The sequence below is a fragment of the Kribbella sp. NPDC026611 genome, from assembly GCF_040638345.1.
Lineage (GTDB): Bacteria > Actinomycetota > Actinomycetes > Propionibacteriales > Kribbellaceae > Kribbella.
In genome coordinates this window covers 724,477-837,436 of the sequence record NZ_JBEZYC010000001.1, presented here as the reverse complement: position 1 = coordinate 837,436, position 112,960 = coordinate 724,477, and the positions used below count along the sequence as shown (strand labels likewise).

The 112,960-nt window shown below is 69.2% G+C and carries 106 protein-coding genes (2 of these 106 running past the window's edge); 24 read left to right on the top strand and 82 right to left on the bottom strand.

Going from position 1 to position 112,960, the window contains the following annotated elements; genetic code table 11:
- On the bottom strand, positions 1-952 hold the 5' portion of the coding sequence (locus AB0E69_RS04215) for a phage tail sheath subtilisin-like domain-containing protein (protein WP_360139225.1). Its footprint begins 572 nt before the window's first position; only the first 952 of its 1,524 coding nucleotides appear in the window; its start codon is at positions 950-952; the stop codon falls past the left edge of the window.
- A gap of 169 nt (positions 953-1,121) precedes the next feature.
- On the opposite strand from AB0E69_RS04215, the gene AB0E69_RS04210 reads away from it, so the two are divergent.
- From AB0E69_RS04210 to AB0E69_RS04200, 3 genes are all read left to right on the top strand, one after another.
- A complete protein-coding gene (locus tag AB0E69_RS04210) occupies positions 1,122-1,769 on the top strand; it encodes a Pvc16 family protein (protein ID WP_360139222.1) in 648 nt (215 codons plus the stop codon).
- Positions 1,741-2,133, top strand: a complete 393-nt coding sequence (locus tag AB0E69_RS04205) for a PAAR domain-containing protein (RefSeq protein WP_360139219.1) — start codon at positions 1,741-1,743, stop codon at positions 2,131-2,133. The genes AB0E69_RS04210 and AB0E69_RS04205 overlap by 29 nt, the downstream gene beginning before the upstream one ends.
- A 116-nt stretch (positions 2,134-2,249) precedes the next feature.
- Positions 2,250-4,994 (top strand): AAA family ATPase, encoded by a 2,745-nt coding sequence (locus tag AB0E69_RS04200; RefSeq protein WP_360139216.1) that lies wholly within the window; start codon positions 2,250-2,252, stop codon positions 4,992-4,994.
- A gap of 12 nt (positions 4,995-5,006) precedes the next feature.
- Here AB0E69_RS04200 and AB0E69_RS04195 read toward each other — a convergent pair whose 3' ends face one another.
- On the bottom strand, positions 5,007-6,893 hold the full coding sequence (locus tag AB0E69_RS04195; protein ID WP_360139213.1) for a hypothetical protein: 1,887 nt from the start codon (positions 6,891-6,893) through the stop codon (positions 5,007-5,009).
- A gap of 25 nt (positions 6,894-6,918) precedes the next feature.
- Positions 6,919-7,389 (bottom strand): hypothetical protein, encoded by a 471-nt coding sequence (locus AB0E69_RS04190; protein WP_360139210.1) that lies wholly within the window; start codon positions 7,387-7,389, stop codon positions 6,919-6,921.
- A 234-nt stretch (positions 7,390-7,623) separates the two neighbouring features.
- Here AB0E69_RS04190 and AB0E69_RS04185 point away from each other — a divergent pair, with 234 nt between their 5' ends.
- Positions 7,624-8,304, top strand: a complete 681-nt coding sequence (locus AB0E69_RS04185) for a hypothetical protein (RefSeq protein ID WP_360139207.1) — start codon at positions 7,624-7,626, stop codon at positions 8,302-8,304.
- Positions 8,305-8,307: 3 nt separating this feature from the next.
- On the opposite strand, the gene AB0E69_RS04180 is transcribed toward AB0E69_RS04185, so the two are convergent.
- The 5 genes from AB0E69_RS04180 to AB0E69_RS04160 form a co-directional block, all read right to left on the bottom strand.
- Positions 8,308-9,429 (bottom strand): 8-amino-7-oxononanoate synthase, encoded by a 1,122-nt coding sequence (locus AB0E69_RS04180; RefSeq protein ID WP_360139204.1) that lies wholly within the window; start codon positions 9,427-9,429, stop codon positions 8,308-8,310.
- Positions 9,429-10,712: an adenosylmethionine--8-amino-7-oxononanoate transaminase gene (locus AB0E69_RS04175; RefSeq protein WP_360139202.1), complete on the bottom strand. Its 1,284-nt coding sequence runs from the start codon at positions 10,710-10,712 to the stop codon at positions 9,429-9,431. The genes AB0E69_RS04180 and AB0E69_RS04175 overlap by 1 nt, the downstream gene beginning before the upstream one ends.
- A gap of 175 nt (positions 10,713-10,887) precedes the next feature.
- Positions 10,888-11,880, bottom strand: coding sequence for a biotin synthase BioB (bioB, locus tag AB0E69_RS04170; protein WP_360139199.1), 993 nt, complete (start codon positions 11,878-11,880; stop codon positions 10,888-10,890).
- A gap of 568 nt (positions 11,881-12,448) precedes the next feature.
- The gene (locus AB0E69_RS04165; RefSeq protein WP_360139196.1) at positions 12,449-14,149 is read right to left on the bottom strand and encodes a GMC family oxidoreductase; all 1,701 of its coding nucleotides are present in this window, start codon (positions 14,147-14,149) and stop codon (positions 12,449-12,451) included.
- The gene (locus AB0E69_RS04160; protein WP_360139193.1) at positions 14,146-15,738 is read right to left on the bottom strand and encodes a succinic semialdehyde dehydrogenase; all 1,593 of its coding nucleotides are present in this window, start codon (positions 15,736-15,738) and stop codon (positions 14,146-14,148) included. The genes AB0E69_RS04165 and AB0E69_RS04160 overlap by 4 nt, the downstream gene beginning before the upstream one ends.
- Before the next feature lie 80 nt (positions 15,739-15,818).
- Here AB0E69_RS04160 and AB0E69_RS04155 point away from each other — a divergent pair, with 80 nt between their 5' ends.
- Together AB0E69_RS04155 and AB0E69_RS04150 are read left to right on the top strand one after the other, a co-directional pair.
- Complete coding sequence (locus tag AB0E69_RS04155) at positions 15,819-17,270, top strand: hypothetical protein (RefSeq protein ID WP_360139190.1); 1,452 nt, start codon at positions 15,819-15,821, stop codon at positions 17,268-17,270.
- 63 nt (positions 17,271-17,333) lie between these two features.
- A complete protein-coding gene (locus AB0E69_RS04150) occupies positions 17,334-18,242 on the top strand; it encodes a TIGR03086 family metal-binding protein (RefSeq protein WP_360139187.1) in 909 nt (302 codons plus the stop codon).
- On the opposite strand, the gene AB0E69_RS04145 is transcribed toward AB0E69_RS04150, so the two are convergent.
- The 11 genes from AB0E69_RS04145 to groES all read right to left on the bottom strand — a co-directional run bounded on the left by AB0E69_RS04145 (position 18,239) and on the right by groES (position 29,126).
- Positions 18,239-18,637, bottom strand: a complete 399-nt coding sequence (locus tag AB0E69_RS04145; protein ID WP_360139184.1) for a hypothetical protein — start codon at positions 18,635-18,637, stop codon at positions 18,239-18,241. The two genes, AB0E69_RS04150 and AB0E69_RS04145, sit on opposite strands and share 4 nt — an antisense overlap.
- A 22-nt stretch (positions 18,638-18,659) precedes the next feature.
- Positions 18,660-19,379, bottom strand: coding sequence for an alpha/beta fold hydrolase (locus AB0E69_RS04140; protein ID WP_360139181.1), 720 nt, complete (start codon positions 19,377-19,379; stop codon positions 18,660-18,662).
- Positions 19,376-20,482, bottom strand: a complete 1,107-nt coding sequence (locus AB0E69_RS04135; RefSeq protein WP_360139178.1) for a GuaB3 family IMP dehydrogenase-related protein — start codon at positions 20,480-20,482, stop codon at positions 19,376-19,378. The genes AB0E69_RS04140 and AB0E69_RS04135 overlap by 4 nt, the downstream gene beginning before the upstream one ends.
- Before the next feature lie 9 nt (positions 20,483-20,491).
- Positions 20,492-21,238 carry a hypothetical protein gene (locus tag AB0E69_RS04130; RefSeq protein ID WP_360139175.1) on the bottom strand — a complete coding sequence of 249 codons (747 nt, stop codon included), beginning with the start codon at positions 21,236-21,238 and terminating at the stop codon, positions 20,492-20,494.
- Positions 21,235-22,749: an IMP dehydrogenase gene (gene guaB / locus AB0E69_RS04125; protein ID WP_360139172.1), complete on the bottom strand. Its 1,515-nt coding sequence runs from the start codon at positions 22,747-22,749 to the stop codon at positions 21,235-21,237. Before guaB ends, AB0E69_RS04130 begins: the two co-directional genes overlap by 4 nt.
- Before the next feature lie 143 nt (positions 22,750-22,892).
- Positions 22,893-24,290, bottom strand: a complete 1,398-nt coding sequence (locus AB0E69_RS04120) for a hypothetical protein (protein ID WP_360139169.1) — start codon at positions 24,288-24,290, stop codon at positions 22,893-22,895.
- The gene (gene shbA / locus AB0E69_RS04115; protein WP_360139166.1) at positions 24,283-24,906 is read right to left on the bottom strand and encodes an RNA polymerase sigma factor ShbA; all 624 of its coding nucleotides are present in this window, start codon (positions 24,904-24,906) and stop codon (positions 24,283-24,285) included. Before shbA ends, AB0E69_RS04120 begins: the two co-directional genes overlap by 8 nt.
- A 184-nt stretch (positions 24,907-25,090) precedes the next feature.
- Entirely contained in the window at positions 25,091-26,116 is a 1,026-nt protein-coding gene (locus AB0E69_RS04110) for a hypothetical protein (protein WP_360139163.1), read from the bottom strand.
- Entirely contained in the window at positions 26,113-26,730 is a 618-nt protein-coding gene (locus AB0E69_RS04105) for a sigma-70 family RNA polymerase sigma factor (protein WP_360139160.1), read from the bottom strand. Before AB0E69_RS04105 ends, AB0E69_RS04110 begins: the two co-directional genes overlap by 4 nt.
- A gap of 228 nt (positions 26,731-26,958) precedes the next feature.
- Positions 26,959-28,578 (bottom strand): chaperonin GroEL, encoded by a 1,620-nt coding sequence (gene groL, locus AB0E69_RS04100; RefSeq protein ID WP_360139157.1) that lies wholly within the window; start codon positions 28,576-28,578, stop codon positions 26,959-26,961.
- Positions 28,579-28,829: 251 nt separating this feature from the next.
- Positions 28,830-29,126: a co-chaperone GroES gene (groES, locus tag AB0E69_RS04095; RefSeq protein ID WP_130384566.1), complete on the bottom strand. Its 297-nt coding sequence runs from the start codon at positions 29,124-29,126 to the stop codon at positions 28,830-28,832.
- Between the two features lie 276 nt (positions 29,127-29,402).
- Here groES and AB0E69_RS04090 point away from each other — a divergent pair, with 276 nt between their 5' ends.
- A complete protein-coding gene (locus AB0E69_RS04090) occupies positions 29,403-30,005 on the top strand; it encodes a peptidoglycan-binding domain-containing protein (protein WP_360139154.1) in 603 nt (200 codons plus the stop codon).
- A gap of 9 nt (positions 30,006-30,014) precedes the next feature.
- Positions 30,015-31,169 (top strand): class I SAM-dependent methyltransferase, encoded by a 1,155-nt coding sequence (locus AB0E69_RS04085; RefSeq protein WP_360139151.1) that lies wholly within the window; start codon positions 30,015-30,017, stop codon positions 31,167-31,169.
- Positions 31,170-31,451: 282 nt separating this feature from the next.
- Here AB0E69_RS04085 and AB0E69_RS04080 read toward each other — a convergent pair whose 3' ends face one another.
- From AB0E69_RS04080 to AB0E69_RS04035, 10 genes are all read right to left on the bottom strand, one after another.
- Positions 31,452-32,138, bottom strand: coding sequence for an alpha/beta fold hydrolase (locus AB0E69_RS04080; protein WP_360139148.1), 687 nt, complete (start codon positions 32,136-32,138; stop codon positions 31,452-31,454).
- Positions 32,138-32,584: a GNAT family N-acetyltransferase gene (locus AB0E69_RS04075; protein WP_360139145.1), complete on the bottom strand. Its 447-nt coding sequence runs from the start codon at positions 32,582-32,584 to the stop codon at positions 32,138-32,140. Before AB0E69_RS04075 ends, AB0E69_RS04080 begins: the two co-directional genes overlap by 1 nt.
- Complete coding sequence (gene tsaD / locus AB0E69_RS04070) at positions 32,581-33,633, bottom strand: tRNA (adenosine(37)-N6)-threonylcarbamoyltransferase complex transferase subunit TsaD (RefSeq protein ID WP_360139142.1); 1,053 nt, start codon at positions 33,631-33,633, stop codon at positions 32,581-32,583. The genes AB0E69_RS04075 and tsaD overlap by 4 nt, the downstream gene beginning before the upstream one ends.
- On the bottom strand, positions 33,623-34,078 hold the full coding sequence (locus AB0E69_RS04065) for a GNAT family N-acetyltransferase (RefSeq protein ID WP_360139139.1): 456 nt from the start codon (positions 34,076-34,078) through the stop codon (positions 33,623-33,625). Before AB0E69_RS04065 ends, tsaD begins: the two co-directional genes overlap by 11 nt.
- Positions 34,075-34,737 (bottom strand): tRNA (adenosine(37)-N6)-threonylcarbamoyltransferase complex dimerization subunit type 1 TsaB, encoded by a 663-nt coding sequence (gene tsaB, locus AB0E69_RS04060; RefSeq protein WP_360139137.1) that lies wholly within the window; start codon positions 34,735-34,737, stop codon positions 34,075-34,077. Before tsaB ends, AB0E69_RS04065 begins: the two co-directional genes overlap by 4 nt.
- 1 nt (position 34,738) lies before the next feature.
- Positions 34,739-35,665 carry a tRNA (adenosine(37)-N6)-threonylcarbamoyltransferase complex ATPase subunit type 1 TsaE gene (gene tsaE / locus AB0E69_RS04055; RefSeq protein ID WP_360139134.1) on the bottom strand — a complete coding sequence of 309 codons (927 nt, stop codon included), beginning with the start codon at positions 35,663-35,665 and terminating at the stop codon, positions 34,739-34,741.
- Positions 35,662-36,783, bottom strand: a complete 1,122-nt coding sequence (locus AB0E69_RS04050; protein ID WP_360139131.1) for an alpha/beta hydrolase — start codon at positions 36,781-36,783, stop codon at positions 35,662-35,664. Before AB0E69_RS04050 ends, tsaE begins: the two co-directional genes overlap by 4 nt.
- 6 nt (positions 36,784-36,789) lie before the next feature.
- Positions 36,790-37,968, bottom strand: coding sequence for an alanine racemase (alr, locus tag AB0E69_RS04045; RefSeq protein WP_360139128.1), 1,179 nt, complete (start codon positions 37,966-37,968; stop codon positions 36,790-36,792).
- A 15-nt stretch (positions 37,969-37,983) separates the two neighbouring features.
- Entirely contained in the window at positions 37,984-38,625 is a 642-nt protein-coding gene (locus AB0E69_RS04040; RefSeq protein WP_360139125.1) for an HAD family phosphatase, read from the bottom strand.
- A 92-nt stretch (positions 38,626-38,717) separates the two neighbouring features.
- On the bottom strand, positions 38,718-39,938 hold the full coding sequence (locus tag AB0E69_RS04035) for a hypothetical protein (protein ID WP_360139122.1): 1,221 nt from the start codon (positions 39,936-39,938) through the stop codon (positions 38,718-38,720).
- A gap of 257 nt (positions 39,939-40,195) precedes the next feature.
- On the opposite strand from AB0E69_RS04035, the gene AB0E69_RS04030 reads away from it, so the two are divergent.
- On the top strand, positions 40,196-41,014 hold the full coding sequence (locus AB0E69_RS04030; protein ID WP_360140390.1) for an META domain-containing protein: 819 nt from the start codon (positions 40,196-40,198) through the stop codon (positions 41,012-41,014).
- A 1-nt stretch (position 41,015) separates the two neighbouring features.
- Here AB0E69_RS04030 and AB0E69_RS04025 read toward each other — a convergent pair whose 3' ends face one another.
- The 9 genes from AB0E69_RS04025 to AB0E69_RS03985 form a co-directional block, all read right to left on the bottom strand.
- The gene (locus AB0E69_RS04025; RefSeq protein ID WP_360139119.1) at positions 41,016-43,940 is read right to left on the bottom strand and encodes a PIG-L family deacetylase; all 2,925 of its coding nucleotides are present in this window, start codon (positions 43,938-43,940) and stop codon (positions 41,016-41,018) included.
- 259 nt (positions 43,941-44,199) lie between these two features.
- Complete coding sequence (locus tag AB0E69_RS04020; RefSeq protein WP_360139116.1) at positions 44,200-44,973, bottom strand: hypothetical protein; 774 nt, start codon at positions 44,971-44,973, stop codon at positions 44,200-44,202.
- A complete protein-coding gene (locus AB0E69_RS04015; protein ID WP_360139113.1) occupies positions 44,970-45,500 on the bottom strand; it encodes a SigE family RNA polymerase sigma factor in 531 nt (176 codons plus the stop codon). Before AB0E69_RS04015 ends, AB0E69_RS04020 begins: the two co-directional genes overlap by 4 nt.
- Before the next feature lie 59 nt (positions 45,501-45,559).
- Positions 45,560-46,597, bottom strand: a complete 1,038-nt coding sequence (locus AB0E69_RS04010; RefSeq protein ID WP_360139110.1) for an expansin EXLX1 family cellulose-binding protein — start codon at positions 46,595-46,597, stop codon at positions 45,560-45,562.
- A 76-nt stretch (positions 46,598-46,673) separates the two neighbouring features.
- The gene (locus AB0E69_RS04005) at positions 46,674-49,172 is read right to left on the bottom strand and encodes an RICIN domain-containing protein (RefSeq protein ID WP_360140387.1); all 2,499 of its coding nucleotides are present in this window, start codon (positions 49,170-49,172) and stop codon (positions 46,674-46,676) included.
- A 188-nt stretch (positions 49,173-49,360) separates the two neighbouring features.
- Positions 49,361-50,752: an NAD(P)H-hydrate dehydratase gene (locus AB0E69_RS04000; protein ID WP_360139107.1), complete on the bottom strand. Its 1,392-nt coding sequence runs from the start codon at positions 50,750-50,752 to the stop codon at positions 49,361-49,363.
- Positions 50,753-50,754: 2 nt separating this feature from the next.
- A complete protein-coding gene (locus AB0E69_RS03995; RefSeq protein ID WP_360139104.1) occupies positions 50,755-51,105 on the bottom strand; it encodes a holo-ACP synthase in 351 nt (116 codons plus the stop codon).
- A 10-nt stretch (positions 51,106-51,115) separates the two neighbouring features.
- Positions 51,116-52,108 (bottom strand): LacI family DNA-binding transcriptional regulator, encoded by a 993-nt coding sequence (locus AB0E69_RS03990; RefSeq protein ID WP_360139101.1) that lies wholly within the window; start codon positions 52,106-52,108, stop codon positions 51,116-51,118.
- A 43-nt stretch (positions 52,109-52,151) separates the two neighbouring features.
- Entirely contained in the window at positions 52,152-53,960 is a 1,809-nt protein-coding gene (locus AB0E69_RS03985) for an alpha-glucuronidase (protein ID WP_360139098.1), read from the bottom strand.
- A 131-nt stretch (positions 53,961-54,091) separates the two neighbouring features.
- On the opposite strand from AB0E69_RS03985, the gene coaA reads away from it, so the two are divergent.
- Positions 54,092-55,045 carry a type I pantothenate kinase gene (coaA, locus tag AB0E69_RS03980; RefSeq protein WP_360139095.1) on the top strand — a complete coding sequence of 318 codons (954 nt, stop codon included), beginning with the start codon at positions 54,092-54,094 and terminating at the stop codon, positions 55,043-55,045.
- On the opposite strand, the gene AB0E69_RS03975 is transcribed toward coaA, so the two are convergent.
- From AB0E69_RS03975 to AB0E69_RS03950, 6 genes are read right to left on the bottom strand one after another with little or no spacing between them, the layout of a single operon-like run.
- Positions 55,026-56,198, bottom strand: a complete 1,173-nt coding sequence (locus AB0E69_RS03975; RefSeq protein WP_360139092.1) for an MFS transporter — start codon at positions 56,196-56,198, stop codon at positions 55,026-55,028. The two genes, coaA and AB0E69_RS03975, sit on opposite strands and share 20 nt — an antisense overlap.
- A gap of 55 nt (positions 56,199-56,253) precedes the next feature.
- Entirely contained in the window at positions 56,254-57,522 is a 1,269-nt protein-coding gene (locus AB0E69_RS03970) for a PLP-dependent aminotransferase family protein (protein ID WP_360139089.1), read from the bottom strand.
- Entirely contained in the window at positions 57,504-58,568 is a 1,065-nt protein-coding gene (locus tag AB0E69_RS03965; protein WP_360139086.1) for an alpha-hydroxy acid oxidase, read from the bottom strand. The genes AB0E69_RS03970 and AB0E69_RS03965 overlap by 19 nt, the downstream gene beginning before the upstream one ends.
- Positions 58,561-59,487: an alpha/beta hydrolase gene (locus tag AB0E69_RS03960; protein ID WP_360139083.1), complete on the bottom strand. Its 927-nt coding sequence runs from the start codon at positions 59,485-59,487 to the stop codon at positions 58,561-58,563. The genes AB0E69_RS03965 and AB0E69_RS03960 overlap by 8 nt, the downstream gene beginning before the upstream one ends.
- Positions 59,488-59,490: 3 nt before the next feature.
- Positions 59,491-60,690 carry a cytochrome P450 gene (locus AB0E69_RS03955; RefSeq protein WP_360139080.1) on the bottom strand — a complete coding sequence of 400 codons (1,200 nt, stop codon included), beginning with the start codon at positions 60,688-60,690 and terminating at the stop codon, positions 59,491-59,493.
- A 1-nt stretch (position 60,691) separates the two neighbouring features.
- Entirely contained in the window at positions 60,692-61,969 is a 1,278-nt protein-coding gene (locus AB0E69_RS03950) for an SGNH/GDSL hydrolase family protein (protein WP_360139077.1), read from the bottom strand.
- Positions 61,970-62,191: 222 nt separating this feature from the next.
- On the opposite strand from AB0E69_RS03950, the gene AB0E69_RS03945 reads away from it, so the two are divergent.
- The 3 genes from AB0E69_RS03945 to AB0E69_RS03935 are packed head-to-tail and all read left to right on the top strand — an operon-like array spanning position 62,192 to position 65,675.
- Positions 62,192-63,757, top strand: a complete 1,566-nt coding sequence (locus tag AB0E69_RS03945) for an AMP-binding protein (protein WP_360139074.1) — start codon at positions 62,192-62,194, stop codon at positions 63,755-63,757.
- Entirely contained in the window at positions 63,754-64,974 is a 1,221-nt protein-coding gene (locus AB0E69_RS03940) for an MFS transporter (RefSeq protein WP_360139071.1), read from the top strand. Before AB0E69_RS03945 ends, AB0E69_RS03940 begins: the two co-directional genes overlap by 4 nt.
- Positions 64,971-65,675 (top strand): SGNH/GDSL hydrolase family protein, encoded by a 705-nt coding sequence (locus AB0E69_RS03935; RefSeq protein ID WP_360139068.1) that lies wholly within the window; start codon positions 64,971-64,973, stop codon positions 65,673-65,675. Before AB0E69_RS03940 ends, AB0E69_RS03935 begins: the two co-directional genes overlap by 4 nt.
- Here the strand turns inward: AB0E69_RS03935 and AB0E69_RS03930 are convergent.
- From AB0E69_RS03930 to AB0E69_RS03875, 12 genes are read right to left on the bottom strand one after another with little or no spacing between them, the layout of a single operon-like run.
- Positions 65,626-66,954 (bottom strand): hypothetical protein, encoded by a 1,329-nt coding sequence (locus AB0E69_RS03930; protein WP_360139065.1) that lies wholly within the window; start codon positions 66,952-66,954, stop codon positions 65,626-65,628. The genes AB0E69_RS03935 and AB0E69_RS03930 overlap by 50 nt on opposite strands.
- Positions 66,951-67,925 (bottom strand): transketolase C-terminal domain-containing protein, encoded by a 975-nt coding sequence (locus AB0E69_RS03925; protein WP_360139062.1) that lies wholly within the window; start codon positions 67,923-67,925, stop codon positions 66,951-66,953. Before AB0E69_RS03925 ends, AB0E69_RS03930 begins: the two co-directional genes overlap by 4 nt.
- Positions 67,925-68,875, bottom strand: coding sequence for a thiamine pyrophosphate-dependent dehydrogenase E1 component subunit alpha (locus tag AB0E69_RS03920; RefSeq protein ID WP_360139060.1), 951 nt, complete (start codon positions 68,873-68,875; stop codon positions 67,925-67,927). Before AB0E69_RS03920 ends, AB0E69_RS03925 begins: the two co-directional genes overlap by 1 nt.
- A 2-nt stretch (positions 68,876-68,877) precedes the next feature.
- Positions 68,878-69,663 (bottom strand): DUF3050 domain-containing protein, encoded by a 786-nt coding sequence (locus AB0E69_RS03915; protein WP_360139057.1) that lies wholly within the window; start codon positions 69,661-69,663, stop codon positions 68,878-68,880.
- Positions 69,664-69,674: 11 nt separating this feature from the next.
- Positions 69,675-70,580 carry a phytanoyl-CoA dioxygenase family protein gene (locus AB0E69_RS03910; protein ID WP_360139054.1) on the bottom strand — a complete coding sequence of 302 codons (906 nt, stop codon included), beginning with the start codon at positions 70,578-70,580 and terminating at the stop codon, positions 69,675-69,677.
- The gene (gene hppD, locus AB0E69_RS03905; RefSeq protein WP_360139051.1) at positions 70,577-71,650 is read right to left on the bottom strand and encodes a 4-hydroxyphenylpyruvate dioxygenase; all 1,074 of its coding nucleotides are present in this window, start codon (positions 71,648-71,650) and stop codon (positions 70,577-70,579) included. The genes AB0E69_RS03910 and hppD overlap by 4 nt, the downstream gene beginning before the upstream one ends.
- On the bottom strand, positions 71,651-72,922 hold the full coding sequence (locus AB0E69_RS03900; RefSeq protein WP_360139048.1) for a beta-ketoacyl-[acyl-carrier-protein] synthase family protein: 1,272 nt from the start codon (positions 72,920-72,922) through the stop codon (positions 71,651-71,653).
- Entirely contained in the window at positions 72,919-74,496 is a 1,578-nt protein-coding gene (locus AB0E69_RS03895; RefSeq protein ID WP_360139045.1) for a class I adenylate-forming enzyme family protein, read from the bottom strand. Before AB0E69_RS03895 ends, AB0E69_RS03900 begins: the two co-directional genes overlap by 4 nt.
- Positions 74,493-74,924, bottom strand: a complete 432-nt coding sequence (locus AB0E69_RS03890; protein ID WP_360139042.1) for a hypothetical protein — start codon at positions 74,922-74,924, stop codon at positions 74,493-74,495. The genes AB0E69_RS03895 and AB0E69_RS03890 overlap by 4 nt, the downstream gene beginning before the upstream one ends.
- A complete protein-coding gene (locus AB0E69_RS03885; protein ID WP_360139039.1) occupies positions 74,921-75,916 on the bottom strand; it encodes a beta-ketoacyl synthase N-terminal-like domain-containing protein in 996 nt (331 codons plus the stop codon). Before AB0E69_RS03885 ends, AB0E69_RS03890 begins: the two co-directional genes overlap by 4 nt.
- Positions 75,909-76,139: a phosphopantetheine-binding protein gene (locus AB0E69_RS03880; protein WP_360139036.1), complete on the bottom strand. Its 231-nt coding sequence runs from the start codon at positions 76,137-76,139 to the stop codon at positions 75,909-75,911. The genes AB0E69_RS03885 and AB0E69_RS03880 overlap by 8 nt, the downstream gene beginning before the upstream one ends.
- Positions 76,139-76,393: an acyl carrier protein gene (locus AB0E69_RS03875; RefSeq protein ID WP_360139033.1), complete on the bottom strand. Its 255-nt coding sequence runs from the start codon at positions 76,391-76,393 to the stop codon at positions 76,139-76,141. Before AB0E69_RS03875 ends, AB0E69_RS03880 begins: the two co-directional genes overlap by 1 nt.
- Positions 76,394-76,410: 17 nt before the next feature.
- Between AB0E69_RS03875 and AB0E69_RS03870 the strand changes: the two genes are divergently transcribed.
- The gene (locus AB0E69_RS03870; protein ID WP_360139030.1) at positions 76,411-77,016 is read left to right on the top strand and encodes a 4'-phosphopantetheinyl transferase superfamily protein; all 606 of its coding nucleotides are present in this window, start codon (positions 76,411-76,413) and stop codon (positions 77,014-77,016) included.
- Here the strand turns inward: AB0E69_RS03870 and AB0E69_RS03865 are convergent.
- The 7 genes from AB0E69_RS03865 to AB0E69_RS03835 form a co-directional block, all read right to left on the bottom strand.
- A complete protein-coding gene (locus tag AB0E69_RS03865; protein WP_360139027.1) occupies positions 76,947-78,356 on the bottom strand; it encodes an AMP-binding protein in 1,410 nt (469 codons plus the stop codon). The two genes, AB0E69_RS03870 and AB0E69_RS03865, sit on opposite strands and share 70 nt — an antisense overlap.
- Positions 78,357-78,638: 282 nt before the next feature.
- Positions 78,639-79,532, bottom strand: coding sequence for an N-acetylmuramic acid 6-phosphate etherase (gene murQ / locus AB0E69_RS03860; protein WP_360139024.1), 894 nt, complete (start codon positions 79,530-79,532; stop codon positions 78,639-78,641).
- A 67-nt stretch (positions 79,533-79,599) separates the two neighbouring features.
- Entirely contained in the window at positions 79,600-80,487 is an 888-nt protein-coding gene (locus tag AB0E69_RS03855) for a MurR/RpiR family transcriptional regulator (protein WP_360139021.1), read from the bottom strand.
- 36 nt (positions 80,488-80,523) lie between these two features.
- Positions 80,524-82,209: a serine hydrolase gene (locus tag AB0E69_RS03850; RefSeq protein ID WP_360139018.1), complete on the bottom strand. Its 1,686-nt coding sequence runs from the start codon at positions 82,207-82,209 to the stop codon at positions 80,524-80,526.
- Positions 82,210-82,244: 35 nt separating this feature from the next.
- Positions 82,245-83,519, bottom strand: coding sequence for a DUF1343 domain-containing protein (locus tag AB0E69_RS03845; protein ID WP_360139015.1), 1,275 nt, complete (start codon positions 83,517-83,519; stop codon positions 82,245-82,247).
- Between the two features lie 9 nt (positions 83,520-83,528).
- Entirely contained in the window at positions 83,529-86,045 is a 2,517-nt protein-coding gene (locus tag AB0E69_RS03840) for a glycoside hydrolase family 3 N-terminal domain-containing protein (RefSeq protein WP_360139012.1), read from the bottom strand.
- 105 nt (positions 86,046-86,150) lie between these two features.
- Positions 86,151-87,311 carry a low temperature requirement protein A gene (locus tag AB0E69_RS03835; protein ID WP_360139009.1) on the bottom strand — a complete coding sequence of 387 codons (1,161 nt, stop codon included), beginning with the start codon at positions 87,309-87,311 and terminating at the stop codon, positions 86,151-86,153.
- Positions 87,312-87,393: 82 nt separating this feature from the next.
- On the opposite strand from AB0E69_RS03835, the gene AB0E69_RS03830 reads away from it, so the two are divergent.
- The gene (locus AB0E69_RS03830) at positions 87,394-88,308 is read left to right on the top strand and encodes a hypothetical protein (protein WP_360139006.1); all 915 of its coding nucleotides are present in this window, start codon (positions 87,394-87,396) and stop codon (positions 88,306-88,308) included.
- A 72-nt stretch (positions 88,309-88,380) separates the two neighbouring features.
- Here the strand turns inward: AB0E69_RS03830 and AB0E69_RS03825 are convergent, their stop codons facing one another.
- The 5 genes from AB0E69_RS03825 to AB0E69_RS03805 are packed head-to-tail and all read right to left on the bottom strand — an operon-like array spanning position 88,381 to position 93,270.
- Entirely contained in the window at positions 88,381-89,472 is a 1,092-nt protein-coding gene (locus AB0E69_RS03825; RefSeq protein ID WP_360139003.1) for a Gfo/Idh/MocA family oxidoreductase, read from the bottom strand.
- Positions 89,465-90,262, bottom strand: coding sequence for a ThuA domain-containing protein (locus AB0E69_RS03820; protein WP_360139000.1), 798 nt, complete (start codon positions 90,260-90,262; stop codon positions 89,465-89,467). The genes AB0E69_RS03825 and AB0E69_RS03820 overlap by 8 nt, the downstream gene beginning before the upstream one ends.
- The gene (locus AB0E69_RS03815) at positions 90,259-91,062 is read right to left on the bottom strand and encodes a carbohydrate ABC transporter permease (protein WP_360138997.1); all 804 of its coding nucleotides are present in this window, start codon (positions 91,060-91,062) and stop codon (positions 90,259-90,261) included. Before AB0E69_RS03815 ends, AB0E69_RS03820 begins: the two co-directional genes overlap by 4 nt.
- A 10-nt stretch (positions 91,063-91,072) precedes the next feature.
- Positions 91,073-92,032 (bottom strand): sugar ABC transporter permease, encoded by a 960-nt coding sequence (locus AB0E69_RS03810; RefSeq protein WP_360138994.1) that lies wholly within the window; start codon positions 92,030-92,032, stop codon positions 91,073-91,075.
- A gap of 5 nt (positions 92,033-92,037) precedes the next feature.
- Entirely contained in the window at positions 92,038-93,270 is a 1,233-nt protein-coding gene (locus AB0E69_RS03805) for an ABC transporter substrate-binding protein (RefSeq protein ID WP_360138991.1), read from the bottom strand.
- Positions 93,271-93,401: 131 nt separating this feature from the next.
- On the opposite strand from AB0E69_RS03805, the gene AB0E69_RS03800 reads away from it, so the two are divergent.
- A complete protein-coding gene (locus tag AB0E69_RS03800) occupies positions 93,402-94,466 on the top strand; it encodes a LacI family DNA-binding transcriptional regulator (protein WP_360138988.1) in 1,065 nt (354 codons plus the stop codon).
- On the opposite strand, the gene ilvY is transcribed toward AB0E69_RS03800, so the two are convergent.
- On the bottom strand, positions 94,390-95,211 hold the full coding sequence (gene ilvY / locus AB0E69_RS03795; protein WP_360138985.1) for an HTH-type transcriptional activator IlvY: 822 nt from the start codon (positions 95,209-95,211) through the stop codon (positions 94,390-94,392). The genes AB0E69_RS03800 and ilvY overlap by 77 nt on opposite strands.
- Positions 95,212-95,286: 75 nt before the next feature.
- Here ilvY and AB0E69_RS03790 point away from each other — a divergent pair, with 75 nt between their 5' ends.
- On the top strand, positions 95,287-96,744 hold the full coding sequence (locus tag AB0E69_RS03790) for a ketol-acid reductoisomerase (RefSeq protein ID WP_360138982.1): 1,458 nt from the start codon (positions 95,287-95,289) through the stop codon (positions 96,742-96,744).
- Here the strand turns inward: AB0E69_RS03790 and glmM are convergent.
- From glmM to rplM, 3 genes are read right to left on the bottom strand one after another with little or no spacing between them, the layout of a single operon-like run.
- On the bottom strand, positions 96,741-98,087 hold the full coding sequence (glmM, locus tag AB0E69_RS03785) for a phosphoglucosamine mutase (protein WP_360138979.1): 1,347 nt from the start codon (positions 98,085-98,087) through the stop codon (positions 96,741-96,743). The two genes, AB0E69_RS03790 and glmM, sit on opposite strands and share 4 nt — an antisense overlap.
- A gap of 7 nt (positions 98,088-98,094) precedes the next feature.
- A complete protein-coding gene (gene rpsI, locus AB0E69_RS03780; protein WP_137258674.1) occupies positions 98,095-98,616 on the bottom strand; it encodes a 30S ribosomal protein S9 in 522 nt (173 codons plus the stop codon).
- 35 nt (positions 98,617-98,651) lie between these two features.
- Entirely contained in the window at positions 98,652-99,095 is a 444-nt protein-coding gene (gene rplM / locus AB0E69_RS03775; protein WP_130441431.1) for a 50S ribosomal protein L13, read from the bottom strand.
- Between the two features lie 286 nt (positions 99,096-99,381).
- Between rplM and AB0E69_RS03770 the strand changes: the two genes are divergently transcribed.
- The 3 genes from AB0E69_RS03770 to AB0E69_RS03760 all read left to right on the top strand — a co-directional run bounded on the left by AB0E69_RS03770 (position 99,382) and on the right by AB0E69_RS03760 (position 102,899).
- Entirely contained in the window at positions 99,382-100,668 is a 1,287-nt protein-coding gene (locus tag AB0E69_RS03770; protein WP_360138975.1) for a citrate synthase, read from the top strand.
- A 277-nt stretch (positions 100,669-100,945) separates the two neighbouring features.
- Entirely contained in the window at positions 100,946-101,743 is a 798-nt protein-coding gene (locus tag AB0E69_RS03765) for an SDR family NAD(P)-dependent oxidoreductase (protein WP_360138972.1), read from the top strand.
- A gap of 61 nt (positions 101,744-101,804) precedes the next feature.
- Positions 101,805-102,899 carry a hypothetical protein gene (locus AB0E69_RS03760; protein WP_360138969.1) on the top strand — a complete coding sequence of 365 codons (1,095 nt, stop codon included), beginning with the start codon at positions 101,805-101,807 and terminating at the stop codon, positions 102,897-102,899.
- Between the two features lie 84 nt (positions 102,900-102,983).
- On the opposite strand, the gene AB0E69_RS03755 is transcribed toward AB0E69_RS03760, so the two are convergent.
- The gene (locus AB0E69_RS03755) at positions 102,984-103,403 is read right to left on the bottom strand and encodes a nuclear transport factor 2 family protein (protein ID WP_360138966.1); all 420 of its coding nucleotides are present in this window, start codon (positions 103,401-103,403) and stop codon (positions 102,984-102,986) included.
- Between the two features lie 120 nt (positions 103,404-103,523).
- Between AB0E69_RS03755 and AB0E69_RS03750 the strand changes: the two genes are divergently transcribed.
- Together AB0E69_RS03750 and AB0E69_RS03745 are read left to right on the top strand one after the other, a co-directional pair.
- Entirely contained in the window at positions 103,524-104,072 is a 549-nt protein-coding gene (locus AB0E69_RS03750) for a helix-turn-helix domain-containing protein (RefSeq protein WP_360138963.1), read from the top strand.
- Entirely contained in the window at positions 104,069-105,040 is a 972-nt protein-coding gene (locus tag AB0E69_RS03745; protein ID WP_360138960.1) for a hypothetical protein, read from the top strand. The genes AB0E69_RS03750 and AB0E69_RS03745 overlap by 4 nt, the downstream gene beginning before the upstream one ends.
- Here AB0E69_RS03745 and AB0E69_RS03740 read toward each other — a convergent pair.
- Positions 105,037-106,719: an ATP-binding cassette domain-containing protein gene (locus tag AB0E69_RS03740; protein WP_360138957.1), complete on the bottom strand. Its 1,683-nt coding sequence runs from the start codon at positions 106,717-106,719 to the stop codon at positions 105,037-105,039. The genes AB0E69_RS03745 and AB0E69_RS03740 overlap by 4 nt on opposite strands.
- Positions 106,720-106,822: 103 nt before the next feature.
- Between AB0E69_RS03740 and AB0E69_RS03735 the strand changes: the two genes are divergently transcribed.
- Positions 106,823-107,017, top strand: a complete 195-nt coding sequence (locus tag AB0E69_RS03735; RefSeq protein ID WP_360138954.1) for a hypothetical protein — start codon at positions 106,823-106,825, stop codon at positions 107,015-107,017.
- Here AB0E69_RS03735 and AB0E69_RS03730 read toward each other — a convergent pair whose 3' ends face one another.
- The 6 genes from AB0E69_RS03730 to truA all read right to left on the bottom strand — a co-directional run bounded on the left by AB0E69_RS03730 (position 107,018) and on the right by truA (position 111,358).
- Positions 107,018-107,770 carry a hypothetical protein gene (locus AB0E69_RS03730; RefSeq protein ID WP_360138951.1) on the bottom strand — a complete coding sequence of 251 codons (753 nt, stop codon included), beginning with the start codon at positions 107,768-107,770 and terminating at the stop codon, positions 107,018-107,020.
- Positions 107,763-108,293: a SigE family RNA polymerase sigma factor gene (locus AB0E69_RS03725; protein WP_360138948.1), complete on the bottom strand. Its 531-nt coding sequence runs from the start codon at positions 108,291-108,293 to the stop codon at positions 107,763-107,765. The genes AB0E69_RS03730 and AB0E69_RS03725 overlap by 8 nt, the downstream gene beginning before the upstream one ends.
- Positions 108,294-108,386: 93 nt before the next feature.
- The gene (locus AB0E69_RS03720) at positions 108,387-109,697 is read right to left on the bottom strand and encodes a zeta toxin family protein (protein WP_360138945.1); all 1,311 of its coding nucleotides are present in this window, start codon (positions 109,695-109,697) and stop codon (positions 108,387-108,389) included.
- On the bottom strand, positions 109,694-109,963 hold the full coding sequence (locus AB0E69_RS03715) for a hypothetical protein (RefSeq protein WP_360138942.1): 270 nt from the start codon (positions 109,961-109,963) through the stop codon (positions 109,694-109,696). The genes AB0E69_RS03720 and AB0E69_RS03715 overlap by 4 nt, the downstream gene beginning before the upstream one ends.
- Entirely contained in the window at positions 109,960-110,553 is a 594-nt protein-coding gene (locus AB0E69_RS03710) for a methyltransferase (protein ID WP_360138939.1), read from the bottom strand. Before AB0E69_RS03710 ends, AB0E69_RS03715 begins: the two co-directional genes overlap by 4 nt.
- A complete protein-coding gene (gene truA / locus AB0E69_RS03705) occupies positions 110,546-111,358 on the bottom strand; it encodes a tRNA pseudouridine(38-40) synthase TruA (RefSeq protein WP_360138936.1) in 813 nt (270 codons plus the stop codon). Before truA ends, AB0E69_RS03710 begins: the two co-directional genes overlap by 8 nt.
- A 98-nt stretch (positions 111,359-111,456) precedes the next feature.
- Here truA and AB0E69_RS03700 point away from each other — a divergent pair, with 98 nt between their 5' ends.
- Positions 111,457-112,203, top strand: a complete 747-nt coding sequence (locus tag AB0E69_RS03700; protein ID WP_360138934.1) for a hypothetical protein — start codon at positions 111,457-111,459, stop codon at positions 112,201-112,203.
- A gap of 52 nt (positions 112,204-112,255) precedes the next feature.
- Here AB0E69_RS03700 and rplQ read toward each other — a convergent pair whose 3' ends face one another.
- Both rplQ and AB0E69_RS03690 read right to left on the bottom strand, forming a co-directional pair.
- On the bottom strand, positions 112,256-112,783 hold the full coding sequence (gene rplQ, locus AB0E69_RS03695) for a 50S ribosomal protein L17 (RefSeq protein ID WP_360138931.1): 528 nt from the start codon (positions 112,781-112,783) through the stop codon (positions 112,256-112,258).
- Positions 112,784-112,850: 67 nt separating this feature from the next.
- A protein-coding gene (locus tag AB0E69_RS03690) for a DNA-directed RNA polymerase subunit alpha (RefSeq protein ID WP_360138928.1) crosses the window boundary here: on the bottom strand, positions 112,851-112,960 show its final stretch. It continues 916 nt past the right edge of the window; the window shows 110 of its 1,026 coding nt (coding positions 917-1,026); its start codon lies beyond the right edge, outside the window — the gene reads right to left on this strand; the stop codon is at positions 112,851-112,853.

The following is a 112,960-nucleotide window of genomic DNA, read 5'->3' as shown; positions in this document are numbered from 1 at the left end:
TCGGCCGGCCAGTGCTCGGGTTCGCGACCCGTACCCACGGCCAGTAGAGCGCGGCGTACTTCGAGTCGTAGCCGGCCACGTTGTTCCGCCAGTCCTTCACCTGCTGCGGCCGCAGGCCGGGCGGCGGGTCGAGGATCGCGACGCGGTCGGACATCAGCTCGCAGTGCGCGATCATCGCCAGCTGCACCGCCTTCACCCCGTCCAGGTCGATCGCACCGGACTGGTAGGCACTCATCAGGTCCGGGACGCACAGCATGGTGACGTCGTCGACCGCCTCCAGCCCGGAGAACCCGGTCTGCTCGTCGGCATCACCCACGTAGTCGTCCACGGTCGCCGTACGGCGTGCCGGCTCGGCTGGGGCGACTGGGTGCATCCCGACCTCGGGTACGGCGAGCGCGCCGCCCTTGACCTCCTCAGCCACCACCCACTTCGACTTGCGGAGGGCAGTCACCACGTTGGCCGGTCCGCGCCGAGTGGTGACGTTGTCGTACACCTCTTCGTCCGGCCCGAACCGCACAACCAGCTTGAAGATGTCCTCGCCAGGTTCGGACGCCTCTTGGACCTCCACCGTCAGCGGACGGTCAGCCGGGGAGTCCGGTGCGACCTGCAGCGCGAGCGGTCTGCCCTGACCACGGCTCGGCAGCTCGGTCCGTCCGTTCGAGCCGGCCGGGCCCTCGTGCTCTCCCGGGCCGCCGCCGACGCGGACGACGTACGCGCTGCCGCCGCCGTTCAGGAAGTAGCCGTACACCGCATGGGCGAGCAGGGCGCCCTCGACGAACTGGCCGAAGGTCTGGGTGAACTGCGTCCAGTTGGTCACCAGCACCGGCTCGTTGACCGGTCCCTTCTCGGTGAACCCGACGAACGCCGCGATCGCCGTACCGACACCCTCGATCGGCTTCGAACCGGAGGAGACTTCCTCGACATACACCCCTGGGGACAGGTACGACGGCATCCGGACCTCCTGGCTGGCTGGGACTTCCCGGCAACTGTGCGCGTCGGCACCACCCGCAGGGCAGAAGACGCGGTGCACGAACGGATGCCTCTTTGGGCCATCACGGACGCCCGGACCGCCACCCGGAAGGTTCCTGCCGGCCGCCTGTCCTGGCCGAACAGTGGTCAGCATGCTGGACGAGGCAGAGAGAGCAGTCGGCACACTGCTGCGCGAGCAGCTGCCGTCCGGTACGGCGATCCGCACCGAGCCACCGAGCGACACCTGGTACGGCGAGCACCAGGAGGGCGAGAGCATCGGCCTGTTCCTGCACCTGGTTCGCGAGAGCCAGTCAGCCGGTGCAGTGCAGGGCTGGTCGGAGGACAGGGACGAGTCGGGCCGGGTGGTTCGCCGTACGGCCGCCGAACGTCACTACGAGCTCTGCTACCTGGTGACCGCCTGGGCAACCGACTACGAGCGCGAGCTGAGCCTGCTGGGCTGCGTACTGCGCGCTGTGGCCCATCACCCGTTCCTTCCGGTGTCGATGCTGACCGGGACACTGGTGGAGGCCACCGGGCCTATCGCGCTCGCCATCGGGCGTGGCGACGCACCATCCGCGGCACCGGAGCTCTGGTCGGCCCTGGGGTTGCGGCCGCGGACCTTCCTCGACCTGGTCGTCACCGCGCCCGTCGCTCCGGTGGCGGTGACCGAGCTGTCCGGTCCACCGGTCACCCTCGACCTCGGGGTCGACTCCACGACAGGTGCCGGCACCTCCGCCCGGCGGCGGGCCGTCATCACGGAAGGACCGGTCGATGGCGCAGCCCGCGGCCAAGCTGGGTGACCAGGTGGTCGGTACCGACGTCCACGTCGTCATGGTCCCGTCCGCCGGCGGACCTGTGCCGACGCCGCGGTCGATGCCGTTCACCGGCCGGATCATGTCCGGCTGTAGCACCGACGTACTGATCGAGGGCAAGCCGGCTGCGATCCACGGCAGCGTCGCGATCAACCAGCCACCCCATGTACCGACCGGCGGCACGTTCGCGCACCCGCCCGACAATCGCGGCACGCTGATCGCCGTCGACCCGATGGTCCTGGTCAACGGCAAACCCCTGGCGCGCTCCGGCGACACGGCTCTGACCTGCAACGACCCGTCGCCCGCCCCCACCGCCGCGGTGCTCGCGACCGGCCAGGTGCTGCTCGGTTGAGGTCCTGACAAACGCCACGTAACTCCAGCGCTGATGTGTCAGTTAAACAATTGACCTGTCGTTCGGGGACGACAGCGAGACCACTGCCATCGCGCCCGCGTGGAGTTGACTCGCCGATGACCCCTGGCGTCCCCGGAACAGACCCCGAGTTCGTCGGCCGGACGGACGAGCTGTTCCGGCTCACCGAACTGGCCGCCGCCGTCCGCGCCGGCCGCCACCGCACCGCCCTGATCCAGGGACCGCCCGGTATCGGCAAGTCCGGTCTGATCCGCCGGTTCGTCGACGACCTGGACGACTTCGCCGTACTCACCGCGGCCGGCGATCCGGTCGAGGCGCAGCTCGACCTCGGCGTCGTGGACCAGCTGCTGACCCAGGTCCCGATGGAGGTCCGATCGCACACCGCGTCCCTCGGCGGCCGCACACTGGGCGGCGCGAACCCGCTTGCTGTCGGCAGTCAGCTGCTCGACCTGTTCGACGAGTTGCAGAGCCGGACTCCCGTCGCCCTGGTCATCGACGATGTCCAGTGGGCCGATCCGTCGTCGCTGCAGGCCCTGCGGTTCGTCCTGCGTCGCATGTGGGCCCAGCGTCTCCTCGTCGTACTGTCGTCCCGCACCGACGACCGGTCCGCGGCCGAGCCGCAGCTGGAGCGGTTGATCCACGGCATCCCGGCCGATCTGCGGCTGGAGCTCGGCGGTCTGGACCTCGTCGACGTGACCGACCTGGCCCTCGCCATCGCCGGCCGGCAGCTGCCGGCCGGTGCCGCCAGGCGCTTCCACTCCTACACCGGCGGGCATCCGCTACTGCTGCGAACGATGCTGCACGAGATCTCGTCCCAGCGGTTCAGCAGCATCGACTGGCGGCTGGCCGTGCCACCGTCGGTGGCCGCGGCGACCCGGCAGGCGTTCGACAAGCTTCCCGAACGCAGCCGGTGCTTGCTCGAGGCTCTCGCCGTCCTGGGCGGCCGGCCGTCGCTGGCCCAGGCGGCCGAGGTGGCAGGTCTGCGGGCGATTCATCAGGCCGTCGGTCCGGCCATCGACGCCGGACTCGTCACCTGGTTCGCAGCCGATCCCGCCCGACCCGTGGCCATCACGCACGACCTGCAGCGCGAGGCCATCTACTCGGCGATGTCTCCGGAGCGGCGCAGCGAGCTGCACCAGCGGGCGGCGGCGACCGTCGAACCGTTTCTCGCCTGGCGGCACCGGGTCGCGGCCGCCGGGACGACGGACGCCGTCCTGGCGGGCGAGCTGGAGAAGGCTGCGGCAGCGGAGGCCGAGGCCGGCGACCACGGGACGGCGGCCACCTTTCTGAGCTGGGCAGCCGACCTGACGCCGTGGAGCCCGCAGAGTGAGCGGTTGCTGCTGCGGTCGATGATCCACCTGATGTTCAGCGCCAACCGTGGCCGCGCGCGCCAGCTGGTCGAACGCGCCACCCGGTGCCGGCCGTCGGCGTTGCGCTCGCTGGCACTCGGGCTGTGCGAGCTCTACCTGACCGGCGACCGCAGGGACGGCGAGCGCCACCTGCGGCACGCGTACGACGTGACCGAGCCAGGGACGTGGGTACACGGTGCGGCCGCCGGCGGGTTGGCCGGGGTCAGCGTCTGGCGGGGCGAGACCGACGAAGCCGTGCAGTACGCCGACATCGCTCTCGACACCCCGGGCGTCCTGGCTCCGCTTCGGGACTATGCGCTGTGTCTGCGGGGGACCGCGCGTGGCCGGCGCGACGGGCTGATCGCCGGTCTGGACGAGTTCCGGCACTTACCGGAGCAGCCCGCGGACGCCCGGGACGACGAGCTCGAGGCGCTGGCCTGTCGCGGGGCGATGCGGGCCATGGTCGGCCTGGTCGACGAGGCATGCCACGACCTGGCGGAGGTGGTGCGGCGGCAGGAGGCCGGCGTACCGATGCTGTCCGGGATCACGCCGTACTGCTATCTGGCGGGCGTGCAGTACCAGCTCGGCGAGTGGGATGCCGCGCTGCGGACCGGGCGCCGGGCGACTGTGCTCGCCGACGACGACCAGCCCGCGATGAACCGGGTCATCATGCAGTTCATCGCCTCGATCGTGCCCTCGGCTCGCGGAGCGTGGCAGACCGCGACCCGGCTCGTCCAGGCAGCCGGCGCTGCGGCGCAGCAGATCGGGAGCCCGCAGGACCTGAAGTACGCCGCCATCGCTGCCGCGCTGCTGTGCGAGGCGCGAGGCGACATGCCGGGGGTGCTGCGCGTGCTGAGCGCCGTACCTGGTCTCCGTGGGGGCACCAACGCGCCGGGTGGGATGCACGAGTGGTGGTCGTCCTGGTGGCAGCCCCTCCTCATCGACGCCCTCCAGTCCGCCGGCCACCTCGCCGAGGCCGCTGCCGAGCTCGCGGTCCTCCGCGACCGAGCCAAGGACGGCACCGTCCTCAGCAGCACCCTCACCCGCCTCTCCGCCCAGCAAGCCGCCGCCGAAGGCGAGCTCCACCTGGCCATCGACCTGGCCGAATCCCACCTCAGCACCGCCGGCCACCCTCTCCCCCGCCTCGCCGACGGCCGCCTGTACCACACCCACGCCCGTCATCTAATTGCTTTAGGCAACCACTCCGCCGCGGCCGGCTGGCTCGACCGCGCCGACCAGACCTTCACCGCCCTCGGCGCCCGCCCCTACCGCCAGCAACTCCACCCCACCCGGGCAGCCCTCAACGCACGACCGGCAACCCCCCAACTCACCACCCGCGAACGCGAAGTCGTCGACCTGGTCCTCCAGAACCACACCAACCGCGAAATCGCCACCCAACTCCACATCACCCAAAAAACCGTCGAATACCACCTCCGCAACATCTTCACCCGCCTAGCCATCACCTCCCGCCGAGACCTCCACCGCTTCTTCTGACCACTCGGCCGATCAGGTCAGACCACCGGAACCGTCCGGTCCGCCGGTCCGGTGAACGGTCTCGTCGATCGGATCGAGAACCGGAAGACCACTGACGACGTATGGGTTCTGAAGAGCGGACCGTGGCCGGTCGCCGGCCATCTCTTGGTACCTGTCCGGCCACTCGGTCCGCAGCCGCTGCAACGCAGCTCTCCAGAGCGATTTCGCCCGGTCGGGCTCGCTGGGTAGCGCCCCGCTGAAACGCACCCCCAGCGACTCCACATTCTGGATCGCAACGGTCTCGGTCGCGGCCCAATCACAACAAGCGTTCGCGTACTCCTCCAGTGTCTCGTGAACCTTGAGGAACGCGTCCTTCGCGTCGAAGAACGCCCGTCCGATGCCTTCCTCGCCCAGTTCACCGGCAAAGTCGTAGAGAGTCTGCGGCAAGCGGGCCCAGGCCCAGCCGACACTGCACGGGTCGGCTGATGCCGCCAGCTCCAGCACAGCCCGGCGGCTGTAAGGGTCGGGGTGGGGATCGCCCGGCTGTGGTGAGACGCCGTCGCGCATTGCCTCCGGGGCAGGTCGTTTGCCGTCCATGACCTTCGCCATCAGGTACGGGTCCGTCCGCACGTCTTCCCTGAACGCGACGGTCACCGCGGCGTACTGCTGCGGGAACTCTTCTTCGAGCCTCTTCAGCGCATCTGCCCACAGCTGCTTGGCCCGCCGCGTCTCGTCGAGCTCTACCGTGGCGAGGTCGGTCTGCGCCGGAGCGTCCTTCTTGACCTTCCGGACCTCGTACTTCGCCCACGCACAGCATCCAGCAGCGAGCTCGTCCAGATTGTCGTACACCACCTGACAGTCCTCCAGCGCCTCGGCGAACGTCCTGCCGATCACCTCTCCCAAGGCGACATCCTCGATCGCGCCCCGCATGCTCTCCAGTGACTTGCACGCTGCCCAGCCGACGCTGAAAGGCTCTGCCGTGGCGATCAGGTCGACCGCGGCGCGGAGACTGTACGGGCTTCGGCGCGGAGCATCCAGCGCCGGTCCCGCCTCCGCGAGCGCGGCCTCGGCCGCCGCCCGGTCCTCCGGCGACATCTCGGCCAGCATCCGGGCGCGGGCCAGCCGCAGATAGTCGTAGCGCACCTCCGCGGAGACCCATCCACCGACGCCGCCGGCCTCCCTCCAGTAGTCGTCGGTCTCGTTGACAGCGACGTCCCACAGGTGTTGATCCGTCGGCAGCACCGAGAGCATTTCGACGATTTCCTCGTAGTGATCGCCGATCGTCTTCGCAGCCGTTTCGCCGAACAGGACCCGGAGCGGTACCACCACGCGCGCAGCTACCGCCCCGACCGAGAAGGCCGGCTGCGCCTTCAGGATCCGGATCGCCTTCGCCCGCTGCGCTTCCTCGACCTCGACGTCCGCGGCCTTCGTACCGTGGTCGTAGTCATCGGCCCCGTCCGGGGAGAGCTGGTTGCCCACGCGGTTCAGGTGCGTGCCGAGCGGCCCACGATTCTCTGCGATCGCGGAATACACCGCGTACGAGGCGCGGTTCGCGATGGACGGGTCACCGGTCGGCATCTCGCGAGATTCGTCCTCTTCGGCCCCCGCCGCGTCCGCGGGCGACCTCGTCGTCGTCTGCGCAAAGAGCAGCCAGCTGTCTCTGACGAAGTTAGAGAGCGTCCGCTCGCCCCAGTCCTGAGCGTGGACCTTGGCCAACGACTTGAAGTCGGGGATGGCAGCGCCAGCGGTCCGCTTCCAGGAGAAGATGACTGCAGACTCGGCCTTGGTCCCCCGGCTCCGCTGGTCGGCCGACGTCGCTACTCGATAGACCGTGAGCCGTGTGCTGGCCACGTCGCGTACTCCTGCCGGGGTGAAGTACCTCCGTCCGGCCTGCGCGCCGGTCTTTGCCTGTTTCCACATCGCAGTCCTCCTGATCGCGTCGGGCTTACTCGGCTGTCTGCAGAGTTTCCGGGGCGGTGAGCTCGGCGCCGGCCTGCATCGCAAGCTCCTCGATCAACGCCTGAACCTGCCCCGAGACCGTCAGGGTGACCTCGGCAAGCATGGCGTCCTGGTTCTCGAGCAACTGCTGCATCCCGAACGCCTCGACCAGTGCCGGGAAGACCGTCGTCTGCAACGACTCATACAGGGCCGGCAGTACGTCGTCCTCCGTAACCAGGACGACGCCGGATGGCGCGCCTTGTCCGCTCGCAGCCGGCACGGCGGCAGGTGCCGGGGCGGCCGGAGCCGATACGACGGCCAGGTACTGTTCGCCGACCGGGTCGCCCTGGAAGACGCGGTTGTAGTCCTCGACCACGGATGTGGCGCCGTCGAGGGCCTGATCGATGAACTTGGTGAGGCCGGACCAGCCGGCCGATGGCAGCGGGTTGCTTGCTGCGGGTTCCTGCATCGAGTTCATGCTGGGCCACCTGTTCTGTGGTTCGCGCGGATGCGACGCCGTTGTGACGACCACTCTCGCCGGGGGCGATCTGGCCCCGGGTAGCTCAGCGGACCGGCGATCGAGCGTCTCGCCGTACCCGATCGGGCAGCCACGAGTGCACGATGTCCGGTCCCTGCTCTTCCCGGGTCCCGGCTCGCAGGCCGCAGTGTGATCCGCATCGTGCTGGTCAGGGACCTCGGAAAGGAATCGACCATGGTGGATGCCCCTGAGCGCCGGATCGGTCGGGTCGTCAGCGTAGTGACGCTCGTCGGGTCCGACGTCGACGTGTGGTGGGAGCAGTTCCGCGTAGCCAGCGGAGAGCTGGACGGCGAGGGCGGAATGGCGGGATTCCGGTCGAAGCTCGCCGAAGCCGCCGGGGAGCGCGGGCTGCGGACGGCGGCCGAAATCTTCGAGCAGTACCTCAACTACGACTCCAGCGTCGACGAGAGTCTGCTCAAGGCGGTCGCGGCGTTGGGTGCGGGCCTCGCGGAGATCTACCGAACCATCGAACCGTTCAGCTGGATCAGCGATGCGAGTTGGGACTCGCTCGACAACCTCTGGCCCCGGTACTGGCCCAGCGTTCTGGACGAGCAGCTGACTGCACGATGGGGTGACGCCTGGCAGGAGCACCCTGACGAACACAAGTGCGCCTGGCTGGACAACCTGATCCCGGAGTTCGTCTACGGCCCGGCGATCGAGGATTCAGCAGCCGAGGCGACGCCTGCCGAGTCCACAGCCGCGGAGCCGGCACCCGATCCCGGCGTAGTCGCCGCACAGGCCAAGGATCTGATCCTTCGGGCGGTCGCGCGCTTCGAGGCGGAGAACCCCGGCGTGACAGTTCCACCCGAGGTGGCGGACCACCTGTTTCACGAGCGAGCGTCGGCACGACGCTGACGCTCAGCCGACCTCGCTGATCGCGGCCGCGACGACGGTGCTGGCGCGGTCGAGGTGGGCGGTGGTGAGGGCGGCGTTCGCGGTTAGGCGGAGGCGGGAGAGGTCGTCGGGGGTGGAGGGTGGGCGGAAGCTGCCTACTCTTACTCCGTTGTGGGCGCAGTAGTTGGCGGCCTCGACGGTTTCTCGGGGGCCGGGCATGGGGATGGAGACGACGGGGCCTGATGGGGTGGGCACGTTGAGGGCTGTGGCCAGGTGGGTTGTGGCTTGGTGGATGGCGGCGGGGCGGTCCGGTTCGGACTTCAGGATTTGGAGGGCGGTTAGGGCGGCGGCGCAGGCGGCGGGGTTTAGGGCTGTGTCGTAGATGAAGGGGCGGGAGCGGTTGATCAGGTGGTTGCGGAGTACCTCGGGGCCTAGGACTACGCCGCCTTGGGAGGCCAGGGACTTGGAGAGGGTCATGGTGAGGATTACGTGGTCGAGGCCGGCGAGGCCTGCTGCGTGGACGGAGCCGTGGCCGTTGCCGGTGACGCCTAGGCCGTGGGCTTCGTCTACCAGGAGGACGGCGTTGTGGGCCAGGGCCAGCGCGGCTAGCTCGGCCAAGGGCGCTCCGTCGCTGAGGACGGAGAAGACGGACTCGGTCATGACAACCGCGTGGGCTTCCTTGCGTTCGGCAAGGGCTTTCTCTACTGCTTCGACGTCGTTGTGCGGGACAACTTCCACCCGCGAGCGCGACAGGCGGCAGGCGTCCACCAGTGAGGCGTGGATGTGTTCGTCGGAGATCATCAGCGTGCCGGGGCCGCCCAGAGCCGTGACGATGCCCAGGTTGGCCAGGTAGCCGGAGGAGAAGACGAGGGCGGACTCCTGGCCGACGTACGCCGCCAGCTCGGACTCCAGCTGTTCGTGGAGGGTTGTGGTGCCGGTGACCAGGCGGGAGGCGGTGGAGCCGGTTCCCCAGATTCGGACCGCTTCGGCGGCCGCGGAGATGACGCGCGGGTCGCGGGCGAGGCCGAGGTAGTCGTTGCCGGCCAGGTCGATCAGGTGGTCGTCAGCCGCGCGAGCATGCAGGCGACGGGTCAGGCCGCGGGACTCCAGGGCGGCGGCCTTGGGGGCGAGCCAGTCTTCGAGCATCAGCCGGCCTCCTCGATTGCGCCGACGATGCCAGCGGTGATGGTGGCGATGTCGTCGGGAGTGCAGATGTACGGCGGCATCGTGTAGACGAGGTCGCGGAACGGGCGGATCCAGACGCCGCGCTTCAACGCAGCCTCAGTCATCCGGGGTAGGTCCACCGGACCGCCGAGTTGTACGACGCCGACCGCGCCGAGGACCCGGACGTCCTTGACCGCGGGCAGGTCGACCGCCGGAGCCAGACCGGATGCCAGGCCCGCCTGCAAGGACGCGATCCGAGCAGCCCAGTCCTGACCCAACAGCAGGTCGATCGAGGCCAGGGCCACCGCGCACGCCAGGGGGTTGGCCATGAAGGTGGGTCCGTGCATGAGCGCGCCACCCGGGCCGTTCGACACAGTTTCACCGACCTCGGTGGTGCACAGCATCGCGGCCAGCGAGAGGTAGCCGCCGGTGAGGGCCTTGCCGACGCACAGGATGTCGGGAGCGATGCCGGCGTGCTCGGAGGCGAACAAGGTTCCGGTACGCCCGAAGCCGGTGGCGATCTCGTCCAGAATCAGCAGGAAGCCATGCTGATCCGCGAGCTCACGCAGGATGCGAAGGCAGGCCGGGCTGTACGGGTACATCCCACCCGCACCCTGCAGGATCGGCTCGACGATGATGCCGGCGACCGAGTCCGAATGCTCCGCGGCCAGTGCTGCCATCGAGGCGGCCCAGGCCTGTAGCTCGGGGTCGTCCGCGGGTCGGTCGAAGCCGGCCGGGGGCTGCGGGCCGAAGACCTGTTCCTGCAAAGCTCCGACGAACAGCGAGTGCATGCCGTTCACGGGATCACACACGCTCATCGGCGTGAACGTGTCGCCGTGGTATCCGCCGCGCACGGTCAGCATCCGGGTGCGGCCGCTGAAGCCGCGGGCGACCTGGTACTGCAGCGCCAGTTTCACAGCGACCTCGACCGACACTGACCCGGAGTCGCAGAAGAACACGTGCTGCAGCGGGTCAGGTGTCAGCGACACTAGCCGTGTGGCCAGCTCGACGGCAGGCTCGTGGGTGAGGCCGCCGAACATCACGTGGCTGAAGGAGTCGACCTGCTCCTTCACAGCGGCGTCCAGCACCGGGTGGCGGTAGCCGTGGATCATGCACCACCACGACGACATCGCATCGATCGCCTCGACGCCGTCGAGCTGCAGACGCACACCGGAGGCTCCCGTCACCACCCGCACCGGCGAAGGCGAGGTCAGTGAGGAGTACGGGTGCCACAGCAGCCGGGCGTCACGTTCCAGCAGGCTCATGACGAGACCACCGAGCCGTGGACGGAGCAGCGGGCCGTCCAGCCCATGGGGTGGACCTGGACGACCATCCGCCGGCGGCATTCGGCGCAGTACCGCGGTGGCTCCAGCGCCAACGCCCGCGCGCACGGCTCGTGCGAGCCCTCCGACAGCGACAGACCACACCGGCCGCAGTACGTCATAGCGTCTTCTGGAGTTCCTTGACCGGCATCTTCAGCTCGGCCAGGAGATCGAGGTCGGCGGTCGCCGGACGGCCCAGCGTGGTCAGGTAGTTGCCGACGATGACGGCGTTGATCCCGCCGAGCAGCCCGTCGCGGGTCCCCAGATCGCCCAGGGTCAGCTCGCGACCCCCGGCGTACCGGAGCACCGTGCGCGGCATCGCGAGCCGGAACGCGGCGATCGTCCGCAGCGCGTCCTTGCCGTCCATGACCTCCATCTCGCCGAACGGCGTCCCCGGCCGCGGGTTCAGGAAGTTCAGTGGCACCTCGTGCGGCTCCAGCTCGGCCAGCTGGGCGGCGAGTTCGGCGCGCTGCTCCAGCGACTCCCCCATCCCGACCAGTCCGCCGCAGCACAGCTCCATACCGGACTCACGAACCATCAGGCAGGTCTCCCACCGCTCCTCGAAGGAGTGCGTGGTGACGACGTCGCCGAAGTACGAGCGGGCCGACTCGAGGTTGTGGTTGTACCGGTGCACGCCCCACGACTTGAGGTCGTCGACCTGCTCCTGGGTGAGCATGCCGAGCGAGCAGGCGATGTTGATGTCGACCTCGGCGTTGATCGCCTCGATCCCGGCCTTCACCTGCGACATCAGCCGGGCGTCCGGTCCGCGCACCGCGGCGACGATGCAGAACTCGGTCGCTCCGGTCTTCGCCGTCTCCTTGGCCGCCTCGACCAGCTCGGGGATGTTCAGCCAGACCGACCGCACCGGCGAGGTGAACTGGCCGGACTGGGAGCAGAAGTGGCAGTCCTCGGGGCAGCCGCCGGTCTTCAGCGAGATGATCCCCTCGACCTCGACCTCCTCGCCGCACCACTTCACCCGGACGTCGTGCGCGAGCGCGAGCAATTCCGGCAGCCGGTCGTCGGACAGCCGCAGTACCTCGGTCAATTGCTCCTGGCTGAGCCCGCTGCCCTGTTCCAGAACCTGCTCACGTGCCACGTCCAGGATGTCCATGGTTCTCCTGCCTCATCAGAACGGTCGGCTCACACTAAGACAGCCGGGTACGCCGGTTCTGCGGTGGGCGTCACGTGGAACACCGGGGGACGATCTGCTCCAGCCACTCTCCGCAGCGCCGACAGCACGCCCGGAAAGAAATCTGGAAAAGTTCTGGAACCTCGTAACCCCCTGTAGATGGGCTCGTTGATGTGAACAGAGGCGGTTACCGCAAGGAAGACCGCCACCCGGTTACACGGAGCAACGAACCGCTGATCATCACGATCAGCACGCAGAGTGGTCACAACCACTCGGTAAGGCTCGAAACTCTGGAAATCGGAGGTAAGGTAGTAACCAAGAGCTCGGGTCGCCAGCCATGGTTGGTGACCCGATCCCAAGACGCCGGGCGCCTCACCCCGGCTTGAGTGGGTCCCTCGGGAAACGATTTGGGCGGAAACGTTCCCGAGGGACCTGCTCCCTTTTCTGAAGCTTTTTCCAATACCTCGGCACCGACAAGTGCTGAGGTATTTTCATTTGCCCCCACAATTCCCAAACGCGCCCCAACGGCCGGATCAGGATTGCGTTTGCGTCACGACTTGGTCACAGACTGCTTCGGGAAGATCGGGAGCCGCAGCGCCCCCGGCGCATCGACCGGGACCACCGGGTTGGCAGGCTTCACCGGTTGGATCCGCTGGTACGGCGCACCCAGCGCCGGCCGCGGGTCGTCCGAACCCTTGTTCGGCCAGAACGACAGCGCCCGCTCCGCCTGGGCCGTGATCGTCAACGACGGGTTGACGCCCAGGTTCGCGGAAATCGTCGACCCGTCCACGATGTGCAGCCCGTCGTACCCGAAGACCCGGTGGTACGGGTCCACGACACCAGAGGCGGCCGAGTCCCCGATGGCGCACCCGCCGATGAAGTGCGCCGTCATCGGCACGTTGAACGGCTCGCCGATCGTCCCGCCCGGCGTCCCGTTCATCAGCTGCGCCATCCGCCGCACGACCTGGTTCGCGACCGGGATCCACGCCGGGTTCGGCGCGCCGTGCCCCTGCTTCGACGACAGCCGCCAGCGCCCGAACCGGTCCCGCTTGCCGAACGTCGTGATCGAGTTGTCCGCGGTCTGCATCACCAGCGCGATCACGGTCCGCTCGGACCAGTGCTTGAGGTCGTACAGCCGGCGGATGTTCTTCCGCTGGACGCCGAGCTCGCGTACCCAGGTCCGCCAGCGCGGCTTGTCGCCGTCGCCGTCGGTCAGCACGGTCTGCAGCAGCGACATCACGTTGCTGCCCTTCCCGTACCGGACCGGCTCGATGTGGGTGATGTCGTCCGGGTGGAACGACGAGGTGATCGCCACCCCGCGGCTGTAGTCGGTGGTCCGGTCGCGAGAGATTGCCCCTAGCAACGATTCGGAGTTGGTCCGGGTCAGCACGCCGAGCCGCTCGGACAGCCGCGGCAGCTTGCCCTCGTCGCGCAGCCGGTGCAGGAGCTTCGCCGTACCGAGCGCGGACGCCGCGAAGATCACCTGCTGAGCGGTGAACCGCCGCAGCACGCGCCGGTTGTTGGTACGCCGGGTGTCCAGCGCATAGCCACCGTCCGCGAGCGGCTCCACGGACGTCACGGTCGTCATCGAGTAGACCTCGGCGCCGGCCTTCTCGGCCAGGTAGAGATAGTTCTTGGTGAGCGTGTTCTTCGCGTTGTGCCGGCAGCCGGTCATGCACTCGCCGCAGTCGAGACAGCCGGTACGGCGCGGGCCGGCGCCGCCGAAGTACGGGTCGTCGACCTCCACCCCGGGCTCGCCGAAGAAGACACCGACCGGTGTCGGGTGGAACGTGTCGCCCACGCCCATCTCGTCGGCGACCTGCTTCATCACCTTGTCGGCCGGCGTGAAGTGCGGGTACGTCGCCACGCCGAGCATCCGCTTGGCTTGGTCGTAGTACGGCGCGAGCTCGGCCTTCCAGTCGGTGATGTGCGCCCACTGGCGGTCGGTGTAGAACGCGGGCAACGGCTCGTAGAGCGTGTTCGCGTAGACCAGGCTGCCGCCGCCGACCCCGGCGCCGGAGAGGATGATGACGTCGCGCAACGCGCTGATCCGCTGGATGCCGTACCAGCCGAGCTTCGGCGCGAACAGGAACCGCTTCTTGTCCCACGAGTTCTTCGCGAACCCGGCGTCCTCGAACCGCGCACCGGCCTCGAGTACGGCGACCCGGTAGCCCTTCTCGGTCAACCGCAGGGCCGAAACGGATCCGCCGAAACCCGACCCCACGATGACGACGTCGTAGTCGAAGGTCATGGACGGCCGATCTTCTTCAGGACTCGCAGTGCGCCGGTCATCAGTTCGGCGAACTTCTCGTCGGACAGGCCGTGCGAGGCCGCGATCGGGATCACCCGCTGGGTGGCGATCGCCTGCGGTTCGACGTACCGGCGGATGCCCTCGACACCCTGGCGGCGGCCGAGGCCGGAGGACCGCATCCCGCCCATCGGCGTGTCGATCGACCCGAAGGTCGCGCCGTACCCCTCGTTGACGTTGACCGTGCCGGCCATCAGCTGCGCGGCGACCGCGCGGCCGCGGCGGCCGTCGCGGGTCCAGACGCTGGCGTTCAGGCCGTACTCGCCCTCGTTGGCCCGCTGGATCGCCTCGGCCTCGTCGGAGAACCGGTAGATCGAGACGACCGGCCCGAAGGTCTCGTTGTCGAAGCACTCCATCGCCGGCGTCACCCCGGAGAGCACGGTCGGCTCGTAGAACAGCGGGCCGATGTCCGGCCGCGGCTTCCCGCCGGCCAGTACCGTGGCGCCCTGGGCGCGAGCGTCCTCGACGTGCCGGGTCGTGGTCTCGAGCTGGGCCTGCGAGATCAGCGAGCCCATGTCGACGTCCCAGCCGATGCCCGCGGAGATCCGGAGCTTCTTGACCCGGTCGACGAAGGCCGTGACGAACGCGTCGTACACCTGGTCCGCGACGTACAGCCGCTCCATCGAGACGCAGAGCTGGCCAGCGTTCGCGAAGCACGCCCGTACGGCGCCCTCCGCGGCGCGGTTGATGTCGGCGTCGCGCAGTACCAGCATCGGGTTCTTGCCGCCGAGCTCGAGGCTGCAGCCGATCAGCCGCTCGCCGCACTGCTTGGCGACCAGCCGGCCGGTCCTGGTCGAGCCGGTGAAGCAGATGTAGTCGGCGTTCTGGATGAGCGCGCCGCCGACCGTCGGGCCGTCGCCGTTCACCGGGAGCCAGGCGTCGCGCGGCACACCGGCCTCGTAGAGCAGCTCGATCCCGCGGAGCGCGGTCAGCGGGGTCTGGCTGTCCGGCTTGTGGACGACGGTGTTGCCGGCCAGGATCGCGGGCAGGCCGTCGGAGATCGCCATCGTCAGCGGGTAGTTCCACGGCGAGATGATGCCGACGACACCCTTCGGCACGAACCGCACCTCGGCCCGGGTGAGCACCGGGAAGATACCGAGCTTGCGGCGCGGCTCGAGCAGCTCCTGGGCCTTGCGGCCGTAGTACCGGGCCGTCAGCGCGACGTGGGCGACCTCCTCGAACGCCTGCTTCCGCGCCTTGCCGGACTCGCGGATGATCAGGTCGACCAGCTCGTGCCGGTGGTCGAGGACGAGATCGTGGTACCGCAGCAGGATCGCGGCCCGGTCGGCCAGCGGCACCCGGCGCCACGACTGCTGCGCCTTGCGGGCGGTCCGGACCGCGGCGACGACATCGTCCGCGCTGGACACCGGCAGCGTTGCGATCGGCTGCCCGGTGGCGGGCGCGTACGACGTACGGGAGCCGGCCGTCGCGCGCAGCAGCCCCGACAACCGGCGGATGACCGACTGGTCGGTCGCGTACGACGCGGTCGGATCGAGCTCCGGATCCGCGGGAATCGAGGTCTGCTCACTCATGTACAGAGGCTACCTGTCGGTAATGCGTTAAGTCACCACTAAGCTGAGGCGCTGAAGCTGCGAAGGGGTGGAACGTCGAGATGGTGGACAGCGGGGGGCTCTGGACGCCTCCTGAGGACGAGCTCGGTGAGGCGCTGCAGACAGCCCAGGTGCTGATCGAGGAGGGTCGGGCCGACGAGGCCGGGCCGTACCAGCAGCGGGTCATCGAGCTGGCCAGGGAACGGGCCGAGGGGCACCCGAACCACTACGAGGCCAAGCATCTGATGGCCGCGACCCAGTACGAGCTGGCCGGCTCGCTGAACGCGTCGGGCCGGCACGAGGAAGCGCTTGCCGCCTTGCACGAGGCCCAGCTCGGGTACACCGAGCTCGGCGACGCGGGCGTGCTCGACGTGACCTCGTTCCTGGCCGACGTACGGGCCCGGCGCGCGATGACGCAGGCGCACCGCGGTCGCGGCGCCACCGCTGTCCTCGAGATGGACGGCGCGGTCATCGCGTACGGCCAGCTCGTCGGCGGTGCGGACGGGCTGAAGCACCAGCCGGACTTTGCCCGGGTGCTCGCGATGAACTCGCTCATCCTGCGCCGGTACGGCGACCCCGCGCTGGCGGTCGCTTCCGCGGACGCGGCGACGCAGCTCTTCCTGCAGCTCGCGGACCAGATCAACGAGAGCCCGCAATCGCTGTCCTACGCCCGCTACCTGTGTACGGCGACCGCGGTATCAGCCGACGTACACGCTGCCGAGGGCCGGCTGGACCTCGCGCTCGAGGCCGACGAGATCGGCCTGACCACGGCGGACACGCTCGCCGACTCGGACTCGGCGACCGACATGCGCACGCTGGTCGCCGCGCTGACCAGGAAGGGCAAGCATCTCGGCATCATCGGACGGCTCATGGAGAGCGAGAGCTGCCTGCGGACGGCGTACGAGACCGACGCCGACACGGCGGCCCGGGTGGTCGAGGAGCTGGACCGCGGGTTGCCGTTGACGCTGGTGGCGGCGTTGGAGAACGCGGAGATCAAGCTCGGGCCGTTCGAGCAGTACCACCGGCTGTGGGCGCTGAGCGAGCCCGCGCCTGGGATGACGCTGGCCACCGTGTCCGGTCGGACCGATCCGGAGTCGGCTGCCATCCGTGCGGCCGAGCTGGCGGAGCTGGTCTCGCCGTTGCTGCTGCAGGACGTGAACTCGGCGCTGACGCTGGGCCTGGAGGCGCACTACCTGTTCGCGATCTCGTCGGAGCGGGAATCGCTGCGGATGCGGTACGAGACGGCGAAGTACGCACCGATCTGGGCGCGGCTGCTGCTCGACATCTCCGCGGCGTACTTCCAGGCCGGGCGGACCGAGATGGCGCTCGACCTAGGCGGATGGTGCGCGGAGGTCGCGACCGCGCTGATCCCGTTCTCCGATGACGATGCCTCGATGAAGGACCTGGCCGGTGCCTGCTACCGGCACCACGGCGACCTGCTGGCCGCGGCCGGCGACCTGACCGCGTCGTACCACGCGCACGAGGCGGCTCAGCAGCTTCAGCCGGGGCGGTAAGCCGGACGTTATTGACGACTCCTCCCCCGCGGCGGACGCTGGCGCTGAGAGGGGGAGGTCGTTATGGATGTCGTGGAACTGCACAACCGCACGGTCGCTCAGTTTGCCGGGCTGGTGGGTGAGGTGCGGGCCGATCAGTGGTCGGCGCTCACGCCGTGCTCGGACTGGGACGTGCGGACGCTGGTGAACCATGTCGTCGGCGAAGAGCGGTGGGCCGTCCCGCTGATGCAGGGACGGACGATCGCCGACGTCGGTACGTCGCTGGACGGTGACCTGCTGGGGGACGATCCGGCCCGGGCCGCGGCGGCTGCGGCGCGGGAGGCGGTGGACGCGGCGGGGTCCTCCATCGACAAGGTGCATCTGTCGTACGGCGACGAGGATCCGGCGGAGTACCTGCGTCAGCTCGCGGCCGACCACCTGATCCACGGGTGGGACCTGGCCGTCGCGATCGGGGCGGCGCCGCGGATGGATCAGGCCCTCGTGGACGAGGTGGGGGCGTGGTTCGCGGAGCGGGAGGAGCTGTACCGGTCGATGGGCGCGATCGGTGCTCGGCTCGAGGGGTACAGCGATCCTGGGGATGTCCTGCTCGGGGCCTTCGGGCGTGATCCGAAATGGAGTCCCGCGGCGCCGGTGGTCGAAGCCTTCCAGGCGGCGTTCTACCGGGCGGACCTGGATGCCGTGATGGCGCTGGTCACGGACGACCTCGTCTTCGAGACCACATCGCCAGCTCCGGACGGGACGCGGATCGCCGGCGCGGCCGCGGTGCGCGCGGAGTGGGAGAAGCTCTTCGCGAGCACCGACGATCCACAGTTCGAGACCGAGGAGACGGTGGTCCTGGGCTCCCGGGCGGTTGTGCGCTGGCGCTACTCGTGGCGAGAGGCATCCGGAGACCGCGGCCACGTCCGCGGCGTCGACGTACTGCGCCTACGCGACGGCAAGATCGCGGAGAAGCTCTCGTATGTGAAGGGTTAGTTGTCCTGGATTTCGGTGCGCAAGGCGCCGACGAAGAGGCCGGCTTCGACTTCGGTCATGCCGGTCTCGGAGACGACCAGGGCGGTGGCTTGGTGCAGGTCGCCCGCGGCCTTGAGGGCGCGGGTGCGCTCGGCCAGGTTGGCGCCGGGAAGGCGGACAAGCGGGGTGCCGAGGGTGGGTGGCACGTACCTGCCCAGGCGAATGTCGTCGACGAGCTCCTTCGCGTTCTTCAGGTCCAGGCCGGTACGGTCGCGGACCAGCTTCACCGCGTGCACCATCTTCTTGGTCGTGATCAGGAACCGGACCTGGTCCACGTCGCCGGAGGACAGTCGCTCCCGCGCCTCGGCCAGCGCCACGTTGTCCGTGTCCTGCCTGCGTCGCCCGAAGAGTCCCATACGGCAATCCTTCCAGAACCCCTCAACCCGCGAGTACTCGACGCATTTCGTCCCACGCCCTGGCGCCGAGCTCCTGGTCGGCGGCCGGCGAGCCACCCCGAGCCATCCGCTGCCCGGCCGTCTTCGGCGCCTCGCCGGGCAGCACCGCACGATGGCCGGCGGCCGGCTCCACCACGAGCGTGGTCGGACGTTCACCGCGCCGCTCGACGATCTCGTGGGCGAAATCGACGGACGGCCAGACCTGGTCGTCCCCGCCCGCCACCAGCAGGACCTCGCCGCGGATGCGTTCCACCGGGATCCGGGCCTGGTCGGTGTCTGCGGTTCGCAGGCTCTGGCGGTACCAGTCGGTGTAGCTGGGCGGGTCGTCGGTGGACTTCCACGTCACGTCGAACGGGACGAAAGGCAACGGCTTGCCCTGCCACGTCCAGGCTGAGCGCTGCTCGCCGTTCTCGAGGAAACGGCCCCACACATAGGCGCTGGGTGCGAACGCGACCACCGCATCCACCCGCTCGTCCAGCGCGCCCAGCAGCAGCGCCGCCTCGGCGCCCCATGAGTTGCCGACCACGACCACCCGGTCACACCGGTCCGCGAGCTCGTGCACGGGGAACGACTCCAGCGGCACCTCGTGCGTCACCGTCCACCGCGGCGCGAGTACGTCGTACCCCTCGGCCGTCAGCACCCGCGCCCGCTCGAAGTCCGGCGTACCGCTCGAGCCGTGCAGGAGCAGTACGCCGGTCCTCACCCGACGACGACCTCGACCCGCTGGAACTCCTTGAGCTCCGTGTAGCCCGTCGTCGCCATCGCCCGCTTGAGCGCGCCGACCAGGTTCATCGTGCCGTCCGGCACCCAGGACGGGCCGAACAGGATCTGCTCCATCGTCCCGGTCACGCCGACCTCGACCCGCTCACCGCGCGGGAGGTCCTGGTGCCACGCCTCGGCACCCCAGTGGTACCCACCGCCCGGCGCATCGCTGGCCCGCGCCAGCGGCGAGCCGACCATCACCGCGTCCGCACCGCACGCGACCGCCTTCGCCACGTCCCCGGACCGTCCGACCGACCCGTCCGCGATGACGTGCACATACCGCCCGCCGGACTCGTCCATGTAGTCCCGCCGCGCCGCCGCCACGTCCGCGACCGCCGACGCCATCGGCACCGCGACGCCGAGCACCTTCCGCGTCGTGTGCGCGGCACCGCCACCGAACCCGACCAGCACGCCGGCCGCACCGGTCCGCATCAGGTGCAGCGCGGCCTGGTGCGTCGCGCACCCACCGACGATGACCGGTACGTCGAGGTCGTAGATGAACTGCTTGAGGTTGAGCGGCTCTGCCTGCCCGGACACGTGCTCGGCGGACACCGTCGTACCGCGGATCACGAAGAGGTCAACGCCCGCGTCCACCACGTGCTTGGCGAACTGCTTGGTCCGCTGCGGCGACAGCGCGCCGGCGACTGTGACGCCGGAGTCGCGGATCTCCTGCACCCGCTGGGAGATCAGCTCGGGCTTGATCGGCGCGGAGTAGATCTCCTGCAGCCGGTGCGTGGCCTCCTCGGTGGTGAGCTGCGTGATCTCGTGCAGCAGCCCGGACGGGTCCTCGTACCGGGTCCAGAGACCCTCGAGGTTCAGGACGCCGAGACCGCCGGCCTTGCCGATCGCGATCGCGGTGGCCGGCGACATCACCGAGTCCATCGGCGCGGCCAGGATCGGCAGCTCGAACCGGTACGCGTCGATCTGCCAGGCGACCGAGACCTCTTCGGGGTCCCGCGTCCGGCGCGACGGCACGATCGCGATGTCATCAAACGCGAAGGCCTGCCGCCCCCGCTTGGCCCGCCCGATCTCGATCTCCGTCATGGGGTCAGGTTACCGGTTGCCGATCGGCGGCCCGGTCGGTGGATCGATCCGGCGCCACGCCGCCGACAGCTCCGGCCCCAGCAGCCGCACGATCTCGCCACCGCGTTGCCCGGGGGCCGGCAACAGCTCGAGAAACGAGACGTTGATCGCGTTGTCGACGGCCGGGTTCTCGCCGTACTCCAGCTCCAGGAACTCCAGCACCGGCGCCACCTCCATCCACCGCCCCTGCGCGACCAGCTCGGAGGCTTCCGGGGCGAGCCGCACGAGCAGGTCGTCCGCCAACCGGTTGTAGCGGCGGTCGGAGACGACGCGGTCGGCCAGCTCCGGGAACTCCTCCTCGAACCTGAACACGAACTCGACGACCGACTCCAGCACGCCCGCGCCGTCGTCGAGCAGCTGATTCTCCCGGGCCTCCCAGAGCTTGGGGCCGAGCAGCGTGAGGATGTCGGCGGAGCGGTCGGTCGGCGCCGGCAGATAGGCCGCGAAGAAGACCTCGATCAGGCCGTCGAGCTCCTCGTCGCTGCCGAGCTCAGACTCCAGGAAAGCGAACAGTTGCCGGGTCAGGTCGCGCCGCTCGGCGCCGCGCCGGCGGCAGTCGAGGGCGAGCTTGACCAGGAACCCGGGCAAGTGGTCGACGTCGGCCTGTGGGCCGTCCCAGTCGCCGACGTACCGCCGCTGGTACTCGTCCATCTCGGACCTGAGCCCCGGCACCGCGGTGAACATCCGCAGCGTCAGGGCTTCGTCCGGTTCGATCACCGACCCGAGTAGTTCGGGGCCTCGACCGTCATCTGGATGTCGTGCGGGTGGGACTCCTGGAGGCCGGCGGAGGTGATCCGGACGAAGCGGCCGTTCTCCTGGAGCTCCGGGACAGTTCGGGCGCCGGTGTACCACATCGACTGGCGGAGACCGCCGATCAGCTGGTGCGCGACGGCGGAGAGCGGACCGCGGTACGGGACCTGGCCCTCGACGCCCTCGGCGATCAGCTTCTCGTCCGAGCCGCCGTCGTGCTGGAAGTACCGGTCCTTGGAGTACGACTTGCGCAGCCCGCCGGCCGACGACATCGCGCCGAGCGAACCCATCCCGCGGTACGCCTTGAACTGCTTGCCGTTGATGAACACCAGGTCGCCCGGCGACTCCTCGCACCCGGCGAGCAGCGAGCCCAGCATGACCGTGTCCGCGCCGGCGACGAGCGCCTTCGCGATGTCTCCGGAGTACTGCAGGCCGCCGTCGCCGATGACCGGTACGCCGGCCGGCTTGCACGCCAGCGCGGCCTCGTAGATCGCGGTCACCTGCGGTACGCCGACACCCGAGACGACCCGCGTCGTACAGATGGAGCCCGGGCCGACGCCGACCTTCACGCCGTCCGCGCCCGCGTCCACGAGCGCCTGGGCGCCCGCGCGGGTCCCCACGTTGCCGCCGACGATGTCGACGTTACGGGTGGCCGGGTCGGCCTTGAGCCGCTGGATGATCTCGATCTGGGCCCGCGAGTGACCGTGCGCGGTGTCGACGACGAGCACGTCGACGCCGGCCTCGACCAGCGTCATGGCCCGCTTGTACGCCTCGCCGAAGAAGCCGATCGCGGCGCCGACCATCAGCCGGCCGGTGGCATCCTTGGTGGACAGCGGGAACTTGTCGCGCTTGACGAAGTCCTTCAGCGTGATCAGACCGGTCAGCTTGCCGGCCTCGTCGACCAGCGGCAGCTTCTCGACCTTGTGCTTGCTGAGCAGCGCCATCGCGTCGTCGGCGGCGATGCCCTGCCGGCCGGTGATCAGCGGCTGCTTGGTCATCACCTCGCGGACCGGCCGGGACAGGTCGGTCTCGAACCGCATGTCACGGTTGGTGACGATGCCGACCAGCACGCCGGCGTCATCGACGACGGGCACACCGGAGATCCGGTACTGCCCGCAGAGCGCGTCGGCCTCGCCGATGGTGGCGTCCGGACCGATCGTGATCGGCTGGGCGATCATGCCGGACTCGGACCGCTTGACCAGGTCGACCTGCTGGGCCTGGTCCTCGATCGAGAGGTTGCGGTGCAGGACACCGAGCCCGCCCTGGCGCGCCATCGCGATCGCCATCCGGGCCTCGGTGACGGTGTCCATCGCGCTCGACAGCAGCGGGATGTTCACCCAGATGTTGCGACTCACCCGGGACCGGGTGTTCGCCTCGGAGGGAATCACATCGGACTCGTTCGGCTGCAGCAGCACGTCGTCGAAGGTCAGCCCGAGCACCGCAAACTTGTCGGGAACCCCAGCAGCTGTGACGTCCATAACCAAAGAACACCTTTACACGCGAGAACCGGACCCCCATCGTATCCGCGCCCCACCAACCCCCCGAATCCACCATCCACAACCCACCACCGACAAAGCTGCGCCCGCCGTCGAAACGGCGGGCGCAGCTGGTGTGCTTGTTCTCAGTTAGTCGGCCGGTTGACGATCCCGAGGATGGTGAGGATCGGCTCGTCGGCCGTCGAGCCGTGCGTCCGCTCGATGGCCGCGTGCTTGCCCTCGACGTACTGGCCGGTCGAGTGCTTGCCCTTCGCGTAGTGCTTCCGGACCGAACCGGTCACGGCCGTCTCGGCCGAGTGCTTCCCAACACCCTTCTGCTTGCCGAAGAACCGCTCCGCACTCTGCAGCTCCATCGCCTGACCACTCGGCGTCGGCAGCACCGCCTTCGCCAAACTCTCCACGACCTGGCCCACCGAGTCAGCCGGTACGTCGGTGGCCGGCGTGTCCGTGGCCGGTGCGTCGTGGCTGTTGTCCGAACTCGGCAGCTGACCAACTGGGTCCGTGCTGCCGGAGCCGTCCGTGCTGCCGTTACCCGTCGAGGTCTGGTCCGACCCCGGCGTAGTGGTGTCGGTGGAGTGCGTGTCGTTCGACCCGTTGCCGCCGTCACCGGTCGGCGCAGTCGTCTGGTCACCCGTCCCGGTACCGGTCTCCGTGTTCGCCGGAGTGGTCGGTGCCGAGGTCGGATCGCCGGTCGGCTCAGTCGCCGGCGGCGTACTCGGGTCCGTCGACGGCGGCGTCGTCGTCGCGGGCGGCTCAGCCGGCTGCGTCGGCTGCTCGGTCGGCTGGGTCGTCGGGTCCGTGGTCGGCTGAGCCGGCGTGGTCGGATCCGTCTTGGCCGGGTCCTTGCCCTGGTCCGACTTGGGATCGGTGACCGTCTTGGTCGGCTCCTGCGGCTTGACCTGCGCGACCTGCTCATCCGGGATGAGCGGGATCGCCAGCGGCTGCTCCTTCGGCGGCTGCAGCAGCGGCGGCGTCAGCGGAACCTTGCTGGCGGCCGGCTCCTGGTCGATGCCGGAGTCGGTGTTGTCCTGCTTGGCCCGCTCCTCCTGCGCCTTCTTCTGGAAGTCCTTCGCGACCTTGACGATCTTGGACTTGTCCACGACGGGCATCCCGTCGAGGTCTTCCTTCGGGAAGCTGGTCTGCGGGCGGACCGCGTCGACCATCTTCTCGATGACCTTCTCGTACGGCGAGAGCGGGTCACCGTTGACCGCGGCCGCCACCCCGGAGACCGACAGCGCGGCCACCGCGGCGACCCCGAACGCCAGACCCCGGGTCGCCATCTTGCGGGCGAACGGGTCGGTGATCGGGTTCAGCGCGGCGCAGCGCGCCAGGAATGTCTCCGGATCGTCGATCTTCTCCACCGGAAGCTCGTCCTCGACCTCTACCGCGAGCCGTAGCTCGGCCAGCAGTGCGACGGCCGGGTCGTGCTCGCCGGCCATCCGCGCGGACTCCCCTCCAGCGGCTAGCAGGTCCAGCAGTGCGTCATCGGCGTCTATCGCGTCCAAGTCAAACCGGTCAGCCATGATGCCCCCCTTCCCCTGCTCCTCGTTCCAGCTGTGCCTCATGCCCCACAAACCCCCTGAGCGTGTTCAACGCCCGATGTTGTGCGACCCTCACCGCCCCCGGTGTCATCCCCAGTGCCCGGCCGGTCTCCTCGGCTGACATCCCCGCTACCACCCGGAGGCGCAGGATCTCCCGCAGCTTCTCCGGCAGCTTGTCCAGAAGTCCCATGATGTGCTGGACCTCTGAATGCCGGACCGCGTGCTCCTCCGGCGTCGGTGACTCGTCCGCGCCGTCCGGCAGGTCCGGCGTCGAGACGTCGGCCACCGCGAACGCACGCTGGGCATCGGCGACCTTGCGGGCCGCGATGCCATAGACGAAAGCCTCGAAAGGCCTCCCCTCGTCCCGGTACCGGCTGAGCGCACCGAATACCGCGACGCAAACCTCTTGTGCGACGTCGTCGACCATGTCGGCGCCGCCGGGATAGGTCCACAGACGGGACCGTACGTAGCGGTGCGCTACGGCGCGCACCCGTGTGAGCAGGTCGTTAAGAGCTGTGCGGTCCCCGTCGCCGGCCAGCGCGGCAAGATCCCTGAGCTCGACCCGGTCGTGGGTGGTAGGTACTCGGACCTCTGTCACCCCTCGCCCCCTCGTGTTCGGACCGGTCAGCCTGAAAGATGGTACGGCGCTCATCTTCCTTTGCCTAGTGGCAATTCGTGGTCGTCCCCGGCCCAAACATCACAATCTGTCACTACTCGCCCGTACGCATTGGTCCTGACCAACCGCCCGACCGGTGCCGCGGTGGCACCGGCCGGGCCGGCGGTCACTTCACCGCTGGCTGGGTTGCGGTGATCCGAGTGGTGACCGACATCGAGTCGACGATGTCACCAGTGTGGAAGCCGGGCAGGTGGCGACCGGGGCCGTTCACGACGACGGTCCGCTCGCCGATGTACTCGCCCGCGTCGGAGATGACGATGTCGTGCCGCAGGTCGGTCTCGGTCAGGCTGATCGCGCGCCCCGTGCGGCCGTCGAGGGTGACGACGTTCTTCTCGAGCTGGATGCCGGGGATCTTCGCGGCCGCCTGGTACAGCGCGGCCCGCAGGTCGGCCGGGACGAGCCCGGAGTTCAGTACGGCGGACAGGTGCAGGAACGCCCGCAGGTTCGGAGGCGACGGGCGGCCGAGCGCGGTGGTGTCGGCGAGGAGGGCGGTGAGCAAGGCGTTCGGGTCGCGCGGCAGCTTGGCCAGAAACTCGGGAGTCGGCGTGACCCAGCTCGGCGTGCACCTGCCGCCGGCAGCCTCGCCACACCGGCTGAGGTCGACGGTCGGCTTGGTCGTCTTGAGCAGGTACGGCGCGACCTTCTGCGCGGCCGCACGCGCCGCCGGCGTCGGGAACTCCACCTTGGAAACCTTGGTCTGCCGCTGCACGTAGCGCCGCGCGGGAGCGGCCGGGATCCACTTCTCGGACCGGCCGAACAGGGTCACCTGGTACGTCGGGTTGGTCACGAACGTCTCGGTGAACACCGTGTGCCGGACGATCTCGCGGAAGTGACCGGGCGGGATCGGCGCGTCCGGGCCGGTCCGCGCGGCGGCCGTGGCCAGGAAGGTGCTGGCGTCGGCTGTGGCGCCTAGTTGTACGGCGTTGTCGCGGGTGATCACGTCGGCGGCGAGGAAACCGCCGGCCAGTGTCACGGCGAGCGCGCCGGCGAGTACAAGCCGCGGGCGGGTGCGGCGGAGCGGCGGGAGCGCGGCCGGTGGGTTGAAGAGCTGCTGGCGGGCGCGGGCCAGGGCAAGTCGGTCGGGGTCGGGGACGTCGTCGCGGACGCGCTTGAGCAGGTCGATCTCGGTCATGAGGGGTTCTCCTCGAAGGTGGGGCCGAGCGCGGAGCGGAGGGCTCGACGCGCGCGGTGCAGGCGGGAGCGGACGGTGCCGAGGGGCAGGTCGAGTGCCTGTGCGATCTCGGCGTAGCTGAGGTCTTCCCAGGCGTACAGCAACAGGACGTCGCGCTCGGCCTGCCGGAGCTTGGCGAGGACGCGGGTCAGGGTGCGCGAGATCGCCTCGGCGTCGACCCGGGCGGCGACGTCGGTGGCGAGCAGGTCGTCGTACCGGTCGTTGCCTGCCGGTTCGGATCGTGAGTAGGCGCGGTACTGGCGGACCTCGTCCCGGCGGCGCCGGCGGATCAGGTTGGTGGCGATGCCGTAGAGCCAGGGCAGTGCGCCGTCCGCTGTACCGCGGTAGTTGCCGCGACCTTCGAAGGCGATCAGGAACGTCTGGCCGAGCAGGTCGTCCGCCTCGGTCCGGCCGAGGCGGCGGGCGATGTAGCGGTGGATGGTGACGGCGTACCGGTCGAACAGCCGGGCGAACTCCTCCGGCTGCTCACCCGCCCGGATCAGTTCGGCGTCCGTCGGAGGCTCTGGGCCGGCCACGACCGGGACCTCCGCGAGGGCTGCTTGGAGTGGCTGCATACCTACTTCTGCCCGATCTCCCACGACCGGTTCCCCTACCCCCGGCCGAGCGGCGTAGTGCTCGACCTCCGCGTCCTCCCGGCGCGAGTGAGTACGACGTGCCCCGCGAGCTGCCCGTTGTCTTCGGCACTGCGTTCGCGAATCACCCGTACATGACAGCACCGCCCGGCAGTGGACCTGCCGGGCGGTGCTGTTTGTGCTGTGCTGTCGAACTACGGACCGAAGAGGTCAGTGACCGTGGCCGTGGCCGTGGCCGGCCGCCGCGGGCTCTTCGTCCTCGGGCTTGTCCACCACCAGGGTCTCGGTGGTGAGCAGGAGCGCCGCGATCGAGCCGGCGTTGGCGAGCGCGGACCGGGTCACCTTGACCGGGTCCAGCACGCCGCTGCCGAGCAGGTCGCCGTACTCGCCGGAGGCCGCGTTGAAGCCGCTGCCCGGCTCCAGCTCGGCCACCTTGGCGACGACGACGTAGCCCTCGTAGCCACCGTTCTCGGCGATCCAGCGCAGCGGCTCGACGACCGCCTTGCGGACGATCCGGACACCGGTCGCCTCGTCACCGTCGAGCTCCAGGTCCTTGTCCAGGACCGTGGCGGCGTGCACCAGGGCGGAACCGCCACCGGCGACAATGCCCTCCTCGATGGCGGCGCGGGTCGCGGAGACCGCGTCCTCGATCCGGTGCTTCTTCTCCTTCAGCTCGACCTCGGTGGCCGCGCCGACCTTGATCACGCAGACGCCGCCGGCCAGCTTGGCCAGCCGCTCCTGCAGCTTCTCGCGGTCCCAGTCGGAGTCGGTGCGCTCGATCTCGGCCTTGATCTGGTTGACCCGGGCCTCGATGTCGTCGGTCTTGCCGGCACCCTCGACCACCGTGGTGTTGTCCTTGGTGACGACGATGCGGCGCGCCGTACCGAGCACCTCGAGGCCGACCTGGTCGAGCTTCAGCCCGACCTCAGGAGCGATCACCTGCGCGCCGGTCAGCGCGGCCAGGTCCTCGAGCATCGCCTTGCGGCGGTCGCCGAAGCCCGGCGCCTTGACGGCGACGGAGGTGAAGTTGCCGCGGATCTTGTTCACCACCAGGGTGGACAGCGCCTCGGCCTCGACGTCCTCGGCGATGATCAGCAGCGTCTTGCCGGACTGCACGACCTTCTCCAGCAGCGGCAGCAGGTCCGCGATCGCGGAGATCTTGCCCTGGTTGATCAGGATGTACGGGTCCTCCAGCACCGCTTCGCCGGCCTCGGCGTCGGTGATGAAGTACGGCGAGATGTAGCCCTTGTCGAACTGCATACCCTCGGTGAACTCGAGCTCGGTCCCGAAGGTGTTCGACTCCTCGACGGTGATCACACCGTCCTTGCCGACCTTGTCGAACGCGTCCGCGATCAGCGTGCCGATCTCGGCGTCGCGCGCGGAGATGGTCGCGACGTGGGCCATGTCGCCCTTGTCGTCGACCGGCTTCGCGGTAGCGACCAGCTTGGCCGAGATGGCCTCGACGGCCGCCTCGATACCGCGCTTGAGGCCCATCGGGTTGGCACCGGCGGCGACCGCCCGGAGGCCCTCGTGCACCAGCGCCTGCGCCAGCACCGTCGCGGTGGTGGTGCCGTCACCGGCGATGTCGTTGGTCTTGGTCGCGACCTCCTTGGTCAGCTGCGCACCAAGGTTCTCGAACGGGTCGTCCAGCTCGACCTCACGCGCGACGGTGACACCGTCGTTGGTGATGGTCGGGGCGCCCCACTTCTTGTCCAGGACGACGTAGCGGCCCTTCGGCCCCAGCGTCACCTTCACCGTGTTCGCGAGCTTGTCGACGCCGCGCTCCAGCGCGCGCCGGGCGTTCTCGTCGAACTCGAGGATCTTCGGCATGAAGAAACCAGTCCCTCTCTGAAATCTCTCTGGGTGTTGCGGGTGATGCGGCTCGTCCCGCTGCTCCCGGTGTGCACCCGGCCGGCCCCGGGCAGACGGTCGCGCCGACCGAGATCCGTGACGGTTGGCATCACGAAAGCTCCGGTCGGCCCGAGCGTCTTCCCGGACCGCGGCCCGGGGTGCCGGACCGACTCCGCCCCGGTGCCAGTCGTCGGCCCGGGGCGGTGTCGGTCAGGAACAGCGAGCGGTCGTCACTTGCTGACGACTGCGAGGATGTCGCGGGCGCCCAGGATCAGGTAGTCCTGGCCGTCGTACTTGACCTCGGTGCCGCCGTACTTGGAGTAGATGACCTTGTCGCCGACGGCAACGTCCAGCGGGACGCGGTTGCCGTTGTCGTCGATCCGGCCGGGGCCGACGGCGAGGATCTCGCCCTCCTGCGGCTTCTCCTTGGCGGTGTCCGGGATCACCAGACCGGACTTCGTGGTCTGCTCGGCTTCGAGCGGCGCGACGAGGACTCGGTCCTCGAGCGGCTTGATCGTGACCGACACTTGCTGACCTCCACGGTCGATTTCGCTTGGCTGTGGTTCATTGGTCGCGCTCCCCTGCCGTCGCGGGGGTCAAGGGCCGGACCGTTGGCACCCTCGGCTCGAGAGTGCCAACACCGAATCTAGGCCGCGATTAGCACTCGGTCAACTCGAGTGCCAAACGATTCTCAGGCTGAGACATCCGGGCCGGTGACGGAGCACCTACGGATCGTGGTCAAACGCTGGGCCTAACCCTGCTCGGCATGGGACCGTCGTCTCAGGACGGCCTGAGGAGGCGTTGTGGCGATCAGGTTTCCCAAGCTGCCGAAGTTGTCCGGACGCACGATCGCGGCCCTGGCCGGGATCGGGGCGCTCGCCCTCGGTGCGGTCGCGGCGAACGCGGCGAAGCACCAGCCCATTCCCCCGGTCGCCAGCGCGCCGGCGGCTGCCAAGGCCCCTGCTGCCAAGCCGGACCAGGCCGTGTCCCTCGACGCGACCGCGGCCGAGATGAAGGCCGCCGCGGCGCTGCCACAGTGCCGCTCCGCGCGCTTGGTGCCGGTCAACCGGACCTGGGGCATCCCGATGCCGTCCATCTACGCGAGCACGAGCACCACCTGCAACCTGATGTACGGCGACGACCCGTACCGCGGCTCGACCCGGTACGGCGACCCGGACACCGCCATCCGCATCCTCCAGCGGAACCTGAACTCCTGCTACGGCACCCATCTGGCCGTGGACGGCATCTACGGCAGCAACACCCGCGCAGTGGTCAAGGCGGTCCAGCGCAGGCACAAGCTGGTCGCCGACGGCATCTACGGCCCGAAGACCCGCTCCGCCATGAACTGGCGGCTCTACTCGATGGCCACGCGCACCTGGAGCAGGAGCTGTTCCAGTCCGCTCTAGAGTTACCGGGTGACAGTCACCGCGTTGCTCGACGGGCCCGGTGCTGAGGTGCTTGCTGCAGCGTGTGCGGAGTACCAGCCTGGGCGTGAGCTCCAGCTCGTCGAGAAGCTGCGAAGACGGTACGACGCAACGCTGGTGACGGCTGCGGTGACTCAGGCCGCGCTGCGCCATCGGGGGGCCGTCAAGTTCGGCGCGGACGCTGCACGGATGTACTTCACCCCGGACGGACTCGAGCAGGCTACGCGGACCACCGTCGCCGAGCACCGGGCCGCACGCATTGCCGCCACGCTCCCTGGAGCCAGCGTGGTCGACCTGGGCTGTGGCATCGGCGGCGACCTGATCACCTCAGCGCGGGCCGGTCTGAGAGTCACTGGCGTCGAGCGCGATGCGGAGACGGCAGCGACCGCTCGAGCCAATCTCGCTGCGCTTGGCCTGCCCGGTGAGGTGTTGCAAGGGGATGCGGAGGCTACGGACCTCACGCCGTACGACGTGGTGTTCGCAGACCCGGCCAGACGGGCCGACGGGCGCCGGGTGTTCGACCACAACGCTTACTCGCCCCCGTGGTCGTTTGTCACCGCGCTGTTGGAGCGGACGGCCTGCGTGAAGGTCGCGCCGGGCATCCCGCACGACGCCGTACCGCCTGAGGTGGAGGCGGAGTGGGTCAGTGACGCCGGCGAGGTGAAGGAGGCGGCCCTGTGGTCGGGGCAGCTGTTCAATGGGATCACCCGTAGAGCGACCCTGCTGCCAGGTGGGGCGACGGTGACCGATGCGCCGGAGGCAGAGACCGGTCCGGTCGGTCAGTACATCTACGAGCCCGACGGTGCCGTGGTGCGCGCCGGTCTGGTTACTGCGGTTGCCAGTGCGGTCGGGGGGTGGTTGCTGGATCACCGGATCGCCTATGTAACGTCCGACAAGCAGGTGCCGACTCCGCTCGCGTCGGCGTACGAGGTCGTGGAAGAGCTTCCCTACAAGGAGAAAGCGCTTCGCTCGTGGGTGCGTACGCACGACATCGGGACGCTGGAGATCAAGAAGCGCGGGGTGGACCTGGACCCCGCGGTACTGCGGAAGAAGCTCGCGCCGAAGGGCCGGAACGCGGCGACGCTGATCGTCACGCGGATCGGGCGGGACGCGGTGGCGTATTCCTGCCGCCGACTTGCATCCTGAGGGTATTCGAACATATGATCGATCTCGCGAGCGGGTCCCCGGGTGACTTGCCGACGGACGAGGTGCTGCGTCTGTTGCTGCGCTCCCCGGGGGCCCGCCACTAACTGGCCTGGTCGACGCACGGCAGTGAGGTGTCGTGCGTCGACTGGGTGTCACATACCGTTCACTTCGGTTGGGCAGGCTGGCGGCAGAACCGGTTGGCCGCTGACCGTTGTACCTGGGGCGCAAGCGGTATGCACCACCCCAGGTCTCTGCCGTGCACTTCCCCGCACTGCAGCTGCTTCACGACACCCGGAACCGCTCGCGCACCGGCATCCGAAACCGGGCCGAAGCGATCTCGCGGACACCGGCCGCCATCGAGTTCGTCCGCTCCGGGACGGCCGATTCGGTCGCCGTGAGGAAGTCGGCGACCAGACTGTCCCAGGCCGCAGTCCGTTGGAGCATGGCGTGGCCGTCTCCCGGCAGTAGGTGGGTTGTCACCGGAGTGCCTGCTGCTTGGAGGCGCTTCGCGTAGGCGACCGTGGTTCTGGGGTCCGTCACGGTGTCGGCGGTGCCGTGCACGAAGGTCACCGGAGGTTTGAGAGCCGTGAGCGGCTCGCCGGCCGGTAGCCAGGGCGCCAGGCCGAGGACTCCGGCTACTCGTGGGTGGTCTCCGGCGGCCACTACCGCGCGGCCGCCCATCGAGTGGCCGATGAGGTGGACACGCTCGTACGGCAGTTCGTCCAGGACCGCACGGAGGTCGGTGGCGGGATCGGCGGTGTCGTTCCAGCCTCGGTAGCGGTAGCGCATGAAGCCCACAGCTGCAGCGGGGAGCGCACGACGGGCAACTACCGCGAACGGCCACATCCGGAGCAGAGCGGGCCGCCACAGATCGGGATCAGCGTGCGAGTGCTCCTGACCACCGTGGGCGAGCAGCACCAACTCTGTTGCCCCGCGAGGATGCCGGACGAGGTCGACCCCCGGACGCATCACGACTGCGTGTACAGCTCAGCCGGATCGCGGCGGATGGACATGATCCGGCCTGGTTCGGTTTCGGTGAAGCCATAGGAGCGGTAGAGCTCGTGGGCGTCGGCAGTGGCCAGCAGGATGCGGCGGACGCCTTTCAGCTCGGGGTGGTCGAGGAGCGTCGACACGACAAAGCGCCCGAGGCCGTGGCCGCGGTGGGACTCCAGCACGAAGACGTCCGCCAGCCACGCGAACGTCGCCTGGTCCGTCACCATCCGGGCAAACGCGACGAGCGCCCCGGACGCGTCGTACACGCCGAGGTTCAACGAGCCGGCGATGGATCGCGCCACCACGTCCCGCGGCACTCCGCTCGCCCAGTACGACGTACTCAGGAATCCGTGCACGACGTCCACGTCGATTCGCGCCGCGTCGTCGTCCGCCTCGAACCCGTCCGGACCTGGCCACCTCACTTGTTCAGCACCTCCGTGATCGGCATCGACGAGTCCGCCGGCAGCCCGAGCGGCGACGCCGCCTTCCCGGCCCGGACCAGCTCCGAACCGAGCGCCGCCACCATCGCGCCGTTGTCAGTGCACAGCCCCGGCCGCGGCACCCGTACGGCGATACCCGCCGCCGAGCAGCGCTCCTCGGCCATCGCCCGCAGCCGCGAGTTCGCCGCGACGCCGCCGCCGATCAGCAGGTGCTCGAACCCACGGTTCTTGCACGCATCGATCGCCTTCCGCGTCAGCACGTCGCACACCGCCTCCTGGAAGGCAGCGGCAACATGGTTCACTGGCACGTCTTCACCATCGCGCCGCCGAGCCTCGACCCACCGCGCGACGGCCGTCTTCAACCCCGAGAACGAGAAGTCGAACCGGTGCCGCTCCAGATCCCGTTGCGACGTCAACCCCCGCGGGAACGTCACGTACAGCCGGTCGCCGCCGTCACGAGCCGCCTTGTCGATGTACGGACCACCCGGGAACGGCAGCCCGAGCACACGCGCAACCTTGTCGAACGCCTCCCCCGCCGCGTCGTCGATCGTGCTGCCCATCGGTTCGACGCCATCGGTGATGTCCTCGACCGCGAGCAGCGACGAGTGCCCACCGGACACCAGCATCGCGACGCAGCCCTTCGGCAGGTCGCCGTGCTCCAACGTGTCCACCGCGACGTGCGCCGCCAGGTGGTTCACGCCGTACAGCGGCTTGTCGAGCGACAGCGCGAGACCCTTCGCCGCCGCGACGCCGACCAGCAACGCGCCGGCGAGCCCCGGCCCGCTGGTCACCGCGACCGCGTCGACGTCGGTCGGTTTGATCCCGGCCGTCTCGCACGCGCGCCGGATGGTCGGCACCATCGCCTCGAGGTGCGCCCGGCTGGCCACCTCCGGTACGACGCCACCGAACCGCGCGTGCTCCTCGACACTGGACGCGATCGCGTCGGCGAGCAACGTCTGCCCGCGCACGATGCCGACGCCCGTCTCGTCGCACGACGTCTCGATCCCGAGGATCAAAGGCTCAACGCTCATTGTTCTCCTGCCACCGCATGATCACCGCATCCTCGCCACCGGCGTAGTAACCGCGCCGCCGGCTGATCTCCACAAACCCGAACCCCGCATACAACCCCAGCGCCGACTCGTTGCCAGCAGCAACTTCCAGCATCACGGTCCGGCCCGCACAACGGTCGAGGGCGACCGTCAGCAGCTGTCCACCGATCCCCGTCCGCCGCTCAGCCGGAGCGACCGCGATCCGCAGTACCTCGACCACGTCCTCGGCCACCGGCGACACCAGCAGTACGGCGTACCCGACCACCGAGCCCTCGTCCGCGACCAGCACGACCCGGTCCTCGGCCGTCCGCTCGAACTCATCGGACCAGGCGACCGTACTCCAGGCCTCGGGCCCGAAGCAGGTCTCGTCCAGCGCCACCACCGCCGGTAGGTCGGAGGCAACAGCCGGCCGAATGGCAGGTCTCAAGACAGCACGCTCTTCGGCCCGGCCGACATCGTCACGTCCGGCCGCCGCAGGTACAGCGGTTCCGGCGCGACGACTTCCAGCGTCCCGGTGGCCACGCCGGTCGCCAGCACTTCGGCGGACGGGTACTCAGCGACGTCAGTCGACGAAACACCGAGTACCTCGCCGTACAGCACAGCACCCCGGCCGATCACCGGCAGACCGGCCAGCACGTGTGCGACCTCGGCCGGCTTGTCCACCGCCGGGCCCTCCAGCCGACGCCGGCTCCCGTCGGCGGCCGGACCGTCGTACAGCGCCCAGTAGATCTCCTTGCGCCGCGCATCCGTCGCGACCGCGACCGGCAAGGTCAGCGACGACTGCCGCGCGAGAATGTCCAGGCTGCACACGCCGGACACCTCCAGACCGAGCACCTCGCCCATCGTCCGCGCGGTCACCAGCCCGACCCGTAGACCGGTAAACGGCCCCGGCCCGACGCCGACCGCGATCCCCGTCAACGAGCGCGGTGTCAGGCCGGCAGAGGACAACGCGGCCGCAATCGCCGGCGCCAGCAGCTCCCCGTGCCGCAACGCGTCCACGGTCGTCGACGACGCGACGATCTCACCCGCCGGCGTCGCCACCGCGACGGTGACCGCGGCACTCGAGGTGTCGAAAGCAAGCAACATGTCAGCTCTTCTCCAACACAGAAACCCGTACGCCGGACGCCGCCCAGCGCGCACCCACCGGCGTCAGCCGCACGCTCCGTGTCTCGTCGGTGTCGTCGTCGCCACGCGTGATCACGATGTCGAGCCGGTCCTGGGCCAACGGTTCAGCCAGGCCGTGTCCCCATTCGACCACGGTCACGGCCTCCTCCAGGCTCGCGTCGAGGTCCAGGTCGTCGAGCTCGGCGAAACCACCGAGGCGGTAGGCGTCGACGTGCACCAGTGCCGGACCACCCGCGAGCGACGGATGCACCCGCGAGATAACGAACGTAGGCGAGGTCACAGCTCCCCGCACCTTGAGCCCAGTACCGAGTCCCTGCGTGAACGTTGTCTTGCCGGCGCCAAGGTCACCCGAGAGTACGAGCAGATCGCCCGCGCACAGCTGCCCGGCGAGCTGTTCACCGATGGCTTGCATGTCGTCCGCCGTCGGCACGGTCAGCTCGAGCGGCAGCGCCTTCGCATACGTCAGGTTGTGCGCCTGCTGGTCGACGACGGAGTACCCACGCCGCCGCCAGAACTCCACGGTGTCCGGCAGCTCCACGCGCGCGATCAGGTTCACCCGCGAGAGCCCACGCCGTACGGCGACCTCCTCCGCGCAACCGACCATCGCCGACGCGACCCCACGCCCTTGGTACCGCGGATCCACCGATACCCGGCGCAGGTGCAGCACGTCACCGTCAACGAAGAACAGCACCGCACCCGCGGGCACTCCGTCGATCAGCACGAGCAGGCCACCGTGCTCACGGATGGCAGCGGCGACGGTCGTCGCGTTCTCGGACAACGCGGTCGAGGGCGGGTCGAGAACCCGCCGCGACGAGAAGGCGTGGTGGATCACCGCCACGATCTGGTCCACGTGCTCGTGGGTGGCGTCGACTACGTGCAGATCTGTCATGAGGGTCCTAGCAACGACTGTTCGGCTCGCTCGATCATGCCAAGGAGGGCCGCGGTGAATTCACGGTGGTGCTCGATCAGGCCCAGGTGGCCGCAGTTCGGGACCTCGACCAGCTCCGCGCCGGGCACCCGCCGGACGATCTCCTCGGCGTGCGCGAACGGGGTCAGGTGGTCCCGGTCGCCGCCGATCACCACGCACTCGACCTTCTGCAGCGGGTCGAGTGCGTCGTACTTGTCGTGCAGCGCGAAGATCGGGTAGAAGTCCGCGATCACCTCGATCGGCGTCGCCGCGATCATCTCGTTGACGAACTCGGTGAACGCCGGCGGCACCTCGGAGCCGAACGAGTACTTCCGCGTCAGCAGGAAGCTGATGTCGGTCCCGGCCTTCCGGCTGCGCTCGACCACGTCCGGGATCCGCGCCAGCGCCGACACCGTCGGCGTCGCGAGCGCGCGCGCCATCCGGCCCAGCGGTCCCGGGAAGATGATCGGCACCTGGTCCAGCCGGCCGGCGCTGGTCGAGCACAGCCCGACGCCGATCACCCGGTCGCCGAACAGCTCAGGGTGCTGCTGGGCGAGCGCCATGATCGTCATGCCGCCCATCGAGTGACCGATCAGGATCACCGGACCGGTCGGCGCGTACCGCTGCAGGATCCCGTACAGGTCCCGGCCGAGCTGGTCGATGCTGACGTGCGACTTCGGCGACCGGCCGGAGCGGCCGTGCGAGCGCTGGTCGTAGAAGACCATCGTGCCGATCCCGGCCAGGTCCCGGCGCTCGAAGTGCCAGGAGTCCATGTTCAGCCCGTACCCGTGGGCGAAGATCACGGTCAGGTCCTCGGGCGGCAACGGCAGCTTGCGGCCGAAGAGCCGCTTCGGCGGCGGCGCGGGCCGGCGGGAGCGCTTCAGCTCGTCGATCTCGACGTACAGCTCGACGCCGTCGTCGGCGGTGAAGATGTGCGGCGTCCCGCGGAGCGAGCCGAACGGCTCGGCCTCGAGCTGCTTGCGCTGCCCCGATCGCCGGCCGATGACCTGGCGCTCGACCGCGACCCCGGCCGCCGCGCCCGCCGCCAGCACGCCGACCGCGGCTCCGATCAGGCCAGCGGTCCGCCCTACCTTGGACACGCTGATCTACCTTTCGACCGGGGCGGTGGGGTGGGGAAGGAATTCAGCACTGTCGACGTACCTGCGCGGGATGCGCGGGCCCAGGCGGGTGACGATCTCGTAGTTGATGGTCCCGGCCGTGTCGGCCCAGTCGTCCGCGGTCGGCTCCCCCGACGTCCCCGGGCCGAACAGCACGACCTCGTCGCCCGCGGCGGCCTCGTCGTCCTCCAGGTTGACCACGCACTGGTCCATGCAGATCCGGCCGACGACGGTACGGCGCTTGCCCGCGGCCTGGACCGGGGCGCCGTTGGACGCGTGCCGCGGCAGCCCGTCGCCGTACCCGAGCGGGATCAGGCCGAGCGTCGACGGCCGGGGCGCGGTCCACGTCAGCCCGTACGAGACACCCGCGCCGGCCGGCACCCGCTTCACCATCGCGAGCCGGGCCTTCAGCGTCATCGCGGGCCGCAGCCCGAGCTCGGCCGACGGCAACGCGTGCCCGAACGGCGAGAGCCCGTACGTCGCGACGCCCGGACGGACCAGGTTGAAGTGTGTCTCCGGCAGCGCGAGCGTGGCGCCGGAGTTGGCCAGGTGCTTGAACTCGGCGTCGATGCCGAACGACTCGGCCACCTCGACCGCCTCGACGAAGGTCGCCAGCTGGGACTCGTTCACCGGGCTCTTCGGCTCGTCCGAGGAGGCCAGGTGCGACCAGATGCCCTTGATCTCGATCCGGCCGGTCGCCTGCTCGCGGGCCGCGGCCCGGATCAGCGCCGGCCACTCCTCGGGTACGGCGCCGCCACGCGACATCCCGGTGTCGATCTTGAGGTGCACCCGCGCCGGGCGGTCGGTCACGCCCGCGGCCAGCTCGTCGATCTCCCAGGGCGCACTCGCGGACAGGTCGATGCCGGCCGCGATCGCTTCCGCCAGCGGCTCGCCCGGTGTGGTCAGCCAGCAGAAGATCGGTCCGGTATCGCCGGCGTCGCGCAGCGCGAGCGCCTCCTCGAGCACAGCGGCCCCGATCCAGGCGGCGCCGGCCTCCCGCGCGGCCCGGGCGACCGGGACCATCCCGTGCCCGTACCCGTCGGCCTTGACCACGGTCATCACTTGGGCACCCTGGGCCCGGGCACGCAACGTGCCCACATTGTGACGGATCGCGGCCAGATCGACCACGGCCTCAGCCCGGACAGGACGTGACTGGAGAGTAGACATGGTCGTTCCAGTGTCTCAGGCGGCGTCGATCAGCTGGGGCAGGGCCGTCATGTTGTGGAAAACCGTGTCCGCGGCGGCGAGTTTCGCGGGGTCGGTCATCGCCGCGTAGCCGAAGACCTTCATGCCGGCCGCGACCGCGGCGGCGACGCCGAGTGGGCTGTCCTCGACGACCAGGCAGCCGTCCGGCTTGACGCCCATCGTGGCGGCCGCGTGCAGGAACAGGTCCGGCGCCGGCTTGCCGTGGGCAACGTCCTCCGCGCTGAAGATCCGCCCCTCGAACCGGTCCAGGAACCCGACCGCGGTCAACGCCGTACGGATCCTCCGGTGTGTGCCGGACGACGCCAGGCAGTAGGTGATCCCGCGCTCCTCCAGGTGGTCGAGCACGGCCTCGACACCGGCGACCGCCTGCAGCTGGGCGAACCCGTCGAACAACCGCTGGTGGTACCGGTCCTCGAGCTCCGCGGGCAGCGGCCGTCCGAGCTTCTTCTCCGCGGTCACCCGCATGGACGCCATCGAGCCGCCCATGAAGTCCCGCACGGTGTCCTCGAACGAGTACGGCAGGCCGGCCTCGGTGAGCAGCTCGGACAGGATCGTGTTGGCCAGCCGCTCGGAGTCGACCAGGACGCCGTCGTTGTCGAAGATCACCAGTCCGATCACACCCGAAACCTTAGTGGCTCGCCTACGAGCCACTGCGGCCACCGGAGCCGAAGCCCCGGTGGCCGCAAGGTACGAGCGCGAACGCCAGGGGATCAGCTCTCCTGGATGGAGAAGTCGGTGAACGTGAAGCGCTGCTTGGTGTTGTTGGTGGAGACCACCTCGACGCCGAAGTCGACCTGCCAGGTGGTGGAGTTCGCCGGGATCCACTTCCGGGCCTGCAGGTCCTGGAAGAACGCCTGCAGCGGCATCGTGCCGGACAGCTGCGTGTTGACCGACTTGTAGGTGAAGATGCCGCCCGGTGTGCTCGGGCTGTCGGTCTTCCAGACCTCGTACGCCTGCCCGCCGATGGTCGTCGTACCGACCTTGTCGCCGGCCGGGGTCTGGCCGGAGTTCTGCGTCCAGATCATCAGCTCGTTGTCGAAGCCGTCGTTGATCCAGATGTCGAACGCGACGTTGTAGATGCAGCCGGCGCAGTTCGGCCCGACGCCGGCGAACTTGGCGGACTGGATCTTGGCCAGCGGGAAGTCGTTGTAGTCCTTGTGCACGTTCGGGTACGCCTGCACGCCGAGGTCACCCGGCTTGGACTGGGTCACGTCCTCGTACCAGTTGTTGTAGTCGCAGACGGACATCGTGTAGGTGCCGTTGTGGTTGTTCCACATGTTGTTGTGCACGTAGTACTGGCCGTAGTCCCGGCCCTCACCCGCGTTACCGGTCGCCGTGGTCACCCAGCCCGGCTTGGTGCAGGTGGTGGTGCCGGGGTTCGAGGTCGGCGTGGTCGTGGTCGGCGTCGTGGTGGACGGCGTGCTCGTCGGCGGCTTCGTGGGCGTGGTGGTCGTGTGGGTCGGCGTCTCGGACGGCGTCGGAGCGGTCGTCGGCGGCTTGGTCGGCGTCGGCGGCGGTGTCGTCGGCTGGCCGGGCACGGCCGCGAAGTCGTAGTGGACGGTGAAGCTCAGCTTGGTGCCGGCGCGGTACTTCTGGCCGTCGTACCGCAGCGCGCGCAGCCGGTAGCTCTTGTCGGTGGTGCGGCTCGGGTCGATCGACAGCATCGCCGGGCCGGAGGCGGTCGCGGTGATGGCGACCGGCTTCTGGCCGAAGCCGTGCAGGACCGTGCAGCCGGAGTAGGCGTCCAGGACGCAGGTTTCGACGCGTCCGACGTTCGGAAGTGCGGTGACCGTGCTGTCCGCGGCGTTCGCGGTCGACACCGGCGAGTCCTTGGACGCGTGGACGGCGATCGGTACCGCGATCAGCGCGCCGACGGCCAGCAGGACCGCTGGGACAAGTACGCGAGTCCGGGCAGTTCGGGTGGGGGGCATGCGAAAAGTTCCTTCGTGTGTGCGATTGGTCGCTCCGACTGCCCCAGTACTGCGGTGCGACCTCAACCGTTCGATTGAATCCCCAGTGGGGCCAGTGTGGCACTGGCCTTGTCCGTGCTAGGTGTTCGCTAGGTGTTGCTGTGTTCAGCGTTCGCTCCCGGGTACGCCGGTGACGTTATCGTTCCGTGATCTCACCGTGTCAACCCCGGGTATCGATTTAACGAAGCCTTCACTCTGGGACAAACGCTGCATTGGATGTGCAACGCGGCGCCGGCCCGCGGCGTCCTTGGGGTGTGAAGACGCCGATGATCGCCCTCGCCGGAGCTTGCCTGCTGGCCCTGACCGCCTGCGGGAACGAGACCGGAGCCGGGTCCGGGCCCGCCGACGACCTGACCGGCAAGACGTACCTGTCCACCTCGGTCACCGAGAACGGCAAGCCGAAGCAGCTCGCCGCGAAGACGCGCGTCCAGCTGCAGTTCACCGACGACGGCCGCCTCGTCGCGAGCGCAGGCTGCAACTCGATGCAGTCCAAGGTGTCGACCGGCAACGGCAAGCTGACGCTGAAGGACGAGCTGGCGATGACGGACATGGGCTGTCCCGGCCGCCAGGACCAGGACGGCTGGCTGGCCGGCATCCTCAAGGCCTCCCCGGCGTGGAAGCTGGACGGCAGCAAGCTCGACGTCACCAGCGGCGGTACGACGATCTCCCTGACCGACCGCGCGACCGCCGAGCCGCCCGTCGCCCTGGACGGGACGAAGTGGCAGCTGTCGACCGTGATCACCGGCGAGGTCGCCTCGCACCAGGTCGGCTCCGAGCAGGCCTGGCTCACGCTGAACGGCGAACGCGTCACCGGATCCACCGGCTGCAACAGCTTCCAGGGCGTGGTCGCGCGGACCACCGGCACCCTGACCTTCGGCGACCTCGCCACCACCCGCCGGGCCTGCAAAGGTGACTCCGGGAAGCTCGAAACTTCCCTCCTGCAGAGCCTGAAGGGCGCGATGAGCTACGAGGTCGACGGGCAGACGCTGAAGCTCCGTTCCTCGACGGGCGGCCTGGATTTCACCGCCGTTCGCTGACTTACCGGATGCGGATGTCGAAGGCTTGGACCTCGTTCTGTGGGGTCTCGTAGGAGACCAGTAGGTGGCCGTGGTCCTGTAGCTGCGCACGCTGCGCGGACGTCAGCGGGATCGACCAGAACTGCTCGCCGCGGGTGAGCTGCTTGCTCGCCTGCTGGACCAGGTGGCCGCTCATGTTCGGTGACCACGGCGGCGTCGCGCCGTCGGTCAGCGCGCACGGGGTGAGGCCGTAGTCCGGTGCCGGATCGGCGGCTGGGCTGCAGGACGTCGTCCAGACCGGGATCGCGCCGATGTCGCCGGTGGTCAGGAAGGCGCGGGCGGTGCCGGTGCCCCGCGTACTGGTGACCAGGTCGACGCTGTTCGGCCGGACCCGGGTGGACAGGATCTTCAGGTCGGTCGTCGGGACCCGTCCGGAGATCGGTACGCCGTTCCGCGCCGACTGCGCGATCGTCTGCGGTGACAGGGCTCCGTCGAGGTTCGGGTTGGAGACGTTCGGCGGCGCCGGGGTGGTCGGGCGGTCGGCCGGCGGGGTGTAGCCGGGCAGGGTGGCGAGACCCCAGCGGTACGGGTCGGACTGCACCGAGCCGAGCGCGGACCACCCGAGTCGCGTGCTCATGTCGATGTGCCGGAGCGTCGTCGTACCGGGTGCCGAGGTGTCGTCGTTGTCGTACGGCGTGATGTTCAGGCCGAGCCGCGACGGGTCGACGGCGGCCGGGAGGTCGGCGAGCGGGATCTTCACCTCGAGGTCGTACCCACCGCCCGCGTACGCGTGCGGCACGGTCGTCTCGTTGCTGCCCACCCACTGTGCGGTCGACGCGACCTGGACGCCGGGCGCGTTGCCGGTGTCGAGGGCGCCGCTGGAGTAGCCCTGGTGGTTGTCCGCGTCGCGCTCCCAGCACGGGCCGCCGCTTTGCGTGAACGGGAAGATGCCGAGCTTGAACGTGTTCGCGGTGTCCTTCAGGACCTGGGACGCGTTGCCGCGCGGGTCGAGCAGGATCTCGACCGAGTCGGCCTGCCAGTGCCCGACGCACTCGGCCGGCGTCACGGCGTACGACTGGTAGTCGTCGCGGACGTGGATGAAGAAGTAGAGCGCGTCGTTGGACCAGGACACCTTGACGGTGTTGCCGTCGCCGGTCGAGGAGACGCCGCAGTCGTCGACGCCGGTGCAGCCCGCCGCGCCCTGCCAGATGCGGCCGAGGTCGAGGGTCGGGCCTGGGTACTCACCGGGGTCGGCCTTGCCGTCGACCGTTGGTGATGCCTGCGGTATCGCTGTGGTCGGGACGAGGGTGAGTGTGAGGGTCTCGCTGCCGGTGGCGGTCCGAATCGGGATCGAGACGTTCGGCTGGGCCGGGAGCGTGGTGTCGGTGTTGGTCAGCTTGAACGTGACGGTCTGATCCGCACCGGGTTGGACGGCGTAGGGCTTGGAGGTCGCGTCTGTGGTGAAGTTCGTGGGCAGGTCCAACGACACCGCGCCGGTCTGCGGTTGGGCGGACCAGTTGTGCACGACCACCGGCAGGTCGATCGTCGTGCCGATGCCCATCGACTGGATGGCTTGGGACCGGCCCAGGCGGTTGGCCTGTGGTGCCGTGTTCTGCAGCCACTGGTCGTACTCCGCCCAGTTGCCCCAGCGCTGGAAGCGGCCTTCGGCGGCGGAGACGATGCGGACGACGTTGTCGGTGTAGCCGGTCGCGCGCTTGGTCGTGTAGAGCGCCGAGATCTTGGCGTTCTGGTCGGCCGGCGCGTTGGCGGCCGGGGTGACGGTGAACGTCAGGTCGGCGCTTCGGCCCTCGCGGACCTGCTTGGGTCCGTCGGTCGACCAGCCCGCCGGGACAGTGAGCGCAACGTTGCCGTTGGCAAGCTCTCCACGGAGGTGGAGGGTGGCCTGGAAGGGTTCACCCGCGACGTTGTAGAAGCGCGAGAAGGTCAGGTACTCGAGGGTGCCGAGCGGCAGGCCGCCCGGGTCGGGCTTCGTCGCGCCGAACAGGATCGCGTCGTCACGGCCGTCGGCTGTGGTGCTGTTCGGCTGGAACGGGACGAAGGACTCGGTCATGCCGAAGCGTGGACAGCCCGGGGCGGAGACGCCCTTGTACATGACCCGGCTCTGGGTCGGGTACGCCGCACGGCCCTCGTCGGCGACCTGCTGCCAGATCTTCGGCGTACCTGCGGGTTGGGCTTGGGAGTTGCCGGCCGGCCACAGGTACGGCGAGTTGTAGCCGGTCCACACGCCCGCGACGGTGTCGAGGCCGGTCGGGGTGAAGCCGGTGGTGCAGTTCGCGGCCGTCGTCGTACCGCCGGTGCCTGCGGTGGTGCCGCCGGAGAAGACCTTCTTCACCTGCCAGGTGCTGAGCGCGTGCGGTCCCTTGAGCTGCTCGGGGAAGCGCGTCGGGTCGGCGGCGGCGAGCACGCCTTCCCAGATCAACCGGCCGGCTTGTTGGTGGTTCCCATGACCGGCGGCGAGGGTCGCCGTGAAGCCGATGTAGATCTCCGGCTGCGTCTCCCGGATCACCCGGGTGACGCGGCGCAGGGTCTCTTCCTCGTCCCAGAAGTACTGCGTCAGCGGCGCACTCTGGTTGTAGAAGAAGTCCACGCGATCGAGGTTGAAGATGTCGACGGTGCCCGAGCGGTAGTGCGCGACGCGGTCCTCGTTCTCCCTGCGGAGTCCCAGCGCCGGGCCGAGCTCGGTGCCCGCCGCGTTGCCGCCGCCCTCCCCTCGGGTGACCTGGATGACGCCGCACTTCACGCCGTACTGCTGATGCCACACCCCACACGGCCCGATAATGCTCGTGTCGTCATCCGGATGGGCCCACTCCCCCATCACATCGATCTTCGTCTGTCGGTCGGCCACATACGGCTGCGACGTCGCCGCGGCAGGTACCGGCAGAACCCCCAGCACAACGAGAACCACAAAACCCGCAATTCGCTTCACGTGCACGCTCCAAGGACGGTGGAGGCACCAGCAATTCCCCTAGGTCGTGTCTGGTGATTCCGCGCCGTAGCGAGCATGTGCTCGGTGCGGCAGCTCGGCGTGCTGGGGCGAAGGGTTCGATGCGGAGCATCGTGCCCTTTGCACCAGTGCGCCGAGGTGCCGTGCCGAGTGCAGCGCAGTAGGCGGGGAATTGCCAGACACGACCTAGTCCTACGTCCGAACGGCCCAGTCCCGCAACAGCAATTGCGCGGCACCGTCCTCACCGGGTCGGGGTGAACCCTCCCCAGACTGCGCTGGACCCGCCCGCGCTCTGTGCGTGGACGTGGTAGCTGTCCCGCGTGCCCTTGCGGATGCCGACGGCGTGGTTGTACTGGGCGGCGAACTCGTGCTGCCCGGCCGGCACGGTGCGGCCCGGCTTCAGGACCCAGCGGTAGCGCAATGCGCCGCCGGACTCCTGAACGGTGACGGTGAAGTCGTCGCTCGGCAGTGTTCGCCAGTTGCCGGTGTCTCGCACGTCGCCGGTCTGTGCAATGCGCAGTTCCACAGTGAGCGAGGTGAGCGGCTGGCTGGTGTGGAGAATCAGGTTGCTCTGAGCCCAGTAGATCGTGCTGTGCGCGTCTATCGAGCCTTCCGACCGCAGCGGCCCGTCCTGGATGCGGCTGTCGGCCGACGGAGTCGGGCGCGGCCTGCTCGGGGTGGTGGGCGAGGTCGGGGCGGTGGTGGTAGTGGTCCTGCGGGCCGAGGGCGTCGGAGTGGACGTGACGGTTGGAGAAGTGACGGCGGGGGTGTGGTGCTTCGCCCGTGGCGCAGGAGCTCCGCCCATGGCGGCGACGGCGAGACCGCCAGTCGCCAGGGTGCCGGCAACGGCGAGAGCGACGATCGCCGCCCGGGGCCAGGACCTCGCGATCGACCGTGTGCGGTACCGGACGGTGGGATCGGCGGCGCCGCGTTCGACGCGCGCCAGGATCCTTGCGCGGTCGGGTTCGTGGGCCTCGGCGGCCTCCCGCAGCCGTCGGCTGATCTCCTCGTTCACCGGTTCCTCCTTCCTGCCGCCAGTTCGCCGACCGCTGCTGCGCCGAGGATCCGCTCCAGCTCGGCCATCCCCTTCGAGGTCTGGCTCTTCACCGTACCGACCGAGATGCCCAGCGCAGCGGCGGTCTCTTTCTCCGACAGGTCGAGCGCGTGGCGCAGGACCACGCACGCCCGCTTGCGGAACGGCAGGCGGGTGAGCGCGGCCCGGACGTCCAGCACACCCGCAACGTCCGGCCCGTCCAGCTGTTCCGGGCTGCGGGACCAGAACAGCGCCACTCGTCGTCGCTCGCGGACCGCGCTCCGGATCCACTCCCGCGCCAGGTTGGCCACTACGCCGCGGGCGTACGCGACCGGGTGTTGCGCCGTCCGCAACCGGTCCCAGCGCTGCCACAGGGCGACCAGCGCATCGGCGGCGAGGTCGTCGGCCGCGTCCTTCTCACCGGTCAGGAGGTGGGCGAGGCGGGCCAGTTCGGCGTAGTGGCGTTCGAAGAAGTCGTGGAACTCCGCGGACGCGTCGTCGAGGAGCATCTCCCGCGGTTGCCCTCTCCTTGCGATGTGCGCGTTAACATTCGGCGCGAGCGTAACGGTCAATGCCGGGCGAACTGGACCCGGGTCGGCTGTGCGACGTCCGGTTTGACGGCGATCCCGCTGATGGTCAGCCGCTCGCCGTAGATGTCCGTGACCCTGATCGCTTTGCCGCATCCGCTGCCGTCGGGGGAGAGGAAGTAGTTGTAGTCGGTGCGGTGCAGCTTTCGCCAGCCGTTGGCGGTCCGGACCTCGAGCACGGCCACCGGGTTGCGGTGGCCGATCACCTGGATGCCGCACCACCACTGACTGGACCCGCCCTTGTACCGGATCGAGAGAGTGCCGGACGCGGCGGGGCTCAGCAGCGTCCAGGTGATCGGGAGCCGGCCGACGGAGAGGTTGGCGAGCTTGGCGAAGGCCTGTTGGCTGAGGTCGAGTTGCCCGGGTGCGCAGGGCAACGGGCACTCGTTGACGATCCGCACCGTGATGGAGGCCCCGTTGGCGGCACGGACCAGCACGTACGCCCCACAGGCCTTGGCCGACTCGTAGTCGGTCTCGTTCATCGCCGCGATCATCAGGTCGTCGGACGGCCCGAAGAGGCAAGCGCCGTTCCCGTCACCCGCGGCGTACGCAGTCGCGACGCCTTTGTAGCGAACGGCGGGCTTGATCCGTCCCGCCAAGGACCCTGCGGACGCCGTGGACGCCGTGCTCGCTGTCCTTGGCGCCGCCGGCCGGGTGCTTGCGGTCGAGGGCCGGGGGTTGACGGTCGTGGGCTGGGTGCTTGCGGTCGGGCGCCGGGTGCTGGCAGGGGTGGGGGTCGGGGTACGGCGGGCCGAGTGCCGTGGGCTCTTGACCAGTGACCGCGTCGGTGCGGTCGTGGCGTCGGCCGCCGCGGTCGCAGAGCCGGAATCGGGCGGGACGCCCGCCGGGGCAGCCGTGTCAGAGACGTCGGCGGTCTGCCTGACCTCGGCGTTGCCCCAGGTGAGGAGCGCGGCGGCCAGGCAGACCACAACGGCGACGGCGAGCAGCGCCAGCGGGATGCCGATGACCTGCCGATGCTTGCGCGGCGGCTGCACTCCGCTGTGCTTCGTTGTCCTCATGTCCATCCGTTCGGTAGATCGAGTCGACGTTCCACCTCCCAGTTGCCGCCGGAGGCGAAAAGGTTGCCGAGGGCGGTCAGAACAGGTCGCCGTACACCACACCGCGGCCGTAGCCGCCCAGGTAGACGCGGCCGTACACATCGGGGTCGCCGATGATGACGGAGATGGCGCTGCCGCCGAACTGGTGCTGGTCGTCGTTGATCCGGACCCAGGTCTCACCGCCATCGATGGAACGGAACACCCCGGTGATGCCCTTCACCGTCCCGCTGAGGTAGAGGGCCTGGTAGCGGGCGCCAGGAGCCGGCTTTCCGAACCCGATGCCGTAGGCCTGTTGCACGCTGCCGAGCTTGATGAAGCTCGCCCCGCCGTCGGTGGAGTGCAGGAGCCCGTTGCCTCCGCTCGTGATCCACAGGTCGCCCGCGACGCCCGGGGTCGCTTTGAGGCTTCCTTCGGCGAGGCCGGTGGCGCGGGCGGTGAAGCCCCGGCCGCCGGTGCCGGCGTACAGGGTGCCGCCGCTCAGGGCGTAGAAGGTGTTCACCGCCGAACGGTCGGCCACCACGGTGGCGTCCACGGGCAGGCCGGAGACCGCTGACCAGGTCGACCCGCGGTCGGTCGACCAGTACGGCCGCTGGCCCGAAGGCGTCCAAACCACGGTGCCGCCGTCCGCCGAGACCGCCGTCGTCCCGCCGCCCGCGTCAGCCACCGGAACTCCGGTGAAGGGCGTCCAGCTGGCGCCGCCGTCGGTCGAGTAGGCGCCATGCTGTGCACCGCCGAGACCGACCCGCACCACGAACCCGGGCTTGGCCTGGGCGAAGTCGATACCGGTGGTGTTCGTGAACTTGGGTCCGCTGAGCGCTTCGGAGGGCACCTTGGTCAGGTCGTCGTGCCGGAACCCGCTGACGTCGCCGAGTGCGCTTATCAGGGGCAGGCCGGGCGGCTTGGCCAGCCCGAGCACCGCGGTCTCCTCGATGCCCTTGGCCGGGATCGTCCAGTGCGTGGAGCCTCCGTGGTCCGCAGCCGTGACGTCGCGGCTGCCCCACATCCCCGATCCGGTCACGTACAGCACGTGGCCGGAGTCGAAGGGGTCGATCGCCAGCGAGCCCATCCAGTGCCCGATGCCGTTACCGACGTACGGCGCTGCGGAGCTGTCCCGCACCGAGGTCGCACCGAGTGCCGTCCAGGATCCGCCGCCGTCGGTCGACCGGTACACCTCGTCCGAGGGCCACCAGCGGTCCAGGGTGGTGACCATCACCGTGGAGGGATGCTGCGGATCGACGGCCAGCCCACCGAAGCCATAGCTCCCGCTGGACGGCGAGACGTTCTTCCAGACGCCGGTGGACGGCGTGTATTTCCACACCGAACCGGCCGTCACGCCGTTCGGGCCCGGGGTGTTGGTGTACGTCAGGTACAGCGACCCGTCGCCGGACAGCACACCGTGCTGCGGCAGCTGCCCGCTGGGCTGGCCGTGTACGGCCTGCCAGCTGCTGCCACCGTCAGTGGAGCGGTACAGCGAGGTGGCATTGTCGGCCACCCCGACATAGATCGTCCGGCTGCCGGTCGGCCCGAAGGTCACGAAGGACAGGCCGACGCCACTGCTCGCGCCGTCCTTGACCGGAAAGCTCCCGACCTGACTCCACGTCACGCCGAAGTCGGTGCTGCGCCACAGCCCGTTCTTGCGGGTGCCGAGGTAGAGCGTGCCATGGTTGGCAGGGTCCACGGCCATCCGCTCGCCCATGGATCGGCCGTCCTCGTTGCCGCCCAACTTGAACGGCAGGTCGGTCCGCTGGAACGTTCGGCCCTGGTCGCTGGAGCGCAGGATCGCACCGTTGCCGGCCCAGCCGTTGGTGTAGCTGCCGCTCGCGAGGTACAGGCGGTTCGGGTCGACCGGGTCGGTCGCGAGGCTCTCAATGCCCAGCAGGTTCCAGTCGCCGCCACCGATCCAGTCGGTCAGCGGCATCCACCGGGCGGAGGGGGCGTCCCAGCGGTACGCGCCGCCGACGTCGGTGCGCGCGTACAGCAGGTCCTTGCGGGCGGGGTTGAAGACCAGCCCCGTGACGAAGCCGCCACCGACGATCTGTGCGTTGTTCCAGGCGTATCCACCCGAGCCGGACGCCTTCTCCAGCCGCCACTGCTGGTTGGTACTGCCCCTGTCGGCGAACTGGATGAGCGGCACGCCCTCGCCACTGGAGCCACCCCACACGTCCAGCACCAGGCCGCTGTTACGGGAGACGACCTTCACCGCCGAGCCGCCGACGTCTTCGAGCTTCCACTGCTGCGCGGTGGAGTTCCGGTCGGGCTGCTGCTCGACGGCGGCGACCGGCTGTTGCGAAGCACCCCGTACGCCGAGGACCTTGCCGCTGTTGCGGTTCGTCAGCTCCCAGTACCCGTCGCCGGCCGGCGTCAGCCGCCACTGCTGGCTCGGGGCACCGGCCACGCGGGCCGCCTGCCGGACCCAGACGCCATCGGCCGTGTCCGCCCCGATCACGTCCAGCACCTTGTCGCTGCGGACGGACACCAGCGTGTAGTAGGCGCCGGATTCGACCGTCGCGGCGTCCGAATCGGCCGGTCCGAACAGCAGGTAGGTACCGAGGATGGCGGGCAGAGCCAGCGCCAGGCCGATCAGCGACCGCCGCCGCCAGCGCCGGCCGCGGTCGTTCGCGGTGGGATCCGTCTCGTTAATGGCCTGCTCCTTGCGTCGGGCGTGTGATCGCTTGCTGGATCGCCCGTCAGTTGCCGCTGCGCCGCAAAAGGTTGCCGCGCTACTCAGGCAAGGGTTCTGCGTGTCGCCTCTCGGAGGGCCTGCGCGACAGCTCCAGAGGTGATCGGTGCGCCGTCGGAGGCCAAGACGGCGGCAGCAGAATGCAGGTACGCGCCAACGCCTGCAGCTTCGAACGGACGCAGTCCGGAGGCCAGGAGAGCTCCGCAGAGGCCTGCCAGCACATCTCCGGCTCCGGCGGTCGCCAACCACGGCGTGGCGTTTCCGCTCACCTGCACACGACCATCGGGGGCGGCGATGACTGTCGTTGCGCCTTTGAGGAGGATGGTGGCGTCGAAGCGCTCGGCTGCTTGGCGGGCGTGCTTGAGGCGTTCGGCTTCGACGGTTGCGCGCTCCACGCCGAGCAGGCGGGCGAGTTCGCCGGCGTGCGGGGTGGCCAGGATGTCGGTGTGGTCGCCGGAGTCGTCGAGAGCCTTCAGTCCGTCGGCGTCGAGGAGGACCGGCTCGTCGGCCTCGAGCAGTTCGCGGATGCGCGGTACGTCGAGCTCGTCACCAAGGCCGGAACCGATCGTCCACGCCTGGACTCGGCCGGCGCCGACGACCTCCGGGTGCGCCTCGCGAACCGCTTGCGCGACGGGGTCCGGGCCGATGTAGCGGACCATGCCTACGGGCCCGGCCAGGGCGCCGGCGGTGGCGATGACGGCGGCGCCGGGGTATTGCGGGGAGCCGACCATCAGGCCCAGGACGCCGCGGGAGTACTTGTCGGACTCGCCGTGCGGGACGGGATAGAGGTCTCGGACGTCGCCGGCTTGGAGCGACTCGATGGGCGCCGGTGGGAGGTCCAGGCCGATGTCGATCAGGTGGACCGGTCCGCAGGCGGTGGCGGCGGGGTCGATGAGGTGGCAGGGCTTGTGGGTGCCGAAGGTGACGGTCAGGGTGGCTTTGACGTGTGGCTCGGGGGTTTCGCCGGTGTCGACGTCGACGCCGGACGGGGTGTCGACGGCGATGATGGGTACGTCGTGGTCCGCGGCGACCTGCACAGCGGCGAGCGCGTCCGGGCGGAGACCGGGACGACCGCCGATACCGACGATCCCGTCGATCACCACATCTGCCTTCGCGATGGCTTCCGACGTACCGACGCGACCGCCGGCCAGCTTCAACGCTTCCAGGCCTGCGGGGTGGGCCTTCGGGGAGAGCAGGACGGCGGTGACCTGGGCGCCGCGACGGGCGAGGCGGGCGCCGGCGTACAGGGCGTCGCCGCCGTTGTCGCCGGAGCCGATCAGGAGGACGATCCGGTTGCCGTAGGTGCCGCCCAGGAAGTTGCTGATGGCAACGGCCAGGCCGGTGGCCGCGCGTTGCATCAGCGTGCCCTCGGGGAGTTTGGCCATCAGTGCGGCCTCGGCGGCCCGGACCTGTTCGACGGTGTGCGCGCGACGCATCCTCAGCCCTCCAGGACCACGACAGCGGACGCGATGCCGGCATCGTGACTCAACGACAAGTGCAGACTCTGTACGCCGAGCTTCGCCGCCTGGGCCGCGACCGTGCCGCTGATCTCCAGCCACGGCCGCCCGGTCTCGTCGGTCTGCACCTCGGCGTCGTGCCAGTGCATCCCCGCCGGCGCACCGAGCGCCTTCGCCAGCGCTTCCTTCGCCGCAAACCGCGCCGCCAGCGAAGCGGGCGGCTTCACCGCCTCCACCGCGGTAAACACCCGGTCCCGCAACCCCGGCGTCCGCTCGAGCGTCTTCATGAACCGATCCACGTCGACCACATCAATACCCACGCCGACGATCATGCCCATCACCCTAGCTCGTGGACTGCCGCACGCTGAGGTCGACAGCCAGCGACAGGCGGAGGGCAGAAGGAGTCTTGCGCTCCGACAGGTCCAGCAGGAGACGGGCGGCCAGCGCGGCCATCTGCTGCAGCGGCTGGCGGATCGTGGTCAGCGCCGGCGTCACCCACTGCGCCAACGGAAGATCGTCGTACCCGACGACCGACAGGTCACCAGGGATGTCCAGACCAAGCTCGCGGGCGGCCTGATAGACGCCGAGCGCCTGCATGTCACTGCCGGCAAAGATCGCGGTCGGCCGGTCGCTCAACCGCAACAGCTTGAGCGCCTCGCGGTAGCCGCCCTCCACACAGAAGTCCCCGTACGAGATCAGCGCCGGATCAACCGCCACCCCGGTCGACCGCAGGGCATCCGTATAGCCGTCCACCCGCTGCCGGGAGCACAACGTCTCGACCGGCCCGCCGATCATCCCGATCCGCGTGTGCCCGAGCGACCGCAGATGCATCGTCGCGAGCCGCCCGCCGTCCCAGTTCGCCGAGCCGATCGACGGTACGTCGTCGCCCACGTCCCCCACCGGATCCACCACCACGAACGGGATCCGCCGCGCCTCCAGCTGCGCCCGCTGATCCGGATCGAGATCCGAGAACACCATGATCACGCCCAGCGGCCGCCGGTTCAGCACGGACTCGATCCATTCCTGCCGCGGCCGCCGCGCACCCCCGCACTCGGACAGCACCAGCTCGACGCCCGAGGCCCGGACGACCTCCTCGGCGCCGCGGATCAGCTCCATCGCCCACTCGCCCGCGAGCTCGTTGAACACCAGGTCGATCATCGGGCTCGCCGGCGTCCCCGAGCCGCGCCGCCGGTACCCGTGCTCCTGGATCAGCTCCTCGATCCGGGCCCGGGTCGACTCGGCCACGTCGGCACGCCCGTTCAGCACCTTGGAGACGGTCGGCACCGACACACCGGCCTGTTCCGCGATCTTCGCGATGGTGGTCCGCTCGGTCACGTCGCCTCCACGGCTCGAAACTTTCGGCCAGCCTACGGGACACTCAACGATGAACTCGCCGTCCGTGGGTGTCCGCGACGCCGCTGAGGCGGTAGAAGAACGTGTTGACCTGATCCCGCCACTCCCGCGCGTTCGCCAGCTGCGCCTCGAAGCGGGTGGTGACGTTCTCCCGGACCGCCGGTTCGAACCGGTCGGCGATCGTGTTCCACCCGGCGACCATCGCCTCGACCTCGGCGTACCCCTGGAACCGGCTGTCGTAGATGTGCTGCACCACCGACACCCCGCTCTGCAGAACGTGGTCGTAGGCAACATGATGGAAGAACAAGAGCAGCTCGTCCGGACACGTCCGCACGTCCTCATAGATGCTTGCCAACGGCTCCGGGTACTGCGCTGTGAATCCCGACCCACTCGCGACCGTCCGGTCCACCCCGACCCCGTGCCGGTCCGCGAAGTGCTGCACCCCCAACCCGGAGTACTCGTACCCGTTCACGTTCGGCCCGTAATGCGTCCCCGGCGCCACCATGAACCCGACCCCGAGCGGCGCGGTGTACCGCTCGTACGTCCGCCACGACCCCGCCATGATCCCGACCAGCTCAGCCCGCGTCCGCTCGTCCATCCCAAAGGTCGCCGCCGCCCACTCGTGCAACAAACTCACCGCGTCGGCGGCCGGATCCCACGCCAGCCGGCCGAATGCATAGAGGTTGCTCTGCGCAAGCTTGTGTCCGGTCCAATTGCCGTCATCGCCAACGTTGGACACGCCAACCACCACATCGATGCGCTGAGCAACAGTCTGCCCGGCGAGCTCGGTCTGCAGCACCTCCCGCCACCACGGCGCCAGGTAGCACAGGTCCCGCTGCTGCCCGGAGTACTCCTGCGTCACCTGCAGCTCGAGCCCGGCCCGCGTCTCCTGCAACTCCCCCAGCAACGGCGACACCGGCTCCCGTACCTGGAAGTCCGTCGGCCCGTGCTTCACCTGCAGTACGACGTTCTTCTCGAACCGCCCGTCCAGCGGCACGAACCGGTCGTACGCCGCCCGCGCCCGATCCGCCCGCCGATCCCGCCAGTCCAACCCGGAGACGCCGGAGCACCGGTAGAACAGCGTCCCGCCGTACGCCGCCAGCAGCCGCGCGACCAGGTTCGCCACCTCGAACGACACGCCGTCGACGACCAGCCCACCGAGATCCGGAATCGCGTCGTACATCCGCGCGATCGCCGCCGACCACCACTCGGCAGCCTGATCATCCGCTTCCACCGCCAGACTCACCGCGATCCCGTACTCGCGGAACACCGCCGCCAGCCGGGCCATGTCCGGCAACGGCCCACTCGTCAGCGCGACCGCGTTGATCCCGACCGAGGCCAGCAACCGCGCGTACGAACGCACCCGGGTCAGATCCTCGACCACCCGGCCGGCGCGGAAGAAGATCGATCCACCGGAGTACCCGCGGGTGACCGAACCGGACAGCTCGTCCCAGTGATCGAGCATCCGGACCGCGGTCGCCGGCCGTTCGACGACGGTGAAGTCCCCGGCCATCCACTCGAAGTACCGCAGCAGATAGAAGAATCCGTACAGCAGGCCGTGGCCGGCCTCGGCCGCAACCACGACTTGGTCGCCGCGTCGCACCACGACGAAACCCTCAGCACCGAGAACATCACTCGGCACCGCCGCCTGAACCTCAGCCGGCAAAGGCGTTTCGTGCACCCGGTTCAGCAGGCACAGGGCCACCTCGGTATCGGTCCGGGACCGGCGGATCTGGCGGAGCTCGGCACGGACGGTCTGGGCCAGCACGCCAGAGGCGTGCACGGTGACCTCGGGGAGCCGTTGGGTACCGAGCCAGGCGGGGTCGACACTCATCGTGCGTGATCCTCCCACAGCAGCCGGTCACCGAGCGGTGACCGAAAGTTTCGGGATCGTGCACAGGTTGAGACAAAGCCCACGTTTGCCCGATGTGGGTGCATCGTGCGCCGGTGGGAAGAATGGGGCTCATGCTGCGGCCGTCGCGGGAGGTGACTCCCTACACCGAGCTCGACCGGGCCACCTGGGCGCAACTGGCCGAGACCACCGTGTCCCCGCTGACGGCGAGAGAGGTGGAAAGGCTCCGCGGCCTCGGCGACGAGATCGACATGGACGAGGTGCGCGAGGTCTACCTGCCGCTGTCCCGGATCCTGTCGCTCTACGTGCGGCACGCCCGCGCCCTGCACGAGGACACCGAGAGCTTCCTCGGCAAACCGGTCGCGACCCGGACCCCGTTCGTGATCGGCATCGGCGGATCGGTTGCCGTCGGCAAGTCCACGACCGCCCGCCTGCTGCGCGAGCTGCTGGCGCGCTGGCCCGAGCACCCGCGGGTCGCGCTCGTCACCACCGACGGGTTCCTCTGGCCGAACGCCGAGCTCGAGCGGCGCAACCTGATGATGCGCAAGGGCTTCCCGGAGTCGTACGACCGGAAGTCGCTGCTGCGCTTCGTGGTCGAGGTGAAGTCCGGCATGGACGCGGTCGAGGCGCCGGTGTACTCGCACCTGCACTACGACCGGATGCCCGGCGTCCGGACCACGGTCGAGCAGCCGGACATCTTGCTGCTCGAGGGCCTCAACGTGCTGCAGCCGGCGCCCCGGCACGCGGACGGCAAGAGCGGCCTCGCGGTCAGCGACTTCTTCGACTTCTCGGTGTACGTCGACGCGGCCGCCGACGACATCCGGTCCTGGTACGTTGCCCGCTTCCTCAAGCTCTGGGAGACAGCCTTCCGCAACCCAGAGTCGTACTTCGTCCGGTACGGCGAGCTGAGCCGCGAGGAGGCGGTGAAGAAGGCGGAATCCCTCTGGGACGGCATCAACGGCCCGAACCTCCGGGAGAACATCCTCCCCACCCGCCCCCGCGCCACCCTGGTCCTGCGCAAGGGCGCCGACCACACCGTCCGCTGGGTCAGGCTAAGGAAGCTTTGACGGCGGGCACGACCGCCAGCACCACCACACCCGCCGTCAGCGCGAAGGCCGCAGCGAAGCCGACGCCGGAGACGATCAGGCCAAAGGCGATCGCACCCAGGCCCCAGCCGCCGTCGTAGGCGAGATTCCAGAGGGCGCTGACTTGGCCGTAGCGGGTCTTCGGGACGCGGTTGTACATCATTGTCAGGGTCAGGTTCTGCGCGGCCCCGAAGCCGATTCCGAACAGGACCGAGCCGGCCAGCACGACCACCGGGCTGGCGAAGAAGACGAAGGACGCGGCACCCAGCGAGGTGACGATCAGCGCGGGAGCCAGCAGCTTCGCGGGGCCGACACGGTCGGCGTGGCGGCCGGCCAACCAGCGGGCGGCGGGTGCCGCGATCGCCTGCAGGAGCAGGGCTGTCGCCAACACCGATTGCTTGTCGGAGGCAACGGCCAGCGGAAGGAAGGTGACGCTGATTCCGGCCGCGACGGTCACCGCGGCGAAGACCAGGGTCGGCATCAGCAGACCGCTTCGCCGTACTCCGCCCAGCACCTGAACGTGCTGCTCTTCGCCGCCCGCGTGCGCCGGCAGGCCGATCAGCGCGATCAATCCGGCCAGTGAGGTGACGGCCGCGAGGACGAACAGCGCGCCGAAGCCGATCACGTGAGTCAGGTAGACGCCGAGCGGGAGGCCGATCACCGCGGGAACGCCGACTGCGACGCCGTACACACCGAGCGCCTCGCCGCGGCGGTTCGACGGGGTGAGGTCCGCGACCAGGGCGACGGCGCCGACGACCAGGATCGCGAGCCCTGCGCCGCGCACGATGCAGACCGCCAGCACCGCCGGGAGCGACGCGGTTGCCAGCAGGACCAGCGACGGCGCGCCCAGCAGGATCAGGCCCAGCCCGAGCACCACCTGGTACCCCCAGCGCGCCAGCAGCCGCGGAACCAGCAGCTCAACGCCCACCGCGGAGAACATCATCGCGGCGGTGGAGGCACCGGCGCCGATCCCGCCGGACCCGTTGGCGGCCAGGTAGAGCGGGACCACCGAGGTCAGCAGGTACATACTCAGTCCCGACCCGAACACCATCATCAGCAACCGCACGAACCGGCTGGTCAGCAGGCTGTCAGCAGGTGCTACCCGGACTGTAGGAAGCTCGCACGCGGTGGTCATGACACTCACGCTAGGCCGATACCGGTCTTCCCTACAGGTCCAGTTCCAGGAGCGTCTAGGGGACCAGTTGGTCGGTGATGAGTGCGGCGAGGCGGTTGAGGGCGGCTTCCAGTTGGGTGGCGGTGACGGAGCTGCAGGACAGGCGCAGCGCGTTGACCGGGCGGTCGTAGAAGTGGCTCATGGGCGTGAAGAGGACGCCGTACTCGTGGGCCGACTTCTCCAGCAGTGCGTCGTCGACGAGGAAGGGGACGGTGACGACCACGAAGAAGCCGCCGGCCGGCACCGTCCAGGTGATCTCGCCGTTCGGGAAGCGGGCGGCGAGGCCGTCGGTGATCGCGCGCAGGTTGGTCGCGTAGATCTCGCGTTCGCGGCGGTTCGCGGCGACCAGGCTGTAGTCGTTCGCCAGGAGCTTGCCTCCGATCACGGCCTGGGCGACGGGCGACGTGTTGACGGTCAGCATGCTCTTCAGCTTGGAGAGCTCGTCGGCGAGGAGACCCGCGCCCGCCACGGTCTGATCGGCGACGACGTACCCGACGCGCGCGCCGGGCAGCCCGGTCTTGGCAAACGATCCGAGGTAGATGACGCGTCGGGAGCGGTCGAGCGATTTCAGCGTCGGCAGGTGGTGATGACCCTGAGCTGGGAACAAGCCGTACGGGTTGTCCTCGATCAGCAGCAGGTCCTCCTCCGCGGCGACCTGCAGCAACTGGCGCCTGGTCTCGACGTCGAGGCTGAGGCCGGACGGGTTGGCGAAGTCTGGCATCACGTAGCAGGCGCGCGGACGCAAACCGTCCGCGCGGGCCAGCTTCACGGCTGCCACCAGCTCGTCGAGGTCGAGCCCGTCCGGGCCGCCGAGGACCGGGCGGACAGCGAGATCGACCAGGCGGGCGGCGCCGGTGATGCCGACGTACGTCGGTGAGATCGCGAGCAGCACGTCCTCCGGGCCGGAGCGCAGCGCGCGCAGGGTGAGGACCATCGCTTCCTGGCAACCGACGGTGACGACGATCGCTTCCGGGTCGACGTGGACGTCCTCGTCGGCGGCGAGGTTGCGGGCGACCAGGTGGTGGATGATGCCTTTCGTCCGCCCGTACTGGAAGATCGTCCGCCGGACCGCGGCCTCGTCGTACCCCTGTGCCCGCAGGTGCTCGGCGAACAGGTCGAGGTACCGGTGCAGGTCCTCGAGCGCGAAGAACTCCTCGGTCGGCCGTCCGGCAGCGAGCGAGATCGCGTCCGGGTAGTGGTGCGAGACCTCGTTGAGGAAGTTCATCGAGTTGAGCGCGCGGTCAGTGAGCGACGCGTGCAGACTGGTCAGCTCGAGATCGGCCATGCCGTCCTCCCCACCGTCAGCTCCCGCACCGCCGCGAGGTCGGCGCACCCGGCGAGCAGCATCGCGTCCCGCAGCTCTTGCCGCAGCTCCGCCAGCGCCTCGTCCGCAGCCTCCACAGCCAGCGCCCAGAGCAACGGCCGTCCGAGTAGTACGCCGGACGCACCCAGAGCGAGCGCTTTTAGTACGTCGAGACCGCTGCGTACGCCGCTGTCCAGCAGCACCGTGCAATCGTTGCCCACTGCATCGACAACCGGGCCGAGGGCATCGATCGAGGCAACCGCTCCGTCGAATTGCCGGCCGCCGTGGTTCGACACCACCACCCCGTCCGCGCCGGCCTCGACGGCTCGGCGGGCGTCGCGCGGGTCCAGAATCCCCTTCACCACCAGGGGAATCGGGCAGCGCTCCCGCAACCAAACCACATCTCGCCAGGAGATGGCCGGGTCGAAGACGGAGGCGGTGTGCGCGGCGACCGCGGACAGGCCGGGGACGACCTCGTGTGCCTCTATCACTTTGTCGACAAGGTTCTCCGGACGAACGTCGGCGGGGAGGGCGAAGCCGTTCCGGACGTCGCGTTGCCTGCGGCCCATGATCGGGACGTCGACGGTCACCACCAGGGCGCTGCAGCCGGCCTCGACCGCTCGCTCCACCAGGCTCTCGACGACGGCACGGTCGCGGAGCCAGTAGAGCTGAAACCAGCTCGGGGTCGTCTCGGCGATCTGCTCGAGCGGTGTACTGCTGAGCGTGCTGATGATGTAGGGAATGCCAACCTTTGCGGCCGCCTGAGCCAGGAGGAGTTCGCCTTGTGGGTGAAGCAGGCGTTGGTACGCCATCGGAGCCACCGCGATCGGGAGCTCGCAGTGGGTGCCCAGGACTGTGGAGGAGAGCGTCGGTTCTGCGGTGGCGGCGAGGACTCTAGGGGTGAGGGTGATGGCGTCGAAGGCTGCGCGGTTGTGGGTGAGGGTTTGTTCGGTGCCGCTGCCGCCGGCGACGAAGTCGTAGACGCTTTGAGGCAGTGCGGCGCGAGCGCGGGACTCGTAGTCAGGCATCGGCGAAGATTCCGCTGAGCCAGGCGGCGGCTTCGGCGTGCGCCTTCCTGCCGCCGTCGAGGAGGCCGGACATCGCGAAGAAGCCGTGGACCATGCCGTCGTACCGGCTGAGGGTGGTGGGGACGCCGGCGGCGTGCAACTTCTCGGCGTAGAACTCGCCCTCGTCGCGGAGTGGGTCGAACTCGGCGGTGATCACCAAGGCCGGCGGGAGGCCTGCGTGGGACTCAGCGAGGAGCGGTGACGCGAGCGGGTTGCGGCCGTCCTCCGGGGTCGGGAGGTAGTGCTTCCAGTACCAGTCGACGGAGGTGCTGTTGAAGAGGTACGGGTCGGTGCCGTTGCGCATGGAGAGGGTGGTGGAGCCGTACAGCGTATTTGGGTACACGAGCAGCTGTCCTGATAGCCCTGGACCGTTGTCAACAGCAAGGAGCGTGACGGCGGCCGCGAGGTTGCCGCCCGCGCTGTCGCCGCCGACCGCCAGGCGGCCTGCGTCGACCTGGAGGCCGGAAGCGTTCGCAGCGATCCATTGGGTGGCTTGGTGGCAATCGTGGACTGCGGTGGGGAAGGGGTGTTCGGGGGCGAGGCGGTAGCCGACGGTGATGACCTGGCAGGGGACGGCGTTGGCGAGTTTGCGGGTGATGCCGTCGGCGGTGTCGATGCTGCCGAGGGTCCAGCCGCCGCCGAAGAAATAGACCAGCGTCGGCAGCGGACCCGCGAGATCAGGGCGATAGAGGCGCAACGGCAGCCCGGCAGCGGTCGTCAGGTCCTCGACGTGATGAACCGGCTCGACCACGCCACCGGCGGCCTGGATCGACGCGAGATCCGCGGCGCGTGCCTCGGCCAGCGTCTGGGTGTACAGCTGCGGTACGCCGTCCGCCTCGCGCGCCGCACGCATCGCCTCGACCTGTGGGTCCAGCGGCATGGTTCACCCCAATCGGATCGGCATCGATTTGTGGCCACGCAACAGCAGGCTGGGACTGCGCACCGGCTCGCCCGCGAGCTCGAGCCGAGGGAACCGCTGGAAGAGCTGACCGAACGCAGCCCGCCCTTCCATCCGGGCCAGCGCGGCGCCGACGCAGAAGAACGGACCGGCCCCGAAGGACAGATGCTGCAGGTCCGCCCGATCCGGATCGAAGGTGTCCGCGTCCGGGTGTTTCGCAGGATCGCGGTTCGCCGCACCCGGCAGGATCAGCACCAGGCTGCCCGCGGCGATCGGCTCCCCCGCGAGCTCGAGATCGACCGACGCCTTCCGGCTGACCAGCTGCACCGAGCTCTGGTGCCGCAGAATCTCCTCGACGTAGTCGGACGCGCGGCCCGGATCGGCACGCAGTACGTCGACCAGCTCGGGACGCGAAGCAAGTTGTTCGAGACCGTTGGTGAGCAGGTTCATCGTGGTCACGAAGCTCGCGTTCACCAGCACGAGCAGGTTGTCGATGAGCTCCTGCTCAGAGAGCTCGGAGCCGACCAGGGAGCTGACCAGGTCGTCGCGCGGGTCCACGCGGCGGTCGGCGATCATCCGGGCGTAGTAGTCGTTCAGCTCGTCGGCCGCCTGGTTGGCGGCGAGGAGTTTCTCGGGCGCCTTGCCGCCGAGGTCGAGGTAGTCGTCAATGGCCTGCGTCCGGTCCCGGAACCAGCCGAGATCCGACCGCGGGATGCCCAGGAATGTCCCGATCACCGTGATCGGCAGCCGGTAGGCGAAGTCGACGAAGTCGATCACCTGCCCGTCCACGCCGGACTTCCCCAGGTCGTCGAGCAGCTCCGCGGCCAGCGCGTCGACGACCGGTTCGAACCCGGTCAGCCGGCGCGGCGTCAGCACGGCCTGGAACACCTTGCGCATCCGCAGGTGCTCCGGCTCGTTCTTGAACATCATCGACCCACCGAGCCGCCGCAGTACGGCGTCCTGCGGGTTCGGGTCCGCCGTCAGCAGCCGGTGGAACCGCGGGTCCTTCAAGGCCTCCTGCGCCGCGTCGTACCCGTTCACGACGACGGCGTACGGCGAGGTACCGGGCTCGAGGCGGCAGACCGGGCCGATCCGGTGCAGCTCCGCGAAGAGCGGCATCGGATCGCGGCGGCCCTGCTCGGAGCCGAGGGCGGCGAGAATCTCGTTCGCACTCCGAGCAGCCATGTCAGCGCACCAGGTTGAGCGGCACCGACGCGGCCATCGCCTGGTAGCCGGCGTCGTTCGGGTGGATGTGGTCACCGGAGTCCAGGTCCGCCCGCAGCTTGGACGGCGCGGCCGGGTCCCGCAGTACCTGGTCGAAGTCCAGTACGCCGTCGAACTCGTGGCTCGACCGCAGGTAGCTGTTCACCGCTTGCCGGGTGGCTTCCTTGGCCGGCGTCCAGCTGTCGGTCCCGCCCAGTCCCTCGAACGGCGTGATCGTCGCGACGATGCTGCGGATGCCGCGCTCCTTGGTCTGCGCGTTCACCTGCCGCAGCGCGGCGATGATCTCGTCCGCCGAGTCGTCGGACATCCAGATGTCGTTGATGCCGAGCTCGGTGATCTGCGTCCGTACGCCGGTCTGCGCGTAGACGTCCTCGTTCAGCCGGGCCAGCGAGTTCACGCCGACCTCGCCGAACCCGGGGAACGCGCCGTTGTCCGACGGCTCGGTGCCTTCGTGGTTCAGCCGGCTGCCGGCCAGCCCCGCGTTGAGCACACTCGGGAACGGCCTGTCGCCGGCGGCCGCGGCCAGGCGCTCGGCCAGCTGGTCGGGCCAGCGGTTGTTGGCGTTCGGCGTGCTGTTCGTGCCGTCGCTGATCGAGTCGCCGAGCACGACGATCGAGCCCGCGGAGTCGTCGGTCTTGACGTCGACACCGGACAGGAAGAACCAGCAGCAGCGCCGGGTGGTCGGGTAGTTCGCGCCACCCGGGTCGTTGACCAGGTTCCCGACGCCGACGAAGTTGTCCTGGATCGACGAGCCGTGGAACGTGGTCGGGCCGGTGTTCACCGGGAAGTACAGGCTGATGACGAGGTCGTCGAGCGTGCCGAGCCGCAGGTTGACCGGGTCGCTCAGCAGCTCGGCACCCTTCTGGATCGTGGTGCTCGAGGCGCCGTTGAAGGTCAGCGTCCGCAGTGTGCCCGGGTCGATGTCGGACAGCTCGGGGGTCGCCTTGTTGGGTTTGGCAACGGTCGCGGCGCCGACCGTGATCGCCTTCTCGCCGTAGATGTTCGACAGCCGGACCCGGATCCGGTGGCCGCCGACGGTCGGCCGGACGTTGAGCCGGACGCTCTGGTTGGTCAGGCCGTTGTTCGTCGACCCGGTCGCGTCGCCGTGGGTGACCGCGGTCGCCCACGTCCCGACCCAGTCGGCGTCGTGGCCGCCGTAGCTCGCGCCGGCCAGGCTGGAGCCGGCGAGGGTGAGGGCGGCGGTCACTGCGACCGCGCGCCAGGTGCTGGAGATGGGCATGAACGGACCTCCCGGCGGAATGGATGGCGGGACGGAACGTAATACGCCGGACGGAATTCGGTCAATGAATCAGAAATGCATTTCTGGAATTCTTTCGGCAGCGGTTAGCGCGGTGGTTCCACCCGCCGATCGCAGGGGTATTCCTTCACACCTGGCCCGGGGCCGATCGAGTAGAGTTTTCGTACGGCTGGGGGTGGCCGACGTCGAGGGGATGCCGATCGGATGCTGCCTGAATTCGTGCTGCCCGAAAACAGTAGCAATTACGTGCTGCGGGTGCTCAACCTGTTCCAGGAATTTGCCGAACGGCCCGCGCTCGCCCGCGGTGACCGGACCGCGACGTACGGTGAATTGCTAACCGCTGTACTGCGTTTCGCCGGTGCGTTCCGGGACGCCGGCCTGCGCCCGGGCGGCAAGGTGCTGGTGATGGCGGCGAACTGCTTCGACGCCCCGGCGCTGCAGCTCGGCGCACACCTGCACGGCTGCCGGGTGCTGTGGAGCGCGCCGATCACGTCGCGCCGCGAGATCGACCGGTTCGTGACGCTCGCCGACGCGGACGTGTTCGTGTACGACGAAGCGACCGAGCTCGGGCAGGAGCTGGCCGAGTCGCTGGCGACGATGCCGGCGTACCGGATCACCGATCTGGCGACGACGGGTGCGCCGTACGAGGTGCGGGCCGTGCCGGCTCCGGACTCGGTGCTGCAGACCAGCGGGACGACCGGGGATCCCAAGCTGGTTCACCACACGCAGTCGTTCTACGAACAGATCCTGGAGCTGGCAGCCGCGTTCCGGGCGCAGGGCTTTCCGCTGCTGCGGCACTACTCGAGCTCGCCGTTGTGGTTGGCGAGTGGGCAGATCACGAGCTTCTTCAACCTGTTCACGGGCGGCGTGCTGTTCCTGACCGACAGCTGGTCGCCGGAGGAGTTCTACCGGATCGTGCCGGGCGAGCGGATCACCTCGACGTACGTGACGCCGCCGATGCTGTACGAGTTGCTCGACCATCCGGGTGGGGCGGACGTCGACTGCAGCAGTCTGTTCATGCTCAACGTGGGCGCCGGTCCGGCGACGCCGGCGCGGCTGCGGCAAGGGATCGCGCGGTTCGGTCCGGTACTGCGGATCGTCTACGGGCTGAGCGAATGCGTGGTCGTGACGGCGCAGCCGGGGCTGACCGAGGAGCATCCGCTGGCCGCGGCGGGGACGCCGTACGGCGATGTGCGGGTGGAGATCCGCGACGACGACGGGAAGCTGCTGCCGGACGGGCAGACCGGCGAGGTGTGGGTGCAGAGCAAGCTCGTCTTCGCCGGGTACCTCGGCAAACCCGAGCTGACCGCCGAGACGCTCGTCGACGGCTGGCTGCGCACCCGCGACGTCGGGTATCTGGAGGACAACCACCTCTTCCTGGTCGACCGGGTGCACGACATGATCGTCACCACCCGCCGCAACTGGGCCATCTTCTGCCGCCCCATCGAAGATGCCCTCAGCAACCACCCGGCCGTGCGGACCGCTGCGGTCATCGGCATCCCCGATGCGGTCCTGGGCGAAGCAGTACATGCCTTCGTCGTACTGCGTTCGCCGGCCACCGTGGCGGAGCTGCAGGACCAGGTCCGCACCACCTTGAACGACATCTGGGTCCCCGGCTCGATCGACTTCGTGGACGAACTACCCCTCACCCGAATCCTCAAAGTAGACAAACTCGCCCTGAGAACCCTGTACCGACAACTACACCAGGACGCCACAGAGCCCACGCCCGGTGGCGCGGGCGGCGATGTGAAGGCGGAGGTTGGCGCATGACCCCCGCTCGGCGGGGGTTGGTGTTGCTGTTCGTGGCGGACGTGCTGTCTGCGGTGGGTAGCCGGATCACGATGGTGGCGATTCCGTGGTTGGTGCTGGTGACCACGGGGAGTGCGGCCCGGATGGGGCTCGTTGCCGCGGTCGAGCTGGTGCCCTACATCATCTCGAGCATCATGGCCGGTCCGATCATCGACAACCTCGGACCACGCCGTACGTCGGTCGTCGCCAACCTCGCCAGCTCCGTCGCCGTGGCCGCGATCGCCGCGACCACCAGTCTCGGTTTCGGCGCGCTCCTCGTGCTCGTGGCGGTGGCAGGTGCGCTCCGCGGCGCCGCCGACCGCTCCAAAGACTTGTTGGTTCGTCCAATGGCCGAGGCAGCCGACGTCCAACTGATCCGGATCACCTCGCTGCACGAAGCCTTCGCCCGCGGCGCGACCCTGCTCGGAGCACCGCTCGGCGGCCTGCTCATCTACCTCACCGACGCTGCCTCTGTGCTCTGGATCGACGCCGCCACCTTCGTCGTCTGCGCCGTACTCGTCGCCGCCTTCGTCCACCCGCCGAAGGTCGTCTCCGACACCGCCCGGGACAAGTACTTCCGCTCGCTCGCCGAAGGCTTCTCCTTCGTCCGCCGCGACGAGCTGCTCGCGACGATGCTGATCACCACGTTCACGATGAACATCTTCGCCAGCGCGAGTACGGCGGTCTTCATCCCGGTCTGGGTCCGCGACGAGCTCGGCTCGGCCGAGGGTCTCGGCCTCACCCTCGGGGCGTTCTCGGCCGGCGCCCTCCTCGGCAGCATCACCTTCGCCGTCCTCGCCACCAGGGTTCCGCGCTACCTGACCTTCGCCCTCGGCGCGCTCATCGGGGGTAGCCCACGCCTGCTCGTCCTCGGCCTCAGCGACAACCTCGTCCTGGTCATGGTCGTCACGTTCCTGTCCGGGATCGGCATCGCCGCCATCAACCCGGTCTTCGGCGCCGCCCTCTATGAGCACGTCCCGAAGAACCTGCAGGCCCGCGTCATCGGCCTGGTCGCCGCGTCCTCCTTCGCCGGTCTCCCACTCGGCGCCCTGCTCGCCGGTGAGCTCGTCAGCGGCCTCGGGCTGATCCCGGCCCTGGTCTGGTCCGGCATCGCCTGTTTGATCGTCAGCATCTTCCCGCTGCTCCGGCGCGGTCCAGGAAAGATCCTGGACGCGCCCAAGACCGTGGAGGCGACATGACCGAGGACGACGACCCCTACTGCCTCCGCCCCGGCGAGAGCCCGGAGCTGCTCTCCGGCCACCCCTGGCGACGGTTCGTCGTCCTGGGTGACAGCGTCGCCGAGGGCTTGTGCGAGCCGGTCGAGGGGTACAGCGAGTTGCAGTGGGCCGAGCGGATCGCCGCCGAGCTCCGCGCCGTACAGCCCAGCCTGGAGTACCTCAACCTCGGCGTGAGCGGTCTGCGCACCCGGGAGATCCTCGGCACCCAGCTCGAGGCAGCGCTGATGTTCGGCCCGGACCTCGCGTTGGTCGTTGGTGGCGGCAACGATGCGTTCCCGGCGACGTACGACGCCGACCGGGTCGACCGCGAACTCACCCTGATGATCACCACGCTGCAGGGCGCCGGCGCCGACGTGATGACGCTCGGTATGTTCGACGTCTCGTACAGCCCGGCCGTCGCCGACTGGCTACGTCCGGGCCTCAGGCAACGAATGCGGACGCTGTCCCTGCACACCATGGACCTGGCGGAATCGCTCGGCACGATCCACGTCCACCTGACCGACCACCCGCTGTCGACCGACCCGGGTCTGTACAGCAGCGACGGCCGCCACGGCAACGCCCGAAGCGATGCGGTGGCGACCGCCGAGACGGTTCGGACACTCGGTCGTTGGCTCAGGGCAGCAACAGCAGACCGCTCGTCAGCGCGCCCTGGCCCACGTTGACCACCGGGCCGGCGCCGGGCACCGTGAACCGCAGGTAGGCGCCGGCCGGCGTACCGCCGAACAGGTACGGCGCGATGCAGAACGGTACGTCGGCCTGCTCGACCTCGCCGGTCGCCATCCGGACGAACTGCATCGTCAGCCGGTCGACGTCCACATGCCTCTGCACCACATAACCACCCTCTTGCACCGCAGCGTCCACAGCAGCCGTCCAGGCTGCCGCATCGACCTCGGGGCCGACCACTACCCCGACACCGCCGTAGTTGCCGTTCGGTTTCAGAACCAGGTGCTCGCGATCGGCCAGCACGCGGTCGCGCAGATCGGCGGTGAGGAGATCTGTCTGCGGGACGTGCTGACGAATGATCCGCGCATCGGCAGCTTCCATCAGAGTCAGATCTGCCCACAGCCAAGCGAAGATTTGCTTGCTGGCGAGGAGCCAGCTGGCGGTTGCGGTGAACATGCGGACCGTCCCGGAGCGCACCGCGGCGTGCAGCGCGTCCAGGCCCTCGCTCGGCTTCGTACCTTGGGGTACGAACATCCGAAGGACGGCGTCGACCGGTCCATCGTCCACGCAGAGCCCGCCGGAGTCGTCCAGCGTGAGCCACTCGACGGGGTACACGCGCATGTCGAGGCCCAGCTCGCGGCCGCGTGCGCTGAACGGCTCGAGCAGCTTGATCAGCGCCAGCCCGTCCTGCGACCCCGGATAGGACCCGGCCGTGGTGAAGACCATCACCAACCGATCGTCACCAGTCAGCTGCAGCGCCGACCGCACCGCCTCGTACCGCGCGTCCACCGCCGATGCCGGCGCCGTCAACCCGAGCTCGTCCAGCGCGGCATCCCCGGCGTACGCCGCGAGGAAACGCGCGGCGACGCCGTCCGAGTCGTGCGCCCCACCGAGCGCGCTGTCGATGTTCGCCTCCACGACGTACGGCGCTCCGCCGCCGAACAGGATGTCAGCGCGCACCCCGCCGATCAGCTCGTCGGTCAGCGGCAGGTCCTCGTCGAGCAGATCGATGTACCCGACCGGCAACCCCAGAGCCCGACGCAGCTCTCCCGCGGTCGCCGCCCGCCGCCGGCACGCCGCGAGGATCAGCCGTGCCACGGTCGCGGAGATCTCGGTCAACGAGTCGTACGTGCGCACCGACATGATCGGCGGGCGGAGCGGTCGCCACTCCTTGTTGTGCGTGGCGACTCCGTCGTACACGTGCCGCCACGACGCGGTCCCGCGCGCGACGATCGCCGCACGCGTTGCCTCGGGCAACTGGTTCCACAGGTCGGTCATGAGTTCTCCAGTACGGCGTGGATCGCGGCGACAAGCTGGTCCCGGTCGGGCTGGACCGCGCGGTCGAGGGCGAGAGCGAAGGGCAGGACGGCGCCGTTCGGGCGGGTCACCCGGCGGGGCGGCGCGTCGAGCGTGCAGCGTTCGGCGGCGACCGCGAGCACCTCGGCCGCGAAGCCGCTGGTCCGGTTCGAGTCGTCGAAGACGACTAGCCGGCCGGTCTTCACCACCGAGGCGAGCAGGCCGTCGGTGTCGAGCGGGTAGACGGTCCGCGGATCGAGTACCTCGACCGAGATCCCCTGACCGGCCAACTCGTCGGCGACCACCAGCGCCTCGTACACCAGGTGGCCGAGGGCAACGATCGTCACGTCGCTCCCGACTCGCGCCAACCGCCCGGTACCGAGCGGGACCGGAGCAAGCGCCGCGAAGTCGAGATCCTCGCGTACGCCCAACGCACCCGACGGTGCGAAGAAGACGACCGGGTCGTCGTCGCGGATCGCCGACAGCATGAGCCCGTAGGCGTCCGCCGGCGTCGACGGTACGACGGTCTTGACGCCGACGTGGGCCAGCAGCGTGTACGGGTGGTCGGAGTGTTGCCCGGCCCAGCCCGTACGCGACCCCGAGCCGGTCACGACGTACGTCACCGGGACCTTGCATTGCCCGCCGGTCATCAGCGAGAACTTGTGGGCCTGGTTCGCGATCTGCTCGAAGACCAGGAACAGCAACGACGGGATCTGGAACTCGATCACCGGCCGGAGACCGGCCAGCGCCGCGCCGGTCGCGAAGTTCGTGAACGCCTGCTCGGACAGCGGCGTGTCCAGGACCCGCTCCGGCCCGAAACGGGTCAGCAGTCCCGCGGTCAGGTTGGAGGCGGCGGCCCGGATGTCCTCGCCGAGCAGGAACACGGCAGGGTCCTCGTCGAGCGAGTCGGCGAGCGCACGGTTCATCGCCTTCAGGTAGGAGAGCTTCGGCATCAGCGCAGTACCCCCGGGGACGCGTAGAGGTACTCGAGAGCGGCGGCCGGATCTGGGTGGGCGCTTCCCAGCGCGATCCCGGCCGCCGCGTCGAGCAGGGACTCGACCTCGGAGTCGACGTCCGCCCGCTGCTGGACGGACAGTCGAGCACCCTGGATCTCCACTGGGTCCCGCGAACGCCCAGCGTTGATCTCCTCGGTCGAGCGGTAGCTGAGCCGCGCCCGGTGCTCGAAGGTGTGGTGCGCGTCGAAGCGGTACGTCGTGCACTCCAGGAACGTCGGCCCGTCGCCGGAGCGAGCCCGGTCGACCGCGGTCTCGGCGGCCGTCAGCACCAGCTCGGGATCCTGCCCGTCCACGGTGTACGCCGGGATCCCGAACGCCGCCGCGCGACCGGTGATGCTGCCGGCCACGGCCGAGTCGACCGGCATCGTGGTCGCGTAGCCGTTGTTCTCGCAGACGAAGATCACCGGCACCCGCCACAGCGCCGCGAGATTGAATGCCTCGAGCAACATTCCCTCGTTCATCGCGCCGTCGCCGAAGAACGTGGCCGCGACGGTGTCGCGGCCCCGCCGGCGGTACCCCCAGGCCGCTCCGGTCGCGATCGAGGCGGCCGCGCCGACGATCGCGTTCGCGCCGAGGATCCCGAGACTGAAGTCGGCCGCGTGCATCGACCCGCCGCGGCCCTTGTTCAGCCCGCTCTCCCGGCCCATCAGCTCGGCGAAGAGCCGGGCCGGGTTCGCACCGCGGGCGAGCACGTGCCCGTGGCCGCGGTGCGTGCTGGTGATCACGTCGGTGTCCTTCAGCGCCGCGCAGACTCCCGCCGCGATCCCCTCCTGCCCGAGGTACGGGTGGATCCCACCCACGATCTCCCCGGACCGCACGTACTCGATCGCCCGCTCCTCGAACCGGCGGACCAGCCTGACGGTCCGGTAGAGATCGGTGGTGGTCATGGTCAGCCCTTGACCGCGGCCAGGATGGCGTCCCAGAGCCGGACCCGGGCGGCCAGCGCGGTGTTGATCGTGTCCGCGCACGCCTCCCACTTGGCCTCGTCGTCACCACAGAGGTCGGCGACCATCTGCATCGCCATCGGCGTGTGCTGCTCGCCGTCGACCTCGATGTGCCGCTCGAGGTAGTCGACGAACAGGTTCAGCTTGTTGGACCGTTCGTTCACCGCGACCACCTGCTGGAACATGTCCGGGATCAGGTCCTCTCGCCCGAACGCGAACGCGGCCGCCTGGCAGTGCACCGGCGCGTTCTCGATGATGTTCCAGGTCGTCCCGGCGAAGTCGACCGACGCCTGCGGTACGCCGGCCTGCTCGAGCGCCGCCACCACCGGCGTACCGGCGCGGAGCGCATCGATCAGCCCGTTGATCGCGGTGGTGTCGGCGCCGGCCTCCGTCATCCCGTTCACGTACAGCTCGAAGTGGCTGATGAACCCGGCGCCGAGCTCGTCGCTCTCCTCGACCATCACGATGTCGTTGATCAGCCGGCGGCTGCTGGTATGCGCGGTCGGGATCCACGGCACGGTCACACAGGTGAGCTCGCGCTGCAACGACTTCAGCAGCGACATGAAGTCCCAGACCGCGAAGACGTGGTGCTCCATGAACGTGACCAGCGCCTCATGGGTGTCGAGGTTGGCGTAGAGCGGGTGCTGGACGACCTGGTCGCGGGCTTCGGCGACGGCCTTCTCCAGCTGTTCGATGCCGGGGTGGGTCTGACCCCAGTCGTATCGGGACATGCGAATTCCTCTCAGCGGTCTGCCCAGAGCGTCGGGCAGTAGTCGGGGTCGGAGTAGTCCGGAAGGCCGGTGAGTGTCCGGCGAACCAGGACGTCGTGGTTGTACGTCGCGAGCGTGCCGTCGGAGAGCGGGAACTCGCGGTAGTGGTTGTCGCCGTCCTGGAGGTGCAGGGAGATCGCCCGGCGCGGACGGTCGCTGACGTTGGCGCCGCTGCCGTGGTACGTCCGGCAGTGGTGGAAGTTCATGTGCCCGCGCGGGATGGTGATCGGCAGCTTGGTGACGTCGGCGTGGTTGTACGCCGCGTTCTCGGCCAGCATCTCGTCCAGCTCGGACCGGTCGCGCTCGGCGAAGTGCCGGACGACGGTGTCGTTGGCGCCGATCTCCTGCCAGCGGTGGCTGCCGTCGACCATCGTGATCGTGCCCATCTCCGGCGGGCAGTCGTGGAACGGGATGAACGCGGTCAGCATCCGGTCCGAGGACGACGACGACCAGTAGTGCTTGTCGAAGTGCCACGGCACGATGTTCGACGGCTCACCGGAGATCGGCGGCTTGTAGATCAGCGTCGACTGGAAGATCCGGATCTCGTCGGTCTGCGCGAGCCGGGCCGCGACCGCACCGATCAGCGGCTTGCGGAGGATCTTCGCCAGCCCGTCGTGCTCGTAGTGGACGTAGTCGTTGTGCCGCTGCACGTCGCCCTTGGACGGCTCCCAGTACGCGAGCTTCGGCGGCGCGACCGGAAGCGTGCGGTCGCGCTCGCCGGCGTAGTACCGCTCACTGGCGTTGACCAACTCGTCGACCTCGTCGTCGGTGAGCAGCTTCTTGGACAGGTACCAGCCGTGCTCGTGGTAGAAGGCAACGTCGTCGTCGGTGGGGAGGAGCGCGATCTCCTCTTCGGAGAGCTTGAACTCGAGGGTCATGCCTCGACTCCCGCGAGCTCGCGTTCCTTGGCCTCGTAGAGCGCCTTGATGTTGCCGCTGCCGAACGTCATCGCGCCGCGGCGCTCGATGATCTCCAGGAACAGCGTGCGGCGGACGTGCATCGACTCGGTGAAGATCTGCAGCAGCTGACCCCAGTGGTCGCGGTCGACCAGGATGCCGAGCTTCTCCAGGTCCTCGATCGGCGTCTCCAGCTCGCCGACCCGCTCCGGCAACGCCTGGTAGTACGTCGACGGCGACGCGAGGAAGTTCACGCCACGGCCGGACAGCGTGCTGACCGCCTCGACGATGTCGCTGGTCCGCAACGCGATGTGCTGGACGCCGGCGCCCGCGTGCCAGCTGAGGAAGTCATTGATCTGCCCCGGCCGGCGGTTCGGGTCCGGCTCGATCAGCGTGAATGTCACGTGCTTCGACGGGCTCTGCACGACCGTCGACTCCATGCCCTGGCCCGCCACCTCGATGTACTCGTCGAAGATCGGCAGGAACCCGAACACGTTCTCGTAGAACTCGACCGTCGGCTTCAGCTGGCCCGACGGCACGCAGATCGCCAGATGGTCGATCTCGCTGAACAGCTTCTCGTCCGGACCACCGGCCGGCTCGGTGATCTGGATCGCGCCCGGCAGGAACTCGCGCCGCGGTCCGTGCCGCTCGACCAGCCGGTGGATCACGTCCCCGAACCCGGCGACCTCGGCGACCACGACCGTGGTCTCCTGCTCGTCGGTATAGGTCGTTGGCTCGCCCACCGATTCGGCGCCGCGAGCGAGCAGCTCGGTATAGGCGACCGCCGCGTTGTCGACCTCGAGGCCGACGACCGCGACGCCGTCGCCGTGCCGCTGGACGTACGCCGCGGCCGGGTGCTCCGCATCCAGTCCGGACGTCAGCACGATCTGTACGGCGTCCTCGCGGAGCAGCAGCGACCGCTGGCCGGGCAGACCGGTGTCCGGCCCACCCTGGCCGTGAATCTGCAGGCCGAACGCGTGTCCGAGATAGAACGCCGCCTGCCGAGCGTCGCCCACGTACAGCTCGACGTGGTCGATCCCGTAGATCTCCATTTATGCCTTCTCCTCACTGTTCAGGTCTCGCCGCTCCGGTGTACTGGCGGTGCCGAGGAGCAGGCTGACGTTCTGACCGCCGAAGCCGAACGAGTTCGACAGCGCGTACTCGAGGCGTGCTTCGCGGGGTTCCTTGCGGACGTGGTCCAGCGGGCAGGCCGGATCCGGGTCGTCCAGGTGGTACGTCGGGGGCAGCAGGCCGGACGTGATCGCACCGGCCGCGGCGATCGCCTCGACCACGCCGGAGGTGCCGAGCATGTGCCCGGTCAACGCCTTCGTCGAGCTCACGGCCGGCTGGTAAGCCCCGAACGCCTTGCCAATGGCAACGGACTCGGCGACGTCCCCGAGCTTGGTGCTGGTCCCGTGCGCGTTGACGTAACCAACCTGCTCGGGCCTGACCTTGGCGTTGGCGAGAGCCAGCCGCATACAAGCCGCCGCACCTTCACCGTCCGGCCGCGGAGCAGTCGGATGATGCGAGTCGGAGTTCACCCCATACCCGGCAACATCCGCGTACCCAGCCGCCCCTCGAGCGACGGCATGCTCTGTGCTTTCCAGTACCAGGAGTGCGGCACCTTCGCTCAGCACGAACCCGTTCCGCCGCAGGTCGAACGGTCGACTGGCTTCTGCGGGATCGTCCCACCCACGAGCCAACGCCCGCGCATTGGCGAAGGTCTCCGCAAAGGTGGGGAACAGCGGAGCCTCACTCGCCCCGCACAACACCACGTCGGCCTCACCCGACCGGATCAGCCTTACGGCGTCCGCGATCGCCTGAGCCCCGGACGCACACGCCGTACCAACTGCTGACGTGTATCCCCGGATGCCATGCCGGATGGCGAGCCGGGCGGCCGGCATGTTCGGGAGGATGCCGGTGAGCAGGTACGGGCTGACTGCCGCGCGACCTCGTTCGGCGCGCGCCAGCACCTGCTGCTCGAGCGTCGCCATCCCGCCGACCCCGCCGACGATCACGCCGATCCGCGCGGGATCGACGTTGTCCCCGACGACCAGACCGGCATCGGCGAGAGCGTCCGCGGCGACCAGTTGGGCGAGGATGACGGTCCGGTCCATCACCTTCCCGTCCGGGCCCTTGCCGAGATCGCCGGCGTCGAACGGCGGCAGGATGCCCGCGAGCTCGATCGAGTTGGCGATCGGGTGGTCCGCGGGCGGCTTCACAATGCCGGACCGCCCGTGCAGCAAGGCGCCGTACGCCTCCTGAGGGCTGCGGCCGACCGGCGTCAGCAGGCCGATCCCGGTCACGGTCACGGTCACGGTCATGAGCGAGCCTCCCGGAGCGCGACCTTGCGGACCTTCCCGGTCACCGTGACCGGCACCTCGCCCGCGCCGACCACGGTGACGTTGCGGATGATCGCGGCGACCTCGCCCCCGACGGCGGCCTTGACGGCCTCGGTCCGGTCGGCCTCGGGAGCCTCCGGAGCCAGCTCGAGGAGTACGTCGGCGACGTACCCGCTCGCGCCGGAGGTGATGATCACCGTGCAGTCGTCGACCTCGGGCAGCGCGGCGAGGATGCGCTCCTCCGACATCGACGTGAAGAGTTGCGGGCCGTCGAACCCGGCGACCGCGTCCGGGACCCGGTCCAGATGGAAGTAGTGACCGGTGTCGTCGCGGAAGACCAGGTCGCCGGTGAGGAACCAGCCGTTGACCCGGAAGCGGTACGTCGTCACCGAGTCGTTCCAGTAGCCGGGCGACACCGACGGCGAACGGAAGCCGAGCATGCCGACCATGCCCGGCGGCAGCTCGTCGCCGGCGGCATTCAGCACGGCGGCCTGGGCGAACTCGTAGGGCTTGCCGATGCAGCGGCCGTAGTGGTCGCTGTCGACGGTGTGGGTGATGTGGAAGCCGTTGTGGCCCATCTCGCTGGAGCCGAGGCCGTCGATGAAGTGGCTGCCTCGCGTCGTCTGCCGGCCGTCCCGGGTGACGACCTGACGGGTGCCGACGGCAACGAGTTTGCGGATGTGCGGCTCGTGCGCGCAGTCGCCGGTGTTGAACCACATCCGCACCGAGTCGAGGTCGCGGTGCATCAGGTCCTCGCGGGCCAGGCCGGCCCAGGTGACGGCGAACCCGTAGACGGCGCGCGGCTGCCAGCGCTCGATGTGGTGCAGGACGGTCGGGGCGCCCTGGCTGGAGAGCGAGAGCATCTCGGCGCGGTTGCCGAGGACCTGGTTGACCATCAGGACGGTCGCGGTGTGGGGGATCGGGAGCGCGTTGAGGATCCTGTCCGTGCCTTGCGCCTGCGGCATCGTGAGGAGGTGCTTGAGGGCGGCGTAAAGGGTGGTGTGGGTGTGCAGGACGGCCTTGGGTACGCCGGTGGTGCCGGAGGTGTGGGTGATCACGACCGGGTCGTCCGCGTAGTGACGGTAGTGCTGGGGTGCCTGAGCGGGATCGCCGGTCCCCAGCTCGCGCGGCTCCCCCAGGACGTCTACCTCGAGCAACTCGCGGTGCTGTGCGTCGGCCAGCACGGCTGTTGCTCGCAACCGACGGATGAACTCGTCGGCGATTGCGGGCGCCATCTTGCCGTTCATCAATGCCGGGATCGCTCCGACCCGGGTCAGCGCGAGGAAGCTGAGGATCACGTCCTGGGCCTCGGTGGCCCAGACCGCGACGACGTCACGGCGCCCGATGCCGTGGGCCGCGAGCCACGCCGTACGGGCCTGGACCCGGTCATCGAGCTCGCCAAGGGTCAGCGCATGCTCGGCCGGGAACTGGTCGACCGGGGTGTCGAAGGTCAGGCCGGGCCCGGTGAGGTCCGCGCCGTGCGCGATCACCCGCGCGAGGACGTTGCCGGTGCCGATCTCCGGATCCGCGGCGAGGCGAGCTCTCAAGCTCTTCATGTCGGGTCTCCCCCAGTCACGATCTGCGCGAACGCCTTGTCCGCGACCACCTGCACGATCAGCACCTGCTCCGCATCCCCGTCCGCCAGCAGTACTTCGGCCTCTTCCCGCCCGCCCGTCGTCACGCAGACCACGGGTCCGCGCAGGTCCCACTTGGCGGCGATCCAGCCCGCCACGCTGTTCGGCACCGACTGGAAGAAGAACAACGGCCCGATCCGCTTGCCATTGGCAACTGCTTCCTCGACGTACGCGGCACTCGCCCGATCGCCGTCACCGACGATCACGATCCCGGTCCGCCGCACCGTCGCCACCCGCTCCAGGACCTCCGCGGCCGCCGCGACCACCAACGGACTGAACCGCGAGTGCACGAACCCGGGCACACCCGGCGGCTCCCCCGCAACCCATTGCCCCGCCGTCAAAACCTTCATCCGGCCCGCACCACCAATGCGGTATTGGCTCCGCCGAACGCCGAATTGACCGAAATCCCGTACGGCGAGCTCGCAATTCGCGGCGCATCCAGAATCACATCCACCGCACCCGCCGGATCGGGGCCCAAATACCCGGCATTGACCGGCAACTTTCCCGCTTGCAAAGCCGCCACCGTCACCACGAACTCCACCAACCCGGAAGCCTCCAACGCATGCCCGTGCAAACCCTTGGTCGAGGACACGGGTGGATCGAAGATTCGCTGGATGGCGGCGGCTTCGGCGGCGTCGCTGTACGTGGTGCCGGTGGCATTCGCGTTCAGGTAGCCGACGTCTTCCGACGCGAGACCAGCCTTCTGGAGCGCAGCCCTGACAGCCACTTCCAGGCCGCGGCCGTCGGGGGCGGGTTGGACCGGGTGGTGGGCGTCGCCGGACCTCGCCCAACCGACCAGCTGGGCCAGGCCCTCGCCGGCCTCCACTACGACTGCGGCTACTCCGTCGCCCAGCAGGGTGCCGGTGCGGTGCTGGGAGAACGGTCGGACCACGCCGTCGGTCGACAGCGCCCGGCCGGCGTCGAAGAGGGCGTACTGATAGGGCTCGACCAGGTACGCCGCGGCCACGACGACTCGGTCCAGACGCCCGAGGCGGATCAACGTCGCCGCGTCCGCCAACGCAGTACTCGCGGAGACGCAGGCCGACGTGTAGACCCGGCGTTGGCCGAAGTCGCACTTCGGGGCGGTGTGCAACGCGAGCAGGAGCGGCGTCGTACTGCGGTCCACCCCGGCCTGCGCGCACGCCGTCGCGATCGCCAGGTCCAGCTCCTCCTCCAACGACCCGACCTCGGCCGCCGTCGCCGCGTGGTGGGTACGCCGCCGGCTCGTGTCGAAGCGGGTGACCTCCGAAAACGCCGGCACCCCGGTCAGCTGCGCCTCCGGTCCGCGACCGAGGGCGGTCAGCACCGACATCCCGGTGACACCGACAGGACGGTCAGACATGGGTCGTCAGCACCTCGGCGAGAACGGCGACGGCCGCGTCGACGGTGGTGATGCGTTCGAGGTCGGCGTCGGCGAGCTCGACGCCGTACACCTGCTCGACCTGATGGACCAGCCAGGCGAGCTCCATCGAGTCGAGCCGGTCGGCCGCGGGAGGGCGGTCGCCCAGGGCGGTGAGCCAGGAGAGGATCACGGTCCGGGAGGGCGGGGGCGGGGTCGGGGCCATCAGACCTGCTGGGCCGCCCGGCCGGCCACCTCGGACGTGAACTCGCCGACCGTCATCAGCGCGAGCTGCTCGGACTCGTCGTCGGAGAACCTGACCCCGAACCGGTCCTCGACCCGCACCGACAGGTCCGCGAGCGCCAGCGACTCCAGGTCCACCCCGGCCGGGCCGAGCGTGGTGTCGTCGTCGAGGTCGCTGACGTCGTAGTTCATGTCCTGCAACTGCTCGATGACGAAAGCACGTACGTCGTCCTTCATCGCGCTACCTTCTTTCGGTGGGAGTTTCGGTCGGAGTTTCGGTACATGTCTGGTTGGCACCCGCCGGCGCGGATCCCCGCACCACGGCCCACAACCTCTTGCTCGCCCTCGCGAGCACGCTCACTGACGACCCGGCCCTGACCCATGACGAGACCGGCCGCCCGCAGATCCCCGGCCTCGCGGTGAGCCTCACCCACACCCACCACCAGGTCGCGGTGGCCGCCGCCCCCGAAGGCCCGGTCGGCCTCGACCTCGAGGAGCTCGGCCCGCGGGAGTTCCGCCCGCTCGCCGACCGTTGGTTCTCCCAACAGGAACTCCGTTGGCTGGACCAACAACCCGATGTCCGGCGAGCCTTTCTCCAGCTCTGGACGGCCAAGGAGGCAGTGGGCAAGGCGCTCGGTCTGGGTCTGCGCCGAGCCGGTCTGCGCCGACCGATGCCCCTTGGTGGTGGGGTGGTCGCGTCCGCTCCCGAGCTGCTCGTCACCTATGTCCCGTGGCCGGACGCCGTCCTCGCGCTCGCAGCGCCGACCGGCCTGACGGAGATCGTCGTACGTCACGAGACGGCCTTGCGGAGCGTGGTCAGGTCGCGGACGAGCTTGCCGGTGGTAGTCCGCGGGAGTTGAGGCAGGAGGTGCAAGGTCCGGGGGCGTTTGTAGGGGGCCAGGCGCTGGGCCAGGGCGGTTTCCAGCTGGGCCGGCGTGCACGGTTCGCTGAGTTGGACGTACGCCGTGATCGCGCCGTCGAACGCGACCACCGCTGCCTCGACGCCGCGGAGCGCGGTCAGCGTGGACTCGACCTCGGTGAGGTCGACCTTCAGGCCGCCGACGGACACCTGGGAGTCGAGGCGGCCCTTGATGCTGACCAAGCCGGTCGAGGCGTCGACGACCCCGGCGTCGCGGGTGTGGAGCCACCCGTCGGACCAGCGAGTCGGATCGGACAGACCGAGGTACGGCGACTCCGGGCGACGGACCTGCAGCTCGCCGTCGACCGCGCGCACCTCGATCCCGGGCGCGGGCAGGATCGACGGCCGGTGATCGCCGAAGAGATCGGTGCCGATCACCCCGACCTCGGTCATCCCGTACATGTTCCCGAGCGGCACGCCGTACTTCGTCTCGAACGCCCCCGACACCGCGGCCGGCACCAGCTCCCCGCCCGTCGTCATCCGCTTGAACTGCGGCAACCACGGCGGATCCTGCACGGATGCCAGCAGCCCGATGTGGAACGGCACCCCGAGCACGGTCGCCGGCGTCGTGGCTGACCCGATCGCTTGCACGATCGCATCCCCCGTCAGCCGCGCCGGGGGCACCAGCTCCACCCCGGCGTGCAGGCCGTACAGCAGACCTCCGACGAGTCCCAGCACGTGCACCATCGACGGCAGCAGGATCAACCGCTCCCCCCGCTGCGGTACGCCGTCGATCCGCGTGTACCGCAGTACCTCCTCGACCAGGTCGGTCGCGGTCCGGCCGATCACCTTCGACGGGCCGGTCGACCCAGAGCTCAGCTGTACGACGGCATGCGTCGTCCCGGCCGGATGACCCGAGTAGCTCGACACGGCCGCGTCCACGTCCAGGAAGGTCCGCAGCCCGGCCGGCACCGGACGCTCCGGCGACACCACCACCTGCGGCACCAGCCGCTCGATCGCGCGCCGCACCTCGTAGTCGGTCAGCCGGTGGTCGAGCAGGATCGCCTGCCCGCCGCTGCGCCAGATCGCCAGCAAATGTGTCACGAATGCCATCGACGGCGGCAGCCGCAAGGCCGCCGCACCACCGGGCCGGAATCCGGACTGCGCCAATTCCTTTTGCCGTTGGTAGACCAGTTCGCGTAGTTTTGCCCGGTCGACGGGTTCCGGCAGCCGAAAGCAGATGTCGCGGTCCGGCCCGTTGAGCAGGACGTCGTCGACCCAGTCGACCCACTCGGCACCCTGGGCGGCACCGGGCACCACGACAGTACCGTCTGTGGCCATCGAGACTCCAAAGTCGTTGTACACAAAGGATTCGAGGACCAGCACCCCCACCAAGGCCTGGCGATGACGCGACGATACGACACGATCACGCAGCTGCGCTATGGACCAGAAGTAATGCCGCAACTACTTTTCGGAATCCCCCCGAACAGCCTTTCGGGCGGGCGAAAAACAAACCGCCTACCCAGTCCGCAGCAGTTAGAAAAGAAAGACCAATCGCCGGGCCGAAGGTTTACCCGCAACAGAAAAGCCTGGCACCCAGGGTGCCAGGCTCGAAAGAAATTCTCAGACCGGGTTGCCGAGCTCCGCGAGCGCGGTCGCGACCCGTCCGTGCGCGGCTTCGAGCGCGGCCCGGGCGGCCGGGATCGGCGAACCGGTCAGCAGGTGCACCAGGGCCGGCTTCAGCTCACCGTCCGCCGCGACCAGGGCGGCCTCGCAGGCATCCGGGTCCGCGCCGGTCGCCTCGGCCAGGATCCGGAGCATCCGGCCGCGGAGCTTCTTGTTCGTCGCGACCAGGTCGACCATCAGGTTCGACCAGGTCCGCCCGAGCTTGATCATCAGCGTCGTCGAGAACGCGTTCAGGATCATCTTCTGCGCCGTACCGGCCTTCAACCGGGTCGACCCGGCAATCACCTCCGGGCCGGTGTCCGCGGCGATCACGATGTCGGCCAGCGGCGCCAGCGGGGCGTCCGGGTTCGAGGTGATCAGCACGGTCGTCGCGCCGACCACCCGGGCCGCCTTCAGCGCCCCGGCGACGTACGGCGTACTCCCCGAGGCGGCGAGGCCGATGACCAGGTCCTGACCGGTCACCTCGACCGCGTCCGCGGCGCCACCTTCCTCGGAGTCCTCCACGTTCTCCACGGCTCGCAGCAGGGCCTCCAGGCCGCCGGCGTGATGCGCCACGACCATGCCCGGCGGGACGTGAAACGTAGGCAGCAATTCGGCGGCGTCCAGGACCGCCAGGCGCCCCGACGTACCGGCGCCGAAGTAGTGGATCCGGCCACCTCCGCGAACCGCTTCGACCCCCGCGTCGACCGCCTTGGCCAGCTCCGGCAGCACCAGGCCGACCGCGCCCGCCACCCGGGCGTCCTCGTTGTTGACCATCTGCAGGATCTCGGACGTGCCCACCGCGTCGATGGCGAGCGTCCGGGGGTTGCGCTGCTCGGTCGGTGTGGTCACAGGTCCGATGTTAGTTTTCTACTTAAGAATTTTCAATTCCGTTCATCTTTGACGGAAATGGTTGACGTCATTCGGATCCTTTGAGCCGATGCCCGCGGACGGCGGAAGCGGTTTCCTCGAGCGCCTTCCGGGCGTCCGGCAGCACCTGCTGCGCGACCCCGATGAACAGACAGTCGATCACCGTCAGTTGCGCGATCCGCGACGCCATCGCCCCGGAGCGGTACGTCGTCTCCCGGGCGGCCGTGGTCAGCACCAGGTCGGCCGTCTTCGCCAGCGGCGACCGCGGGAAGTTCGTCACCGCGACCGTGGTGGCGCCGTGCTTGGCCGCCTCCTCGAGCGCCTCGACGACCTCGACCGTGGTCCCGGTGTGCGAGATACCGATCGCGACGTCGCCTGCACCGAGCAGCGCGGCGCTGGTCAGCGCGATGTGCACGTCCGACCAGGCGAACGCGACCCGCCGGATCCGGTGCAGCTTCTGCTGCAGGTCGAACGCCACGAAAGCGCTTGCCGCGAAGCCGTACAGGTCCACCCGCGAGGCCTTGACCACCGCGTCGACGACCTTCGCCAGCGTGTCCACGTCGACCTGCTGAGCGGTCTCGCGGACCGCCCGCTCGTCGGCGAAGGCGACCTTGCCGACCACGTCGGCCAGCGAGTCGCCGGGCTCGATGTCACCGCCCACCTCGGGGCGGATGCTCTCCTGCGCCGACTGGGCCGCCAACTGCAGGCGGAGCTGCGGGTAGCCCGGGACGCCGATCTGCTTGCAGAACCGGATGACCGTGGTCTCCGAGGTGGAGGCCACCTCGGCCAGTTCGGAGATCGTCATCGCGGCCACTCCGCCCGGGTCCGCGAGGACCGCGTTCGCCACCCGCTGCTCGGCCGGCGCCAGCGCGGGCATCACCGCGCGGACCCGGACCAGCAGCGGCCCCGTGGGTTCTGGAGAGGTCGTTGAATTCATGACAGCCACGGTACGGCGCCCATCCACGAGATGGGGTCACCGACGCGAAAGTCTCCAACCTGTTGCGGTAAATGACTCAGGCGTTCGTTCACCGTCGAGAAGTTCACCATCGTCGCTCGTGATCTTCACACCGTCGACGTAAACACCGCGCCCCTGGTACAGCGGGTCGGTGGTGTACCGCCAGCGAACGGTCTGCTCGCCGGAGCCCAGCTCGGCGGTCACCTGATGCCAGTGCCGGTCCCCGGACCCGCTGATCGACCCGTCGGTGTCGACCACCGATCCCCGGTCCCGCACGGTGAACGGGACCTTCGTCCAGGTCGTCCCGTCGGTGGACTTCTCCAGGTACAGCAGGTCCGAGTCCTCGGTGTCGACGAACAGGTCGAAGGCCAGCTTCGCTCCGGAGGCGGGCACGGCGACCCGCGTCGACAGGGTCGTCGTCGCGTTGTCCGTCGTACCGGAGAACCAGGCGTCCTTGCCGCGCCGGGGTCCGACGCCGAGCGCCAGCGCGAGCCCTTGGGCGACCGCACGCCGGGCCGGGTTGTTGCTGCCCCAGTCCCGCGACGGGTGCACCCGGTTGGTGAGCAGGATCGCGAACGAGCGCGAGTCGAAGTCGATCACCAACGAGGTCCCGGTGTAGCCGGTGTGGCCGGCCGTGCGCGGACCGGACAGGCCGCCCATGTACCAGCGCTGGTTCAGCTCGAAGCCGAGGCCGTGGTCGTTGCCCGGGAAGCCCTGGTTGAAGTTCGTGATCATCGCGGTCACCGAGGATTCCTTCAGGATCCGCGCACCGCGGTAGCTGCCGCCGTTGAGGAAGGTCTGCGCGAGCACGGCCAGGTCGTCCGCCGTACTGAAGACGCCCGCGTGCCCGGCGACGCCGCCGAGCGACCACGCGTTCTCGTCGTGCACCGAGCCCCACACCATCCCGCGCGGCGGTGCGGTCTGGTACTCCGTGGCCGCGATCCGCGGCTTCTTCTTCGGGTCCGGGTTGTACCCCGTGTCGCGCAGCTGCAGCGGCTTCGTGATGCCGTCGGCAACCAACTTGTCGAGCGTCTTGCCGGTGACGCGGTGCGCGACCTCACCGAGCGAGATCAGGTTCAGGTCGCTGTAGAGGTAGGTGCTGCCCGGCGGGTTCAGCAGCTTCGCGGTCAGGGCCATGTGCAGCCGGGACGCGGGGTCGGGCTGTGCGCTCCACAGCGGCAGCCAGGACGGCAGCCCGGTGGTGTGCGTGAGCGCCTGCCGGACCGTGATTGCCTGCTTGCCGTTCTCCGCGAACTCCGGGACGTACGACGCGATCGGCGCGTCCAGGTCGACCTTGCCCTTCTCGGCGAGCTGCAGCACCACGATCGAGGTGAACAGCTTCGAGACCGAGGCCAGGTCGAAGATCGTGTCGGTCCGCATCGGGATCTGCTGGTCCGCCGGCAGCTCGGTGCCCGCGCCGTCGGCGTACTTCAGCGCCAGTCCGGTGGCGGACTTCGTGACGATCTTCCCGTCGTGGCCGAGCAGCGTGACCGCGCCGGCGTACAGCGGCTTGGCCGTCCCGCTCGGCTGGGTCCAGGCGGCCACCTGAGCCAGCGCCGCGTCGATCGGCGCCGGGTCGAGCCCGGCCTTCGCGGGCGTCGCGGGACGCAGCAGCGTGGTCTTCGGCGCGTACCCGTCGTACGGGCGGTCGAACCGGCCAGAGTTGTTGCCGCCGGCAACTGCAGGACTTGCCATCGTGAACATCACCGCAGAGGCTATCGCGATCCTGGCCCACCGTTTCATCGGTGTGCTCCCCTGTAGAGAAGGTACTTCGCCCGGCGGGTCGTCCAGGCGTCCGTCTCCGGCTTCCAGGCGGCGACGATCTCCTCCGCGCTCGCGCCGGCGGTCAGCATGGTGCGGAACCGGTCGGACCCGGTCAGCAGGTCGATCCACCGGCCGGGCGGGGTCTCCGCGCGCCAGCTGAAGTCCGGGTAGAGCCGCTTCGCCTCGACGATCATGTGCGTCGCGGCCGTGATCGCCTCGACCTTGTGCGGGTCCGTGATCTGGACCTGGACACCGCCACAGAGCACGTTCGCGTTCTTGCTGATCGTGGGCGTGAAGTAGGCCTCCCGGAAGTCGACGCCAGGGATGTTCTTGGCCTGCAGCGCCTCGGCCCACTTGTAGTCGATGTACGGCGCACCGATCAGCTCGAACGGCCGCGTCGTACCGCGGCCCTCGGACAGGTTGGTCGCCTCGAACAGGCACAGGCCCGGGTACACCAGCGCGGTGTCCGGGGTCGGCATGTTCGGGCTCGGCATCACCCAGGTCAGGCCGGTGTCGTCGTACAACTGGTCCCGCTTCCAGCCCTTCGCCTCGATCACGGTCAGCTCCGTCAGCTGACCGCCGTTCGGCTCGAGCGGGAGGTACTCCGCGTTGAACATCCGGGCCAGCTCGCCGACCGTCATACCGTGCTGCTGGAGGATCTCCTTCTTGCCGACGCCGGAGGTGTAGCCGGGCTTCAGCATCGGACCGCGCGCGTACCCACCGACCGGGTTCGGCCGGTCGAGCACGACGAACCGGGCGCCGGTCCGGACCGCCGCCAGCATCGCCTCGAACATCGTCCAGATGTAGGTGTAGAACCGCGCGCCGACGTCCTGGATGTCGAAGACGACGGTCTCGACCCCGGACTGCTGGTAGAGCTTCACCAGCTTGTCCGCGTTCGCGCCGTACGCGTCGTAGACCATGATCCCGGTCCGCGGGTCGACGTGGTCACCCTCGGAGCCGCCGGCCTGCGCGCTGCCGCGGAACCCGTGCTCGGGGCCGAACACCGCGACGACGTTCACCTTCCCGGACGCGTGCATGGTGTCCACGAGGTGGGTGAAGTCCGGCAGGATCCCGGTCGGGTTGCTGATCACCCCGACCTTCTGTCCGGCCAGCGCCCGGTACCCGTCCGCGGCCAGCGCCATCGCCCCGGTCATCACCTTCTTCGAGCCTCCTGCCGACGCGGTTGGTACGTCGATGAGCGGAGCCGCGGCGAGTGCACCGGCACCCGCGAGCAGATTGCGACGCTTCATAACATCTCCTCAAGGACGGAACGAGAGGTCGGCGCTCACCGGCCGGTGGTCACTGGCAGCCTGCACAAGGGGTACTTCGGCCGGCACCTCGGCCCGCAGCACCTGGAACCCCGCACCGACGGTCACGAAGTCGATCCGCTTGTTCGCGGCGACGGCCGGGTAGGTGTACGGTCCGCCGGTCTTCACCCCAGCGACCGACCAGGCATCGGTCACCCTCGACCACAACCCGGCAAGCTCGGGCGCACCAGCCTCGGCATTGAAATCACCCACGAGAACCTGCAGATCCTTCTTGCGGTCCTGGGCCAACACCGCAGTCGTATCAGCTACCTGCTTCGTCCGCACCGCTGGATCAGCCCGGTAGTCGAGATGCGTGCAGTACACATGCACCCGCCGCCCCCGCACCTCGATCTCCGCCTCCAGGAACCCAGGCGCCAACGCCGGCACCGGATTCGGATCCTGCGTCGACAGCCGCGTGATCGGATGGTTCTCCGACCGCACGATCGGGAACCGCGACAGGATCCCGACGCCGTACTGCCGGCGCGGCTGACCCGCTGCCGGCGGATCGAAGTCATAGATCGGCGCGAACGCGGTGTGCAGGCCCAGCCGCGTCCCCAGCTCAGCCAGCGTGTCCAGCCACTGGCTACGAACGCCCCAGTGGACATCGACCTCCTGCAGCCCGATCACGTCCGCATCGAGCGCCTTCAATGCCTGTGCCGTCCGGTCCAGGTCGAAGACGTTGTCCTCGCCCGCGCCTGCATGGATGTTGTACGAGGCAACCGTCAGGCGCGTCTGTCGCGCGTCGAAGGTCAGTCCATGATTGAAGGGGTGCATCCCCGGGATCTCCACCGGGAGCTTGCCGGTCGGGGCGAGTTCGCCGTACAGGACCTTGGCGAGGGCCTCCATCGACGGCGCGGTGCTGCCGTAGGTCACCAACGTGGTCAGCGCGGGGTCGAAGTACGCGACGTCGTACGGGTCCCGCACCGGCACCACGATCACCGGCCGTCCGGTGGCGAGCAGGGCGTTGACGAGCTTCTGCTGCTTGGCGTTCTTGTCGGTGACCGTCGTGTCCCACGCCTTGTTGGTGAGGACAACGGTCAGGTCCGCGACCGCACCCACCGCGTCCGCGATCTTCGCGTCGGTCGGCCTCGTCCCGGTGTCCTTCACGACCGTCGTCGCGCCACGACGCTGCAGCGCGGTCGCCAGCGTCGCAGGGCTGTAGCCGGCCACCAGGATCGTCCGCGGTGCCGCCGACAACGGCAGCAGGCCCGCGTCGTTCTTCAGCAGTGTTGTGCTGTGGTCGGCGATCCGCTGGGCCTCCGCATAGTTGCTGGGCGTACCAACGACCTTCGCGACCCGGGCCACGTCGACGTACGGATTGAGACCGCGTTTCAGCCGCAAGATCCGCGTCACGCTCTCGTCGATGCGCGCCTCGCTGATCCGGCCGCTCCGGACCGCGGCGAGCACCGACTCGTACGCGAGCCCCGGGTTGACCGGCATGAGCAGCTGATCGACACCCGCCTCGAGCGCCCGGAGCGGGATCTCCGCGTCGCCGTACTTGTCCCGCACGCCCTGCATCCCGAGCGAATCGGTGATCACGACGCCGTCGAACCCCAGTTGCTCGCGCAGGATCCCGGTCAGGATCGGCCGGCTCAGGGTCGCCGGATCACCGGACGGGTCGAGCGCCGGGACCACGATGTGCGCAGTCATGATCGACCGGATGCCGGCCCGGATCGCGGCCTGGAACGGCGGCAGGTCGATCCGGGTCCACTCCTCGCGGGTGTGCCCGATCACCGGAATCCCGGTATGGCTGTCGGTCGCGGTGTCGCCGTGGCCGGGGAAGTGCTTCGCGGTCGAGACGATCCCGCCGTCTCGCTGGTACCCCTTCACCTGCTCGGCGACGAGCTGCGAGACCAGCGCCGGGTCGGACGAGACCGAGCGGACGCCGATCACCGGGTTGAGCGGGTTCACGTTGACGTCCGCGTCCGGGGCGAAGTCGGTGGTGATGCCCAGCGCTCGCAGCTCGCGCCCGGCGATAGCGCCGGCCGAGCGTGCGTACTGCGGTGACCGGGTCGCGCCGAGCGCCATCCCGCCCGGGAACTGGGTCGCCGGCGGGCCGACCCGGACCACCGTGCCGTACTCCTGGTCGGTCCCGATCTGCAGCGGTACGCCGGTATTCGCCAGCGACGCGCTCTGGAGGCCGTTGGACAACCGCGCGATCTGCTGCGGGTCCTTCGTCGAGTCGGTCCAGGTGAAGTAGATGACGCCACCGAGGTTGAACTTGCGGACCACGTCGGCCGGCGTCGCGACGCCGTACAGGCTGGTGTTGCGGGCGTCGGCGGTGTCGGCCGTCGGACCGTAGGCGTAGCAGACGAAGAGCTGGCCGACCTTCTGCTCGAGCGTCAGCCGGCGCAGCGTGTCGCGGACCCAGCGGTCCGTGTGTGCGCCGGCCGTGGCGCTACCGGTCACCGTCGTACCGGCAACGGCGGCGGCCGCGAGTCCAAGGGATTGGCGGCGGGTCAGTTCCATGGGGGTCACCAAGTCCGTCCGGGCGGGGGCAGGGGCGAACGTCAAGGTTAGTCAATTACAGATATTCCCCCGCGACACGAAAGTTACCCACGTCAAAACTCTCGGTCAAGAGGCGGCTACCGGCGGTCTCAGCACCAGCGTCGCGACCACCAGCGCCATGAACACGGCGGTGAGCGCGAACGGAACCGGGATCAGCGGGTCGAGCAGCACCAGCCCGGCGCCGAGCGGTACGACGACATTGACGACGCGGTCGGCGTTCGCCCGGAGCGCGATCCACCAGATACCGAGGACGAAGATCGCAATCGGCACCGTGACGGTGTACGACGCGGCGACCTCCGAGAGCTTGCTGTGGTGGGTGATGACGTCGATCTCCACCTCGATCCCGGCCGAGAACGCGCCGGCCGCGGCGAACACGAAGTAGTGCACGTAGCCGTAGCGCAGCGAGCTGGCGAACGAGCCGATCACGGTGTGGTGCGGCGGCCAGAAGTAGATCCACCACAGCGCGGCGGTGACGACCAGCGTGAGCACCGAGAGCGCGATCAGCGGGCCGAGCTCATCGTGCTCGTGGACGGCCTCGATGATCGCGTTGGCGGAGGCGAGCAGGCCCTCACCGAGCAGGATCAACGTGAACAGGCCGTACCGCTCGGTGATGTGGTGCGGGTGCCACGGCGTCCCCCCGCGCCGCTCGGCGATGACCGGCACGGCGAGCTCGGCCAGCACACAGAGGATCACCGTGAACGGCTGGATCGAGCCGGGCACCAGGAGATTGAGCAGCCAGAGCACCTGGACGGTCGCGATCCCGCCGGCATAGAACAGCGCCGCCGGACGGCTGGTCCCGCCCGCTCGGGCGGCGCGCAGCCACTGGGTCACCATCGCGATCCGCATCACGACGTACCCGAGCGTCACGACGGTGAAGTCGTGGTCGGTGTAGACGGCATCGATGCCGGCCGCCAGCACCAGGACGCCGCTCATCTGGACGATCGTGATCAGCCGGTACAGCCAGTCGTCGGTCGCGAACGAGGTGGCGAACCAGGTGAAGTTCATCCACGCCCACCAGATCCCGAAGAACACGATCGCGTACGACGTCAACCCGTCGAACGTGTGCTGGTCGGACAGCGCGTGATGAAGCCGGGCCGCGGCGACACTGACCGCAACCACGAACACCAGATCGAAGAACAACTCCAGCGACGACGCCACCCGCCCCGGCTCGTGTGGGTCCCGCGCCCGCATCGGAACCAACCGCGCCCGCCCCGCCGTCTCACTCATGCCGCACACATTAAGGGGCCAGAACCTGACCGCCTTCCGTGCGACACTCTGCGTGAACAACCGAGGGCGGGAGGTAGTCGGCATGCGGGTGGCACTTGCCGTCAGCACGGTGTTGATCGGGTCGGCGCTGGTGGGGTGCTCGAGCAGCGGCTCCACCCCGTCGTCGGCGCAGGACACTTGCGACGCGAGCAAGAAACCGGTCAAGGCTGCGGTCGGGTTCCAGCCGGTGTTCATCCCGCTGCACATCAGCTTGAACACCGAGGGCGAGATCAGTGTGTCGTTGGCGGCGTCCTGGACGACTCCACTCGGGACGGTGGACCTGGCGGTCGAGAAGAACGACGACAAGCCTGCGGCTCCAGGGGTGCACCGGCTGGCCGTCAGTTACGTGAAGGATGGGCGGAAGGTGCAGGAGCGGTACGAGATCCGGTGTGCGCGGGAGTACCGGGTGTTCCTCAACGGCCGGTTCCAGGCGCGGGTCAGCACGAGCCAGACCGTCATCGAGGCTGCGCCGGGTACCGCTTCGACGATCGACGTGGTGGATGCCGAGTCACCGATCGGCCCGAATCTCAAGCCGTTGCCGGAGTACCAGGCGCTGCCGGCCAGGAGCTTTCACCTGCCCGATCCGATCGCACAGTACGGTCTGGGCGCCGATCTCGACCCGGACCGCGTTGTCACCGGAAACTTCGTCCCCGGCGGGCTGGACAGCAGTGACGCCGACATCTTCTGGGAGTACGGCACCGGCCTGTTTGCGGGGTACGACGCCTTTCTCGGCGCCGCCGGCGCTGCCACGAAGACACCGCAGCAGTGCCGGCGGGACGCATCCTCCGGCGCCGTCGGGAAACTGCCGGCCACCGCCCTCGTCACCGGTAAGCGCTTCTGTCTGGTGACGACCCGCGGTCAGATCGCGCTGATCACCCTGACCAAGGTCGTCAAGAACTCCGACGACCCGGACCGCCGGGCGCTGACCTTCTCGGCCCGGCGCTGGATCAAGACCTGATCATCTGACAGAGATGTCCACGGCCGGTGCAGACCTCGCGGCAAGCGCGACATCTGCACCGGGGCCGAAACGTCAGGCCTGCAGTCCGACGGCCTTCAGCGGGCTTGGCCAGGCCTCGAGGGCTGCCTTCAGGGCCGGGTCCTGCGTGGTCTCCACTGCCTCCGCGTGGGCATCTGTGATCACGTCGGCGATCCGGACCGGTCTGCCGGTCGCGGCCGAGCGTACGGCGGCTTCTACCATCGCGACGCTGATCACGTTGGAGTGGACCTCGGACTGCGGCACGACCGATTCCCGGACCGCGTGGACGAACTCGACCAGCGAGCCGGCGATCTCCTCCGGGTCGTCGGTCAGCACGGCAGGCAGCGCCTCGCCGGACGTGAACTCGGCGACGGGTGGGTTGTCGCCGTCCCAGATCGCCGTACCGCCGGACGTGCTGGCCCGCCAGTTGCCGTTCCACGACGTCTCCAGGCCGGGCGCGCACCAGCTGCCGGTGAACGAGAACCGGGTGCCGTCGGTGAAGGTGAAGATCGCCGAGGCAGCCGCGTTGCCGTCGAACCAGCTCCAGTCTGGGTTGTACGACTCGCAGTACACCGAGACCGGTTCGGAACCGGTCAGCTTGCGGGCCAGGTCGAACTGGTGGATCGCCATGTCGACCAGCAACGGCTCGGCCATCTGCTCGCGGAAACCGCTGAAGTGCGGTGCCTTGAAGAACTCGCACGACAGCGAACCGATCTTGCCGAGCTCACCCAACTGCCGCTGGAAAGCCTGCACTGCTTGGAAGTATCTCCGCGACTGCGACACCATGAGCAGCTGCCCGCTCACCTCAGCCGCCGCAACCATCGTCAGACACTCGCGGACCGTCTCCGCCAACGGCTTTTCACACAGTACTGGGACACCACTCAGGAGCGCTTCTACGCTGACTTTCGGATGCGCCACCGGGACAGTCACGTCGATCACCGCCTCGGACTCAACAGACAGTTCGGCCATCGAGGTGGCGACCGGAAGATCCGGGTAGCCGTGCTCGGCAGCGGCGGCTCGAGCAACCTCCACGTCCAGGTCGACCAGACCAACGAGAACCACGTCGGCGTTCGCCGAGATCGTCCGCAGCCACGCCTGGCCCATGCCGCCGGCGCCGACCTGGACCAGGCGCAAGGGTTCACGCATCCGCCGGCTCCTCGATCGGGCCCTGGTAGCCGTGACCGTTGAAGAAGTCGCCGGTCTCGTACCGCAGCAGCGTCGGCACCGCCCGGGCCGGCAGGTCGGTCCGTGCCCACGCGACGCCGTTCGCGATCACCTTCCGGACGTCCTGGTGGTGGTACACCGGGTAGTCCTGGTCGCCGGGCGAGAAGTAGAAGATCTTCCCGTGCCCGCGGCGGAACGTGCAGCCGGAGCGGAACACCTCGCCGCCGGAGAACGAGGACACGAAGATCAGCTCGTCCGGCACCGGGATGTCGAAGAACTCGCCGTACATCTCCTGCTGCTCGATCACGATCGGGTGCGGCACGCCCTGCGCGATCGGGTGCGTCGGGTTCACCGTCCAGACCAGCTCGCGGTCCCGCTCGCTGCGCCAGCGCAACGTGCACGACGTACCCATCAGCTTGCCGAAGATCTTCGACCAGTGACCGGAGTGCAGGACGACGAGACCCATCCCGGACAGCACCTGCTGGTAGACCCGGTCGACCACCTTGTCCTCGACCTCGCCGTGGGCGGCATGCCCCCACCAGACCAGGACGTCGGTCTCCGCGAGCACCTCCTCGGTCAGCCCGTGCTCGGGCTCGTCGAGTGTGGTCGTCCCCACGGTCGCCGCGTCGCCGAGGTTCTCGCGGATCCCGGCGGCGATGGTCTCGTGCATGCCGTCCGGGTACAGCTCCCGGACGTGCGGCTCGATCTGCTCGTGCCGGTTCTCGCCCCAGACGAGTACGCGCATACTCATGTCCCCTGTCGTGGTTGTCATTTCACGGCACCGCCGATGGCTCCGGCGGCGATGTACTTCTGCGCGGCGATCAGCAGCACGATGGCCGGGACCGCCGAGAGGACCGCGGTCGCCATCACCGCGTTCCAGTTCTGCACCTGGGTGCCGAGGTACTGGTAGATGCCCAGCGTCACCGGCCGGACGCCGCCCTTGGTGGTCAGCGTCAGCGCGAACAGGAAGTCGCTCCAGGAGAACAGGAAGCTGAACAGCCCCGCGGTGATCAGCGAGTTCTTGCTGATCGGCAGCACGATCGCGACGAACGCCCGGAACAGCCCGGCGCCGTCCACCCGGGCCGCCTCGACCAGCGAGGGTGGCAGCGAGAGCATGAACGAGCGCAGGATCAGGATCGCGAACGGGATCCCGCTGCTGCAGTTCGCCACGATCAGGCCCGGGATCGAGTTCAGCAGCCCGAGCTTCTCGTACGCCGTGTACAGCGCGTTCGCGATCACGATGCCCGGGATCATCTGCGAGATCAGGATCGCCAGCAGACCGGCCGACACCCAGCGGGACCGGAACTGCGAGAGCGCGTACGCGCACGGCGTCGCGATCAGCAGGCTGAGCACGACCGTCCCGGCCGCAATGATCAGGCTGGTGACCAGATGACCGCCCTGTTCGTCGAGCGCTCGCTTGTAGCCGGCGAACGTCGGGTGCAACGGCAGGAAGCCGGCGGTCAGCGTGTTCCCGGACGGCTGCAGCGACGCGTTCAGCATCCAGTAGATGGGGAAGAGCATCACCGCGAGGATGAGTACGCCGATCACGGTGTACGTCGTACGTCGAAGCATCGGTCCTCCCCTACTCGTCGACGGCGCGGCGGGTGCTGCGCAGGTAGAAGATCGCGAACAGGAACGAGATCGCGATCAGGATGTTGCTCAGCGCCGCGCCCTGGCCGAACCGGAACTCCACGAAGGACTTCTGGTACGACTGGGTCGCCAGCGTCTGGGTCGCGTTCGCGGGTCCGCCGCCGGTCAGGCCGAGGATGATGTCCAGCACCTTGATCGTGTAGACGACGCCCAGCATCAGCACCACGCTCGCGACCGACCGCAGGTTCGGCCAGGTGATGTACCAGAACGCGCGCCATCCGGTCGCGCCGTCCAGCTGGCCGGCCTCGTACAACTCGTCCGGGATCTCGGACAGGCCGGAGTACAGCAGCGTCACGTTGAACGGGATACCGATCCAGATGTTCACCCCGATCACCGCGATCAGCGCGACCGACGGCGAGTTCAGCCACGGCACCGGGTCGTTGATCACGTGCAGACCTTGGAGCGTGCGGTTCAGGATCCCGCTGTCCTGCTCGAGTATCGACCGCCAGGTCGCGCTGGACACGATCAGCGGCAGCAGCCACGGCAGCAGGAGCAGCGATCGCAGCAGGCCGCCGAGCGGGAACCGCCGGCGGAAGAACAACGCCAGCGACAGCCCGATCGCGAACTGGAACGCGATCGACGCGACGGTGAACACGGCGGTGTTCGCTATCGCCTGCGAGAACAGGTTGTCGTGCACCACGGTGCTGTAGTTCTTGAACCCGACCCACGGCGCCACCCCGGTGAAGAACGTGCGCAAGCCGTAGTCCTGCAGGCTCATCAGCAGGTTCTTCACCACCGGGTAGCCGAACAGCGCGATCATCGCGACCGCGGCCGGCAGCACGAACAGGATCTTGGTCAGGCCTTCGCTGCGACGGCTCCGGCCGCGCGCGGTGACGCGGCCGGAGGTCGTCGTACCTGTCTGTGGTGATCGTGTCAGGGTCACTCCCGCCATTCCGATCAGCCGCCGGAGGCCTGCTTGAACGCGTCCTGGGCCGAGGCCTTACCGGTCAGCGCCAGCTGGATCGCCTGGTAGATCACCTTCGCGGCGTCCGGCCACTTGTCGCCCAGCTTGCCGGTCCGGGCCCGGGCCGTCTTCACCTGCTCGGCGAACGCCTTCATCGACGGGACGTCCTTGGCGTACTGGTCGAGCAGCGACAGCTTCGTCGGCAGCGTGAACCGGGCCTTCGCCCAGTCCAGCTCGTTCTGGTCCGAGTTCAGGCACTTCACGAAGTCCGCGGCCTTCTGCTGCTTGGCCTGGTCCTTGTTCAGCGGGACCGTCCAGGCCTCGCCGCCGAGCGGCGCGACCGGCTTCTGGTCCGGCTTGTTCAACGGGAACGTGACCACGTCCCACTTGACGTTCGGGGACTTCTGCAGCGCCGGGATCTGCCATGGGCCGTTGACCATCATCGCGGCCTTGCCGGCCACGAACTGGTCCTTCACGTCGCCCTGGGTCCAGTTGATCACGCTCTTGGACGCCGACCCCGACTTCACCAGGTCCACCCACAGCTGCAGGGCTTCCGCGACCTGCGGGCTGGTCAGGTCGGTCTCGTCGCCGCCGTTGGTCCACATCGCCGGCAGGAACTGCCACGAACCCTCGTACGTCGCGTTCGCGTTGAACGCCATCCCGTACCGGCCGGGCTTGGTCAGCTTCTTGGCCGCGGCCTTCAGCTCGTCCCAGGTCTTCGGCGGCTGGACGCCGGCGTCCTTCAGCATCTGCGTGTTGTAGAACAACGCGATCGTGTTCGTCACCGGCGCCAGGCCGTAGAGCTTGCCCTGGTACGACGTCGCGTCGGTCATGCCCTGGATCACGCCGTCACTGTTCAGCCCGAGGTCGTTCAGCGGCGCGAGCGCACCGGTCGCGGCGATCTGCTGGACGTCGGGGTTGTCGAGCATCAGCACGTCGGGCAGCGTCTTCGACGACGCCTGCTGCAGCACCTTCTGGATCAAGGTGTCACCAGGCACCGTCTCCCGCTGCAGCGTGACGCCGAGCTGGCTCGCGCAGGCGTCCAGGCCCTTCTGTACCAGCGTCTTGTCCGGGTCGTTGTTGTAGTAGTCGAGGATCGAGAGGCTCTTCACGCTGTCGCCGGACGAGGACGACTTGGCCCCTCCGCCGTTGTCACCGCAGGCGGCGAGGGCGAGCGACAGCGTCGTCACACCCGCCAGCGCGGCGGTGATCCGCTTGCTGATCATGACTTCGGTCTCCTTCGTCAAAGCGTTCAACAGACTTGCCGAGCGTGCGGTAAACCGCTTAACTGAGATGTCCAAGGACTATGTTCCTTGGGTCACACTGGTGTCAAGAGTTCAGAGGGGCGGGGATCCGAATGGTGACCATGCGGGACGTGGCCGAGCGGGCCGGGGTCTCGATCGCGACCGTGTCCTTCCTGCTGAACGACACCAAGCCGATCCGGGCCACCACCCGGGCCAAGATCGAGCAGGCGATGGCCGAGCTCGGCTACCGCCGCAACGTGGTCGCCCGCGCGCTGGCCAGCCGGCGGACGCACATCATCGCGATGGCGTACCCGGCGCTCGAGCACCGGTTCGGGATGTCGACGGCGGAGTTCTTCACCAGCGCGGCCGAGGCGGCGCGGAAGGAGGACTACCACCTGGTGCTCTGGCCGGTCGGCAACGACGGCATCGAGCTGCGCGAGCTGCTGGGCCAGGGTCTGGTGGACGGCGTCGTCCTGATGGAGGTCCAGCTGGACGATCCGCGGGTCGACGTACTACGGCAGACGAGTACGCCGTTCGCTTTGATTGGCCGGACCACCGAACTGGACGGTTTGGCCCACGTGGACATCGACTTCGACACGACCGTCGAGGCGGCCGTTGGTCATGTCTACGATCTCGGCCATCGCGAGCTGGCGTTGATCTCCGGCGATCTGAGCGACCCGCGCTTCCACGCCTACGGCCCGTGGGTCCGCACCGAGGACGCCTACCGGCGGGTGGTCTCGGCGTACGGTCTGCCCGTCAACGTCCTGCCCTGCTCGGACACCACTCAGGCCGGCAAGGCCGCCGCCGAACGGCTCCTGGCCGAGCACCCCGAGACCACGGCGATCCTGGTCCTGAACGAGTACGCCGCCCTGGGCGTCGTCTCCGGCCTGAAGCGCATCGGCCGCGACGTCCCCGCCGACGTGTCCGTCCTCTCGCTGCTGATGGTCCCCGAAACGGCCGCGATGACCGAGCCCGAGCTGACGATGATGCGTACACCGGGACCCGAGCTCGGCCAGCTGGGCACGGAGTCGTTGATCCGCCTCCTGGACGGCGCCGAGCCCCTGCCGCCACAGCTGGTGCCCGCCAAGCTCTTCCCGGGAGCTACGGTCGCAGTCCCCAGAGCGCAGCGACCAAGGGCCGGTGCAAGTCGTCCCGCCGCGCGCAAAGCCCGACAGTAAGCGGCTCCAGGTCGGCCGGCACCTCGACCAACCGGTCCCGCATGACCGACGAGTCCAAGACCAACCGCGGCACGACCCCGATCCCGCAGCCCAGGGCCACCAGCGCGAGCAGCGCCTCGTGCCCATCGGTCTCCGCAGCGATGACCGACTTCACCCCGGCCTGCCGGAACCAGCGGAACGCCGCTTCCCGGACCAGCCCACGCGCCGGTACGACGTACTCCGTCTGCGGCTCGCCGTTGCTCACGAGCACGAGGTCGGTCACGGCGACCGTCCGGCTGACCAGCGATTGCGGCAACCGGCGGGGAATCCCCGCCACCGCGACGTCGACCTCGCCTTCGTCGAGCCGTGCGAGGGCCGCCGCCGCGTCACCTGTGCGGACGTCGAGCCGGATCTGCGGATGTGCCGCCCGCAACGGCGCGAGAAGATCGGGCAGCAGCATCTGGCAGGCCGTGACCGTCGCGAAGATCCGAAGCTCGCCGGTCAGCCCGGCCGTCTCACCGGTGCCGGCCCGGTACTGCTCCCAGAGCGCCAGATCTTCCTGGGCGTACGCCGCGAACCGCCGGCCCTCCGCGGTGAGCGCGACACCGCGCGGACCACGGTCCAGCAGCCGCGCCCCGACCCGGGCCTCCAGCCGCTGGATCGTCCGCGTCAGCGTGGCGGCGCTGACATGCGACTCCAGGCTCGTCCGGCCGTAGTTCAGCGTCCGGGCCAGGTGCAGAAACAGCTCCAGCTCCCGATGCTCCACGTTTCACCTCCCGCAACGACCCGCTGCAGATGTTGCGCTTGCTGTAACATATCCGATCCACCTTCACTGGAAGGCATGAACAGCATCAGCTCGTCGGTCTTCCGAACCGAGACCATGACCGTGCCGGGCGGGACCGAGACGGTCGTGCGCGGCGGCCGGGACCTCTTCCCGCTGCTGCCGCAGGCGCTGCACGGCGTACGGCGGATCGGCGTCCTCGGATGGGGTCCGCAGGGCCGCGCGCAGGCGCTGAACCTCCGGGACTCGCTGGCGGGCACCGACGTGGTCGTCTCGGTCGGCCTCCGCCCCGGATCCGCCTCGGTGGCCGACGCTCGCCGGCACGGCTTCACCGAGGAGGACCGCACGCTCGGCGACTGGCTCGAGGTGGCGGCCACCGCCGACCTGGTCATCCTGTTGATCGCCGACGCCGCGCTCGCCGCGAACCACCAGCGGATCTTCGAGGTCCTGCGACCCGGCGCGACCATCGGCCTGTCGCACGGCTTCCTGCTCGGCCACCTGCGCACGATCGGCAGGGACTTCCCGGACGCGCATCCGGTGATCGCGGTCTGCCCGAAGGGGATGGGCGACTCGGTACGCCGGCTCTACGAGCAGGGCCGGTCCGTCAACGGGGCCGGAATCAACGCGAGTATCGCCGTCCACGCGGATCCGGACAGGCACGGGACGGATCGGGCGCTGGCGTGGTCGATCGCGCTCGGGTCGCCGTACACGTTCGCGACCACGCTGCGGTCGGAGTACCTGTCGGACATCGTCGGCGAGCGGGCGATCCTGCTCGGCGCGGTGCACGGCCAGGTCGAGGCGTTGTACCGGCATTTCCGGATCGCCGGAGACGACGCGGTGACCGCGTACCGGCGGTCGACCGAGACGATCACCGGCCCGATCGCACGGACGATCTCGTCCTCCGGCCTGGCCGCGGTCCGATCGGCCACCGGCGCCGAGGACGCGTTCGACCGCGCGTACTCCGCGGCGTACGGACCGGTCCGGGACCTGGTCGCCGAGATCTACGACGAGGTTGCCGAGGGCACCGAGCTGCGGAGCGTGATCCTGGCCGAGCAGCGGCTCGCGACCCGGCCGATGACCGAGATCAGCGGCAGCCCGATGTGGTCGCACAGCGCCGCGGTACACGCGCTGCGGGCGTCGGAGCCGGTGGCCGTCGACCCGCTGACCGCGGGGCTGTTCGTGGCGACGATGACGGCGCAGGTCGACGAGTTCGCCGCGCGCGGCCACGCCTGGTCGGAGATCGTCAACGAGTCGGTGATCGAGGCCGTGGACTCGCTGCTGCCCTACATGCATGCCCGGGACGTCGCCTACATGGTCGACAACTGCTCGCGGACGGCCCGGCTCGGCACCCGCCGCTGGGGCCCGCGCTTCCAGGCGGCCTACGAGCAGCTCGCGCTACCGCACGCCGGTGATCCAGCCGATCCGACGCTGGTGCAGGGCTTCCTCGACAACCCGGCCCACGAGGCATTGGCCGCAGCGGCGATGCTGCGGCCAACCGTGGACATCTCGGTGTCCTAGAGCTTCAGCGAAGCGGCGACCACGTCGGCGAGGGAGTGGGCGATCTCGTTGGCGGTGTCGGAGGACTCGGCCTCGACCATGACCCGGACCAGCGGCTCGGTGCCGGAGGGGCGGAGCAGGACGCGGCCGGTGTCGCCGAGGCGCTTGGTGGCTTCGGCAACCGCGGTCTGGACCGTCGGGTCGGTGCCGGCCCGGTTCTTGTCCACGTTCTTCACGTTGACCAGGACCTGCGGCAGGCGGGTCATCGCGGCCGCCAGGTCGCTCAGCGACTTGCCGGTCTGGGCGATCCGGGCGAGCAGCATGACTGCGGTCAGCGTGCCGTCGCCGGTGGTGGCGTGGTCGGACAGGATCACGTGCCCGGACTGCTCACCGCCGAGCTTGTGGCCGCCGGCCTTCATCGCCTCCAGCACGTACCGGTCGCCGACCTTGGTCTGCTCGACCGCGATCCGCTCCCGGACCATCGCCTGCACGAAGCCCAGGTTGCTCATCACGGTCGCGACGACGGTGTCGTTCGACAGCCGGCCGCTGTCGCGCATCGCCAGCGCGAGCACCGCGAGGATCTGGTCGCCGTCGACGAGCTCGCCGTTGGCGTCCACGGCCAGGCAGCGGTCCGCGTCGCCGTCGAGCGCGATACCGACATCGGCGCGGTGGCCGATCACCTCGCGCTGCAGGCCCTCGATGTGCGTCGAGCCGCAGTTCAGGTTGATGTTCAGCCCGTCCGGCTCGGCGGCGTACGTGATCACCTCGGCACCAAGCCGGCGCAGCGCCTCCGGCGCGGTCCCGGACGCGGCGCCGTTGGCGCAGTCGATCACGACCTTGAGGCCGTCGAAACGGTTCGGCGCGGACCGGACCAGGTGCGAGACGTAGGTCTCGAACCCCTGGCCGTCGTCGAGCACCCGCCCGACGGCGGCACCGGTCGGGCGCTGCCACTCCTCGTTCATCCGGGCCTCGATGGCGTCCTCGATGACGTCGTCGAGCTTGATCCCGCCGCGGGCCAGGAACTTGATGCCGTTGTCCGGCATCGGGTTGTGGCTGGCGGACAGCATCACGCCGAGGTCGGCGCCGGTCGAGCCGGTCAGGTACGCGACGGCCGGGGTCGGCAGCACGCCGAGCCGGACGACATCGACGCCGGCGCTGGCCAGACCGGCCACCACGGCGGCTTCCAGGAACTCTCCACTGGCACGCGGATCCCGGCCCACAACGGCGCGCGGCCGGTGCCCTTCGAAGGCACCGGCCTCGCCGAGTACGTGAGCTGCCGCGACCGAGAGGTCGAGCGCCAGCTCCGCGGTCAGGTCCACGTTCGCCAGGCCACGGACTCCGTCCGTACCGAACAAACGCCCCATCAGGTGATCAGCGCTTGCTGTACTGAGGCGCCTTACGGGCCTTCTTGAGACCGGCCTTCTTGCGCTCCTTGATCCGCGCGTCGCGGGTGAGCAGGCCGGCCTTCTTCAGGCCCGGGCGGTTGGCCTCGAGGTCCGCGGCGTTCAGGCAGCGGGCCACCCCGAGCTGCAGCGCACCGGCCTGGCCGGTGATCCCGCCACCGTTGATCCGGGCGATCACGTCGTACGAGCCCTCCAGGCCCGCGACGACGAACGGCTCGTTCACGTGCTGCTGGTGGACCTTGTTCGGGAAGTAGACGTCGAGGTCCTTCCCGTTGATCTTCCACTTGCCGGTGCCCGGGACGATCCGGACGCGGGCGACGGCCTCCTTGCGGCGACCAGTGGCGCCGGCCGGGTTGATGACCGCGACCCGGCCCGTCTCGGCGCGCTGCTCCGGAGCCGGGTTCGTCTCGGAGGTGTAGGCGACCGGGCCCTCGTTGTCGATGGGGACCTCGGGGTCGAACTCTTCGGTCTCGGTGGTGATGTCGCTCACGCTGTGAATCCTCGTTTACCTGGTTCGTCGATCGCTTACTGGGCGATCTGGGTGATCTCGAACGGCTTCGGCTGCTGGGCCGTGTGCGGGTGCTCCGGACCGGCGTACACCTTCAGCTTGGTGAGCAGCTTCCGGCTCAGGCGGTTCTTCGGCAGCATGCCCCAGACGGCCTTCTCGACGGCCTTGCGCGGGTCCTTGTCGAGGATCTCGCCGATCGGCGTGGCGGTCAGACCACCCGGATGACCCGAGTGGCGGTACGCCAGCTTGTCGGTCCGCTTGGTGCCGGACAGCGCCACCTTGGAGGCGTTGACGACGATGACGAAGTCCCCACCGTCCACGTGCGGGGCGAACGTCGGCTTGTGCTTGCCGCGCAACAGGGTGGCGATCTGGACGGCGAGCCGACCGAGCGTGACGTCGGTGGCGTCGATCACGTGCCACTCACGAGTGACGTCAGCAGGCTTCGGGCTGTACGTGCGCACGGTCGTTGACCTTCGTTTCTCAGAGGTTGACTAGAACTGGACGTCGGCGAGCGGTCAGCCGACAAGACTCAGCCTGTACTGGACCTGAAACGCACAACAGCAGCCCAGAATACCGGGGTCGGCACGCGCGGGTCAAAGTGAGCCAACCCGCCGAGGGGACCCCGGCTTGGATGGAGCTGAGGACAGCACTAGTTTAGCGGTGAAGATTGCAGTCCGAACCCGCGTCCCGCCGGCTGACTTACCCTCATTCATCCAGGCGATGACGCCAGCTTCCGAAGAGGGCATTGTGACCGAACAGTCGCTCACCGTCCGGGACAACCGGACCGGCAAGGACTTCGACCTTGCCATCACCGATGGCACCATCCGTGCCGCCGACCTCAAGCAAATCAGCGCGACCGAGGGTGACGGTGGCCTCGCCACCTACGACCCCGGTTTCGTGAACACGGCGTCCTGCCGCTCGTCCGTCACCTTCATCGACGGCGACAAGGGCATCCTGGAGTACCGCGGTTACCCGATCGAGCAGCTCGCCGAGCAGTCCACCTATCTGGAGGTGGCCTACCTGCTGGTGAACGGCAGGCTGCCGAACAAGGCGGAGTACGAGGCCTGGGTGCACGACGTGACGATTCACACGTTCGTGCACGAGAACCTGAAGACCTTCATGCAGGGCTTCCGGTACGACGCGCACCCGATGGGCATGCTGCTCGCCTCGGTCGGCGGCCTGTCCACGTTCTACCCGGAGTCGCGGAACATCTTCGACGAGTCGTCCCGGGCGCTGCAGATCCGCCGGCTGATCGCGAAGATGCCGACCCTCGGCGCGTTCGCGTTCCGGCACGCGCAGGGCAAGCCGTACGTCTACCCGGACAACGAGCTGAGCTACACGGCCAACTTCCTGTCGATGCTGTTCAAGATGAGCGAGCCGAAGTACGCCGCCGACGACCGGCTGGTGCGGGCGCTCGAGATCCTCTTCATCCTGCACGCCGACCACGAGCAGAACGCGTCGACCAACGCGGTCCGGGCGATCGGCTCGACCCAGGTCGACCCGTACACCGCGGTGGCCGGCGGGATCGGCGCGCTCTACGGCCCGCTGCACGGCGGCGCCAACGAGGCGGTGCTGAAGATGCTGCGCCGGATCGGCGGGGTGGAGAACGTCCCGTCGTTCATCGAGGGCGTGAAGAACGGCGAAGAGCGGCTGATGGGCTTCGGCCACCGGGTCTACAAGAACTACGACCCGCGGGCCAAGATCATCAAGAAGGCCGCCGACGACGTGTTCGAGGTGACCGGGATCAACCCGCTGCTGAAGATCGCCGTCGAGCTGGAGAAGATCGCGCTCGAGGACGAGTACTTCGTCTCCCGGAAGCTGTACCCGAACGTCGACTTCTACTCCGGCCTGATCTACGAGGCCCTGCAGTTCCCGCCGGAGATGTTCACCGTCCTGTTCGCCATCCCCCGCACCTCCGGCTGGCTGGCCCAGTGGCTGGAGATGCTAGGCGACGGCGACCAGAAGATCGCCCGCCCCAAACAGATCTACACCGGCGAACGAGGCGTCCAATACGTCCCCATGGGCGACCGCTGACCCGTCGTACCCCCAGAAACGGCCCCTCCGTCGGAGGGGCCGTTTCCCATTCCCCACCCCTCCCACCACCCGTCGCCCGCGCCTCCCCCTCCCCGCCACCTCAGGGGTCAACCCCTCAGTGTGTGGGTTGACCCCTTGGAATCAGGTGGCCGAACCCACCAGCTCCGGGGTTGACCCCTGAGATGGTGCGGACCGGGGAGGGGTTGGGCCGTTGGCGGAGAGTGTTTCCGCGGGGCACACCCACCTGAATGTCGGTGGGTGGGGTTACGTTCCGGGGATGGGAGCGTTGGTGGGGAAGGTTGCGCTGGTCACCGGTGCCAGTCGGGGGGTTGGGAAGGGGATTGCTCTTGGGCTGGGGGAGCAGGGAGCGACTGTTTATGTGACCGGGCGGACGGAGACGGGTGGCGCGACGCCTACGCCGTTGCCTGGGACGGTGCAGGAGACGGCGGCTGAGGTCAGCGCGCTGGGTGGGCGCGGGGTTGCGATCGGGTGTGATCACCGGGACGACGAGCAAACCCGGGCGGCCGTCCGCCGGGTGGTCGAGGAGGCCGGGCGGCTCGACGTACTGGTGAACAACGTTTGGGGCGGCTACGAGTACTTCTGGGACGGGACGCCGTTCTGGACGGAGGCCGGGTTCTGGACCCAGCCGATCGAGCGCTGGGACTCGGCGTTCCAGGCAGGGGTACGGGCGCATTACCTGACCAGCGTGGCGGCGGTGCCGACGATGGTCAGCCAGGGTTCCGGGCTGATCGTCACGGTGTCCTCGGAGGGCGCCGAGAAGGTCGACACCGGCGTCGCGTACGGCGCTGCGAAGGCGGCGAGCGACCACATGATCGCCTGCATGGCCAACGAACTACGGGACCACGGCGTGACCGCGGTGTCGTTGTACCCCGGCCTCGTCCGGACCGAGTCGGTCCTCCGCGCCGCGGAGTACATCGATCTCACCCACTCCGAGTCGCCGCTCTTCGTGGGCCGCGCCGTTGCCGCTCTCGCTGCCGACCCAGCGGTCGAGCGCCACACGGGCCAGGTCGTCCGCACGTCCGCGCTCGCCGAGGAGTACGGCTTCACCGAGTAGACCTCTTGCGCCGCTAGGCTCTTCTGCACACTTCGACGGCGACTGACCGGGCGTGAGGCGTATGGATCGTAGACTCCAATCCGAGGACCCCGGGTACCAGCTGGTGCGCGACATCGTGCATGCCGTGGCGTATCGGTTGCGGGTGGAGACCGGGTGGAACGGGGTGGTCTACCAGGCCGCTGCGCCGAGTCGGTTCCAGCGGGCCGGGCGGGCCTGGAACGGGGAGAACGATCCGCTGCACGACTGGGACACGGTCACCGTCAACGACGACCACAGCCTGACCGTGCGCGCCGACATCCTCGGCCACGTACTGGACGCACAGGCCGGCCGGTTGGACTGGGACGAGAATCGCAAGGGCTACCAGGCGATGACCCGGCTGGTGCACGGCGCTGTCGAGGCCAGCCGTCACGACCCGAAGTACGACCCGTCGGAGGTGTACGCCGAGGACGAGGCGTCCGACACGTTGACCCTCGGTCTGTGCCAGGACTGGGCCTGGGACCGGCAGGGTGGCGACCGCAACACCCAGGCGATCATCTCCAGGCTCGGAATCAACCAGCACACTCCCCGGCTGACCTCCAGCCGGCTGGTCGACGCGGTGCCGCACGCCCGCACCGCCGCCCACCAGTTCGTGACCGAGCTCGCGAAGGCCGCCCGCCGGCCGCGGGACGTGACCCACCGCGAGCTCGTCGGCACCCATCCGGCCGAGCGCTGGAACCAGATCGGCGATTGGCTGATCGACGCCAACCTGCAGGGTGCGATCGGCCCCGGCGAGCGCGCCCAGCTGCGCCAGGAGCTGGCCGTCATCGCGCACAACAACTACGCCGCGGTCGCCGAGATCCCGGACGAGCTACGCACCATGGCACGCGGTACGCCGCCCCAGCGCGTGCAGTTCGCCCACACGCTCCGAGAGCGTGGCAAGGAAGTGGGCGGAAACGCGCTGCTCCGGCTGAACATCCACGCCAAGGGAACCATGGTGAACTGGCTCAAGCGCCGCGAGGAGCTCGACCGCGTACACCGCGCCGCCGCCGACCTCGGCATCCCGGTGGACCAGCTGCAGGCGCTGATGCACGCCACCACGCGAAAGGACGGCTCGCGTCAAGACGGTACGCCGCAGGTCCGCCCGCACGCCCCGAAGGGATACGACGGTCGCCATTGACATTGGAAACGGCCCCGGGCGGACATTTCGTCTCGGTCCGGGGCCGTTCGGCGCCTCTGCGGACTAGGACGCCGGCAATCCGGCCTAGGTTCCGATGAGTTGGTCCACCAGTCCGCGGGCCTTCGCCATCGCCAGGTGGTCGATGTAATCGCGGGACTCGACGATCTGGCCGTCGCGGATCCGCATCACGAAGATGTTCGAGGCCCGGAACGGCTCGCCGGTGACCTCCGACGTACCGGCGTAGTCGAACTCCGCGACGATCACCTCCGGGTCCGTGGTCTGGTGGACGACCAGGTTGGTCGCGTCGAACGTCACCACCGCGTTGACCTTCGGGCCGACCGAGAAGTGTTCGCGCAACTCGTCGCGGGTGCGCAGCGGTGGCCCGCCGGCCGGGTGCATCGGGTGCCGGACGTCGGTCTGCTCGGCGTACAGGTCGGGCAGCGCCTCGAAGTCGCCGGCCGCGACGCCGCGCACGAGCGCACGAAAGACCTCTTCAGGAGTCATCAGGGTTCCTCACCAGGTTAAATGGAGTATCGACTCCGAATATACGGAGTATCAACTTCGGTTACAACCGGAACGGGCTTTCCGGCGTCTCCTACGCTGAGGGCGAGGAAGGGGTGCAAGGTGCGAGCTGACGCGCGGGACAACCGGGCCCGGATCATGGCCGCGGCGAACGAGGTGTTCGGCCGCTCGCCGAGCGCGTCGACCGATGACGTGGCCCGGCTGGCCGGCGTCGGGATCGCCACCGTGTTCCGGCACTTCCCGACGAAGGTCGAGCTGCTGGAGGCCGTGCTCACGCTGCGGCTGGAGCGGATCCGCGAGGACGCCCTGGCGGCGGCGGACAGCACGGACCCGGGGACGGCGTTCTACCGGTTCTTCACCGCGGTCGTCGCCGACTCGGCGTCCAAGCTCGCGATCGCGGAGGCGTTGACGACCGCGGGAGCGGCGATCGGCGAGGACGCCCGGAAGGCCGGTCGCGGGATGCGGGAGGCGATCGAGGGGCTGCTGCTGGCGGCTCAGCGGGCAGGGGCCGTCCGGGCCGACGCCCAGATGGCCGAGGTCTACGCGCTGCTGGTCGGTGCCTCCCGGGGCGCGACCGCAACCAACCTCCAGCCGGAGGTCCGGGACCGGATGCTCGCCCTGATCTACGACGGACTGAAGCCGCGTTCGTGAGACGTCGCGTCGTCCTGGTCGTCGCGCTCGTCCTCCTCCTGCTGGTCGCTCCGCTTGGGGCGTACGCCGTCTCTCTGCGAGTGCAGTACTCCGGTGAACCGTCCGCCCGGACGCGCAACCACGACGCGCTCTGGCTGGGCCACGCCTGGGTCGACGGCCGGAAGACGGCGGCCGACGTGACCGAGCTGGCCAAGCGTCTCGACGGCACCGGGATCCGCGACCTGTACGTCCATACCGGTCCGCTCGAGCACGACGGATCGTTGCCGTTGGCAAAGGTATCGCCCAAGGCGCGCTGGTTCGTCGACGCGGTGCACGCGGCCGCTCCCGGCGTACGGGTGCAGGCCTGGCTCGGCGACGTCGTCCAGCCGGGCAAGGATCCGGGCATGGACCTGGACGACGCCGCGGTCCGCCAACGGGTCGTCGCGTCGGCGTCCGCCGTACTGGGCCAGGGTTTTCAGGGCATCCACTACGACTTCGAGCCGGTGCGGTCCGGGTCGCCGGGCTTCCTCGCCGTCCTCGACGAGACCCGCGCGCTGGGTACCACGTTGTCCGTCGCGGCCGCGCAGATCGACCCGCTGTGGCAGCTGCACCGGATCCCGATCGACAAGTGGTGGTCGCAGGACTACTTCCGGCAGGTCGCCGAGCGGGTCAACCAGATCGCGGTGATGTCCTACGACACAGCGATGCCGCTGGAGTCCCTGTACGGCGGTTACGTCGCCAAACAGACCAAACTGGCACTGGAGGTCACTCCCCCGGCCACCGATCTCCTCATGGGTCTCCCGGCGTACTGGGAGAGCAACCCCAGCCACTGGGGTCACGCAGAGACCGTCTCCGCAGCGGTCCGGGGCGCCCGCTTGGGTCTGGGCGCCTCGGACCGGCAGAACTTCGGTCTGGCGTTGTACGTCGACTTCACTGCCACAGACGCGCACTGGGCGGCGTACCGCGCGGGCTGGTGCTCAAACTCCTAGCGAGCGCGCTCTACCCGGCCCTCGTCCCAGACCGGCTCGTCGGACTCGTAGACCGAGCCGTCGGCGCCGAACACCAGGTAGCGGTCGAAGCCACGGGCGAACCAGCGGTCGTGGGTGACCGCAAGGACCGTGCCGTCGAAGGAGTCCAGGCCCTCCTCCAGCGCCTCGGCGGACTCGACGTCGAGGTTGTCGGTGGGCTCGTCGAGCAGCAGCAGCGTCGCACCGGACAGCTCGAGCAGCAGGATCTGGAACCGCGCCTGCTGACCACCGGACAGGCTGTCGAACGTCTGCTCGGCCGCATACGCCAGCTCGTACTTGTCCAGCTTCCGCGAGGCCAGCTCGCGCCCCATACCGTCCCGGTGGTCGTCGCCGCGGTGCAGGATCTCCAGCAGCGTCTTGCCGGCCAGCTCCGGGTGCTCGTGCGTCTGCGCGAACCAGCCCGGCCGCACGCGAGCGCCGAGCTTCGCGGCTCCGGAGTGGGCCACCGCTGCGATCGGTACGTCGCCCACCGGCTGGTGCTCGATGTCCGGATCCGAGCCACCGTTGGCGAGCAGCCGGAGGAAGTGCGACTTGCCCGACCCGTTGGAGCCCAGCACGGCGACGCGTTCGCCGTACCAGACCTCGAGGTCGAACGGCTTCATCAGGCCGGTCAGCTCGAGCCCGGTGCAGACCACGGCCCGCTTGCCGGTCCGGCCGCCGGTCAGCCGCATCTTGACCTTCTGCTCGCGCGGGATGGCCTGCGGCGGACCCGCCTCCTCGAACTTGCGCAGCCGGGTCTGCGCGGCCCGGTACCGCGACGCCATGTCCGAGTTGTACGCCGCCTTCTGCTTGTACATCAGCATCAGCTCGCGGAGCTTGGCGTGCTCCTCGTCCCACCGCTTGCGCAGCTCCTCGAACCGCTCGAACCGCTCCCGCCGCGCCTCGTGGTACGTCCGGAACCCACCACCGTGCGTCCAGGCGGTGTTGCCCGCGGCACCAAGCTCCACGGTGACGATCCGAGTCGCGGTGTTGGCCAGCAGCTCCCGGTCGTGGCTGATGTACAGCACGGTCTTGTCGGTACTGCGCAGCTGCTCCTCGAGCCACCGCTTCCCCGGTACGTCGAGGTAGTTGTCCGGCTCGTCCAGCATCAGCACCTCGTCCGGCCCGCGCAGCAGGGCCTCCAGCACCAGGCGCTTCTGCTCACCACCGGACAGCGTCTTCACCTCACGCCAGCGGCACCGTTCGTACGGGATGCCGAGAGCTGCCGTGGTACAGACGTCCCAGAGCACCTCGGCGTCGTACCCACCGACCTCGCCCCAGTCCGCGATCGCCTGGGCGTACCGGAGCTGGGTCTTCTCGTCGTCGGCCTCCATCATCGCCAGCTCGGCCTTGTCCAGCTTCGCCGCGGCCTGCTGGAGGGCGTCGGGCGCGACGGACAGCAGCAGATCCCGCACGGTCGACTCGTCCCGGACGGACCCGACGAACTGCCGCATCACCCCGAGCCCACCGGACCGCGCAACGCTGCCGCTGTGCGGCTTCAGGTCGCCGGCGATGATCCGGGTCAGGGTGGTCTTGCCGGATCCGTTCGCGCCGACCAGCGCGACCTTGGCACCGTCGCCGACCCGGAACCCGATGTCGTCCAGCAACACCCGCCCGTCCGGCAGCTCGTACCCGACCCCTGCGACCTCCACGTGACCCATTCGTCCAGTCTGACAACCCGTAGCCACGCACGCGAACGGATATAGCCCCTGGACCCGCCGGCAGGACATGATCAGCAGAGCACCTGAGTGAGGAAAGGCGCGGATGGACTCGCAGCAGAGCGGTGACGGGATGGGACGGGCGCGCCCACCGGACGCGGGTGAGATCGCCCGGCTGCGAACGTTCCTCGGCGTGTACACAGACCGCAACGGGACCGGGGTCGGCAGTGCCGCGGACGAGGCGCCGGACAACATCCGGCACCTCGGGACCAAGCGCGTCCCGTCGCGTGAGGTCGAGTGACTACCAGCCCTGCAACGCGCTCAGGTACGTGCCCCCTGTCGGCCGGACCGTACCGACCAGGAACAGCTTGAGGGGCGCGGCGTACAGACCGTAGGTGTGCGTGCCGGTGTAGAACCCGGCCCACTGACAGCCGTCGTACTCGACCCAGATCTCTCGCGGTCCGGCCGCGGTGGTGAACCGGAGCACGATGGCCTCGGACGGCTGTGCGGTCTGTGGCGCGCACTTGAACACGGGCAGCTCCGGGTTCCGCTCCGGCAGCACCTTGATCTCGTTGACCACCTGCTGGGCCAGGTCCGCACCGAACTGCTGCTGGCCGATCAGCCCCGCCGTACGGCTGTAGCGGCAGGCCTGCATGCCGGTCACCGGGGTGTTCACGTCGAGCCCGGCCGACAGGGCGCCCGGACCGGCCTCCTGCAGGATCGGGCTGGTGGACGGGCACATCTCGGCCGCCTTCGGCTTGGTCATCCCTTCCGTCGACTGCGGTGCGAGCGCCTTGCTGTCGCCGGCTCCGCCGCTGGAGGTGGACGCGGTCTCGGCCCCCCCGCCGCCGCTCAGGTTCCACACGCCTCCGATAACCCCTGCTACCAGAACCACCGACGCCGCCGTCGTGAGCAGCTGGCGCCTTTTCCGGACCCGGCGGCGGGCCTCACCGGCCAGGCCGCCCTTCTGCAGGCCGGTCTGGGCGTCGGCCTGGCTCTGCAGCGCGGAGCTGATCCTGGGGCCGAGCTCCTGCTCAGGGTCGTGCTCAGGCATCCTCGGCTCCTTCCGTGCTCAGCGTTGTCTTCAGGGCAGCCAGTGCTCGGTGTACGTGTGACCTGGCGGTCGCTTCGGCGCAGTGCAGCAGCTGACCGATCTCGGCGTACGACAGCTCCTCGTAGAACCGCAGTACGACGGCTGCGCGCTGCTTGTCCGGCAGCGTCGCGCACAGGTCCCAGATGGCCTCCGCCTCGGCTCGGACGGCCGCACCGTCGGGGACAGCCCGAGCCGTGCGCACCGGGTCGGGCACCGGCGCCTCGCGCCGCCGGAACCGTCGCCACCAGGAGATGTGCGCGTTCACCACCATCCGTTTCACGTACGCCTCTGGGTCGTCGGCGCCGCTCACCTTGCCCCAGCGCGCGCACGCCGTCGTCAGGGCGTCCTGGACGGCGTCCTCGGCCAGGGCCGCGTCCCCGGTCAGGACGTAGGCGAACCGCAGCAGGGCATCGGCCTTCTCGGTGACCCACACCTCGAAGTCGAGCGGTTGTGCTCGATCGGTCCGTGCCTCCGCTGCCGCCAAGGCTGCCTCCATACCTCTCAGGACGGCGGAAGACCCGCGTCCGTTGCAGTGCTGCCGGGGCATGTTCTCGCGACCCCGGGGCCATGACCACACCTAGTGGCCGGTCATGCCGCCACTGTGCCCGTCCCGTGTCGTACCTGACGCCGGACCGTGCTGCGAGCGGTGCGCCGGTGGAGTGGCCTGATCGCCTGACTGAGCGGGGGACTCGGTTGCCGGCGCCGAGATGTTGCCGGCCGCCCCCTGCTCGGACTGCAACCGCACCGCAAACTCCTGCCAGTCATGCCCCTGCCCCGGCGCCTGCGTAGGCGCCGGCGGGTGCTGCGGCATCGGCGGCACCACCTGCGGCGCGTGCTGTGGCATGGGCGGGACCACTTGCGGCGCATGCTGCGGCATGGGCGGGATCGCTTGCGGCGGGTGCTGGGGCATGGGTGGGATCACCAGTGGGGCGTGCTGGGGCATCGGTGGGATCCGGGCTGCCTGGGCTCTGGCGGTTTCCGCGGCGGACCGGGCCTCTGCCATCCGCTGGTGCTGGCCGATCTTCGCTGCGGCCAGCTCGTACAGCCTGCGGTGCAGCCGCTGGCCTTCGCCGGTCGCCATCAGCGGCATCGCCTTGAAATGGTCCTTCATCGGCCGCGCGATCTGCGCCGAGAGCTTGTTCCACCCGCGGACGAAGTGACCGATCTCCCGGTCGGTCCACGGCCGGTTCCGCTCCGTCTCGATCGCCCACCGGGTCGACCCCGGCTGGTGCTGCCACTCCCCGCCCTTCCGCTCGTTCGTGAACACCGGCGCGGCCTCACCCCGCCGGTACACGTGCACGGCGTCGGCCACGCCCTGCGCCTCGATCGCGTCGGCGCTCTCCACCATGTGCTGGTAGACGTGATCGTGCTGGTCCGAGCCGATCCACCGGCCGTACCCGGCCTCCTGCCGACTGTCGTTGAACCGCTCCATGATCCCGAGCTGGCTCTGCGACTCATGCACCGCCGCGAACGCGACCTCGACCCGGTAGCCCAGCTCCTGGAACTGCTTCATCTGCGCGAGATCCGCGTACGGGTACGGCAGGACCACGTCCATCCGCCGCGACTGGACGTCGTGCAGCGCCCAGCTCCTCCACTGCGCCGCGTCCTGCCCGTACTCACCGGCAGCGGCGTAGTCGTCGTCCAGCGCCGCACCCGCGTAGTTGGGATGCTTGTCGAGCAGCTCGTCGTGGTCGAGGACGTACGCGTTCTTCATGCCGAGGTGCTGCATCGCCGCGGCCTGCATGGTGGACTTGCCCGCCCCGGGCTGCCCGACGATGAACAGGACCTTGGGCTGTCGCCACGGCGGCGGCCGCCGGTGCTGGAGGATGGCGCCCTGGATCCGCCGTAGGTAGACGTCGCCCAACTGCTGCGGTGTGAGCCTGCTCATCCAGCCCGCACCCGTGCCAGCAGCGCCGGGAACTCGGCGTTGATCCGCGCGATCTCGCCACCGTCATCGGGTGACAGTCCGCGCCGGAGCTCCTCGTACACGGCGGACTCGGCGGCGAGCCGGTCGGCCTCGGCGTCGGCACCAGCCTGTTCGGCGGCCCAGATGCGTGCGCTGTACGCCGCGATCACCGCGCCGATCCGGTTCCGCGCGGCCTCGTACGCACGCTCCTCGTCGAACGACCAGCGCGGATTCGGCTCGCTGCTCACGACCGCGCTCGCAGTACTCGGAACCCCTTCGCGCTGCCCACCCGCTCGCAGGGGTAGCCCTGCTCCGTCAGCCAGCGTTGGAGCGAGTCGCCGCCGAGGTTCTTGCCGACGACGAACCACGCCACGCCGCCCGGAGCCAGTCGAGCCAGCCAGCGCAGGAGCATCTTGTGCAGCTCCTCCTTGCCGATGTGGATCGCGGGGTTCGACCAGATCTCGTCGAAGACCACGTCGTCCGGTACGTCGTCCGGCAGCGCGACCCGGACCCGGTCCGCGACCCCTGCGGCCTTGGCGTTCTCTCGCGTCAGCACCAGCGCCCGGTTGTTGACGTCGACCGCCCATACCGTGGCGTCGGACTCGACCGCCAGCGCACAGGCGATCGGCCCGTACCCGCAGCCGAGGTCGAGGAAGGTCCCGGACCCCTGCGGCGGCTGGACCGTCCGCAGGAAGACCGACGTACCGATGTCCAGACGGTCCCGCGAGAACACCCCGGTCGCGGTCGTGAAGACATACGGCCGTCCCCAGATCGTCGCCTCGACGGTACGCCGTACGTCCGCCGACTGCGGCTCCGCGGAGAAGAAGTGGTCACCCACGCTGATGCACCTCTCCCCTGACCTGCCGCGCCTGCAACGCCCGCGCGGCAAGCTCGTCGTCCGCCGGGTAGCGCACTTCCTCCAGCGTCAACCCATGCGCCGGGAGCACCGACACAGCCGAGTCACGCGCCTTGCCGGCCAGCACGGCGGCCGGCCAGTCCACAGCCCGTCGTCCGTCGCCCACCGGGATCATCGAACCCACCAGAGCCCGCACCATCGAGTGGCAGAAGGCGTCCGCGATCACCGTGCCCTCCAGCTGACCTACGCCGGTCCGTGCCCACGAGAACGCCAGCAGCGCCCGCACAGTGCTCGCGCCTTCCCGCTTCTTGCAGAACGCCGCGAAGTCGTGCTCACCGAGCAGACCCTCCGCGGCCGCGTTCATCCGGTCCACGTCCATCGGCCGACCGACGCGCAGGACGTGGCCGCGGGTCAGCGGGTCCCAGCCGGCTGGGTCGTCGCAGAGCCGGTACACGTACCGGCGGGCCAGCGCAGAGAACCGGGCGTCAAAGCCCTCTGGAGCCGCCGTGACGGCCGTGACAGCCACATCCTCGGGCAGGACGCCGTTCAGCCCTCTGAGGAGCCTGAGCGGGTCCACAGCGCCTTCCACGTCCACATGGGCGACCTGACCGCGAGCGTGTACGCCGGTATCGGTCCGGCCGGCACACGTCACGGTCAACGGCTCCGGCAGCCGCAGTACGACCCGAATGGCCTCCTCGAGCGACCCCTGCACGGTCCGCAGACCCTCCTGCCGGGCCCACCCGTGAAAAGCCGTCCCGTCATACCCAAGGTCGATCCGCCAACGCACACGGCAATCTAACGCAGGGACAGCCGTGCACCCCCACGTGACTACGGTGAGGACGGTTGACGACCGCCGGGGGAACGTGAGGGAAAGAGGAGTTCAGGATGGCCCCAGCAGGCGAACCCGAGACGTACGTTCCGCGCCCAGGCGACCTGATCGAGATCCGGAAGGACGCGGAGTACTGGCAGTTCGGGCGGGACCCGGACAAGCCGGGCACCTGGCAGCAGCGGGCCGGATTCGACACCGATGACGGCATCGTGTGGCTCTGGGTGAACGCCAACGGCGCGGACCCGTTCGACCAGGTGCCGTCCGACCGGCAGGTCGTCCTGGAGCGCGACGTCGAGGGCGGAGAGGCCGAGGAGTTCGGTCTGAGGCGCGACGAGTCCGGCGAGCTCCGGGTCGAGCCGTTGGCGCCGGAGCCGGAGCCACTCGATCTCAGCGGTGCCGAGCCGTTCCAGCTCCGCTCAGGCGACCGGGTGGTCACACAGGACAACGGCGTCTTCTCGTACCACGGCGTCGACAACACCGGCGTGGAACGCTGGCAGGCCGACTTCGCCGGCGGGATCTCCGCCGAGGTCGCGGGTGCGCCGTTCCGGTCCGGCGAGGCAGCCACCGTCGTGCGTCACCGTGAGGGCGACGACCTCGAGTTCACCGTGGCGCAGGGCGACGACGGTCTGGTGCTGGTGCCCGGTGTCGAGCAGCCGCCGATCGACCAACCCGTCGCCGATCAGGGTGGCTCCGCTCCGGCCGCGTTCCAGACCGACCGGGGCGACCGCGGCGAGCGGGCCTACGGTGCGCAGACATCGACAGCGTCGTCCCGCAAGCAGTCGCCGCCCTCGGCCGGGCGCTGAAACGCACGAGGCCCCCACACCGTTCGGTGCGGGGGCCTCGTCTACGACGTACTTATGCGTCCTTGTCGTCGGTCTTCGTGTCCTCGGTGACGACGTCCTGGACGTCGTCGGCCGGGGTCTCGTCGACCTTCGGCTCCTCGTCCTTCGGAGCCTCGTCCTTCGGGGCCGCCGCCTTCTTGGCCGGGGCCTTCTTGGCGGTCTTCTTGGCCTTCGGGGAGTCGGCCAGCGCCTCGACGAGCTCGATCTTCGCCATCGGGGCGTTGTCGCCCTTGCGCGGGCCGAGCTTGGTGATCCGGGTGTAGCCACCCGGACGGTCGGCGTACCGCTCGCCGATCTCGGTGAAGAGCACGTGCACGACGCTCTTGTCCTTGATCCGCTTCATCACCTGACGGCGCGAGTTCAGGTCACCACGCTTCGCCTTGGTGATCATCTGCTCCGCCAGCGGCTGCAGGCGCTTGGCCTTGGCCACGGTGGTGGTGATGGCGCCGTGCTCGAACAGCGACGTCGCGAGGTTGCTGAGGATCAGCTTCTCGTGCGCCGGGCTGCCGCCAAGCCGGGCACCCTTGGTGGGGGTAGGCATCTCAATAACTCCAGGAATCTAGGCTCGTCGAGCCGTTGGGATTGGGCCCGACGGGCCGCAGGTACGCTCAGTACTGCTCGGTCTCGGCGAAGCTCTCGTCCTCGTCGTCCGCCTCGTTGCCGTAGGCACCGGACGCGGCGCGCAGGTCGAACCCGGGGGGCGAGTCCTTCAGCGACA

Bases quoted from the DNA above. Each gene is read 5' to 3' on its own strand.
- AB0E69_RS04210 (WP_360139222.1), top strand. From the start codon at position 1,122: ATGCTGGACGAGGCAGAGAGAGCAGTCGGCACACTGCTGCGCGAGCAG.
- AB0E69_RS04205 (WP_360139219.1), top strand. From the start codon at position 1,741: ATGGCGCAGCCCGCGGCCAAGCTGGGTGACCAGGTGGTCGGTACCGAC.
- AB0E69_RS04200 (WP_360139216.1), top strand. From the start codon at position 2,250: ATGACCCCTGGCGTCCCCGGAACAGACCCCGAGTTCGTCGGCCGGACG.
- AB0E69_RS04195 (WP_360139213.1), bottom strand. From the start codon at position 6,893: ATGTGGAAACAGGCAAAGACCGGCGCGCAGGCCGGACGGAGGTACTTC.
- AB0E69_RS04190 (WP_360139210.1), bottom strand. From the start codon at position 7,389: ATGAACTCGATGCAGGAACCCGCAGCAAGCAACCCGCTGCCATCGGCC.
- AB0E69_RS04185 (WP_360139207.1), top strand. From the start codon at position 7,624: ATGGTGGATGCCCCTGAGCGCCGGATCGGTCGGGTCGTCAGCGTAGTG.
- AB0E69_RS04180 (WP_360139204.1), bottom strand. From the start codon at position 9,429: ATGCTCGAAGACTGGCTCGCCCCCAAGGCCGCCGCCCTGGAGTCCCGC.
- AB0E69_RS04175 (WP_360139202.1), bottom strand. From the start codon at position 10,712: ATGAGCCTGCTGGAACGTGACGCCCGGCTGCTGTGGCACCCGTACTCC.
- bioB (WP_360139199.1), bottom strand. From the start codon at position 11,880: ATGGACATCCTGGACGTGGCACGTGAGCAGGTTCTGGAACAGGGCAGC.
- AB0E69_RS04165 (WP_360139196.1), bottom strand. From the start codon at position 14,149: ATGACCTTCGACTACGACGTCGTCATCGTGGGGTCGGGTTTCGGCGGA.
- AB0E69_RS04160 (WP_360139193.1), bottom strand. From the start codon at position 15,738: ATGAGTGAGCAGACCTCGATTCCCGCGGATCCGGAGCTCGATCCGACC.
- AB0E69_RS04155 (WP_360139190.1), top strand. From the start codon at position 15,819: ATGGTGGACAGCGGGGGGCTCTGGACGCCTCCTGAGGACGAGCTCGGT.
- AB0E69_RS04150 (WP_360139187.1), top strand. From the start codon at position 17,334: ATGGATGTCGTGGAACTGCACAACCGCACGGTCGCTCAGTTTGCCGGG.
- AB0E69_RS04145 (WP_360139184.1), bottom strand. From the start codon at position 18,637: ATGGGACTCTTCGGGCGACGCAGGCAGGACACGGACAACGTGGCGCTG.
- AB0E69_RS04135 (WP_360139178.1), bottom strand. From the start codon at position 20,482: ATGACGGAGATCGAGATCGGGCGGGCCAAGCGGGGGCGGCAGGCCTTC.
- guaB (WP_360139172.1), bottom strand. From the start codon at position 22,749: ATGGACGTCACAGCTGCTGGGGTTCCCGACAAGTTTGCGGTGCTCGGG.
- AB0E69_RS04120 (WP_360139169.1), bottom strand. From the start codon at position 24,290: ATGGCTGACCGGTTTGACTTGGACGCGATAGACGCCGATGACGCACTG.
- AB0E69_RS04110 (WP_360139163.1), bottom strand. From the start codon at position 26,116: ATGACCGAGATCGACCTGCTCAAGCGCGTCCGCGACGACGTCCCCGAC.
- AB0E69_RS04105 (WP_360139160.1), bottom strand. From the start codon at position 26,730: ATGCAGCCACTCCAAGCAGCCCTCGCGGAGGTCCCGGTCGTGGCCGGC.
- groL (WP_360139157.1), bottom strand. From the start codon at position 28,578: ATGCCGAAGATCCTCGAGTTCGACGAGAACGCCCGGCGCGCGCTGGAG.
- AB0E69_RS04080 (WP_360139148.1), bottom strand. From the start codon at position 32,138: ATGCGTCCGGGGGTCGACCTCGTCCGGCATCCTCGCGGGGCAACAGAG.
- tsaD (WP_360139142.1), bottom strand. From the start codon at position 33,633: ATGAGCGTTGAGCCTTTGATCCTCGGGATCGAGACGTCGTGCGACGAG.
- tsaB (WP_360139137.1), bottom strand. From the start codon at position 34,737: ATGTTGCTTGCTTTCGACACCTCGAGTGCCGCGGTCACCGTCGCGGTG.
- tsaE (WP_360139134.1), bottom strand. From the start codon at position 35,665: ATGACAGATCTGCACGTAGTCGACGCCACCCACGAGCACGTGGACCAG.
- alr (WP_360139128.1), bottom strand. From the start codon at position 37,968: ATGTCTACTCTCCAGTCACGTCCTGTCCGGGCTGAGGCCGTGGTCGAT.
- AB0E69_RS04035 (WP_360139122.1), bottom strand. From the start codon at position 39,938: ATGCCCCCCACCCGAACTGCCCGGACTCGCGTACTTGTCCCAGCGGTC.
- AB0E69_RS04015 (WP_360139113.1), bottom strand. From the start codon at position 45,500: ATGCTCCTCGACGACGCGTCCGCGGAGTTCCACGACTTCTTCGAACGC.
- AB0E69_RS04010 (WP_360139110.1), bottom strand. From the start codon at position 46,597: ATGAGGACAACGAAGCACAGCGGAGTGCAGCCGCCGCGCAAGCATCGG.
- AB0E69_RS04000 (WP_360139107.1), bottom strand. From the start codon at position 50,752: ATGCGTCGCGCGCACACCGTCGAACAGGTCCGGGCCGCCGAGGCCGCA.
- AB0E69_RS03995 (WP_360139104.1), bottom strand. From the start codon at position 51,105: ATGATCGTCGGCGTGGGTATTGATGTGGTCGACGTGGATCGGTTCATG.
- AB0E69_RS03985 (WP_360139098.1), bottom strand. From the start codon at position 53,960: ATGAGTGTCGACCCCGCCTGGCTCGGTACCCAACGGCTCCCCGAGGTC.
- coaA (WP_360139095.1), top strand. From the start codon at position 54,092: ATGCTGCGGCCGTCGCGGGAGGTGACTCCCTACACCGAGCTCGACCGG.
- AB0E69_RS03975 (WP_360139092.1), bottom strand. From the start codon at position 56,198: ATGACCACCGCGTGCGAGCTTCCTACAGTCCGGGTAGCACCTGCTGAC.
- AB0E69_RS03970 (WP_360139089.1), bottom strand. From the start codon at position 57,522: ATGGCCGATCTCGAGCTGACCAGTCTGCACGCGTCGCTCACTGACCGC.
- AB0E69_RS03965 (WP_360139086.1), bottom strand. From the start codon at position 58,568: ATGCCTGACTACGAGTCCCGCGCTCGCGCCGCACTGCCTCAAAGCGTC.
- AB0E69_RS03960 (WP_360139083.1), bottom strand. From the start codon at position 59,487: ATGCCGCTGGACCCACAGGTCGAGGCGATGCGTGCGGCGCGCGAGGCG.
- AB0E69_RS03955 (WP_360139080.1), bottom strand. From the start codon at position 60,690: ATGGCTGCTCGGAGTGCGAACGAGATTCTCGCCGCCCTCGGCTCCGAG.
- AB0E69_RS03950 (WP_360139077.1), bottom strand. From the start codon at position 61,969: ATGCCCATCTCCAGCACCTGGCGCGCGGTCGCAGTGACCGCCGCCCTC.
- AB0E69_RS03945 (WP_360139074.1), top strand. From the start codon at position 62,192: ATGCTGCCTGAATTCGTGCTGCCCGAAAACAGTAGCAATTACGTGCTG.
- AB0E69_RS03940 (WP_360139071.1), top strand. From the start codon at position 63,754: ATGACCCCCGCTCGGCGGGGGTTGGTGTTGCTGTTCGTGGCGGACGTG.
- AB0E69_RS03935 (WP_360139068.1), top strand. From the start codon at position 64,971: ATGACCGAGGACGACGACCCCTACTGCCTCCGCCCCGGCGAGAGCCCG.
- AB0E69_RS03930 (WP_360139065.1), bottom strand. From the start codon at position 66,954: ATGACCGACCTGTGGAACCAGTTGCCCGAGGCAACGCGTGCGGCGATC.
- AB0E69_RS03925 (WP_360139062.1), bottom strand. From the start codon at position 67,925: ATGCCGAAGCTCTCCTACCTGAAGGCGATGAACCGTGCGCTCGCCGAC.
- AB0E69_RS03920 (WP_360139060.1), bottom strand. From the start codon at position 68,875: ATGACCACCACCGATCTCTACCGGACCGTCAGGCTGGTCCGCCGGTTC.
- AB0E69_RS03915 (WP_360139057.1), bottom strand. From the start codon at position 69,663: ATGTCCCGATACGACTGGGGTCAGACCCACCCCGGCATCGAACAGCTG.
- AB0E69_RS03910 (WP_360139054.1), bottom strand. From the start codon at position 70,580: ATGACCCTCGAGTTCAAGCTCTCCGAAGAGGAGATCGCGCTCCTCCCC.
- hppD (WP_360139051.1), bottom strand. From the start codon at position 71,650: ATGGAGATCTACGGGATCGACCACGTCGAGCTGTACGTGGGCGACGCT.
- AB0E69_RS03900 (WP_360139048.1), bottom strand. From the start codon at position 72,922: ATGACCGTGACCGTGACCGTGACCGGGATCGGCCTGCTGACGCCGGTC.
- AB0E69_RS03895 (WP_360139045.1), bottom strand. From the start codon at position 74,496: ATGAAGAGCTTGAGAGCTCGCCTCGCCGCGGATCCGGAGATCGGCACC.
- AB0E69_RS03890 (WP_360139042.1), bottom strand. From the start codon at position 74,924: ATGAAGGTTTTGACGGCGGGGCAATGGGTTGCGGGGGAGCCGCCGGGT.
- AB0E69_RS03885 (WP_360139039.1), bottom strand. From the start codon at position 75,916: ATGTCTGACCGTCCTGTCGGTGTCACCGGGATGTCGGTGCTGACCGCC.
- AB0E69_RS03880 (WP_360139036.1), bottom strand. From the start codon at position 76,139: ATGGCCCCGACCCCGCCCCCGCCCTCCCGGACCGTGATCCTCTCCTGG.
- AB0E69_RS03875 (WP_360139033.1), bottom strand. From the start codon at position 76,393: ATGAAGGACGACGTACGTGCTTTCGTCATCGAGCAGTTGCAGGACATG.
- AB0E69_RS03865 (WP_360139027.1), bottom strand. From the start codon at position 78,356: ATGGCCACAGACGGTACTGTCGTGGTGCCCGGTGCCGCCCAGGGTGCC.
- AB0E69_RS03855 (WP_360139021.1), bottom strand. From the start codon at position 80,487: ATGAATTCAACGACCTCTCCAGAACCCACGGGGCCGCTGCTGGTCCGG.
- AB0E69_RS03850 (WP_360139018.1), bottom strand. From the start codon at position 82,209: ATGTTCACGATGGCAAGTCCTGCAGTTGCCGGCGGCAACAACTCTGGC.
- AB0E69_RS03845 (WP_360139015.1), bottom strand. From the start codon at position 83,519: ATGAAGCGTCGCAATCTGCTCGCGGGTGCCGGTGCACTCGCCGCGGCT.
- AB0E69_RS03840 (WP_360139012.1), bottom strand. From the start codon at position 86,045: ATGGAACTGACCCGCCGCCAATCCCTTGGACTCGCGGCCGCCGCCGTT.
- AB0E69_RS03835 (WP_360139009.1), bottom strand. From the start codon at position 87,311: ATGAGTGAGACGGCGGGGCGGGCGCGGTTGGTTCCGATGCGGGCGCGG.
- AB0E69_RS03830 (WP_360139006.1), top strand. From the start codon at position 87,394: ATGCGGGTGGCACTTGCCGTCAGCACGGTGTTGATCGGGTCGGCGCTG.
- AB0E69_RS03825 (WP_360139003.1), bottom strand. From the start codon at position 89,472: ATGCGTGAACCCTTGCGCCTGGTCCAGGTCGGCGCCGGCGGCATGGGC.
- AB0E69_RS03820 (WP_360139000.1), bottom strand. From the start codon at position 90,262: ATGACAACCACGACAGGGGACATGAGTATGCGCGTACTCGTCTGGGGC.
- AB0E69_RS03815 (WP_360138997.1), bottom strand. From the start codon at position 91,062: ATGCTTCGACGTACGACGTACACCGTGATCGGCGTACTCATCCTCGCG.
- AB0E69_RS03810 (WP_360138994.1), bottom strand. From the start codon at position 92,032: ATGGCGGGAGTGACCCTGACACGATCACCACAGACAGGTACGACGACC.
- AB0E69_RS03805 (WP_360138991.1), bottom strand. From the start codon at position 93,270: ATGATCAGCAAGCGGATCACCGCCGCGCTGGCGGGTGTGACGACGCTG.
- AB0E69_RS03800 (WP_360138988.1), top strand. From the start codon at position 93,402: ATGGTGACCATGCGGGACGTGGCCGAGCGGGCCGGGGTCTCGATCGCG.
- AB0E69_RS03790 (WP_360138982.1), top strand. From the start codon at position 95,287: ATGAACAGCATCAGCTCGTCGGTCTTCCGAACCGAGACCATGACCGTG.
- glmM (WP_360138979.1), bottom strand. From the start codon at position 98,087: ATGGGGCGTTTGTTCGGTACGGACGGAGTCCGTGGCCTGGCGAACGTG.
- AB0E69_RS03765 (WP_360138972.1), top strand. From the start codon at position 100,946: ATGGGAGCGTTGGTGGGGAAGGTTGCGCTGGTCACCGGTGCCAGTCGG.
- AB0E69_RS03760 (WP_360138969.1), top strand. From the start codon at position 101,805: ATGGATCGTAGACTCCAATCCGAGGACCCCGGGTACCAGCTGGTGCGC.
- AB0E69_RS03755 (WP_360138966.1), bottom strand. From the start codon at position 103,403: ATGACTCCTGAAGAGGTCTTTCGTGCGCTCGTGCGCGGCGTCGCGGCC.
- AB0E69_RS03740 (WP_360138957.1), bottom strand. From the start codon at position 106,719: ATGGGTCACGTGGAGGTCGCAGGGGTCGGGTACGAGCTGCCGGACGGG.
- AB0E69_RS03735 (WP_360138954.1), top strand. From the start codon at position 106,823: ATGGACTCGCAGCAGAGCGGTGACGGGATGGGACGGGCGCGCCCACCG.
- AB0E69_RS03730 (WP_360138951.1), bottom strand. From the start codon at position 107,770: ATGCCTGAGCACGACCCTGAGCAGGAGCTCGGCCCCAGGATCAGCTCC.
- AB0E69_RS03720 (WP_360138945.1), bottom strand. From the start codon at position 109,697: ATGAGCAGGCTCACACCGCAGCAGTTGGGCGACGTCTACCTACGGCGG.
- AB0E69_RS03700 (WP_360138934.1), top strand. From the start codon at position 111,457: ATGGCCCCAGCAGGCGAACCCGAGACGTACGTTCCGCGCCCAGGCGAC.
- rplQ (WP_360138931.1), bottom strand. From the start codon at position 112,783: ATGCCTACCCCCACCAAGGGTGCCCGGCTTGGCGGCAGCCCGGCGCAC.